The sequence below is a fragment of the Mesorhizobium sp. ISC15 genome, from assembly GCF_037162615.1.
GTDB lineage: Bacteria > Pseudomonadota > Alphaproteobacteria > Rhizobiales > Rhizobiaceae > Mesorhizobium > Mesorhizobium mediterraneum.
Map to the genome: position 1 here is coordinate 4,896,051 of NZ_JAVSPX010000001.1, position 113,315 is coordinate 5,009,365.

Annotated in this window: 104 protein-coding genes, 2 tRNA genes and 2 riboswitches (2 of these 108 cut by a window edge); of the genes, 45 read left to right on the forward strand and 61 right to left on the reverse strand. The window is 63.0% G+C overall.

Going from position 1 to position 113,315, the window contains the following annotated elements:
- From RPG13_RS23535 to RPG13_RS23575, 9 genes are all read right to left on the reverse strand, one after another.
- Positions 1–2,284, reverse strand: the 5' portion of a protein-coding gene (locus tag RPG13_RS23535; protein ID WP_337126113.1) for a GcvT family protein. 278 nt of this gene lie to the left of the window's left edge; the window shows 2,284 of its 2,562 coding nt (coding positions 1–2,284); it begins with the start codon at positions 2,282–2,284; its stop codon lies beyond the left edge, outside the window.
- A gap of 277 nt (positions 2,285–2,561) precedes the next feature.
- The gene (locus tag RPG13_RS23540) at positions 2,562–3,791 is read right to left on the reverse strand and encodes a hypothetical protein (protein ID WP_337126114.1); all 1,230 of its coding nucleotides are present in this window, start codon (positions 3,789–3,791) and stop codon (positions 2,562–2,564) included.
- A 16-nt stretch (positions 3,792–3,807) separates the two neighbouring features.
- A complete protein-coding gene (locus RPG13_RS23545) occupies positions 3,808–5,280 on the reverse strand; it encodes an aspartate aminotransferase family protein (protein ID WP_337126115.1) in 1,473 nt (490 codons plus the stop codon).
- Between the two features lie 23 nt (positions 5,281–5,303).
- The gene (locus RPG13_RS23550; RefSeq protein ID WP_337126117.1) at positions 5,304–6,311 is read right to left on the reverse strand and encodes an NAD-dependent epimerase/dehydratase family protein; all 1,008 of its coding nucleotides are present in this window, start codon (positions 6,309–6,311) and stop codon (positions 5,304–5,306) included.
- A complete protein-coding gene (locus RPG13_RS23555; protein ID WP_095486719.1) occupies positions 6,308–6,754 on the reverse strand; it encodes an EamA family transporter in 447 nt (148 codons plus the stop codon). Before RPG13_RS23555 ends, RPG13_RS23550 begins: the two co-directional genes overlap by 4 nt.
- A 106-nt stretch (positions 6,755–6,860) precedes the next feature.
- Positions 6,861–8,228: an FAD-binding oxidoreductase gene (locus tag RPG13_RS23560; RefSeq protein ID WP_337126118.1), complete on the reverse strand. Its 1,368-nt coding sequence runs from the start codon at positions 8,226–8,228 to the stop codon at positions 6,861–6,863.
- 2 nt (positions 8,229–8,230) lie between these two features.
- Complete coding sequence (locus RPG13_RS23565; protein ID WP_095486760.1) at positions 8,231–9,664, reverse strand: UbiA family prenyltransferase; 1,434 nt, start codon at positions 9,662–9,664, stop codon at positions 8,231–8,233.
- A gap of 268 nt (positions 9,665–9,932) precedes the next feature.
- Positions 9,933–10,196, reverse strand: coding sequence for a hypothetical protein (locus RPG13_RS23570; RefSeq protein WP_095486721.1), 264 nt, complete (start codon positions 10,194–10,196; stop codon positions 9,933–9,935).
- 168 nt (positions 10,197–10,364) lie between these two features.
- Entirely contained in the window at positions 10,365–12,854 is a 2,490-nt protein-coding gene (locus tag RPG13_RS23575; RefSeq protein ID WP_095486722.1) for a mechanosensitive ion channel family protein, read from the reverse strand.
- 220 nt (positions 12,855–13,074) lie between these two features.
- Between RPG13_RS23575 and RPG13_RS23580 the strand changes: the two genes are divergently transcribed.
- From RPG13_RS23580 to RPG13_RS23595, 4 genes are read left to right on the forward strand one after another with little or no spacing between them, the layout of a single operon-like run.
- Positions 13,075–14,334 carry a sarcosine oxidase subunit beta gene (locus RPG13_RS23580; protein WP_095486723.1) on the forward strand — a complete coding sequence of 420 codons (1,260 nt, stop codon included), beginning with the start codon at positions 13,075–13,077 and terminating at the stop codon, positions 14,332–14,334.
- A gap of 11 nt (positions 14,335–14,345) precedes the next feature.
- Positions 14,346–14,642 (forward strand): sarcosine oxidase subunit delta, encoded by a 297-nt coding sequence (locus RPG13_RS23585; RefSeq protein WP_095486724.1) that lies wholly within the window; start codon positions 14,346–14,348, stop codon positions 14,640–14,642.
- Entirely contained in the window at positions 14,639–17,632 is a 2,994-nt protein-coding gene (locus RPG13_RS23590; protein ID WP_337126119.1) for a sarcosine oxidase subunit alpha, read from the forward strand. The genes RPG13_RS23585 and RPG13_RS23590 overlap by 4 nt, the downstream gene beginning before the upstream one ends.
- Positions 17,625–18,227: a sarcosine oxidase subunit gamma gene (locus tag RPG13_RS23595; RefSeq protein WP_126106093.1), complete on the forward strand. Its 603-nt coding sequence runs from the start codon at positions 17,625–17,627 to the stop codon at positions 18,225–18,227. Before RPG13_RS23590 ends, RPG13_RS23595 begins: the two co-directional genes overlap by 8 nt.
- Before the next feature lie 52 nt (positions 18,228–18,279).
- Here RPG13_RS23595 and RPG13_RS23600 read toward each other — a convergent pair whose 3' ends face one another.
- Positions 18,280–18,984, reverse strand: a complete 705-nt coding sequence (locus tag RPG13_RS23600; protein WP_095486727.1) for a nitroreductase — start codon at positions 18,982–18,984, stop codon at positions 18,280–18,282.
- Between the two features lie 297 nt (positions 18,985–19,281).
- Here RPG13_RS23600 and RPG13_RS23605 point away from each other — a divergent pair, with 297 nt between their 5' ends.
- From RPG13_RS23605 to RPG13_RS23620, 4 genes are read left to right on the forward strand one after another with little or no spacing between them, the layout of a single operon-like run.
- Complete coding sequence (locus RPG13_RS23605; protein WP_337126121.1) at positions 19,282–19,869, forward strand: helix-turn-helix domain-containing protein; 588 nt, start codon at positions 19,282–19,284, stop codon at positions 19,867–19,869.
- A 20-nt stretch (positions 19,870–19,889) separates the two neighbouring features.
- A complete protein-coding gene (locus RPG13_RS23610) occupies positions 19,890–22,343 on the forward strand; it encodes a GcvT family protein (RefSeq protein ID WP_095486729.1) in 2,454 nt (817 codons plus the stop codon).
- Positions 22,343–23,524: a pyridoxal phosphate-dependent aminotransferase gene (locus RPG13_RS23615; protein ID WP_095486730.1), complete on the forward strand. Its 1,182-nt coding sequence runs from the start codon at positions 22,343–22,345 to the stop codon at positions 23,522–23,524. Before RPG13_RS23610 ends, RPG13_RS23615 begins: the two co-directional genes overlap by 1 nt.
- On the forward strand, positions 23,521–25,980 hold the full coding sequence (locus RPG13_RS23620; protein WP_337126124.1) for a GcvT family protein: 2,460 nt from the start codon (positions 23,521–23,523) through the stop codon (positions 25,978–25,980). Before RPG13_RS23615 ends, RPG13_RS23620 begins: the two co-directional genes overlap by 4 nt.
- 1 nt (position 25,981) lies before the next feature.
- Here RPG13_RS23620 and RPG13_RS23625 read toward each other — a convergent pair whose 3' ends face one another.
- The 7 genes from RPG13_RS23625 to RPG13_RS23655 all read right to left on the reverse strand — a co-directional run bounded on the left by RPG13_RS23625 (position 25,982) and on the right by RPG13_RS23655 (position 32,913).
- The gene (locus RPG13_RS23625; RefSeq protein ID WP_337126125.1) at positions 25,982–26,569 is read right to left on the reverse strand and encodes an NAD(P)H-dependent oxidoreductase; all 588 of its coding nucleotides are present in this window, start codon (positions 26,567–26,569) and stop codon (positions 25,982–25,984) included.
- Positions 26,569–27,150: an NAD(P)H-dependent oxidoreductase gene (locus tag RPG13_RS23630; protein WP_095486732.1), complete on the reverse strand. Its 582-nt coding sequence runs from the start codon at positions 27,148–27,150 to the stop codon at positions 26,569–26,571. Before RPG13_RS23630 ends, RPG13_RS23625 begins: the two co-directional genes overlap by 1 nt.
- Positions 27,151–27,356: 206 nt before the next feature.
- The gene (locus tag RPG13_RS23635) at positions 27,357–28,757 is read right to left on the reverse strand and encodes an FAD-binding oxidoreductase (protein ID WP_442921351.1); all 1,401 of its coding nucleotides are present in this window, start codon (positions 28,755–28,757) and stop codon (positions 27,357–27,359) included.
- On the reverse strand, positions 28,754–30,055 hold the full coding sequence (locus tag RPG13_RS23640; RefSeq protein WP_127294348.1) for a cytosine deaminase: 1,302 nt from the start codon (positions 30,053–30,055) through the stop codon (positions 28,754–28,756). Before RPG13_RS23640 ends, RPG13_RS23635 begins: the two co-directional genes overlap by 4 nt.
- A 175-nt stretch (positions 30,056–30,230) precedes the next feature.
- Positions 30,231–31,082: an ABC transporter permease gene (locus RPG13_RS23645; RefSeq protein WP_095486735.1), complete on the reverse strand. Its 852-nt coding sequence runs from the start codon at positions 31,080–31,082 to the stop codon at positions 30,231–30,233.
- On the reverse strand, positions 31,069–31,899 hold the full coding sequence (locus RPG13_RS23650; protein ID WP_127294344.1) for an ABC transporter ATP-binding protein: 831 nt from the start codon (positions 31,897–31,899) through the stop codon (positions 31,069–31,071). Before RPG13_RS23650 ends, RPG13_RS23645 begins: the two co-directional genes overlap by 14 nt.
- 9 nt (positions 31,900–31,908) lie before the next feature.
- Positions 31,909–32,913 carry an ABC transporter substrate-binding protein gene (locus RPG13_RS23655; RefSeq protein ID WP_127294342.1) on the reverse strand — a complete coding sequence of 335 codons (1,005 nt, stop codon included), beginning with the start codon at positions 32,911–32,913 and terminating at the stop codon, positions 31,909–31,911.
- Between the two features lie 255 nt (positions 32,914–33,168).
- Here RPG13_RS23655 and RPG13_RS23660 point away from each other — a divergent pair, with 255 nt between their 5' ends.
- The 3 genes from RPG13_RS23660 to RPG13_RS23670 all read left to right on the forward strand — a co-directional run bounded on the left by RPG13_RS23660 (position 33,169) and on the right by RPG13_RS23670 (position 35,101).
- Positions 33,169–33,552 (forward strand): RidA family protein, encoded by a 384-nt coding sequence (locus RPG13_RS23660; RefSeq protein ID WP_127294340.1) that lies wholly within the window; start codon positions 33,169–33,171, stop codon positions 33,550–33,552.
- Positions 33,553–33,635: 83 nt separating this feature from the next.
- Positions 33,636–34,439: a creatininase family protein gene (locus RPG13_RS23665; protein WP_337126127.1), complete on the forward strand. Its 804-nt coding sequence runs from the start codon at positions 33,636–33,638 to the stop codon at positions 34,437–34,439.
- 158 nt (positions 34,440–34,597) lie between these two features.
- Positions 34,598–35,101: a GNAT family N-acetyltransferase gene (locus RPG13_RS23670; protein ID WP_292714660.1), complete on the forward strand. Its 504-nt coding sequence runs from the start codon at positions 34,598–34,600 to the stop codon at positions 35,099–35,101.
- A 58-nt stretch (positions 35,102–35,159) separates the two neighbouring features.
- Here RPG13_RS23670 and RPG13_RS23675 read toward each other — a convergent pair whose 3' ends face one another.
- Together RPG13_RS23675 and cobD are read right to left on the reverse strand one after the other, a co-directional pair.
- Complete coding sequence (locus RPG13_RS23675) at positions 35,160–35,669, reverse strand: tyrosine phosphatase family protein (RefSeq protein WP_128242681.1); 510 nt, start codon at positions 35,667–35,669, stop codon at positions 35,160–35,162.
- Positions 35,670–35,785: 116 nt separating this feature from the next.
- Positions 35,786–36,826 (reverse strand): threonine-phosphate decarboxylase CobD, encoded by a 1,041-nt coding sequence (gene cobD, locus RPG13_RS23680; protein ID WP_337126130.1) that lies wholly within the window; start codon positions 36,824–36,826, stop codon positions 35,786–35,788.
- On the opposite strand from cobD, the gene cbiB reads away from it, so the two are divergent.
- Positions 36,825–37,793 (forward strand): adenosylcobinamide-phosphate synthase CbiB, encoded by a 969-nt coding sequence (cbiB, locus tag RPG13_RS23685; protein ID WP_337126132.1) that lies wholly within the window; start codon positions 36,825–36,827, stop codon positions 37,791–37,793. The genes cobD and cbiB overlap by 2 nt on opposite strands.
- Positions 37,794–38,174: 381 nt before the next feature.
- Here cbiB and cobO read toward each other — a convergent pair whose 3' ends face one another.
- From cobO to RPG13_RS23705, 4 genes are read right to left on the reverse strand one after another with little or no spacing between them, the layout of a single operon-like run.
- Complete coding sequence (gene cobO, locus RPG13_RS23690) at positions 38,175–38,792, reverse strand: cob(I)yrinic acid a,c-diamide adenosyltransferase (RefSeq protein ID WP_095483472.1); 618 nt, start codon at positions 38,790–38,792, stop codon at positions 38,175–38,177.
- Between the two features lies 1 nt (position 38,793).
- On the reverse strand, positions 38,794–39,291 hold the full coding sequence (gene cobU, locus RPG13_RS23695; protein ID WP_425351732.1) for a bifunctional adenosylcobinamide kinase/adenosylcobinamide-phosphate guanylyltransferase: 498 nt from the start codon (positions 39,289–39,291) through the stop codon (positions 38,794–38,796).
- 22 nt (positions 39,292–39,313) lie between these two features.
- Positions 39,314–40,093 (reverse strand): CbtA family protein, encoded by a 780-nt coding sequence (locus RPG13_RS23700; RefSeq protein ID WP_095483470.1) that lies wholly within the window; start codon positions 40,091–40,093, stop codon positions 39,314–39,316.
- A gap of 15 nt (positions 40,094–40,108) precedes the next feature.
- Positions 40,109–40,288, reverse strand: a complete 180-nt coding sequence (locus tag RPG13_RS23705; protein WP_095483469.1) for a CbtB domain-containing protein — start codon at positions 40,286–40,288, stop codon at positions 40,109–40,111.
- 37 nt (positions 40,289–40,325) lie between these two features.
- Positions 40,326–40,518: riboswitch (cobalamin riboswitch) on the reverse strand.
- A gap of 140 nt (positions 40,519–40,658) precedes the next feature.
- Between RPG13_RS23705 and RPG13_RS23710 the strand changes: the two genes are divergently transcribed.
- The 3 genes from RPG13_RS23710 to RPG13_RS23720 all read left to right on the forward strand — a co-directional run bounded on the left by RPG13_RS23710 (position 40,659) and on the right by RPG13_RS23720 (position 43,414).
- Positions 40,659–41,846: an aromatic ring-hydroxylating oxygenase subunit alpha gene (locus RPG13_RS23710; RefSeq protein ID WP_127204838.1), complete on the forward strand. Its 1,188-nt coding sequence runs from the start codon at positions 40,659–40,661 to the stop codon at positions 41,844–41,846.
- Positions 41,847–41,921: 75 nt separating this feature from the next.
- Positions 41,922–42,926, forward strand: a complete 1,005-nt coding sequence (locus RPG13_RS23715; RefSeq protein ID WP_127204837.1) for a DUF1624 domain-containing protein — start codon at positions 41,922–41,924, stop codon at positions 42,924–42,926.
- Positions 42,923–43,414 carry a methyltransferase family protein gene (locus tag RPG13_RS23720; protein WP_095483466.1) on the forward strand — a complete coding sequence of 164 codons (492 nt, stop codon included), beginning with the start codon at positions 42,923–42,925 and terminating at the stop codon, positions 43,412–43,414. The genes RPG13_RS23715 and RPG13_RS23720 overlap by 4 nt, the downstream gene beginning before the upstream one ends.
- A gap of 19 nt (positions 43,415–43,433) precedes the next feature.
- On the opposite strand, the gene RPG13_RS23725 is transcribed toward RPG13_RS23720, so the two are convergent.
- The gene (locus RPG13_RS23725) at positions 43,434–43,820 is read right to left on the reverse strand and encodes a MerR family transcriptional regulator (protein WP_023685221.1); all 387 of its coding nucleotides are present in this window, start codon (positions 43,818–43,820) and stop codon (positions 43,434–43,436) included.
- 151 nt (positions 43,821–43,971) lie between these two features.
- Positions 43,972–45,402, reverse strand: coding sequence for a magnesium transporter (mgtE, locus tag RPG13_RS23730; RefSeq protein WP_095483465.1), 1,431 nt, complete (start codon positions 45,400–45,402; stop codon positions 43,972–43,974).
- 424 nt (positions 45,403–45,826) lie between these two features.
- Between mgtE and RPG13_RS23735 the strand changes: the two genes are divergently transcribed.
- The 5 genes from RPG13_RS23735 to RPG13_RS23755 all read left to right on the forward strand — a co-directional run bounded on the left by RPG13_RS23735 (position 45,827) and on the right by RPG13_RS23755 (position 51,063).
- Positions 45,827–46,687: a MipA/OmpV family protein gene (locus tag RPG13_RS23735; RefSeq protein ID WP_095483464.1), complete on the forward strand. Its 861-nt coding sequence runs from the start codon at positions 45,827–45,829 to the stop codon at positions 46,685–46,687.
- A 28-nt stretch (positions 46,688–46,715) separates the two neighbouring features.
- A complete protein-coding gene (locus tag RPG13_RS23740) occupies positions 46,716–47,480 on the forward strand; it encodes a response regulator transcription factor (protein ID WP_167391033.1) in 765 nt (254 codons plus the stop codon).
- Positions 47,477–48,793 carry a HAMP domain-containing sensor histidine kinase gene (locus tag RPG13_RS23745; RefSeq protein ID WP_095483463.1) on the forward strand — a complete coding sequence of 439 codons (1,317 nt, stop codon included), beginning with the start codon at positions 47,477–47,479 and terminating at the stop codon, positions 48,791–48,793. The genes RPG13_RS23740 and RPG13_RS23745 overlap by 4 nt, the downstream gene beginning before the upstream one ends.
- A gap of 162 nt (positions 48,794–48,955) precedes the next feature.
- Positions 48,956–50,293 carry a glycosyltransferase family 4 protein gene (locus RPG13_RS23750; RefSeq protein ID WP_095483462.1) on the forward strand — a complete coding sequence of 446 codons (1,338 nt, stop codon included), beginning with the start codon at positions 48,956–48,958 and terminating at the stop codon, positions 50,291–50,293.
- Positions 50,290–51,063 carry an HAD-IIB family hydrolase gene (locus RPG13_RS23755; RefSeq protein WP_095483461.1) on the forward strand — a complete coding sequence of 258 codons (774 nt, stop codon included), beginning with the start codon at positions 50,290–50,292 and terminating at the stop codon, positions 51,061–51,063. The genes RPG13_RS23750 and RPG13_RS23755 overlap by 4 nt, the downstream gene beginning before the upstream one ends.
- A gap of 21 nt (positions 51,064–51,084) precedes the next feature.
- Here RPG13_RS23755 and RPG13_RS23760 read toward each other — a convergent pair whose 3' ends face one another.
- Positions 51,085–52,803, reverse strand: coding sequence for a GH32 C-terminal domain-containing protein (locus RPG13_RS23760; protein ID WP_095483492.1), 1,719 nt, complete (start codon positions 52,801–52,803; stop codon positions 51,085–51,087).
- A gap of 323 nt (positions 52,804–53,126) precedes the next feature.
- Here RPG13_RS23760 and RPG13_RS23765 point away from each other — a divergent pair, with 323 nt between their 5' ends.
- Positions 53,127–54,038 (forward strand): dihydrodipicolinate synthase family protein, encoded by a 912-nt coding sequence (locus RPG13_RS23765; protein WP_095483460.1) that lies wholly within the window; start codon positions 53,127–53,129, stop codon positions 54,036–54,038.
- Between the two features lie 448 nt (positions 54,039–54,486).
- Here RPG13_RS23765 and RPG13_RS23770 read toward each other — a convergent pair whose 3' ends face one another.
- Genes RPG13_RS23770 through RPG13_RS23780 form a run of 3 tightly spaced genes read right to left on the reverse strand, consistent with a single transcriptional unit; the run spans position 54,487 to position 57,415 of the window.
- Positions 54,487–55,776: a TRAP transporter large permease gene (locus RPG13_RS23770; protein ID WP_095483458.1), complete on the reverse strand. Its 1,290-nt coding sequence runs from the start codon at positions 55,774–55,776 to the stop codon at positions 54,487–54,489.
- 10 nt (positions 55,777–55,786) lie between these two features.
- Positions 55,787–56,314, reverse strand: a complete 528-nt coding sequence (locus tag RPG13_RS23775; RefSeq protein ID WP_095483457.1) for a TRAP transporter small permease — start codon at positions 56,312–56,314, stop codon at positions 55,787–55,789.
- A 45-nt stretch (positions 56,315–56,359) separates the two neighbouring features.
- A complete protein-coding gene (locus RPG13_RS23780) occupies positions 56,360–57,415 on the reverse strand; it encodes a TRAP transporter substrate-binding protein (RefSeq protein WP_095483456.1) in 1,056 nt (351 codons plus the stop codon).
- Positions 57,416–57,634: 219 nt separating this feature from the next.
- Between RPG13_RS23780 and RPG13_RS23785 the strand changes: the two genes are divergently transcribed.
- A complete protein-coding gene (locus RPG13_RS23785) occupies positions 57,635–58,453 on the forward strand; it encodes a methyltransferase domain-containing protein (RefSeq protein ID WP_158302514.1) in 819 nt (272 codons plus the stop codon).
- Between the two features lie 193 nt (positions 58,454–58,646).
- Here RPG13_RS23785 and RPG13_RS23790 read toward each other — a convergent pair.
- Positions 58,647–58,731, reverse strand: a tRNA-Leu gene (locus tag RPG13_RS23790).
- A 282-nt stretch (positions 58,732–59,013) separates the two neighbouring features.
- Between RPG13_RS23790 and lipB the strand changes: the two genes are divergently transcribed.
- A complete protein-coding gene (gene lipB / locus RPG13_RS23795; protein WP_337126137.1) occupies positions 59,014–59,757 on the forward strand; it encodes a lipoyl(octanoyl) transferase LipB in 744 nt (247 codons plus the stop codon).
- Between the two features lie 399 nt (positions 59,758–60,156).
- Here the strand turns inward: lipB and RPG13_RS23800 are convergent, their stop codons facing one another.
- The 23 genes from RPG13_RS23800 to RPG13_RS23910 form a co-directional block, all read right to left on the reverse strand.
- Positions 60,157–60,840 carry an ABC transporter ATP-binding protein gene (locus tag RPG13_RS23800; protein WP_185928275.1) on the reverse strand — a complete coding sequence of 228 codons (684 nt, stop codon included), beginning with the start codon at positions 60,838–60,840 and terminating at the stop codon, positions 60,157–60,159.
- On the reverse strand, positions 60,837–62,123 hold the full coding sequence (locus RPG13_RS23805) for a lipoprotein-releasing ABC transporter permease subunit (protein ID WP_337126139.1): 1,287 nt from the start codon (positions 62,121–62,123) through the stop codon (positions 60,837–60,839). Before RPG13_RS23805 ends, RPG13_RS23800 begins: the two co-directional genes overlap by 4 nt.
- On the reverse strand, positions 62,120–63,448 hold the full coding sequence (proS, locus tag RPG13_RS23810; RefSeq protein WP_337126141.1) for a proline--tRNA ligase: 1,329 nt from the start codon (positions 63,446–63,448) through the stop codon (positions 62,120–62,122). Before proS ends, RPG13_RS23805 begins: the two co-directional genes overlap by 4 nt.
- 628 nt (positions 63,449–64,076) lie before the next feature.
- Positions 64,077–64,361: a DUF1467 family protein gene (locus tag RPG13_RS23815; protein ID WP_095483450.1), complete on the reverse strand. Its 285-nt coding sequence runs from the start codon at positions 64,359–64,361 to the stop codon at positions 64,077–64,079.
- Positions 64,358–64,762, reverse strand: a complete 405-nt coding sequence (mce, locus tag RPG13_RS23820) for a methylmalonyl-CoA epimerase (RefSeq protein ID WP_095483449.1) — start codon at positions 64,760–64,762, stop codon at positions 64,358–64,360. The genes RPG13_RS23815 and mce overlap by 4 nt, the downstream gene beginning before the upstream one ends.
- Before the next feature lie 154 nt (positions 64,763–64,916).
- Positions 64,917–66,587 carry a ribonuclease J gene (locus RPG13_RS23825; protein ID WP_127204826.1) on the reverse strand — a complete coding sequence of 557 codons (1,671 nt, stop codon included), beginning with the start codon at positions 66,585–66,587 and terminating at the stop codon, positions 64,917–64,919.
- A 50-nt stretch (positions 66,588–66,637) separates the two neighbouring features.
- Positions 66,638–67,459: a biotin--[acetyl-CoA-carboxylase] ligase gene (locus tag RPG13_RS23830; protein ID WP_128285459.1), complete on the reverse strand. Its 822-nt coding sequence runs from the start codon at positions 67,457–67,459 to the stop codon at positions 66,638–66,640.
- A gap of 4 nt (positions 67,460–67,463) precedes the next feature.
- Positions 67,464–68,900, reverse strand: a complete 1,437-nt coding sequence (gene nuoN, locus RPG13_RS23835; protein ID WP_095483446.1) for an NADH-quinone oxidoreductase subunit NuoN — start codon at positions 68,898–68,900, stop codon at positions 67,464–67,466.
- Between the two features lie 18 nt (positions 68,901–68,918).
- Entirely contained in the window at positions 68,919–70,424 is a 1,506-nt protein-coding gene (locus tag RPG13_RS23840) for an NADH-quinone oxidoreductase subunit M (protein ID WP_127204824.1), read from the reverse strand.
- A complete protein-coding gene (gene nuoL / locus RPG13_RS23845) occupies positions 70,424–72,397 on the reverse strand; it encodes an NADH-quinone oxidoreductase subunit L (protein ID WP_337126146.1) in 1,974 nt (657 codons plus the stop codon). The genes RPG13_RS23840 and nuoL overlap by 1 nt, the downstream gene beginning before the upstream one ends.
- Positions 72,398–72,408: 11 nt before the next feature.
- Positions 72,409–72,717 (reverse strand): NADH-quinone oxidoreductase subunit NuoK, encoded by a 309-nt coding sequence (gene nuoK / locus RPG13_RS23850; RefSeq protein WP_095483443.1) that lies wholly within the window; start codon positions 72,715–72,717, stop codon positions 72,409–72,411.
- Between the two features lies 1 nt (position 72,718).
- The gene (locus RPG13_RS23855; RefSeq protein ID WP_292623910.1) at positions 72,719–73,339 is read right to left on the reverse strand and encodes an NADH-quinone oxidoreductase subunit J; all 621 of its coding nucleotides are present in this window, start codon (positions 73,337–73,339) and stop codon (positions 72,719–72,721) included.
- A 232-nt stretch (positions 73,340–73,571) separates the two neighbouring features.
- The gene (gene nuoI, locus RPG13_RS23860; RefSeq protein WP_095483441.1) at positions 73,572–74,063 is read right to left on the reverse strand and encodes an NADH-quinone oxidoreductase subunit NuoI; all 492 of its coding nucleotides are present in this window, start codon (positions 74,061–74,063) and stop codon (positions 73,572–73,574) included.
- Positions 74,063–75,106: an NADH-quinone oxidoreductase subunit NuoH gene (gene nuoH, locus RPG13_RS23865; RefSeq protein WP_095483491.1), complete on the reverse strand. Its 1,044-nt coding sequence runs from the start codon at positions 75,104–75,106 to the stop codon at positions 74,063–74,065. Before nuoH ends, nuoI begins: the two co-directional genes overlap by 1 nt.
- A 2-nt stretch (positions 75,107–75,108) precedes the next feature.
- Positions 75,109–77,190 (reverse strand): NADH-quinone oxidoreductase subunit NuoG, encoded by a 2,082-nt coding sequence (nuoG, locus tag RPG13_RS23870; RefSeq protein WP_292623913.1) that lies wholly within the window; start codon positions 77,188–77,190, stop codon positions 75,109–75,111.
- A gap of 72 nt (positions 77,191–77,262) precedes the next feature.
- On the reverse strand, positions 77,263–77,964 hold the full coding sequence (locus RPG13_RS23875; protein WP_095483439.1) for an NADH-ubiquinone dehydrogenase: 702 nt from the start codon (positions 77,962–77,964) through the stop codon (positions 77,263–77,265).
- A gap of 104 nt (positions 77,965–78,068) precedes the next feature.
- A complete protein-coding gene (gene nuoF / locus RPG13_RS23880) occupies positions 78,069–79,373 on the reverse strand; it encodes an NADH-quinone oxidoreductase subunit NuoF (protein WP_127204822.1) in 1,305 nt (434 codons plus the stop codon).
- A 10-nt stretch (positions 79,374–79,383) separates the two neighbouring features.
- Positions 79,384–80,682 carry an NADH-quinone oxidoreductase subunit E gene (locus RPG13_RS23885; protein WP_337126147.1) on the reverse strand — a complete coding sequence of 433 codons (1,299 nt, stop codon included), beginning with the start codon at positions 80,680–80,682 and terminating at the stop codon, positions 79,384–79,386.
- Complete coding sequence (locus tag RPG13_RS23890; protein ID WP_337126148.1) at positions 80,683–81,873, reverse strand: NADH-quinone oxidoreductase subunit D; 1,191 nt, start codon at positions 81,871–81,873, stop codon at positions 80,683–80,685.
- A gap of 110 nt (positions 81,874–81,983) precedes the next feature.
- Positions 81,984–82,316, reverse strand: coding sequence for a four helix bundle protein (locus RPG13_RS23895; RefSeq protein ID WP_337126149.1), 333 nt, complete (start codon positions 82,314–82,316; stop codon positions 81,984–81,986).
- Between the two features lie 34 nt (positions 82,317–82,350).
- On the reverse strand, positions 82,351–82,953 hold the full coding sequence (locus tag RPG13_RS23900; protein WP_337126150.1) for an NADH-quinone oxidoreductase subunit C: 603 nt from the start codon (positions 82,951–82,953) through the stop codon (positions 82,351–82,353).
- 8 nt (positions 82,954–82,961) lie between these two features.
- A complete protein-coding gene (locus tag RPG13_RS23905; protein WP_027156092.1) occupies positions 82,962–83,543 on the reverse strand; it encodes a NuoB/complex I 20 kDa subunit family protein in 582 nt (193 codons plus the stop codon).
- On the reverse strand, positions 83,534–83,899 hold the full coding sequence (locus tag RPG13_RS23910) for an NADH-quinone oxidoreductase subunit A (protein ID WP_023798850.1): 366 nt from the start codon (positions 83,897–83,899) through the stop codon (positions 83,534–83,536). The genes RPG13_RS23905 and RPG13_RS23910 overlap by 10 nt, the downstream gene beginning before the upstream one ends.
- A 335-nt stretch (positions 83,900–84,234) precedes the next feature.
- Here RPG13_RS23910 and RPG13_RS23915 point away from each other — a divergent pair, with 335 nt between their 5' ends.
- From RPG13_RS23915 to RPG13_RS23950, 8 genes are all read left to right on the forward strand, one after another.
- Positions 84,235–85,434, forward strand: a complete 1,200-nt coding sequence (locus RPG13_RS23915) for a winged helix-turn-helix domain-containing protein (protein ID WP_337126154.1) — start codon at positions 84,235–84,237, stop codon at positions 85,432–85,434.
- Between the two features lie 29 nt (positions 85,435–85,463).
- A riboswitch (cobalamin riboswitch) is annotated at positions 85,464–85,667 on the forward strand.
- 38 nt (positions 85,668–85,705) lie between these two features.
- Positions 85,706–86,140: a DUF1636 family protein gene (locus tag RPG13_RS23920; protein WP_127292282.1), complete on the forward strand. Its 435-nt coding sequence runs from the start codon at positions 85,706–85,708 to the stop codon at positions 86,138–86,140.
- Positions 86,137–87,174 carry a cobalamin biosynthesis protein CobW gene (gene cobW, locus RPG13_RS23925; protein ID WP_127292285.1) on the forward strand — a complete coding sequence of 346 codons (1,038 nt, stop codon included), beginning with the start codon at positions 86,137–86,139 and terminating at the stop codon, positions 87,172–87,174. The genes RPG13_RS23920 and cobW overlap by 4 nt, the downstream gene beginning before the upstream one ends.
- An 18-nt stretch (positions 87,175–87,192) precedes the next feature.
- Complete coding sequence (cobN, locus tag RPG13_RS23930) at positions 87,193–90,852, forward strand: cobaltochelatase subunit CobN (RefSeq protein ID WP_337126156.1); 3,660 nt, start codon at positions 87,193–87,195, stop codon at positions 90,850–90,852.
- The gene (gene cobG / locus RPG13_RS23935) at positions 90,849–92,318 is read left to right on the forward strand and encodes a precorrin-3B synthase (RefSeq protein WP_337126158.1); all 1,470 of its coding nucleotides are present in this window, start codon (positions 90,849–90,851) and stop codon (positions 92,316–92,318) included. The genes cobN and cobG overlap by 4 nt, the downstream gene beginning before the upstream one ends.
- 2 nt (positions 92,319–92,320) lie before the next feature.
- Complete coding sequence (locus tag RPG13_RS23940; protein ID WP_337126159.1) at positions 92,321–92,962, forward strand: precorrin-8X methylmutase; 642 nt, start codon at positions 92,321–92,323, stop codon at positions 92,960–92,962.
- On the forward strand, positions 92,959–93,720 hold the full coding sequence (locus tag RPG13_RS23945) for a precorrin-2 C(20)-methyltransferase (RefSeq protein WP_292647670.1): 762 nt from the start codon (positions 92,959–92,961) through the stop codon (positions 93,718–93,720). Before RPG13_RS23940 ends, RPG13_RS23945 begins: the two co-directional genes overlap by 4 nt.
- Positions 93,717–94,481, forward strand: coding sequence for a precorrin-3B C(17)-methyltransferase (locus tag RPG13_RS23950; RefSeq protein ID WP_292647667.1), 765 nt, complete (start codon positions 93,717–93,719; stop codon positions 94,479–94,481). Before RPG13_RS23945 ends, RPG13_RS23950 begins: the two co-directional genes overlap by 4 nt.
- On the opposite strand, the gene RPG13_RS23955 is transcribed toward RPG13_RS23950, so the two are convergent.
- Entirely contained in the window at positions 94,445–95,209 is a 765-nt protein-coding gene (locus tag RPG13_RS23955) for a cobalt-precorrin-6A reductase (protein WP_292647664.1), read from the reverse strand. The genes RPG13_RS23950 and RPG13_RS23955 overlap by 37 nt on opposite strands.
- A gap of 154 nt (positions 95,210–95,363) precedes the next feature.
- Between RPG13_RS23955 and cbiE the strand changes: the two genes are divergently transcribed.
- Genes cbiE through cobT form a run of 7 tightly spaced genes read left to right on the forward strand, consistent with a single transcriptional unit; the run spans position 95,364 to position 101,661 of the window.
- Entirely contained in the window at positions 95,364–96,593 is a 1,230-nt protein-coding gene (gene cbiE, locus RPG13_RS23960; RefSeq protein ID WP_337126163.1) for a precorrin-6y C5,15-methyltransferase (decarboxylating) subunit CbiE, read from the forward strand.
- Complete coding sequence (locus RPG13_RS23965) at positions 96,590–96,976, forward strand: cobalamin biosynthesis protein (protein WP_337126164.1); 387 nt, start codon at positions 96,590–96,592, stop codon at positions 96,974–96,976. Before cbiE ends, RPG13_RS23965 begins: the two co-directional genes overlap by 4 nt.
- Entirely contained in the window at positions 96,973–97,737 is a 765-nt protein-coding gene (gene cobM / locus RPG13_RS23970; protein ID WP_127292306.1) for a precorrin-4 C(11)-methyltransferase, read from the forward strand. The genes RPG13_RS23965 and cobM overlap by 4 nt, the downstream gene beginning before the upstream one ends.
- Positions 97,738–97,784: 47 nt before the next feature.
- A complete protein-coding gene (cobA, locus tag RPG13_RS23975) occupies positions 97,785–98,552 on the forward strand; it encodes a uroporphyrinogen-III C-methyltransferase (protein ID WP_442921352.1) in 768 nt (255 codons plus the stop codon).
- Positions 98,549–99,862: a cobyrinate a,c-diamide synthase gene (locus RPG13_RS23980; protein ID WP_337126167.1), complete on the forward strand. Its 1,314-nt coding sequence runs from the start codon at positions 98,549–98,551 to the stop codon at positions 99,860–99,862. Before cobA ends, RPG13_RS23980 begins: the two co-directional genes overlap by 4 nt.
- Complete coding sequence (locus RPG13_RS23985; protein ID WP_337126168.1) at positions 99,859–100,626, forward strand: adenosylcobinamide-GDP ribazoletransferase; 768 nt, start codon at positions 99,859–99,861, stop codon at positions 100,624–100,626. Before RPG13_RS23980 ends, RPG13_RS23985 begins: the two co-directional genes overlap by 4 nt.
- A 24-nt stretch (positions 100,627–100,650) precedes the next feature.
- Positions 100,651–101,661 (forward strand): nicotinate-nucleotide--dimethylbenzimidazole phosphoribosyltransferase, encoded by a 1,011-nt coding sequence (gene cobT, locus RPG13_RS23990; RefSeq protein ID WP_337126169.1) that lies wholly within the window; start codon positions 100,651–100,653, stop codon positions 101,659–101,661.
- Between the two features lie 122 nt (positions 101,662–101,783).
- On the opposite strand, the gene RPG13_RS23995 is transcribed toward cobT, so the two are convergent.
- Positions 101,784–101,859, reverse strand: a tRNA-Lys gene (locus RPG13_RS23995).
- Positions 101,860–101,963: 104 nt separating this feature from the next.
- Positions 101,964–102,875, reverse strand: coding sequence for a PhzF family phenazine biosynthesis protein (locus RPG13_RS24000; RefSeq protein WP_337126171.1), 912 nt, complete (start codon positions 102,873–102,875; stop codon positions 101,964–101,966).
- Between the two features lie 114 nt (positions 102,876–102,989).
- On the opposite strand from RPG13_RS24000, the gene RPG13_RS24005 reads away from it, so the two are divergent.
- The 4 genes from RPG13_RS24005 to RPG13_RS24020 all read left to right on the forward strand — a co-directional run bounded on the left by RPG13_RS24005 (position 102,990) and on the right by RPG13_RS24020 (position 106,677).
- Positions 102,990–104,282, forward strand: coding sequence for an efflux RND transporter periplasmic adaptor subunit (locus RPG13_RS24005; RefSeq protein WP_337126172.1), 1,293 nt, complete (start codon positions 102,990–102,992; stop codon positions 104,280–104,282).
- A 4-nt stretch (positions 104,283–104,286) separates the two neighbouring features.
- Complete coding sequence (locus RPG13_RS24010) at positions 104,287–104,994, forward strand: ABC transporter ATP-binding protein (protein WP_337126174.1); 708 nt, start codon at positions 104,287–104,289, stop codon at positions 104,992–104,994.
- A 97-nt stretch (positions 104,995–105,091) separates the two neighbouring features.
- Positions 105,092–106,309: an ABC transporter permease gene (locus RPG13_RS24015; RefSeq protein ID WP_337126176.1), complete on the forward strand. Its 1,218-nt coding sequence runs from the start codon at positions 105,092–105,094 to the stop codon at positions 106,307–106,309.
- Positions 106,310–106,434: 125 nt separating this feature from the next.
- Entirely contained in the window at positions 106,435–106,677 is a 243-nt protein-coding gene (locus tag RPG13_RS24020) for a hypothetical protein (protein WP_337126178.1), read from the forward strand.
- Positions 106,678–106,776: 99 nt separating this feature from the next.
- On the opposite strand, the gene RPG13_RS24025 is transcribed toward RPG13_RS24020, so the two are convergent.
- Together RPG13_RS24025 and RPG13_RS24030 are read right to left on the reverse strand one after the other, a co-directional pair.
- Entirely contained in the window at positions 106,777–107,511 is a 735-nt protein-coding gene (locus RPG13_RS24025; RefSeq protein ID WP_337126180.1) for a hypothetical protein, read from the reverse strand.
- 151 nt (positions 107,512–107,662) lie between these two features.
- Entirely contained in the window at positions 107,663–108,775 is a 1,113-nt protein-coding gene (locus tag RPG13_RS24030) for an endonuclease/exonuclease/phosphatase family protein (RefSeq protein WP_337126182.1), read from the reverse strand.
- Positions 108,776–108,940: 165 nt separating this feature from the next.
- Here RPG13_RS24030 and RPG13_RS24035 point away from each other — a divergent pair, with 165 nt between their 5' ends.
- The gene (locus RPG13_RS24035; RefSeq protein WP_337126184.1) at positions 108,941–109,504 is read left to right on the forward strand and encodes a BA14K family protein; all 564 of its coding nucleotides are present in this window, start codon (positions 108,941–108,943) and stop codon (positions 109,502–109,504) included.
- Positions 109,505–109,703: 199 nt separating this feature from the next.
- Positions 109,704–109,988, forward strand: a complete 285-nt coding sequence (locus tag RPG13_RS24040; RefSeq protein ID WP_337126186.1) for a PilZ domain-containing protein — start codon at positions 109,704–109,706, stop codon at positions 109,986–109,988.
- 44 nt (positions 109,989–110,032) lie between these two features.
- Here RPG13_RS24040 and RPG13_RS24045 read toward each other — a convergent pair whose 3' ends face one another.
- From RPG13_RS24045 to RPG13_RS24055, 3 genes are all read right to left on the reverse strand, one after another.
- Positions 110,033–111,013, reverse strand: coding sequence for a DUF3592 domain-containing protein (locus RPG13_RS24045; RefSeq protein WP_337126188.1), 981 nt, complete (start codon positions 111,011–111,013; stop codon positions 110,033–110,035).
- 131 nt (positions 111,014–111,144) lie between these two features.
- The gene (gene ilvC, locus RPG13_RS24050) at positions 111,145–112,164 is read right to left on the reverse strand and encodes a ketol-acid reductoisomerase (protein ID WP_008876557.1); all 1,020 of its coding nucleotides are present in this window, start codon (positions 112,162–112,164) and stop codon (positions 111,145–111,147) included.
- A gap of 138 nt (positions 112,165–112,302) precedes the next feature.
- Positions 112,303–112,953: a TetR/AcrR family transcriptional regulator gene (locus tag RPG13_RS24055; protein ID WP_442921393.1), complete on the reverse strand. Its 651-nt coding sequence runs from the start codon at positions 112,951–112,953 to the stop codon at positions 112,303–112,305.
- A gap of 171 nt (positions 112,954–113,124) precedes the next feature.
- Between RPG13_RS24055 and RPG13_RS24060 the strand changes: the two genes are divergently transcribed.
- Positions 113,125–113,315: the start of a DUF1772 domain-containing protein gene (locus RPG13_RS24060; protein ID WP_127292338.1), read on the forward strand. Its footprint extends 238 nt past the window's final position; 191 of the gene's 429 nt are visible here — the first part of the coding sequence; its start codon is at positions 113,125–113,127; the stop codon falls past the right edge of the window.

Genomic DNA, 113,315 nt, shown 5'->3' on the forward strand with positions numbered 1-113,315 from the left:
TGGGATCGACATTGTCCGTCATGACGAGCGTGCAAAGCATGGCCGGCTGATGCGCTCGGGCGCGATATTCCAGATGCTTTGCCTTGCCGCTGAAATCGGCCTCCTTGACCTTCGGGCGGGCAAGATCGGCCTCCAGCAGATTGTACTCCGTCAGAAGATCCGCGTTCTGCAGGCGCAGGCTCTTCTCCATGCGGCGGCTGTTGGCATAGGTCTCGACACCAAAAGCCATCACGCCGGTCGAACGCAACGCGTCCCAGACGGCCAGGCCGTCTTCGTATCGCATATGCAGTTCCCAGCCCTGCTCGCCGACATAGGAGATGCGGAAAGCGGTCACGTCCTTTCCGGCAATCCTGACAGGCTTGATCGCTGCGAAGGCAAAATTCTCCGGCGTCAGCCCGTCCGGGTTCTCAACGACCTTCTGCAATGTCGACCGCGCGTTCGGACCCCAGATGCCGATGGTCACGTATTTTTCAGTCACGTCCGTGATGGTGACATCGAAGCCTTTGTCTTTTGCCGTCCGCCGCATGTACTGGAAGTCGCGCGGGCCGGCATCGGCGCCGTCGATGACGCGGCAGCGGTCGGCCATGCGGATGACGGTCAGGTCGGCGCGCACCATGCCCTCGTCGTCGAGGAAGTGGGTATAAATGCCCTTGCCGATGTTGGTATCGCCGCCGATCTTGGCCGCGCACAGCCACTCCATCAGCGCAACATGATCCGGGCCTTCCACGTCGTACATCGCGAAATGCGATAGGTTGACGATGCCGCAATCCTCGCTCATGGCGAGATGCTCGGCATTTGAGACGCGCCAGAAATGGCGGTTGTCCCACTCGTTTTCACGGACCGGCACCCGGTTGCCGTATTTATCGAGCAGGTGCTCGTTGGCGGCATAGCCATGCGCGCGCTCCCAGCCGCCCAGTTCCATGAAATAGCCGCCGAGCTCCTTCTCGCGCTCCCAGAAGGGCGAGCGGCGCACGTCGCGAGCCTTAGAGAAGGGCTCACGCGGATGGACCGCCGGATTGTAGACCTTCATCGCCGTTTCGGTGCAGCGGTCCCAGATGAACTGCTCTTGCGTCTGGTGTGGATAGAAGCGCGAGTAGTCGATGGCGTGGTGGTCGATCGACGTCCGGCCGTCGGTCATCCAGTCGGCGATGAGCTTGCCCATGCCGGGGCCGTCCTTGACCCAGATCGCGACGGCATACCAGAGGCCGCGCACCTTCTGGCTCTCGCCCATAGAGGGGCCGCCGTCTGCCGTCACCTGCAGAAGCCCGTTGAAGGAATGGCTCTCATTGTAGCCCAGTTCGCCCAGGATCGGCGTCAGTTCCATGGCGCGCTCGAGCGGCGCCAGGATCTGTTCCATGTCGAGGTCGCGCTGCGAGGGCGAAAGACGGGCCTGGTTCTTCTCCAGAAGGTCGCGCGGATGGCAAAGGCGCGGATTGGTCTCTTCGTAATAGCCCCACTCGATCTGCCCACCTTCGGCGGTCTTGGGATCGCCGGTGTCTCGCATGTAAGCCGAATTGCCCTGGTCGCGCAGCAGCGGCCAGCCGATCTCCTTGCCGGTGCCGGCGAACTCGGTATACGGCCCGAAGAAGGTGAGCGGATGATCGATCGGCATCACCGGCAGGTCCTCGCCCACCATTTCCGCGATCAACCGGCCCCAGATACCCGCGCAAACAATCACGTAGTCGGCTTCGATTGTGCCGCGATCGGTCACCACGCCTTTGATGCGCCCCTTCTCGACGATAAGCGACTTGGCCGGTGTGTTCGCGAAGGATCTGAGCTTGCCGGAGGCTTCCGCCTGGTCGACCAGCTTGCCGGCGACTGTTTGCGAGCGCGGGATGACGAGACCGGCATCGGGATCCCACAGGCCGCCCTGCACCATCTCTTCTTCGATCAGCGGGAATTTCTGCTTGATCTCGGCCGGCTCGATCAGGCGGGCGCGCGTGCCGAACGCCTTTGCCGAGGCGATTTTGCGCTTGATCTCCGCCATGCGATCGTCGTCGCCGACGCGGGCGACCTCGAGGCCGCCGATGCGGGCGTAATGGCCCATCTTCTCGTAGAAATCGATGGAGTAGAGCGTCGTCCAGCAGGACAGGAAATCATGGCTGGTCGTGTAGCAGAAGTCGGAGGCGTGCGCTGTCGAGCCGATGTCAGTCGGGATGCCTGATTTGTCGATGCCGACGATATCGTCCCATCCGCGCTCGATCAGGTGATGGGCGACCGATGCGCCGACAATGCCGCCCAGCCCGACGATGACGACCTTCGCCTTTTCCGGAAATCCTGCCATTGCCCGCGACTCCAAAGTGCTGTTGCAGGCGCCGGCGCCCGCTTGACCGGCGCACAATATGCAGGCGACGGCCATCGTGCTACCGCCTGTTTGCGACACGCCGCAGGTGCGGCGCGACCCGGACGCATAACGCCGAAAAATCGGAATCGATTTTCGCTGGGATCATGCGCAGAAAGAAGTTCTACGGCGTCCTTTGCGCGTCCAAAGGACGCGTGGCACTGCAGTTGAGATCAGCGGCTTCAAGCGACAATGATGCGCGCCGGGCTGGAGACGGAACTCATGGTTTATCGCCCGGAATGACGTGCAACACTGCGGCTCGTCGCCCTTTGATGCTCGTCCACAGCGCCATGAATGGACCAGCGAGCAGCAGAAACGGCGGAATCAGGTTGGGAAAGTAGATGCGGGTGTCGTGGATCGGGAAGACGGTGAACTTGGCCAGCACGCCGAGCACCAATGCCGCGAACAGGATTCCGGCGCGGCGGTCGAGCTTGAAGCCGGCGCGGCTTGAGGCATACCACCCCGCCAGCGCCAGCACCGAGACGCCGATCCAGCTGTTGAGGCTGACGGCGCGGACCAGGGAGGCGGCAAAGGCCCGGAGATAGGCGACAACCGAGAACGGTGGATCGAAGCCGTCCATATTGTAGTGCTGCTCGATGCTGGAGAACCACAGATGCGGCCACCAGCCGGGATGCTGCGCCCAATGCGAGATGGCGAAATAGGCGACCAAGCAGGCGGCAAAGCCGGCCAGCGCGCCCCACGCCTTCTGCCGGAAGGCGACCAGTAACATGGCGAAGATGGCAAGAAAGACGACGTTGTCGGGCCGCGCCATGAAGGCGAGAAAGAGCAAGATTGCGGTGGCCACCTCGCGGCCGCGCACATACGCAAAAAGCCCGCCGAGGAACAGGGCCGAGCACAGCAGATCCGGCGTAGCGGCCCGCGCTACGTCGCCGAATTCGGCCGTGATCAGCACCGCGCCGGCGACCGGCGCCAGAGCCAGCGCGCCTTCCGCACGCAGCCAGAACAGCGTGATCGCGCCGAACAGCAGCACCGACAATACCTGTAACAGCCGCATCGCATCGATCGGCGACATCACCGAACTGGTTATCGAAAGGATCTCGGCGTAGAGGAACTTGACCCGGTACATGCCGAGCAGAGAATGGAAGTCGGCGGCGTTGCCGGCCATATGGCTGCGGAAGCCGCCGCTGTCGTCCGTCAGTGTCTTGTATTCGCCAGCCGACACACCGTCCTTGACCGTGCCATAGGCATAGTCGTGCAGCGCCTGCACATCGGGGTAGGTGCCTTCCTCGGCGATCGCCAGATAGGGCAGCATGTCCCAATTGGCGTCGGGCATGAACCATGCCGTCACGGCCGTCAGAAGGATGTAGAGCGCAAAGGCCGCCGCCCCGATCGGTGCGGCAAGACGCGCATAGGTGCCCTCGCCCCACGCCAGACCGGCCTCGGTGAGCCGGTCGAGCAGGTTTGGCGGAACGGGGGATTTGGTCAGCATGGTTTCGCTCAGCAGCCTAGCGGACCTGGCTTTTGACGAAATCCTTCACGATCGACACGATGCCGCGCGACAGCAGGCTGTCGAGCGCCTCGACGAAGCGGTCGACATGTTCGCGCTGGCAGATCAGCGGTGGTTCGAGGCGGATGACGTTGCGGTTGTATTCGGTGAAGGCGACGAGCACGTCGTAGTCGCGCAGCAGCAGCGCTCCGACGAAACCGGACAAAGATCCCTTCAGCTTGTCGTCAAGCACGCTGACCACAGGCCGCAGCACCATCGGCAAGGTCTGCGAAAAGTCGTGGAATTCCAGCCCGACCATAAGCCCCTTGCCCCGCACGTCCTTGATGATCTTGGGATATTTCTCCTTGAGCGCTTGCAGCCGTTGCAGGAGGTAGTCGCCGGTCATCGCGGCGTTGTCGATCAGTCCCTCGTCGTAAAGCACGTTGAGCGCCTCGATCGAGGTGACACAGGCCTCGCCCATGCCGCCGAAGGTCGCCATGGCGTGGATCATCGCCGTCTTCGGCGTGCCATAGGCCTTCATGTAGACCTCGCGCCTGGCGATCATCGCGCCGACTGCGGCCTTGCCGCCGCCGAGCGACTTCGCCAGCGCCGTCACATCAGGAACGACGCCGTAATGCTCGAAGGCATAGAAACGGCCGGAGCGTCCATAGCCGCACTGCACCTCGTCGGCGACCCACAGCACGCCATACTGATCGCAGAGCGCGCGCAACTTCTGCCAGTATTCGGCAGGCGCCTGGATGATCCCGCCGCCGCCCTGGATGGTTTCCAGCACGATGACGCCGACCTCGGGATCGGAGCGGAAGGTGCGCTCGACCGCCTCGATGTCGGCGAACGGGATACGCACGACATTGTCGGCGACCTTGAAGTCGGCGCGGTAGAGCGAGCCGTCGGTAATCGCCAGCACACCCTTGGTCTTGCCGTGGAAGGAATTCTCGGCATAGACGACCTTCGGCCGCTTCGGGCCGGCGGCTCGCTCGGCGAGCTTCACGGCCGCTTCCATGGCTTCTGAGCCGGACGAGCCCAGAAACACCATGTCGAGATCGCCGGGCGAGCATTTGGCGAGATTGTGCGCCAGGGCCGCCGCATATTGCGACATGAACGCGATGGCGATTTCCTGCCGCTTCTCATCCTGGAATTTCTTGCGCGCTTCGAGAAGGCGCGGATGATTGTGGCCGAAGGCCAGCGAGCCGAAACCACCGAAGAAATCCAGGATTCTGCGGCCGTTCTGATCGATGTAGAACATGCCTTCGGCACGCTCGATCTTGATCTTGTGGAAGCCGAGCAGCTTCATGAAATGCAGCTGGCCGGGGTTGAGGTGCGCCTTGAACAGGTCGGTCATGCGCGCGACGTCCATCGTCTTGGCCTGCTCGACGCTGATCAGATCGGGCTTGACGGTGGTGGCGGGCGAAAGCGCCGGCGCGCTGACCGTGGCGCGCGCAGTCGTGTGGTCTGGCTTGGTCATGACGGTCATCTCAAGAGTCTCCTGCTGGCCCTTCACTCGGCGGGCACATGTTTGGCGGCGACGGCATGGCCGTCTTTCTTGGCGCGATATTCGCTGTAGGCGGCGATCAGCATGTCCTCGTCGCGATATTGCGGCACCCAGCCGAGTTGGCGCTCGGCCCTGGACACGTCGAGCACGCAGTCCTCGTCGGCGATCAGATACTGCTCCGGATCCATGATCGGCATGTTCAAGAGGTCGAGCAGGTCGAGCGTGCGCTTGACCGCCCAGCCCGGTGTCGGAATCAGGATCGACTTCGAACCGGCATGCCTGATCAGATCGCCGAGCAGTTTCCTGACCGGCGGCGGATTGAGCGAGCCGAGATTATAGGCCTCATCAGGCACGCCCGCCTTCCAGGCGGCGCGCGCGGCCTCGGCGCAGTCGAACACCGAGATGAACTGATAGGGGTTCTTGCCCGAGCCGATCATCGGCACCGGAAAGTTCCAGTCGATCAGCTTGAACAGTTTCTCGAGGATGCCGAGGCGGCCGGGGCCGATGATGAGGCGCGGCCGAAACAGCGAGATCGACATGCCGCGCTTGCGCCATTCGGCGGCCAGTTCCTCGGTCTTCTGCTTCGACCAGCCATATTCGCCGAGCGGCGCGACCGGATGGTCCTCCGTCATCGGTTGTGTGACCGTGTGGCCGTAGATCATGTCGGTCGTGTAGTGGACGAGCCTCGGAGCACCGGCCTTGTCCATCGCCTGCAGGATGTGCTCGGTGCCGTGGAAATTCACCGGGAAGAAGAACTCGTGGCGTTTGGCGCGGACCTGGATCGGCGACAGCATTTTCGCCGACAGATTGTAGACCATGTCGTCGGCCTTCAGCCCGACCGAAGCGACCGAGGCCGGATCGGTGACGTCGCAGCTGATAGTGCGGACCGAGCGGTAATGCGGCAGATCGCTTTTAGCGATATCGGCGACAACCACCTCCTCGCCGTCGGCCAGAAGTTTCGGGGCAAGGTGGCGGCCGACGAAACCGTCACCGCCGAAGATCACATGTCTCATCGAACGATCCCACTGTGAATCTTGTCGGACGAAAGGGAGGCCGTTTCCTCGTCATGCCCGCGCCCACCCAGATCCCGGCCACTTTGCGCGATCAGCACCGTGCCGACGCAGATGAAAGCGATGCCGGCGATACGCCAGCCATTGAGGTCCTCGCGGAAGACGAAATAGGCGAAGATCGCAACGGCGACATAGGCGAGGCTGAGGAATGGGTATGCGAAACTGAGCTCGACCTTGGACAGCACATAGAGGTGCGACGCCATCGAGATGACGAAGGTGCACAGGCCGAGGAAAACCCACGGGCTGAAGACGATCTGCAACAGCTTCAGCAATGGATTGGTGCCCTCGAAGGAAATCTGGCCGAGCGACATCATGCCCTGCTTCAGCATGAGCTGCGCAGCGGCGTTGGTCATGACCGTGAATAGAATGAAGACGATGTATTTCATGTCTTTTCCAGCAACCCTTCCTCGTTCTATTAAAAACCTGCAAACATTTCGTGAAGCACAGGAAAACTCGAAGAAAGCTTTACCTTATCGTTCCATTAACCATGAACTATTCGAATCTTATCGAATCCTCGGCTTCGGCGGGGTCGCGTCGAGCGTCGAGCCTTTTCGCCGTTCGCGCCCAGAAGCTCGACATGAAGGCGGGGTCGCGGATGGCTTCGAGGCGCTGCCATTCCGGAAAGGACGCGGCGAAAACGTCAACGCCCATTCGGGCGTCCTTGTAAGGATTGACCGCGCCACCGGCGTCGACTGTGATTTGGTCGAGCTCCTTCAGCAGCGCCAGTGTCGCCCGGCCACGGTTGGGAAAATCCAGCGTCAGCGTGAAACCCGGCCGCGGGAACGACAGCAGTGCCGGCGAGCGGATCGGGCCGAAGCGCTTCAGGACCGTGAGGAACGAGCCCTGCCTGGCCCGTTTTGCCGCCGCGAGCAGCGCCGGCACCGCCCGGCGCGCGACGTCTTCCGGCACCACGCTCTGGTGCTGGAAAAGACCGTTCGGTCCGTAGAGCCGGTTCCAGTTGCCGACGCCGTCGAGCGGAAAGAAAAAACCCTGATAGCCGACGCGGCGCGGCGCCGTAGACCGGCCTTTCTTCCACCGGTAAGCGGCGTTGAAGGCAGTCAGGAACGGCCGGTTGAGCACGTTGAATGGCGGCTGGAACGGCACCGAAAGATTCCCGCCTGCACGCAAGGCCACATGGGAGCCATGCTCGGCGTGATTGCCGGTGAACAGCAGCCCGCGCCCACGGCCGTGGCCGCCGGCAAGCTGGTCAATCCAGGCCACGACGTATTCGTTGGCCTGGTCGGCCGCTTCGGCAAGCTCGAAGAATTCGCCGAGGTCGCGGAACGGCGTCGTCGTCTCGACGATGTCGAGCGATGGCACCCGCATCAGCCGGATCGATGCCGACAGGATCAGTCCGGTCAGCCCCATGCCGCCGATCGTTGCGGCAAACAGGCGTGCGTTGTCGGTGGCCGAGCAGTAGTAGGTCCGTCCATCCGATCTGAGCAGCGTGAAGGATTCGACATGGCAGCCGAAGGTGCCGCGCCGGTGATGGTTCTTGCCGTGAACATCATTGGCGATGGCGCCGCCGAGCGTGACGAACTGCGTGCCAGGAACGACGGCCGGAAAGAATCCGTAGGGCGCCGCATGGGCGATGATGTCGGGCAGAAGCACGCCGGCCTCGGCCTCCATCACGCCGGTCTCGGCATTAAAGGCGCGGATGCGATTCAGCGGCCGCATGTCGACGACCTTGCCAGCCTCGTTCTGGCAGGAATCGCCATAGGAGCGGCCGTTGCCATAGGCGAGCAAGGCGTTTCTTGTCGCCTTGCCGCTCTTCAGCAACGCAACAGCGTCGTCCGCCGGGATCACATCGAGTGCCGGCGGCGTGGCAAGGCCGAAGCTCTGAAAACGCTGCTTCGCCACGCCTACCAGCCTCCGGCGACCAGAAACACGGCGCCGATGAGCACGACGATCTGGCTGCGCCAGTCGCGAATGATGAAGACGACCGGATCGTCGTGCATCTCGTCGCGGCGGGCGAGTATCCAGACGCGCATGGTCAGATAGAGCACGATCGGGGCCAGCGGCCAGACCAGCCAGGGGTGCGGATAGAGTTCGCGCACCGCAACGCTGTCCATATAGAGGGCCAGCACCAGTGCCGAGGAAAAGGCCGAGGCCATGCCCGCCTGGGCGACGATCTCCTGGTCTTCGGTGCGGTAGCCGCGGCCGGCAATGCGCTCGCCGGCTGGAATGGCGGTCGTGCGCAGCTCAACGAAACGCTTCACCAGCGCCAGCGACAGAAAAAAGAAGATCGAGAAGGCCAGCAGCCAGAACGAGACGTCGACGCCGGTCGCCGCGGCGCCCGCCAGAACGCGGATCGTGTAGAGACCGGCCAACGTCAGCACGTCGATCAGGAGCATGCGCTTGAACGACAGCGAATAGGCGGTGGTGACAATGATGTAGCCGCCGAGAACGCCGAGGAATCCGATCGGCAGCAGAAGCCCTGCTCCAACACCTATTGCAAGCAGCACCGCCATCGAACCGAGGCCGAACGGGATCGACAGCGCGCCGCTGGCGAATGGCCGGCTGCGCTTGGTCAGATGTTTGCGGTCGAGCGCGAGATCGAAGAAATCGTTGAGGATGTAGATGGCGGAAGCGACCGCGCTGAACGAGACGAATGCCAGCAAGCATTCCCAGATCATGTCGGCGTTGAAGTATTCGTGCGACAGCACCATCGGCACCGCGATCAGCGAGTTCTTCAGCCACTGATGAACACGCAGCATCTTGACGATGGTCCTGAATGTCGGCTTCGGCGCCGGCATCATTTCGGCACTGTGCGCGGCCTGCCAGCGCGCAGCATGGCGGTCGGGCGCGACGACGATTGCCGTGCGCGCGGCGTCGAATACGCTAAGGTCGTGCCGGCTGTTTCCGGCATAGTCGAAGCCGCCATCGCCATAGGCGGCGACAAGCGAAGCGCGCTTTCTGCCTGCAGTCATGTTGTAGGGGCCATCGGTCGCCAGGACGCGATCGAATATCCCGAGATGCGCGGCGATCGCCTCGGCGAATTTGCGTGGCGTGCCGGTCGCCAGCACGATCTGGCGGCCCTCGCCATGTTCAATGCGAAGGCGCTGAAGCAGCGTCTCGCGATAAGGCAGCGATGCAGGGTCGATCTCGACGCGTTGAGCGATGGCCTGCTTCAACTGCGCCGGCCCGCCGGCAAGCCAAAACGGCACGAGGAAGATATAGAGCGGATTCTTCTTGAGAAGGATGAACAGCCCTTCCCACAACAGGTCCGTCGCGATCAGCGTGCCGTCGAGATCGACCGCAAGCGGAATTGCGTTCCTGTCCGACCGCGCATCCATTTTCGTTGCCCTGCCTGAAAGCGCATGACCCCGAAAACCGATTTTTTCGGAAAGGATCATGCGCCGATCCAAAACCAGCGCCGTGCTTCGGCGTCTTCGGCTCGATATAGCGGGGAACAGCGCAGCGAACGTTAAAACGCCCAGCCTGGCTTGGCTTGCATGACGGAATTTCGCTCTTCATCGTTAAGCATCGATGACCCGAAACGATAAAAAGGCCGGGCATTTTCCCGGCCTTCGAAAGCAAGCAGTCAACGTTACTTCATGCGGGTTACTTGATACGGGCGACCCCGCCTGAGATTTCGATCGTTTCCGAGCCGGTCAGCGCCTCGAGGTCGCCATTCGGCATGGTAACGAAACACCCGCTCGGGCAGAATTCCGCGGTTTCGCCGGCGGCCAGCGCCAGCTCCGTTTTGCCACCGCCTTCGGTCACGACCAGCGTGCGGGTCTCGGCGTCCTTGTTGGTCGCGCTGGCGGCGAAGGCTGAACCGCCCACGGCAAGAAAAGCGATGGCGGCGACGAGAGACTTCCACATTTGCAATATCGGTGTTTCCACCGCCTCTGTTGCATTTCGCAAGGCATTCTCGCCCTTTGCATGTGAGCTTATATGAGATGCAAGCTGAACGGCAACTGAATGCCGCATTCATGCCGCATTTGGTTCTCGCTGCGCCGAGAGCTGGCATCAGCTGAATCTTGATAGATCCTAATCGGGATCCGGCTTGCGGATCTTGCGCCCGGATTTGGCCAGGCGTTTCGCCTCGGCCACGGCTTCCGCCTTCGCTTGCTCCTGTTCGGCAAAATCGACTTCGATCTTGTCGTCGTCGATCGGCCACGCCTCATGCTTCTTGGTCTCTACGACGGCGCGCGGCGCCGATGGAATTTCGATATGTTGGTCGGCGAACACATCGAGGACGGCAAACCGGATGTCGTTCTGCACGACGTTGCCGTTCATCACGTCCGCCAGGAACACGCGGATTTCGAATTCGAGAGCGGCCGGCCCGAAATTGGTGAACAGCACGAAGGGTTCGGGATTCTTCAGCACCAGCGGATGGCCACGCGCGATCTCCAAAAGCGCAGCATGGGCCTGTTTTACGTCGCTGCCGTAGGCGACGCCGACCTTGATGTCGATGCGACCGAGCTTGTTCCGGTGCGTCCAGTTGCCGACGGCATTGTTGATCAGGTTTGAATTGGGCAGGATCACCGACTGCCGCTGGAACGTCTCGATCTCGGTAGCGCGCACGCTGATCTTCTTGACCGTGCCGCTGATGTCACCGGCGACGATCCAGTCACCGACCTTGAATGGCCGCTCCGCCAAAAGGATCAGGCCGGAGACGAAGTTGGAGACGACGTTCTGCAGGCCAAAGCCGATACCGAGGGACAGGGCGCCGGCGACAAGCGCCAGGTTGGAGAGATCGATGCCAGCCGCCGAGACGCCGACGAGCGCTGCGAGCGCGACGCCGGCATAGCCGACCGCCAACCGGATCGAGTTGCGCACGCCGGTATCGACCTTGCCGCGCGCCATCACCGAGCCGTCGAGCCAGCCCTGGAACCAGCGCGTCAGGAAATAGCCGATGATGAAGACAACGATGCCGCTCAGGATGCCGGTCAACGAGATCGTCACCGAGCCGATGGTCAGGCCCGTCGCCAGCTTGTAGCCCCAGGCCTGGATGTCGCCGGGCTGGAAGCCCCACATCAGCAGGATCAGCGGCAGGAATACCAGCACGATCATGACATTGATGGCGACGCTGACGACCAGGCCGAGCTGGTCGAGCGCGGACTCCTCATAGCTGGAATTGACCGACAGCCAGCGCCCGATCGACGTGTTGGCAAAGCCGCCTTCCTCGCTGATCGCCCGCGCCGACAGGAAGCCGATATAGGCGGTGACCAGTATGGTGCCGGTGACCACGACCTGCAGCGAGACGAAGATGGCAAGGCCGATATAGCCGAGCAGCGCCGCGGCGACGGTGAAAAGGCCTAGCGCGAAGGCGGTGTACCGCAGCCACGCCGGCCAGGGCCGCCAGCGTCCGTCGGTGGCCTTGAACGGTTTCAGCAGCCCCATCAGGATCAGGATGACGCCAACGATGATGGTGGCGACAAAACTTCTGGCGATGGTCAGCGACAGCGGCGAGCCCATCTTGTCATTGACGACCGACAGGAAATTATTGATGCCGATAACCACCGCCATGGCCGTCGTCAGCCGCACCAGCCAGCGTGCCGGGCCGGTTTCAACGGGTATGAGCCGCCAGTTCGGCAGCCGCGGCTCCAGCGCCGCATTGGTCAGCCGGTTGACGCAGAACACCACCGCTATGACGGCGACCAGCGCATTCAGGAATACACCGATATCGCCGCGCAACACGTTGTAGTAGTTGAAAAAGAACACGGTCGAGACCAGGAAGACGCCGACCGCCAGCGTCGGCAGCAATGTCGACCAGAACGCCACCGACAGCCGGCTGAGATAGGAGGGGTCCTCAACGGAAGGGTCCGCTTCGAAGACACGCCCGAACAGACGCCGCCCACCGACAAAAAGCACTGCAGCCAGCGAAAGCGCCATCAAGGTCGCAGCCAGCACGGCCTGGAATTTGAACTTGAAGGCGAAGGTCAGCCAGGACGATACCGCCTTGTAAAAATTGGCGTATTCGTCCTGCGCATCGGAGAAGACCTCCGGGCTCAGTGCATCGGACAGCACATAACGTTTGGTGAGCACATTCCGAAACAGCTCGCTGCGCATGGTGCTAATCTTGTCGATCAGTCCGCTGATGCGGATCGACAGGTTCTGCGCGCTGGCGATGACGGCATTGATCTCCGCCTTTTCGGCGGCCAGTGCCCCGCGCTCGCTGGTGACGATCTCGGGTTCCTGTGGCTGACCCTCGGCCGGCGGCGCGCCCAGCACCTCGATACGGTTGTTGATGTCGGCAAGACGCGAACGAAATGCCAGCGCACTGGTCAACGCTGCCCGCGAAATATCCTCCAGTTGCAGCCGGATATCGACGAGGCCCGCGTCCTCCTCGGCCTCCTGCGGTATCTTTTTCTCGAGATCGTCGGTTTTGGCGGTCAGGTCCTGGATCGCCTTCATCTGCTCTGCGATCAGCGCGGCGGCGCCTTGGCCGATGGCCTGCGCCATCGCGTCGGAAGACGGCGGCGCCAAGACGAAAAGCGCAAGGATCAGAACCAGGCGGAGCAAACGAAAGAACATGATGTTTCCGGCGACTCGCGGACGGCAAAAGGCGGTTTCAAAAGCCCGTCCTTGATAAAGACGCTCATATCAAGGAGCAAGCCGTCGCGGGCGGCTCGTTTTCGGAGTCGGCCAGTCGAAAAGCGATGGCGCAATATTGGCTTTGCGGCAGCGGCCTGCTCTATAGTGTGCCGCATCGCCCAAAACGGATGACAAAAAGCCAGAACGGATAACAATAAGAATGGCGGAATATTCGGCCTTCTCGCTTCTCAAAAACGCGCTGACCGGCAACAAGGACTGGAAGCCGGCCTGGCGCAAGCCGGATCCGAAGGCATCCTACGACGTGATTGTCATCGGCGGCGGCGGCCACGGCCTGTCGACCGCCTATTATCTCGCCAAGGAGCACGGCATCACCAATGTCGCGGTGCTGGAGAAGGGCTGGCTCGGCTCCGGCAATGTCGGCCGCAACACGACGGCCGTTCGCTCCAACTACCTGCTGCCTGCCAACACCCGCTTCTACGAACATTCGATGAAGCTGTGGGAGAACCTGTCGCACGACCTCAACTACAACGTCATGTTCTCGCAGCGCGGCTGCCTGAACCTGGCGCACACGCCTGCCCAGCTTGACGATCTTGCGCGACGCGGCAACGCCATGCGCCATCTCGGCGTCGACGCCGAACTGATGACCACGGCGGAGATCGCACGCCTGATACCGGCGCTGGACGTCTCGGGCGCGGCTCGCTTCCCGGTCGTCGGCGGGCTGATGCAACCGCGCGCCGGCACCGCCCGCCACGATGCCGTCGCCTGGGGCTATGCGCGCGGCGCCGACCGTCGCGGCGTCGACATCATCGAAAATTGCGAGGTCACCGGTTTCCTGCGTGATGGCGACCGCGTCACCGGCGTCTCGACCTCGCGTGGTGAGATCCGCGCCAAGAAGGTGGCGGTCGCGGTGGCCGGCAGCACCGGACGGGTCATGCAGCTTGCCGGCATCGAGACGATGCCGATCGAGAGCCATGTGCTGCAGGCCTTCGTGACGGAATCGCTGAAGCCATTCGTCAATACCGTCCTCACCTTCGGCATGGGCCATTTCTACATGTCCCAATCGGACAAGGGCGGCCTTGTCTATGGCGGCGATCTCGACGGCTACAACAGCTACGCCCAGCGCGGCAGTTTGCCTATTGTCGACGAGGTGATGAGCGAGATGCTGGCGCTGTTTCCGGGGCTTGCGCGCGTGCGCATGCTGCGCTCCTGGGGCGGCGTCTGCGACATGTCGATGGACGGCTCGCCGATCATCACCACCGGCCCGCTGCCGGGCATGTATCTCAACTGCGGCTGGTGCTACGGCGGCTTCAAGGCGACGCCGGCGTCTGGCTGGTGCTTTGCCTGGACCATCGCCAAGGACGAGCCGCACGACTTCAACGCGCCCTTCACGCTCGACCGCTTCCATCGCGGCATGGTGATCGACGACAAGGGCCAGGGCGCGACGCCGCGGCTGCATTAGGTAAGACGAAAATGCTGATCACTTGCCCCTATTGCGGCCCGCGCGATGTCATCGAGTTCACCTACCAGGGCGACGGCAACCGCGAGCGCCCTCAGCCCGCGTCGCAGAATCTCGACGCCTGGAACGCCTATGTTTACGATCGGTTGAATCCGGCGGGTGACCACAACGAGATCTGGCAGCATTCCGGCGGCTGCCGCGCCCATCTCAAGGTCGTGCGCAACACGCTGACACACGATATCTCCAGCGTCGCCTTCGCGCGCGGCGACCACAAAGCCGCTGCGCGCCACAAGGCGGAGGGCAAGGCATGAGCCCACGCCGCACGGATGCCGGTGGTCGGATCGACCGGCTGCGAACCATCCGGTTCACCTTCGATGGCGCGCCTTACACCGGCCATGCCGGCGACACGCTTGCCTCGGCGCTGCTGGCCAATGGCGTCACCTTGTTCGGGCGCTCGTTCAAATATCACCGCCCGCGCGGCGTGCTGACATCAGGCGTCGAGGAGCCGAACGCCCTGGTGACGGTGCTGCGGGGCGAGGTTCGCGAGCCCAATATTGCCGCGACCATGGTCGAGATCTATGACGGGCTGACCGTTGTCAGCCAGAACCGCTTTCCATCGCTGTCCTGGGATGTCAGCGCCGTCAATCAGCTCGGCGGCAAGCTTCTGTCCGCCGGCTTCTATTACAAGACCTTCATGGGACCCGCGATCGGCCCGCTGAAGAGCACGCGTTTCTGGATGTTCTGCGAGCATTTCATCCGCCGGGCCGCCGGTCTCGGCCGCGCCGGGACTGCTCCCGACACGGCGCGTTATGAGCGCATGAACGCTTTCTGCGATGTGCTGGTGGTCGGCTCAGGTCCGGCCGGGCTGATGGCCGCCAGGGCAGCCGCCGATCAGGGCGCGCGTGTCATCCTCAGCGAGCTCGAACCGCATTTCGGCGGCTCGGCCAACTGGTCAGGCGAGACGATCGACGGCATGCCCGGGGCGGACTGGGCAGCGCGAGCCGCCGGCCAGCTCGAAGGCTATGACAATGTCCGCCTGCTGCCGCGCACCACGGTCTGGGGCTATTACGACGGCAACACGCTCGCTGCGCTTGAACGGGTCACCGACCATAAGGAGAGACCAGGCAAGGGCGAACCGCGCCATCGCTACTGGACCATTCGCGCCAAATCGGTGGTGCTGGCCACCGGCTCCTTCGAGCGGCCGCTGGTGTTTCCGGGCAACGACCGGCCGGGTGTGATGCTGGCGCATGCCGCCGAGCGCTACGCCAACGAGTACGGCGTGCTGCCGGGCAACAGGATCGCAATCTTCACCAACAATGACAGCGCCTATCGCTCCGCTCTTGCGCTGAAGAATGCCGGCGCGGCCATCGTCGCCATCGTCGACGTGCGGCCGGAGCTTTCGAGCGAGATGCGCGAGCTCGCCGATGAAGCGGAAGCCAAGATTCTTGCCGGTCACGCCGTGGTCGCCACCGAAGGCGGCAAGGCGCTGTCCGGCATCAAGGTGCAGCGCTTCGACATGGTCAACGGCGCGCTTGCCGGCGATCCGCGCAGCATTCAAGCCGACTGCCTGCTGATGTCGGGAGGCTGGTCGCCGACCATCCATCTGGCCAGTCAGGCCGGCGCTAAGGCGGAATGGAATGCCGCCAGGCAAGCCTTCCTGCCACCGAAGCCAACCCAGCAATGGATTGGCGCCGGCGCTTTCACCGGCAGCTTCTCCACCGCCGAGGCCATCGCCGAAGGTCGCGCGGCCGGGCTTTCGGCGGCCGGCGGGACCGGCGCACCAACGGCCTTGCCGGTCGTCGAAGCAGCACCCGGCGATCCCGACCCGGCGCCTGTGTTCGAGATCAAGGCCGATGGAAAAAGCTTCGTCGATTTCCAGCACGACGTGACCGCGGAGGATGTGCGGCTGGCGCATCGCGAAGGCTTTGTCTCGGTCGAGCACCTGAAACGCTACACCACGCTCGGCATGGCGACCGACCAGGGCAAGAACTCCAACATACCCGGCCTCGCCATCATGGCCGAAGCGCTGGGCAAGCCGATCCCGGAAGTCGGCACGACACGCTTCCGCCCGCCCTTTTCCGCGGTGTCTATCGGCTCGCTCGCCGCAGAACGCTTCGGCGACCTGAGGCCAGAGCGGCTGACGCCGATGCATGACTGGCACGTCGCCAATGGCGCAACCATGTATTCGGCCGGCCTCTGGTATCGCCCGATGATTTATGGCCATCCCGGCGAGACGATCGAGCAGGCCTATGTGCGCGAAGCCAGGGCGACGCGCGAGAGCGCCGGCATCGTCGATGTCTCGACACTGGGCAAGATCGCCGTGCAGGGTCCGGACGCAGCGGAATTCCTCGATCGGGTCTACACCAACATGTTCTCGACGCTGGCCGTCGGCAAGGCCCGCTACGGGCTGATGCTGCGCGAGGACGGCCTCGCTTTCGACGACGGCACGACGTGGCGGCTCGGGGATCAGGACTTCCTGATGACCACCACCACGGCCAATGCCGGCAAGGTGATGCAGCATCTGGAGTATTTCCTTGACGTTATCTGGCCGGAGCTGAAGGTCCACGTCACCTCGGTGACCGACGAATGGGCGGGTGCCGCCATCGGCGGACCAAAGGCGCGAGCCATTCTTGCCGCTTGCATCACTGGCACCGCCGTCGACAACGCCACGCTGCCTTTCATGGGCATCGTGCACGGCAAGATATCAGGCGTGCCGGTGATGATCTGCCGGCTGTCTTTCTCCGGCGAAATGGCCTTCGAAGTTTACTCCGGCGCCGGGTACGGCACCCATGTCTGGGAAGCGTTGATCGAAGCCGGCAAGCCGTTCGGACTGGTGACTTACGGGCTCGAGGCGCTGGGCACGATGCGCATCGAGAAAGGCCACGTCACCGGCGCCGAGATCGACGGCCGAACCACGGCGCGCGACCTGCATCTCGACTGGATGCTGTCCAAGAAAAAGCCCTTCATCGGCTCGGCGATGATGGATCGCGAGGGGCTGATCGCTCCCGGCCGGCTGGAACTCGTCGGTCTGATTTCGCTGGACAACCAACCGCTCAACGGCGGCGCGCACATCGTCGAGGCGCTTGACGAAGCCAATCCGCACGATTCCATCGGCCACATCACCGCTTGCTGTTATTCGCCGGCGTTCGGCAAATACATCGCGCTCGCTATGGTCAAGGACGGCAAGGCACGGCGCGGCACGCGCGCCCATATCTCCGATCCCCTGCGCAACCGGTTCGGCCCGGTCGAGATCGTCTCCAACCACTTCTTTGATCCGGACGGGAGCCGCATGCATGGTTGAGCGCCAATCACCGCTTGAGCTGGCACCGCTTGAGCCGGAACTGCGCACCGGCTCGCACGGCGATTTCGAACACGGCATCGATGTCATCCTCTCCGAAACCAGGCCGGGATCGATCCTGCAGCTCGCTGCCTGGCCGGGCCAGGAGAAGAAGTTGATATCAGGCATCCGCACCGTTACCGGCCTTGCTCTGCCCGATGGCGCCGGCGCCGGCAGCACCGACGGCGTGAGGTCGGTGTTCGGCTTCGCGCCGGGAAAATTCACAGTGGTCGACGAGGCCGAAGGCCTGGCATCAGCCTTTGCCAATGTCGTCACCCCGGCGATCGGCACGGTGACCGACCTGTCGCACGGCCGCACCGCGATCCGCATCGCCGGACCAAAGGCCGAATGGGTGCTGGCAAAACTCTTCGCCATCGACTTCGCGCTGCCGGCCTTCCCGGTCGGCGCCGGCCGCTCGACCATGCATCATGACGTCTTCGCGCAGATCCAGCGCACCGGCGCCGACCAGTTCGACATCTATGTGTTCCGCTCGTTTGCGCGCTCGTTCTGGAAGGCGCTCTGCCATGCCAGCGAGGAAGTCGGCTACGAGGTGCAGTAGACCGAGGCGGCGCGTCGTCACCTCACTTGGCGCCACCTCATTTGGCGCCACCTCATTTGGCGAATGTCACCCACTCTTCCAGCGGCGCGCGGTCGGTGCGGAACTCGTTTTCGGGCTTGGATCTGTCCTCATGGCCGAGCGCCATGCCGCAGACGACGATCTCCTCGTCGGGGATATTAAGCACCGGCCTGATCTGCTTGTGATACGGTGCAAAGGCCGCCTGCGGACAGGTGTGCAGGCCCCTGCCCCGCGCCGCCACCATGATGTTCTGCAGGAACATGCCGTAATCGATCCACGAGCCCTTGTTCAGCCGCCGGTCGACCGTGAAAATCATGCCGACCGGTGCGTCGAAGAAGACGAAGTTGCGGTCGTGCTGCGCACGCATCCTGTCCACCTCGCGCCGGCCGATGCCGAGCGCGCCGTAGAGGCCGAAGCCATTCGCGCGCCGCCGGGTGAGATACGGTTCGAAGAACTGGTCGGGGTAATAGCGATATTCGTCCCAGTCGGCCTTTTCGGCGCGGATGCCGGAATTGAGGATGGCGTCGGTGATCCGCTGCTTGACCTCGCCCTTGGTGACGTAGACCCGCCAGGGCTGCATGTTGGTGCCCGAAGGTGCACGCGCGGCGACAGAGAGAATGGCGCGGATCGTCTCGTCATCGACCATCTCGGGCAGGAAGGCCCGCACAGAACGGCGTGACGTGATCGCCTCGTCGACGATCGCCGCATCCTTGGCAATCCGGGTGTTGTTTTCCAGCATGGGCCGTCCCTTTACGCGTAATCCCTAAACCGGAATCGATTCCGGAAAGATCATGCGCCGTCCAGAAAATGGGAGAGCACCATTGCGGGTCCAATTGACGCGTGGCGCTCTATCGTAAGCGTCGACCGGGCGCCCTCAATCGCCGTTCGTGGCCGAGCCTTTGCCTGAACCGCCAAAATGGCGCAAGCAAATCTTGTGGCCTCATGAAAATCGTCTTGATTTTTTCACGAACTTGACCTCTCATGAAATTTCCCCCAAATTTTTCACCAAGGGGAATTTTTCAGTAAGAGAAATGGCTTGACCTCAACCGCCGTCAGATCGGAGCAGGAAAACCGCGAACGGCTGCTGGCCGGCGATATCAGGGCGCTGCGCAGGGCGCGCGGGCTGACGCTTGCCGAGATCGGCCTGAAGCTCGGCCGCTCCGTCGGCTGGGTCAGTCAGGTCGAGCGCGGCCTGTCGATACCCTTGCTCAGCGATCTCAGGGCCTTCGCGGAATTGTTCGGCGTGCCGGTCAGCCTGTTCTTCAGTCACGACGTGCCCGTCGAGAACGAGCGCGGCGTGGTCGTGCGCGCCGGCAGCCGCCGCACGCTTGGCACAAGCGATTCCGGCCTGGTGGAGGAGCTTCTTTCGCCTGATCTCGGCGGTAGCTTCGAGATGCTGCGTTCGGTCTTCGCGCCGGGTGCGGAGCTGAAGACCGAGGCGCGCCGGCCGACGGAGGAAGCCGGATATGTCGCTTCCGGCAGCTTCGACATCGAGATATCAGGCGTCTGGCACCGGCTTGGTGAGGGCGACTCCTTTCGCTTCGACGGCAAGCCGTTCCGCTGGCGCAATCCTGGAGCGGAGCCGGCTGTCGTCATCTGGGTGGTTTCGCCACCTGTCTACTGAATATAGGTCTGGAGAAAAACATGGCGGGTTTGCCGACCACGGCACGTGTGGTGATCATCGGAGGCGGTGTCGTCGGCGCCTCCTCGCTCTACCATCTCGCCAAGGCGGGCTGGACCGACTGCGTGCTCCTGGAGAAGAACGAGCTCACCTCCGGCTCGACCTGGCATGCGGCCGGCAATGTGCCGACCTTCTCCTCGTCGTGGTCGCTGATGAACATGCAGCGCTATTCGACGGAGCTTTATCGCGGGCTGGCCGATGCGGTCGGCTATCCCATGAACTACCACGTCACCGGCTCGCTCAGGCTGGCTCATACGGTCGAACGCATGCAGGAGTTCCAGCGCGCCAAGGGCATGGGCCGCTATCAGGGCATGGACATCGACGTGGTCGGGCTCGACGAAATCAAGCGCCGCTATCCATTCATCGAAACGCATGAGCTGAAGGGCGCGCTCTACGATCCGAGCGACGGCGACATCGATCCGGCGCAGCTGACCCAGGCGCTGGCCAAGGGCGCCCGCGACATGGGAGCGAAGATCATCCGCTTCTGTCCGGTCACCGGCGTGCGCCGCGAGAAGGACGAGTGGGTGGTTGTAACAGCGCAGGGCGAGATCCGCTGCGAGATCGTCGTCAACGCCGCCGGCTACCGCGCGGCCGAAGTCGGCAAGATGTTCGGCCGCGACGTGCCGATGATGGTGATGAGCCATCAATATATCCTGTTCGAGGAAATCCCCGAACTGGCCGCATGGTCGAAGGAGCAAGGCAAGAAACTGCCGCTGCTGCGCGATGTCGACACCTCCTATTATCTGCGCCAGGAAAAGAACGGCATGAATCTCGGCCCCTATGAGCGCAATTGCCGTGCGCATTGGGTCGGCCACAACGACCCCATGCCCGATGATTTTTCGTTCCAGCTGTTCCCCGACGATCTCGACCGGCTGGAGGACTATCTGGCCGATGCCGTCGCCCGCGTGCCTATCCTCGGCACCGCCGGCCTGTCAAAAGTCATCAACGGCCCGATCCCCTACGCGCCGGACGGCAACCCGCTGATCGGCCCGATGCCCGGCGTGCCCAACGCCTTCGAGGCCTGCGTCTTCACTTTCGGCATCGCCCAGGGCGGCGGCGCCGGCAAGGTGCTGGCCGAATGGGTGACTGAGGGCCAGACCGAGTGGGACATGTGGTCCTGCGATCCGCGTCGCTTCACCAGCTTTGCCTCGGCCCCGGATTACTGCATCGCCAAGGGCATGGAGATCTACGGCAACGAATACGCCATCCAATTCCCGCGCCATGCCTGGCCGGCTGGACGCGACCGTAAACTGTCGCCGATCCACGATCGCATCAAGGCGCTCGGCGCCTGCTTCGACGCCTATAATGGCTGGGAGCGCGCCACCTGGTACGCGCAAGCCGGCGACGACGTCTCGGAAGCCGCGACGCTGACCTTCCGCCGCTACGGGCCCTGGCAGCATCGCGTCCGCGAAGAGTGCCTCGCCGTGCGCGACGCCGCCGGCATTTTGGACCTGCCTGGTTTCTCCCGCTTCAACCTCGACGGCCTTGGCGCTGCCGAATGGCTGAGCCAGCAAGTCACCGGGCTGGTGCCGAAACCCGGCCGCATCGGCCTCGTCTATTTTGCCGACGACAAGGGCCGCATCGTCACCGAAATGTCTGTGGTGCGTCACGATGAGAACCTGATGACGCTGATCACCGCCGCGGTGGCGCAGTGGCACGATTTCGAGTGGCTGAAATCACGCATGCCGAAGCATGCGACATTCAAGCTGATCGATCGCACAGAGGAATATTTCACGCAGATCCTCGCCGGACCCAACTCGCGAAAAATCCTCGCCGATATCTGCGCCGCCGACCTTGCTCTGCCCTGGCTGACGCATCAGGAAACGACAATCGCAGGCCGCTGGGCGAGGCTACTGCGTGTGTCCTTCGCCGGCGAACTCGGCTGGGAAATCCACACCAAGATCGACGACACCGCCGCGATCTTCGATGCCGTCTGGGCGGCCGGGCAGAAGCATGGCCTGAAGCCGTTCGGCATGTACGCGCTGGATTCGCTTCGGCTCGAAAAAGGCTACCGCGCCTGGAAGGGCGATCTGTCGACCGACTATTCGATCCTGCAGGGCGGGCTGGAGCGCTTCGTCAAATGGGACAAGCCGGATTTCCGCGGCAAGGCAGCGTTGCAAAATGAGAAGCAGCAGGGTGTCAAGAAACGCTTCGTCACGCTGACCGTCGAAAATCCCGGCGACTGCGATGCGCCCACCATGTCGACGCTGTGGCATGACGGCGAGATCGTTGGCGAGACAACATCCGGCGGCTGGGGTCATCGCATCGACAAATCGATCGCGCTCGGCATGCTGCGCGCCGACCTCACCGAGCCGGGAACCACGGTCGAGGTTGAAATCTTTGGCGAGCGCTTCACGGCGGTCGTACAGAACGACAAGCCGCTGTGGGATCCGAAGAACGAGAGGCTAAGAGCATAATGCCCAGACCATCATCGCGTATTTCCGGCATCGTGCCTTCCGGCAAGGATGGCTGGGAGGTTCATTCCGCTGCCTGGGCACGCAAGGAGGCCGGCGAGGACATCATCATGCTGTCGGTCGGCGACCATGATTTCGATGCGCCGGGCCAAACCATCGAAGCCTGCGTGACAGCGGTTCGCGCCAGCAACCACCACTACACCCCGCTTCCCGGCATTCCGCGCCTGCGCAAGGCGATGGCGGCAGCCTCGACCGCCTGCACCGGCGTCCCAACCAGCCCCGACCAGGTCATCGCCACGCAGGGTGGACAGGCTGCACTCTACGCTGCCGTGCAGGCCGTGCTCGACCAGGGCGACCACGCCATCGTGGTCGCGCCCTATTACGCCACCTATCCAAACACCTTCAGTGCGGCGGGCGCGGAATTCACTGTCGTCGAGACGCCGGCCGAGGATGGTTTCCAACCCCGCGCGGACATGATCCGCGCCGCCCTTCGCCCGAACACGCGGGCCATCCTCATCAACACACCGAACAATCCGACCGGCGCCGTCTATTCGCGGCAGCATCTTGAAGAGCTGGCGCAGATCTGCCGCGAGCATGACCTCTGGCTGCTGTCGGACGAGGTCTACTGGACGCTGGGTGGTGGCGAGCATATCTCGCCCCGCGCCCTGCCCGGCATGGCCGAGCGCACGCTCGTCATCAACTCGATGTCCAAGAGCCATGGCATGACCGGCTGGCGCATGGGCTGGCTGACCGGCCCCGAAACGATGATCTCGCTGCTGATCAACCTCAATCTGGTGACGACCTATGGTTTGCCGGCCTTCATCAGCCTCGCTTGCGCCGAGGCGCTGGAAAACGGCTACGGCGTCACGGAGATTGCCGAACGCTATGCTGCAAGGCGCAGCGTCGTCCTCGATGCCATGCGCGGCATGAACAACGTCACCGTGCGCGGTTCCGAAGGCGGCATGTATGTCATGCTCGACATATCGGCTCTCGAGCCCGACGACGAGAAGTTCGCCTGGGCTCTCCTCGACAAGGAAAAGGTCGGCGTGATGCCCGGCTCAAGCTTCGGCGAGGCGGCCGCCGGCCATATTCGCGTCAGCCTCTGCCAGCCCGAGGCGGTGCTTTTGGAAGCAGCCCTTCGCTTGCGCCGTTTTGCTTCCAGCTATCGCCGTGAGGCTGCATGAGCGCCCTGCCCGCCAAAACCATTCCTCCCAAAGCAAGGGCTGTCATTATCGGCGGCGGTGTCTCCGGCTGCTCGGTCGCCTACCATCTGGCCAAGCTCGGCTGGACCGATATCGTGCTGCTCGAACGAAAGCAGCTGACATCGGGCACGACATGGCACGCCGCCGGCCTGATCGGCCAGTTGCGCGGCTCGCAGAACATGACGCGGCTGGCGAAATATTCGGCCGACCTCTACGTCAAGCTGGAAGCCGAGACCGATGTCGGCACCGGCATGCGCCAGGTCGGCTCGATCACCGTGGCGCTGACCGAGGAGCGCAAGCACGAGATCTATAGGCAGGCGTCTCTCGCCCGCGCCTTCGACGTCGACGTGCGCGAGATTTCGCCTGGTGAAGTCAAGGAGATGTATCCGCATCTCAACATTTCCGACGTGGTCGGCGCCGTGCATCTGCCGCTCGACGGCCAGTGCGATCCCGCCAACATCGCCATGGCGCTGGCCAAGGGCGCGCGCCAGCGCGGTGCGACCATCGTCGAGAACGTGAAGGTCACCAAGGTCCACACTAGGGCCGGCCGCGTCACCGGCGTTTCCTGGGCGCAAGGCGACGAGCAAGGCATGATCGAGGCCGATGTCGTCGTCAACTGCGCCGGCATGTGGGCGCGCGAGCTCGGGCGCCAGAACGGCGTCACCATCCCGCTGCATGCCTGCGAGCATTTTTATCTCGTCACCGAGCCGATCCCCGGCCTCACCCGGCTGCCGGTGCTGCGCGTGCCGGACGAATGCGCCTACTACAAGGAAGATGCCGGCAAGATGATGCTCGGTGCCTTCGAGCCGGTAGCCAAGCCTTGGGGCATGGATGGCATCCGTGAGGATTTCTGCTTCGACCAGTTGCCCGAGGATTTCGAGCATTTCGAGCCGATCCTCGAAATGGGCGTCAACCGCATGCCGATGCTGGCCAGCGCCGGCATCCACACCTTCTTCAACGGTCCCGAGAGTTTTACGCCCGACGATCGCTACTATCTCGGCGAGGCGCCGGAGCTTTCCGGCTATTGGATGGCGACCGGCTATAATTCCATCGGCATCGTCTCCTCCGGCGGCGCCGGCATGGCCCTGGCGCAATGGATCAACGATGGCGAGGCACCCTTCGATCTGTGGGAGGTCGATATCCGCCGCGCCCAGCCGTTCCAGAAGAACCGCCGTTACCTCAGAGAGCGCGTCTGCGAGACGCTCGGCCTGCTCTACGCCGACCATTTCCCGTACCGCCAGATGGCGACTTCACGGAACGTGAGACGCTCTCCCCTACACGAACATCTGAAGGCGCGCGGCGCGGTGTTCGGCGAAGTCGCCGGCTGGGAACGCGCCAACTGGTTCGCCCGCGAAGGCCAGGAGCACGAATACCGCTATTCCTGGAAGCGGCAGAACTGGTTCGACAACCAGCGCGAGGAACATCTGGCGGTCCGAAACGGCGTCGGCCTGTTCGACATGACCTCGTTCGGCAAGATCCGTGTCGAGGGCCGCGACGCCTGTGCATTGCTGCAGAAGCTTTGCGCCAACGACATGGACGTGGCGCCGGGCAAGATCATCTACACCCAGATGCTCAACCAGCGCGGCGGCATCGAGAGCGACCTCACCGTCTCGCGGCTGTCGGAAACGGCGTACTTCCTCGTCGTGCCCGGCGCGACGCTGCAGCGCGACCTGGCCTGGCTGCGCAAGCACCTCACCGATGAATTCGTCGTCATCACCGATGTGACCGCTGCAGAAGCCGTTCTCTGCCTGATGGGGCCGGACTCGCGAAAATTGATTCAAAAGCTGAGCCCGAACGATTTCTCCAACGAAACCAATCCATTCGGCACGTTTCAGGAGATTGAAATCGGCATGGGACTGGCCCGTGCTCACCGCGTCACCTATGTCGGCGAGCTCGGCTGGGAGCTTTATGTCTCGACCGACCAGGCCGCCCATGTCTTCGAGGCAATAGCTGAGGCTGGCGCCGACGTCGGCCTAAAACTCTGCGGTCTGCACACCCTGGATTCCTGCCGCATCGAAAAGGCCTTCCGGCATTTCGGCCACGACATCACCGACGAAGACAATGTGCTGGAGGCGGGCCTCGGCTTCGCGGTGAAGGCCGGCAAAGGAGATTTTCTCGGCCGCGATGCCGTGCTGAGGAAGAAAGAGACCGGATTGAACCGGCGCCTGGTGCAGTTCCGCCTGAGAGACCCTGAGCCGCTGCTCTTCCACAATGAGGCGATCCTGCGCGACGGCAAGATTGTCGGCCCGGTCACCTCGGGAAATTACGGCCACCATCTCGGCGGCGCCGTTGGGCTCGGCTACGTGCCTTGCCAGGGCGAGAGCGAGGCGGATGTGCTGTCGTCGTCCTACGAGATCGAGATCGCCGGCGAGCGCTTCGCCGCCGAAGTGTCGCTGAAGCCGATGTACGATCCGAAAGCGGAACGAGTGCGGATGTAGCTCAGAAGCGCTCCAGCTTCTTTCTTCCTTTCTCCAGAAATGCCGCCCTCGTCTTTGGCGTCGACGCGTCCATCAGGTAGTGGGCCAGAAAGAACGTCTTGCAGCGGGTGGCGCAGAGCGCCCGCATGCCGCGCAGGATTGTCTTGCGTCCCGGCTGTCCGACGACGACGCTCCACCAGGTCGGCGCGCCGCAGGTCGTGATCACCCCGATCTTCGTCACATGCCTCATCAGCGACTGAATCCGTCCTTTGCCCGCTGGTAGCTTAAAGGCGACGTCGGTCGCCCAGACCCGGTCTAGCCACCCCTTCAGCATTGCCGGCAGCCCGTACCACCATGTCGGATAGATGAAGAGGATTCCCTGGGCCCAGTTTAGGTGGTCGATGTGCGGCTTGAGCGCCGGGTCCTGCGGGGCATGCTCATTGTAGGAGCGTCGCTCGCCGCAGCCCATGACCGGATTGAAATTCTCCGCATAGAGGTCGAGCAGCCGCGCCTCCCAGCCCCTCGCCTTCAGCACCTCGATGGCACTATCCCGGATCGCGGCGCAAAAGCTTTCGGGCACAGGATGGCAGTAAACCACCAGGACCCGCATCAGAAGGCATCCATGCTGGCGGCGACCTTCGCCATGAATCTTTTCCGCGTTTCATCGGTCGACAGGTTCATCGAGTAATGCGCGAGATAGGAAACGGAGGCGCCTGGCTTGACCGTGGCGCGCAACACACGCTTGACCAGCTTTCGCGGCGGGTCGCTCATCAGCATTGCATGGAGCCGGCTGCCGCCATAGGTGGTGACCGCCGCCAGCTTGCGGATGTTGTGCAGCGACGGCTTCACCTTGCCGTCGACCAGCTTGAACGACACGCCAGGCAGGAAAACGCGGTCGAAGAACCCCTTCAGGATCGCCGGATAGCCGTAGTTCCACACCGGGAATGACAGCACCAGCGCCTCGGCCTTTTGCAGCCTCTCGATATAAGCGGCCGCCGGATCAGCGGCGCCGCGCTCGTCGTGATAGCTGACCCGTTCGGCGCGCGTCAGCCTGGGATCGAAATTCTCGGCATAGAGGTCGCAATCGTCGACGGCATGGCCAGCGGCCGTCAGCCGCTCGACGATCACCTTGTGCAAACCGGCATTGAAGCTGGCCTCGACCGGATGGGCGTAGAGCACGAGGATTTTCATTGAAGTGCTCGCAGGTTGGCGCGAGGCACCCCCCTCTGCCCTGCCGGGCATCTCCCCCTCAAGGGGGGAGATTGGCCGTCACCATCGGTTTTGCCAAACACCAACGCGGCAAGGGGATCGAGGCGTAGAAACTGCCAATCTCCCCCCTTGAGGGGGAGATGGCCGGCAGGCCAGAGGGGGGTACAGCGCCACACGCTCGTCATCGTTCAACCCGCCTTCTCCAACCCCTTGAACAGGAACGACTTGCCCGAGCGATAGTCGTAGTCCGGGTTTTCCCAGGCGATCATCTTGCCGGGATTGAGCAGCCCTTGCGGATCGGTCTCGCGCTTGAAGGCGAGCTGCACCTCGTCCGTCTGCTTCATGCCGCCCTCTTCCAGCGTGTAGCGGTGCGGATTGAAGACCCAGCAGCCATTGTCTTCATGGATGCGGATGATCTCGTCGAGCCGCTCCGCTGTCGTGAAGCGGACCAGCGGCAGTCCGGCCACGCCGATCGCGCCATCGAAGCGGATGAATTCGAGATGCGTCGGCACCTCGTCGCCGAAGCGATCGATCATCGCCTTGACGTAAGCGAGGTGATCCGGCGAGGGATAGCGGGTCTGCAGATAAGTAATCGTCGAGTCGACCCTGATGGCACGCAGCGTCGTGTGGTTCCAGGTCAGCTCATAGGCCGGCGGCAGGCCTTTGAGATCGGCCTCCTTGTCGGCGCGGAAGACGATCTCGCCCTTGCTGCGTGCGGTGAGGGCGACAAAGGCATCCATCGCATGCGACGCGATCATGCAGACGACGATGCTTTGCTCGCGCCGGAAGAATTTCTGGTGCCGCTTGAAATAGTCATAGGGGATCGGAGCGGCGATCGGCGTGATCAGTTTCGCCAGAATGCCATCCTGGATGGCAAGACCATTGCCGAAACCGGCTGCATCCATGAAATCGTCGAAGCCGACTATGACATCGATCCAGTCGTAGCTTGCGGTCAGCGGCATCTCGACCTCGGTGATGATGCCGTTGGTGCCGTAGGCATGCATGACCTTCAGCACCTCCTCGCCGGTAAGATCCATGATGCGAGGCTCCGCCTCCATCGTCACGGTCCTGAGCCTGATGACATTGCCGAGGTCGCGCAGCCCGCCCCAGCGGATCGAGCCAATGCCGCCTGAACCGCCGGCGACAAAGCCGCCTATACTCGCCGTGTTGTAGGTTGACGGCGACATCCGAAGCTCCTGTCCGGAATGCGCCCGCGTCGCTCTGTCGATGTCGGCAAGCACGGCACCCGGCCCGGTCACGACGCGGCCCGGCGCAATCGTCTTGATCGTATTCATCTCGGCAAGGTTGAGCACGACGCCGCCGGACAGCGGCATAGCCTGCCCATAATTGCCGGTGCCGCTGCCGCGCGGCGTCGCCGGAATGCCATGCCGGTGACAGGCGGCGAGCACGCGGATCACCTCGTCTTCCGTCTTCGGCGTCACGATCAGGTCGCCGGTCACATGGTCGAGCTGCTGCTTCAGCACCGGGCTGTACCAGTAGAAATCGCGGCTCTTCTGCTGGACGATCGCCGGATGGTCGTCGATCTTCAGACCGTCGAGGTCGCGCTTCAGTGCCGAAATGTCCATCATTTCACCATCAGCTCGTCGAGTTCGGCATAGTCGGGCAAGTGGCGCTCGATGGCGCGGCCATCGCGCACCACGATGCGATCCGATTCGGGCCGCGACAGCAATTCCGTCCAGCTCCGCCCCCTAAAGACGACGAAGTCGGCCGCGCTGCCTGCGGCAAGCATGCCGAAACCATCGAGCCGCATCACCTTGGCCGGCGTCGAAGTCACCGCTTGCGGCCAATCGCCGACCGGGTGATCGAAATGCAGGATACGCGTCGCCATGCGGTAGACCTCCAGCATGTCGAGATCGCCATAGGCGTAGAACGGGTCCCGGGTGTTGTCGGAGGCGACGGCCACTGGAATGCCGCGCGCCTTCATCTCGTGCAGCAGCGTCACGCCGCGCCAGCGCGGCGTGGTGTTATCAGCCCGCCGGTCCTGCAGATAGAGATTGCACATCGGCAGCGACACCACGGCGAGCCGCGCCTTCGCCACCTTGTCCAGCGTGTCCAGCACATCGAGATCGGGCTGGCGTGCCAGCGAGCAGCAATGGCCGACAAGGATGTTTCCCTCAAAACCGTTCCATAGTGCCGCCTCGGCGATCTTCTTCAGCGAGATCGCCGAGGCGGCGTCGGTCTCGTCGGCATGGAAATCGAGGTCGAGGCCATGCTTGATCGCCTGCGCAAACACCTGGTCGAGAAGCTCTTCCAGGTCCGGCAGCATGTAGGTGACGACGCCGAGCACGCCCTTGGCCGCGGCGACGCGTTTGGCCAATCCTTCGAACCATTTCCCGTCGCGCACGCCTTCGATGCCGAGCAGACAGGCCGCCTGCAGCTCGATGCGGCCGCGCCATTGCTCCCGCATCGTCTCGAACACCGGCCAGGAGATCTCCTCCTGCGGCGCGACGCTGTCGAGATGGGTGCGCAGGCCTTTGGTGCCGTGCGCGTACGCTGAGCGCAGCGAAAAATCCATGCGGCGGGCAACATCGTCCGCGCTCCAACGGGCAGCGCGGTCAGCGCCGGTGGCATTCAGCGCGCCCATGAACGTGCCGTCGGGATTGGGTTTTCGAGGCCAGATATGGCCCTTGTCGATATGGGTGTGGCAGTCGACAAAGCACGGCATGACGATGCGGCCGCCGAGGTCGATCGTGCCTGCCGGTGTATTGGACTGGCGATGCGCGACGACGCTGGAAATCCTGCCGTCGGCGACGGCGATATTGGCGAGCGCAAACCCGTCGGCGTCGAAGGCTGCGGCAAGGCCCGGGGTTAGGGATGAATGAAGCCGGACGTTCGCAAGATGGTAAGAACCAGAAGCTGGTATCAAGCCTTACCCCCCTCTGTCCTGCCGGACATCTCCCCCTCAAGGGGGGAGATTAGCAGCTTCGGCCATGGCGTTCGTCTTGCAACGTTGGTGATTGGCGAAATCCTAGATGGCATCCAATCTCCCCCCTTGAGGGGGAGATGTCCGGCAGGACAGAGGGGGGTAACGGCGCCAACCATCATCGCTCCTGCCTCAGCGCGCTTTCATGCCAGCGCCGCAGGATCAGATGCGAGATCAGCGACAGCACCAGGAAGATCAGAATGCCGGTGAACGAGATCAGGATCAGCGCCGCGAACAGCCGCGGTGCGTTGAGCCGGTAGCCGGCCTCGATGATGCGCGAGGCAAGCCCCGACGACTGGCCGGTGGCTCCGGCGACGAACTCCGCCACCACCGCGCCGATCAGCGACAGGCCACCGGCGATCTTCAGCCCACCGAGAAAATAGGGCATCGCCGCCGGCAGCCTGAGATAACGCAATTGCTGCCAGCGGGTCGCGCCGTTGAGCTTGAACATGTCGCGCAGATTGCGGTCGACGGAATTGAGGCCGAGTGTGGTGTTGGACAGGATCGGGAAGAAGGCGACGATCCAGGCACACAGCAGAAGCTTCGTCGTCTGGTTGTCGACATAGATGTTGATCAGCGGGAAGATCGCGACGATCGGCGTCACCTGCAGGACGATGGCGAACGGGAAGAACGACATCTCCACCCATTTCGATTGCGCGAACAGCACCGCCAACCCGACACCGCCGATGACGGCCAGAAGCAGGCTGAGGAAGGTGATCTTGAGCGTCACCAGCAGCGAGGAGAACAGCAGCCCGGCATCGTCGAACAGCGTTTGCAGCACCACACCGGGGCGCGGCAGGATATATTTCGGAATGTCGTTCCAGACGCAGATTCGATCCCACAGCCAGATCGCCAGGATCATGATCGCCAGCGGCAGCACCCATCGGCCGATCTGCTCGAGCCGCTCCTGGCGTACGCGACGCGCCTCCTCTGGATCGAGCGTCAGCGCGTGTTCTTCAATGGCCGTCATGATGCGGTCCGGCAGTTGAGTTGATGGCGCCGATCAGCACGTCGGATGCCTGGCGGCAGAGCGCGGCATAGTCGGGCGAGGTACGGAAAGCTTCGTTGCGCGGATAGGGCGCATCGATGGCGAGTTCTTTGAACACCCGGCCCGGTCGCGCCGCCATGACGACGACGCGGTTGGAGAGGAAAACGCTTTCGAAGACGCTGTGGGTAACGAAGACGACGGTGAAACGCTCGTCCTGCCATAGTTCCAGAAGATCGTTGTTGAGCTTGAAGCGGGTGATCTCGTCCAGTGCCGCGAACGGCTCGTCCATCAGCAGAACGCGCGGCTTGGTCACCATGGCGCGGGCGATCGAGACGCGCATCTTCATGCCGCCGGACAGCTCGCGCGGCACGGCATTCTCGAAGCCGGTCAGGTGAACTCGCGCCAGCATCTCCATCACGACAGGCGCAGCCTTGGCCCGCGACACGCCCTTCAGCCGCAGCGGCAGCCAGACATTGTCAAAGACATCGGCCCAGGGCAGCAGCGTCGGCTCCTGGAAGACGAAGCCGATATTCGAACGGTCGACAGAGCTGCTGCCGCGCCAGTCGAGCACGCCGGAGGTCGGCGTCGACAGGCCAGCAATCAGCCGCAACGCCGTCGACTTGCCGCAGCCGGATGGGCCGAGAAGGCTGAGGAAATCGCCTTCCCGGATCGTCAGGTCGACATCGCTGAGCGCTGTCACGCCATTGGAAAATACCTTGTCGACGCCGCGCAGCGCCAGCAGCATCGGACCCTTGCCCGATGCGCTCGCCGGCGCTTCCGCCACTTTTTCCTGCATCATGCCTGGGCGCTATTTCTTCAGCTCGATCCCGACGCCCTTGTTGACGAAGGCCAGCGTGTAGGACTTCTTGATGTCGACACCGGCCGGCACGACCTTGGCCTTGACCATCTTGTCGTAGAAGCTCTGGATGCGCGCGTCGGTCATCGCGCCGATACCGAGTTTTTCCGTGTCGCCGGAATCGACGATGCCGAATTTCTTCATCTGCTCGATCGAAAACGCGATCTGTTCGTCACTGATGTCGGGATTGTCCTTCTTGATCGCCGCATTGGCGGCAGCGTTGTCGCCGTAGAGATAGTTGTACCAGCCCTTGGCCGAGCCATCGACGAAGCACTGAACAACCTCCGGCCGCTTGTCGATCGTGGCCTGCATGGTCTCGATCGTCGTCGCATAGGTGTCGAAACCGTAGTCTGCGAGCAGGAACAAATTGGGCTGGAAGCCGCCTTCCTTGGCGACCGCATGGGGTTCCGAGGTCACGTAGCCTTGCTGGATCGATTTTGGATTGGCGATGAAAGGTGCGGGGTTGAAGGTGTAGGGCACGCGCTTGGCCGGATCGAAGCCGAATTCCGTTACCATCCATTGGAAGAAGCTCTGTGCACCTTCGTCAGCGATGATGTACTGATCCGCGTTTTTCAGATCCTCCCATTTATCGAGCCCTTGACCTGGATGGGCCATGATCACCTGCGGCTCTTTCTGGAAGGAGGCAGCGACCACGCGCAGCGGAATCTCCTGCTGGACGGCGTCGAAGGCCTGTAGCATGTTGCCGCCCATATAGAAGTCGATCTTGCCGGCGAGCAACAGCGGCCGCCCGCTGACCTGCGGGCCACCTTGCATGATCGTTACGTCGAGCCCGCAAGCGGCATAGGTGCCATCCACCGCGGCCTGATAGTAGCCGCCGTGCTCGGCCTGGGCGAGCCAGTTGGTGCCGAAGGTGACCTTCTCATTTGCTGCCGCGCTCAGCGTGCTCGCGGCAAGCAGCACGATCGCGCCAACCGAGATCTTAAGTTTTCCGTCCATCCACACCACCCTTTGTTGGCTCGGGCGCGTCACGCGCCGGGCTCGACACCATCGATTCAAGAAGCAAGACACATGCCATCGCCGGGACCGCCCGCTTGCGCAACAGTCGTGCGCGAAGGCCGGACTGGTCATGCTGTACCGAAGGCATGGTGCCTATTTTTTGAACGCCTGTCCACAATCGCCCTGATAACATGCACCACCAACTTGAAGACACGGCTAATCCGGCCTTAGGCTGGTTGCGAAACGGAGATTGCCATGTTCAAATTCCTCACGCCGAAGTCGATCAAGCCGCCTTTCGCCCGCTACAGCCATGGCGTCGAGGTGCCGCCCGGCAAGAGGCTGGTGCTGTGTTCTGGCCAGGTTGCCATCACTGCGGACGATCAGATCCCGGAGGATGCCGGCGCACAGGCGGAACTCTGTTTCGGGAATATCGCCGCGATTCTCGGCGAGGCCGGGCTTGGACTCTCCGACATCGTTCGCATCAATGCCTATGTCACCGACCGCGCTTTCCTCAGGCCCTATATGGACGTCCGCGACCGCCTGTTCGCCAGCCCGGCACCCGCCTCGACGCTGATGATCGTGTCCGGTTTCGCGCGGCCGGAATTCAAGGTCGAGATCGAGGTCATCGCGGCAGGGTGATCGACAGGCGATCCTTCCCGCGCTAGGTCTGCACCGAAGAGGCCAGCCTATCGAAAAGGCCAGTCTATCGAAAAAGGCATGACATGACCGTTCCAAATAAACGCGTGTGGTGGGGCGATTACCGGACCACCGAATACGCCACCATCGACCCGGAGGCGACGATCGCCGTTCTGCCGGTGGCAGCGATCGAACAGCACGGGCCGCATCTGCCGGTTTCGACCGACACTTCGATCATGACCGGCATGCTCGACACGATGATCGCCCGCCTGCCGGGTGATCTCGACATCCGCATCCTGCCCGTCCAGGCAGTGGGCAAGTCGAACGAGCACCTGCATGCGCCGGGGACCCTCACTCTGCCGGCGGCGACCTTGATCGAGACGTGGACCGAGCTTGGCCTGTCGATAGCGCGCGCCGGCATCAGGAAACTGATCGTCGTGAACTCGCATGGCGGCAACGAGGAGATCATGGGCATCATCACGCGCGAATTGCGCGTGCGTGCAAAGATGCTGGCGGTGAAGACGAGCTGGCAGCGCTTTGGCCGGCCGGCCGGCATGTATACCGCGCTTGAGGACCGCCACGGCATCCATGGCGGCGACGTCGAAACCTCGCTGATGCTGCATTTCCGGCCGGATCTGGTCGACATGGCAAAGGCCGACAATTTCGTGTCCAATGTCGCTCGCGCCGAAAAGGAATTTTCGCTGCTGCGCCACACCGGAACGCACGCCTTCGCCTGGATCGCTACCGATCTCAACCCGAACGGCGTGGTCGGCGATGCCAGCATTGCAACGGCCGAAAAGGGCAGGCTGACCGCCATCCATCAGGCCGACGGATTCATCAGCCTGCTGAAGGATTTGCGCAAGGCCAAGCTGGTCGATTGGCTGGCCTAGGGGTCTGTTTCAGGTCAAGGTGAGCCAAAATGCGGATTTCTGCACACGCCGCGCTTGAGGTTCAAGGCAGACAGCCACTTTTGATGGCGCTAGTTTCCAGACCGTGCGTAAAGCAAAGTATCGCCGGTTGCTTCCAGTCTCACATCCATGGGTGCGCGATGGTTGTCGTCACAAAGGCACTGACCCTTGCTAACTTCCATGAAGCCGGCGCACTCATCGCGGAGATGGGCCAATGGGACGTTGCACAATGCGGCGTGCACGGACTTCCGTCCGAAGATGTGATTTCCGCCTACTATTCTGACGATGCCGCGAGCTTGTTGGAGAAATGCACCTCGCCCAGCACAGGCATGTACCTCGCTCGGGCTGGCTCTGTCGCCTTAGGTTGCGTCGGCTACGTCAGTCATGGAGATGTTGCCGAGATCATTAAGCTCTTCGTGCGTCCGGAAGAACGAGGAAAAGGCGTAGGCGCCCGCCTACTTGCGACGGCGCTCGATGCTATCGAGCAGTCCAGGTGCCAAAAGGTGAACCTAGTGACAGTTTCATTCATGACGAATGCAATCACCCTTTACCGCCAGTTCGGCTTTCAAGAGTGCGAACCGTTCGAACCGGCACCGAAGGGCTTGGAGGAAGCTACGCGGTACATGGAAAGGGTGATCAAATAGCTTCGATGAAAACAGGCGCAGCCCATCCAGATCGGGATGGATCAGGTTCTGACCAGAATCAGCCGTCGATCTTCAGCGCGAACGGCGTGCCTTCGAAGGCGTCCGCGCCGCGCCCAATCGCCTCGATGGCGCGGCTCATGCGGCCGTTGCGATCAAGCAGCGCGTCGGCAACTGCGATCAGTCGCGGATTGGGCGTCGCCGTCGGCGATAGCGCCCGCAGCGTCTCAGCCAACTCGACCTCGTCGCGCTTCGGCGCCAATGCGGCCGCGATGATGTAGGCCGAGGCCGTCGAACGGCTGATGCCGGCATAGCAATGCACGACCAGCGGCCTCGCACGATCCCATCGGCGCGCAAAATCGAGCAAGTCACGGACATGGATTTCGCCCGGCATGGTCATGCCGTCCTGCGCCACCGCAATGTCGTGCATGACCAGATGCAGATGGTTTTCCCTGATGATCGAGGCCGGGCGCGTCACCTCGGTACCGGCAGCCAGCAGGGAAAGCAGCCGCTCGGCGCCGGTTTTCGCGACCGTTTCCTCGACCTTCGACAGCGAACAGACATGGATCATTGCTTGGATCTCCTAATGCATGTCGCGCAAAAGTGCGCAGCGGTTTTGCGACAACGACATGCATAAAAACAAGAACTTAAAGCGCGTCGCATGAATCCGTTCAAATGCGACGCGCTTTAGGCGTCATCGTCGCGCTGTTGCGCCCAGTCGGCAAGAGCCGATTCGAGCCGCTGCCATTCTTCCTCCGGACCCGGCAGCCCGGCGCGCAGCACATGCGGCCGGCCGGAGAAATGACGAAGCAGGATGCCACGCTCGCCAAGTGCCGAAAACAGGCCGGCGGCGTCCGTCAGCCTGACATAGCGGAACAGCGTGGTGCCGCCGGCGACAGGCACGCCGAAGCGGCCGAACAGCGCATCGAGCCGCGCCGCATCCTCGGCCAAACGGCGTCGCATCTCGGCCTGCCAACCGGTGTCGGCAAGTGCGCGGATCCCATATTCGAGCGCCGGTCCGGCGACCGCCCATGGCCCGAACTGCGCCTCCAGCCGCTCGACCGTCAGCGTATCGGCCAGTGCAAAGCCAAGCCGCAGCCCGGCGAGGCCAAAGAACTTGCCGAAGGATCGCAATACGACGATGCCGCCTTGCTCGACATCGCCGGCCAGGCTTTCCGCGCGTGGGCCGACATCCATGAACGCCTCGTCGACGACCAGCAACCCGCCTCTGGCGCGCAATTTTCCCGCAAGCGCAAGCAGCTTCTTGCGTTCGATGATGCGCCCGTCTGGATTGTTGGGGTTAACGACGATGGCAAGGTTGGCTCCTGCCAGGGCTTCGAAATCATCGACCTCCATCACAGCATGGCCGGCGATCGCCGCCGCCCGCTGATGTTCGGCGTAGGTCGGCCCGAGCACCAGCGCCTTGCCGGGGCGCACCAGCGAGGCGACGCGCGGCAACAGGATCTGGGTGCCAGGCGCCGACATCACATGCGCTGCCGATGGCGAGCGATAGGCGCTTGCCGCGACGTCGGCCAACTCGCGGGCGCGCGCGGCTTCCGGCAATCTCGACAGGGCGGTGGCGGGCAACTCGAAAAACGGATAGGAGTGCGGATTGATACCGGTCGAGAGGTCGACGAAGGGTTGTGGCGCGTGCGGGAAAAGCGCCCTCGCCCGGCCAAGGCTTCCGCCGTGATCCACCACTGTCGCCGCTCCATCAAGAGACTTCATGTCGATCCTGATCGCTTTCCTGTCACTGGTTGTTGAATTCGCTGTCGGCTACCCGGCCTGGCTGTTCGGCGCCATCGGCCATCCCGTCACCTGGTTCGGCAGGCTGATATCCTTTCTCGACCGCAGGCTCAACCGCGATACTGATTCCGACGCCCTGCGTCGCCGGCGCGGTGTTCATGCGCTGCTGATCATCGTGCTGGTGCCGGCCGCCATCGCTTTCGCAGTTGAAACCATGCTTTCGGGCATTCCAGCCGGATTGATCCTCACGGCGATTCTGGCGACGTCGCTGCTGTCGCAGAAGAGCCTGGCCGAGCATGTCGAGGCGGTGGCCGACGGGTTGGACAATGGCGGACTCGATATCGGCCGTGTTGCCGTCTCGCGGATCGTCGGCCGCGATCCGGAAAAGCTCGACAGATCAGGTGTCTGCCGCGCGGCGATCGAAAGCCTGGCCGAGAATTTTTCCGACGGCGTCGTCGCGCCCGTCTTCTGGGTCGGCGTCGGCGGCTTGGCCGGCGGCGTCGCCTACAAGGCCGCCAACACCGCCGATTCGATGATCGGCCACCGCACGCCGCGCCATGAGGCCTTCGGCCGGGCGGCGGCGCGCTTCGACGATCTGATCAACCTGCCGGCGTCACGGCTGACCGCGCTGCTCATCGTGGCTGCCTCTTTCTTCGTCAAAGGCGCCGATGCCGGCAACGCCTGGCGCACCGTGCAGCGCGACGCGAAAAAGCACCGCTCGCCCAATGCCGGCTGGCCTGAGGCGGCGATGGCCGGCGCGCTTGGCCTGGCGCTCGCCGGCCCACGCTCCTACGACGGCGTCATGGTCGACGATGCGTTCATGGGCGAAGGCGGCCGCCGCGACGTGGAAAGCGCCGACATCAGGCGGGCGCTGAAACTCTACCGGGTCGCCGACTTTCTGCTGATCGCGCTGTTCGGCTTGCTGTCGGTGATCGTCATCGCTGCGTGACGGCGTCTCATCTTGAGGACGGCCGGTCGAGATCGGCTGAAATAAAAAACCGCCTCGGGGGCGGGTCGCTGGCGCAAATCAGCACCATGAATAAATTCCTAGCATAACTGCCGTCACAAAGCAATCGATTTCGGGCCACGAAGTGGCCAATCGCTTCAGGTTTGCGCTGCCCCTCACTCTTACCATTCCGGGGCGAGCCGCTTCGTGCGGCTTTCCCTTCTCCGCTTGTGGGAGAAGGTGGCCGCGAAGCGGCCGGATGAGGGGTGTTCCAGCTTGGCACCAACAGCGCTCCGGCCAGCACCCCTCAACCGTCTTGGCGCTGCGCGCCAATCCACCTTCTCCCACAAGGGGAGAAGGAAGAAGAGGCGCGGGCAAAACCCCTCAGAACTCTATGCCTTGCTGCGCCTTCACGCCGGCGGAAAAGTGATGCTTGGTCACGCCCATCTCGGTGACCAGATCGGCCGCCTCGACCAGCGCCGGCTTGGCGTTGCGGCCGGTGACGACGACGTGCAGACCCTCGCGGCGCCCTTTCAGCGCCGCCACCACCTTGTCCAGATCGAGATAGTCGTAGCGCAGCGCGATGTTCAGCTCGTCGAGCACCAGAAGGCTGATCGACGGATCGGCCATCAGCTCGAGCACCTTGGCCCAGGCAGCTTCGGCGGCAGCGATGTCGCGCTTCAGATCCTGAGTCTCCCAGGTAAAACCCTCGCCCATCGTGTGCCAAACGACCCGATCGCCGAAAACGGCAAAGGCGTCCTTCTCGCCGGTGTGCCATTTGCCCTTGATGAACTGGACGACGCCGACGCGCTTGCCGTAGCCGAGCATCCTCAGCGCCAGCCCGAAGGCAGCGGTGGTCTTGCCCTTGCCGGGGCCGGTGTTGACGATCAGCAGCCCCTTCTCGACGGTCTTTGCCGCGACCTCGGCGTCCTGCACCGCCTTGCGCTTGGCCATCTTGGCGCGGTGGCGTTCTTCGTCCTTGGGTTCGATAGTATCAGCCATGTCATTTCACCTTCAGCGGCAGTCCCGCCACCATCATCAGCACCGTATCGGCTATCGTCGCGACCTGCTGGTTGAGCCGGCCGGCGGCATCGCGAAACCGACGGGCGAGCGCATTGTCCGGCACGATGCCCTGGCCGACCTCGTTGGAGACCACGAGCCATGGCCCGCGCGGTCGCGACAACACATCGGCCAGCCCCCGGCATTCAGCCTCAATGTCATGTTCGGCCAGCATATGGTTGGTCAGCCACAGCGTCAGGCAGTCGATCAGGACAGGCCGGCCGTCAGGCAGGGCCTCGATCGCGCCGACGAGATCGAGCGGCGCATCGATGGTCGTCCAGCCCTCGCCGCGCCGCGATCGGTGCAGCGCGATGCGCTCGCGCATCTCGTCGTCATAGGCTTGCGCCGTGGCGATGTATGTCCACGGCGCCGGACAGGCCGTCACCAATCTTTCGGCATGCGCGCTCTTGCCGGAGCGCGCACCGCCGATGACCAGCGTCAGCGTCCCGCCGGAAGCAACGCGATCAGGCAAAGCTGTCGCGCAGGCTCGTCGCCGTGCCGGTCAAGCGGCCACGCACCACGCCGACGACGGCGCCGAGCACCAGCCAGAACACCAGATTGGTCAGCGTCACCGCCACCACGAACTGGTGATGCAGACCTTCCGGGATCGGCGACTCGAAATTGTCGGGCTGCGGCGCGCCGACGATATGCGGCGCCACGATCAATGCCACGGCAAGCAGCGCCAGCGGCAGCGACTTGCGGAAGGCAAGCAGGCCGAGACCGGCCGCTGTCGCCACCACTGTCGCCATCCACCAGATCTGGCGCTGGGCGAGATCGGCGGCCGGCATCGCCGGCAGTTCGGGCGGCAGGCCAAGGTTCGGAGCCAGCGTGAACACGGCAAAGCCAGCGAGCCCCCAGAACAGGCCCTGACGCCAATTGCCGATGCCGCCGGCAAACTCCGAAGCGGCGACCAGGATCAGAGCAAAGCCGATGCCGGTAACGACATTGGCAGCGATATTGAAGACGAAACGCTCGAAGCCATCGGCCGGCGCCCAGCCTTCGTCTTCCGGAGCGGCAGCTTCAGCCGGTGCGGCGCTGCTCATAGCAGTCGTGCTCATTGCGTTTTCGGCAGGTGCTATCGGCGCCGCGGCATGGTCATGCGCGTGGCCGCCGCCGGCCTGCTCGTAGACTTCCGCCTTCAGGATGAGCGGCACGGTGGCATAGGCCTGCATGCAGGCGAGGACGACGCCGGCCACAAGCCCTGCGATCGCCGCGATGAACACGACGTTGCGAAACAATGTCATGATGTCAGCCCCTCGTCAGTGGCAGGGAAACGCCATCGAATGGCGATAGTCGTGAGCGGCATTGTGGACCGCATCGATATGCGAGAAGCCGACAAAGCCCATGACGAAAATGCCGAGAAATGCAGCAAGCGCCAGCTGCAAGAAGCGCGACTGCGAGGAGACGGAAGCGCCGAGCGAGACGGAAGCGGTATTCATGTCTTGTCCTTTCGCCCTCCACCCGAGGGCATAGAAGTCAGTTCTCCTGTCGCCGGCAGGTCTCCTGGCTCGCGGATCAGCGCCCTTCCCCACCTTCCCGAAGAAACTCTTCAGTGGCATATGGAGAGGACTACCGCACACAGTTGCGGGGGCAGCCACGGCATTGGGCAAATTTTGCCCTCACCGCATTCCCTCTTGGTTCCAAAGGAACCGACGACGGCTGCGACTATAGGCAGAATCGTAACGCCCGGCAAACCAAATTCCGCCAGCTACCAGCGCGAATGCGCCGTCTTGGCAGGCCAGCCAGCCGGCGCCGTGATTGACAATTTTCGCGGCCGGGTGTCGGCTGGAGCATCACAGGAAGCCGGTCATGCAACCCAGCCCGAGCGAGCACGATCCCTATAACGGTTTGACGCGACTTGAACCGACGCTGCCGTCGTCGGCGTACTGGGACATCGACGCCCATCAGCGCGATCTCGACGCCATCTGGTATCGAAGCTGGCTGCTCGTCTGCCGCGAGGCCGACCTTGCCCAGCCGCTGGCGTTCAGGACATTCCGTGTCGGCACGCAGGAGATCGTCGTGCTGCGCGACGAGACCGGCGAGCTGCGCGCCTTCCATAACACCTGCCGGCATCGCGGCTCGCAGCTCTGCCAGGCGAGCGAAGGACGGCTGAAGGCGCGGCTCATCACCTGTCCCTATCACGCCTGGTCCTATTCGCTGCGTGGCGATCTCGTGCGCGTGCCGTCGAAATCGCTACCTGAAGGCTTCGACAAGGCCGATCATCCGCTCTATCGGGTCGCACTGTCGGTGTGGCGCGGTTTCGTCTTCGTCAATCTCAGGGAAGACGCCGCCGGTTCGGCCGAAACATCCTTCGATCCCGCATCCGGCAATCTCGCCAACTGGCCGCTGGAGACGCTGGTGTCGGGCCATGTGCTGCGCAAGGTGATGGACTGCAACTGGAAGATTTTCTGGGAGAACTTCAACGAGTGCCTGCATTGCCCGGGCGTTCACAAGGACCTGTCTCGGCTGGTGCCGATCTATGGCCGCGGCCTGATGGGGCGGCACGACGACCCGGAATGGGCCCGTTACGCCGACAATGACGCGCCGGAGTTTTCCGGTGGCCTGCGGGCCGGAGCCGAGACCTGGTCGCGCGACGGGCGCGTCCACGGCCCGGCCTTTCCCGAGCTGACGTCCGCCGAGCGTACCGCCGGGCAGACCTATGCCACCAATTTGCCGTCGATGTTCATCGTCGGCCATGTCGATTATGTCCGCACCGTGCGGCTGGTGCCGCTCGGCCCGGAGCAGACCGAACTGACCGCCGAATGGCTTTTTTCGCCCGAAGCGCTCGCCGATCCAACGGCTGATATCGACAACATCGTCGCCTTCGGCAGGCAGGTGCTGGAGGAAGACGCGGATATCTGCGAGGTCAACCAGAAGGGCCTGCGCTCGATGCGCCACGAGGCCGGCGTGCTGATGCCCGAGGAATATGAATTGCATCGCTTCCACAACTGGGTGCGCGAACGCCACAGCGCTTTCACCGACGCCCTGAACATCTGAGAGGTTTGGCCCGCCTTCTTTTGTCCGGGGCAACCGTGATAGTCGTCTTGCAGTGCTGAATCAGATTGCGAGACCATGAGCATCCTTACGCCAGTCGCCCCCGTTCAGGATCAATCGAAGACGAAGCGCATTATCGCCATCGACGTCGCACGCGGCATCGCCTTGCTTGCCATGGCGAGCTACCATTTCACCTGGGATCTCGAATTCTTCGGCTACACCGATCCCGGCCTGACCGCCTTCGGCTGGTGGAAGTTCTACGCGCGCTGCATCGCTTCGACCTTCCTGTTTCTGGTTGGCGTCAGCCTGTTCCTCGCCCATGGCAAACAGATCCGCTGGAACGGCTTCTGGAAACGCTTCGCCATGGTCGCCGGGGCGGCGCTCGCCATATCGGCCGCCACAAGGTTTGCCACGCCCGACAGCTTCATCTTCTTCGGCATCCTGCACGAGATCGCGCTGGCCAGCCTGCTCGGCCTGGCGTTTCTGCGGCTGCCGGCGCTGCTGACGCTTGTCGTCGCGGCTTTCGTCATCACCGCTCCGCTCTATCTCAGGTCCGGGATCTTCGACCATCCGGCCCTGTGGTGGGTCGGCCTGTCGGCAACCAATCCACGCTCCAACGATTATGTCCCGCTGTTGCCGTGGTTCGGCGCCGTGCTTGCGGGCATCGCGGCGGCAAAGCTCAGCTCCGCCTCCGGCATGCTGACGCGGCTGGCGAGCGTCACGCCTGCCCGCTGGACAAATCCGCTGGTCTTTATCGGCCGGCACAGCCTCGCCTTCTATCTGATCCACCAGCCGGTGCTGATCGGCTCGGTCTGGCTGTTTTCGCAGATCATGCCGGCACCGGTCGAAACCAGGCAGGTGACCTTCCTGAAAGAATGCCAGATGTCGTGCGAGCAATCGCGCGACACGGAGTTCTGCTCCAGCTATTGTGTGTGCATGCTCGATACGCTCGAGGGCGAGGCGACGCTTGATCGGCTCTACAGCAACGACCAGGCTGCAGACTGGAAGGCACATCTCGACGAGCTCGCCGGCGCCTGCACAGCCAAAGCCGACAGCACTTTGATGGAGGGAGGAGCACAATGACCGACCATCAGCCTAAACCGGGGCAGCCTAAACCGGGGTTTATACCGTGGCCGCCACTGATCTATCTCGCAGCCATCGCCGTCAGCATCGCGCTTGGCTTGCTCTATCCGCTTCCATGGATCGGCGGCCTTCTAGGCGACATCCTGTTCGCGGCCGGCTGGGTGGCATTGTTCGGCGTCGTCGCACTCTGGTTCACGGCGATCCGCACCATGATCCGGGCAAAGACGACGCTCCACCCAAACGCCGTGCCGGACCACCTGGTCACATCAGGCCCTTTCGCCGTCAGCCGCAACCCGATTTATCTGGCCAACACGCTGCTGCTGATCGGCGTGGCCCTTGTCTCGGGGATTGTATGGTTCCTGCCGCTGGCGATCATCGCGGCCTTCGCAACGCAGAAGATGGCGATCGAAGGCGAGGAGAAAGTCCTGGCGACGAAATTCGGCAAGAAATACCGGGATTACGCGAAAAAGGTGCGGCGCTGGATTTGAGGCGTGCGGCAAAGGCCACTCAAGTGTTGACGCCGAGCTCCACCAGTCGCTCGACGCAGGATTCCTCAGCCTGGTCGAGCTCGGCCAGGGTCTCTTCGAGGTCCCGGCGCTTCTGGCGCAGATCCTCTCGCTTTTCCTCGATGCGCTTGATCATCAGATTGAGTTGACCGACCTCCCCGGGCGGCTCCTTGTACATCTGGATGATTTCGCGGATTTCGTTGATCGAAAAGCCGAGCCTCTTGCCGCGCATGATCTGGCGGATGAGATGCCGGTCCGACGGGCGAAACAGCCGCGTGCGGCCGCGCCGTACCGGCTGCACCAGCCCCTCGTCCTCATAGAAGCGCAGCGTCCGCGTCGAAACATCGAATTCGCGGGTCAGTTCTGTGATCGAATAATATTCCCGCATCATCACTCCAAATGCCCGGAAAGCGGCGCGATCACCCATCATGCGGCGATGCCCTTCATTCACAAAAGCGGCTCGTCCCGTACCGGAATCGATCGGTTGGCTCTCCGTCAAAACTTCGCACGCAACTTACGTAAAAGTCAATTGAAGTGCCTTATCCGGCTCCGGCGCCCAGATGCAGCCACCAGGTTGCAAGGCTAAGGAAGGCGAGGAAACCGATAACGTCGGTAATCATCGTCGTGAAGATTGATGACGAAATCGCCGGATCGGCGCCGAGCCTGTCGAGGAACAGCGGAATCAGAATGCCGCCGAGTGCCGCGGCCAGCATGTTCACGATCATCGCCACGGCAATGACGAAACCGAGGTCGGGATTGTGAAACCAGAGGCCGGCGACCAGCCCGAGGATCGCCGCAATGACCATGCCATTCAGCAAGCCGACCACAACCTCGCGGCGAATGACGCGACCGGCATTGTAGATATCGAGGTCACGTGTGGCGAGCGCGCGCACGGTCACTGTCATCGTCTGCGTGCCGGCATTGCCGCCCAGCGAGGCGACAATCGGCATCAGTGCGGCAAGTGCGACCATTTCCTCGATCGTCGCGCCGAACATACTGATCACCGAGGCCGAGATGAAGGCCGTCCCGAGGTTGACCAGCAGCCACGGAACGCGCGAGCGCGAGGTCGAGAAAATGCTGTCCGAGAGTTCTTCGTCGCCGACACCACCCATGCGCAGCAGATCCTCCTCTGCTTCCTGCTGAATGACGTCGACCACGTCGTCGATCGTCAGCACGCCGACCAGCCGGTCATTCTCGTCGACGACGGCGGCGGAGAGAAGGTCGTATTGCTCGAATTCGCGCGCCGCCTCTTCCTGGTCCATCTTGGCCGGAATGGCGTGCCTGGTCTCATGCATGACCTCTTCGACCTTGACCGAACGCTTGGTGCGCAGGATCTGGTCGAGGTCGATGGCGCCGAGCAGCTTGAAGCTCGGATCGATGACGAATATCTGGCTGAAGCGGTCGGGAAGGTTCTGGTCCTCGCGCATGTAGTCGATGGTCTGGCCGATCGTCCAGAACGGCGGCACCGCGACGAACTCCGTCTGCATGCGGCGGCCGGCGGTTTCTTCGGGATAGGCGAGCGAGCGGCGCAGCCTGATCCGCTCGGTGAACGGCAACTGCGACAGGATCTCGTCCTGGTCTTCCTTTTCGAGATCCTCGAGGATGTAGACCGCGTCGTCGGAATCGAGGTCCTGCACCCCCTGCGCGATCTGCGCGTTGGGCAGATTGTCGACGATGTCGCGGCGTATCGCCTCGTCGACCTCGGTCAGCGCGGAAAAGTCGAAGTCGGCGCCCAACAATTCGACCAGTGCGCGGCGCTGTTCGGGATGAAGCGCCTCGAGCAGATCGCCGAGTTCCGACTGGTGCAGGTCGTCGACTTCACGCTTCAGCGTCAGCGTGTCGCGATCAGCGATCGCTGCGCCGATCTGGGCAAGGAACGACGACAGAATGGCGCCGTCCTCGCCATAAATGTCGGCGTGGCTATCCTCAGCGGCCCTGGCGCCGGTCGTCTGTTCGTCCTGGCCTTCCATCAGCGCCTCCCGCCATCAGAATTCCGGAAAAGGTGCCCGTCAGGTCTAGAGCATCGAGCCCAAAAGTGGAAACCGGTTTTGGCAAAATCCGATGCCCAAACACAAAGATAGAGCGGCGGCACGTCTAGACTTGAGAGTCCGCCGCTCTATGACGCAACGCGCGGGAATATCAAACGAAAATGCGCCCTGTCCTGCAGGGAGGCGAAGGCTGATGCGACTTGGATTAGCGGACGGGCGATCGTTTACTCCTGATCGTCCGAAGCGAGAACGGATCGATCATCTGGCATCATCGTTCTCTCGTAGAGGCGCCAAGATGAAACCACGATTGCGCAACAAAACTTAACATCACTTCACGCATGCGGCCACTTTCATCTGAAATGGTGAGAGCATCAGAGGCTTATCGCCTCGCTATACTGGAGCACGCATGTTCGCCAAAATGGATTCTGGAATATTTGCCGGCCGGGCATCTCTTGCCGCAATGGCCATCCTGTTTTCAACGCATCCGGGAATAGCACTTGCCGCTGATGCCATTGCGGTGAATTCGGACGATCTCTCCCTTCCACCGCCCGAACCTTCCCGTTTCGCCCGTTTCGAGCAAAAACTGTCCGACTGGCATGTCGTCCTGGGCGGCGGCGCGATCATCGTTCCAAAGTACGAGGGCAGCGACGAGTTCAAGATCATGCCGGTACCCTTTGTCACGGCGACATTCCGCGACGTGATGACGATCAATCCGACAGGCGCCGACATCGCTATCTATGAACAAGACCGGTTCGAGTTCAGTGCGCGGCTTGGTTATGAAATGGGCCGCGATGAAGACGATGCCGATCGTCTGCGCGGGCTGGGAGACATCGGCATGGGTGGAACCGTGGGCGCGAAGGCCACGGTGAATTTCGGCCCGGCTGAAATCTTCGCGCAAGTGGACAAGACCATCGGCGGCAGCGATGGCCTGGTGGGCGAGGTCGGGATCGAGGTCAACCAGCCGCTGTCCCAATCATTGATGGTCGGCGCCCGCGCTTCCGCCGTCTTCGCCGACGAAAATCATATGCAGGCCTATTTCGGCGTCACGCCGGAACAATCGGCTCGCTCCGGGCTGGCACGCTACGATGCCGGCGCCGGATTGAAGCGCGCCGATTTTTCAGTGTCCGCCACATATCTGCTCAACCAGAACTGGATGGTGCGCGGCGAAGCGGGAGTCGGCGTTCTCGTCGGTGACGCCGCCGACAGTCCGATCGTCGCCGAAAAGATCCAGCCTTCAGGCATGCTTCTCGTCGGATATCGTTTCTGACCGCCCACACAGGTACCAGTCCAGGCAAATGGCAAACGTCGCACGACACCAAGGCGATTTGAACGCCGAGTCCAAATCGACAAGACAAGTTTGGCGTGTCCTCATTGTCGAAGACGATGTCGAAATCGCGCGCATGCTGGGCGAGACGCTCACTGAAAACAGCATGATCGTGGAAGTAGCCGAGAGTGGCATCCGGATGGACGCCGCGCTTCGCAACCAGAAATTCGATCTCATCGTGCTCGATGTCATGCTCCCCGGCGAAAACGGCCTCAGCATCTGCCGCCGTCTTCGCGCCCACACGAACGTTCCGATCCTGATGCTGACCGCGCTTGGCGAAGAAATCGACCGTATCTTCGGACTGGAGATCGGCGCTGACGACTACATGACGAAACCTTTCAGCGCGCGCGAACTGACGGCCAGGATACGAGCGTTGCTGCGCCGAACCGCCAGCGCTCCCGAAGAGCGGGATCGCTCGAAGGTGCTTCGCTTCAACGGCTGGCGGCTCGATCCGATACGCCGGCAATTGCATGATCCAAGCAATGCGCGGGTTTCGACCACGATGCATGAATTCGACCTGTTGCTTGCGTTCTGCCGCAATGCCGGCCGGGTTCTCTCACGCGAGGAACTACTCGGCGTGACCCATGCAGGGCTTGCCGGCCCGATCGAGCGAAGCGTCGATGTCCATATCAGCCGGATCCGCCAGAAGATCGAAAAGGATGCGCGCGATCCGGTGCTTCTCAAGACTGTTCGGCTGGGCGGCTACATCTTCACCGCGACGGTGGAGGAAGCATGAGGAATTTCATCCGCCGCAGCCTGCCGCAGTCAGTGCGTGGGCAACTCGCGGCAATCATTTTCGTCGCGGTGATCGTGATCATGTCTACCGGATCGGTCGTCGAAAGCTTTACCAGGAATATCGACCTGCCCGTCATTGACGACAGTCTCCTGCGAGCCACCGTGATTGCAGGCCTGTTGCGCGAAGCACCAGCGGAGGCTCGTGACGAGATTCTGGCAGCGACGGCTCGTGCGGGCCTGGATTTCAAGATACTTTCGAAGGAGCAGATCGACGGTATTCCATATTCTTATACGCAATGGCGAAACATCGAACGGTTTCTCGGGTTCGGGAGGAGGCCGATTGAGGGACGATGGGTGACCGTCGATGGTCGATCCGCGTTTGTCATTGGCCTGGATCAGCAGACCATCCTGGCTCACCTCGGAGTACCCGATGCCTTACTGACATCAGACCTCATCCGTTCCTTGTTCTACAAGTTTATGGCTTTCATCGCCTTGCCCACCTTGATCTGGTTCTTTGCTGTATGGGCCGTGACGGAGCCATTGAAACGCATCTCGGCGGCCGTCGGTTCGGCCGAGATCGAGAATGGCGACGAGCTTTTCGTCGAACGCGGCTCTATCGAGATGGCCGGCCTGGCGCGCGCTCTGAACAGGATGCGAACACGCATCCGGACGATGATCGAAAACCGCACGCGCATGTTGCGCAGCGTCAGCCACGATCTGCGCACGCCTTTGACGCGGCTGCGGCTTCGCGCCGAGCGCATGGATGATGGGCTCATCCGAACCGCGATGCTGTCCGATATCCAGCATATTGAAGATCTGATCGACGAGACTTTGACGTATCTGCGCAACGATGTCTCGACAGAGAAGCTGCAGCGTGTCGACATTGCCAGCGTGTTGCAAACCGTCTGCGCCGAATTTTCGGATGTCGGGTTTCCGGTCTCGTATTCCGGGCCGGATCGGCTTCTGGGCTGGTGCAAACCCAATGCGTTGGCGCGGGCGATCACCAATCTGTGCGACAACGGGGTTAGGTTCGCCGGCAACGTCACCGTCGCATTGACGCAGACCGATACAGCGGCGCGCATCGAGGTCGTTGACGATGGGCCGGGCATTCCGACACCCGCGCGCGCCCGTGTTTTCGAACCGTTCTTCAAGGAGGACACGTCGCGCGGCGGTACGTCGAAGCACGGCTTCGGTCTGGGCCTCTCGATCGTTGCGGACATCATCCAGGGCCACGGCGGCAAGATCGAATTGCAGGACAACCAGCCAACCGGGCTCGTCGTTACCGTCGATCTGCCGAATGGACCAAATGTCTAGCAGTCATAGACGGCCCGCACCGAGAGGGCACGGTGCGTTGGACCAGGGCGGCAAAATCGGGTCTCTCAATATTTGCCGATGAAGGCTGGGTTCCCTATATAGTTGGACCTGCGCTTGCTTCGACCGCGGGCGCGCGGAGATCAATCGTAGAGAAGGATAGAGATGCCGAACGACAACTCGGACGCGGCGATACCTAGAATTGCACTCATTTCAACCCACGGCTACGTTGCAGCCAACCCGCCACTTGGTGCGGCCGATACCGGCGGACAGGTGGTCTATGTCCTGGAACTGGCCAAAAAACTGGCCCAATTGGGGTATGCCGTCGATATCTGGACACGACGATTTGAAGACCAACCGCCTGTCGATGAAGTGGCCGACGGGGTTCGTGTCCTGCGTGTCGCCTGTGGCGGACCCGATTTCATTCCGAAGGAATATCTCCATCGCCACCTGCTCGAGTGGTGTGAAAACGCGCTGCGCCTAATTCGCAGGGAAAACCTCTCCTACGACTTCATCAACAGTCACTACTGGGATGCGGGTGTGGCGGGGCAACGACTGTCGGAGGCGCTCACTATCCCGCACATCCATACGCCGCACTCTCTCGGCATATGGAAGCAGCGCCAGATGAAGACGGACTACCCTGATAAGGCCGATACATTCGAAGCCGAATTCAATTTCACCGAGCGCATAAAGCACGAGACGATCATCTATCGAAGCTGCGCCATGGTGATTGCAACAACGCCGCCGCAGGTGGACATGCTGGTCGAGGACTACAGCCTCGAGCGCGACCGCGTGCACATGATCCCACCCGGTTACGACGACAACCGGTTCTTCCCCGTCAGCGAGGCGTCTCGCCGGCTGATCCGCCACCGGCTCGGTTTCGAGGGACGAACGATCCTGGCGCTCGGCCGGCTCGCCACCAATAAGGGCTATGACCTGCTGATCGATGCGTTTTCCGTGGTGGCGCCGCGTGTGCCAGATGCGGTCCTGAGGCTCGCCGTCGGCGGCGAGAACATGGACGAGCAGGAACAGAAGATCCTGAACCAGCTCAAGGAACAGGTTGAACAGCTAGGCTTGCAGGATCGTGTCGTCTTCTCCGGCTATGTTGCCGACGAGGATCTGGCCGACACCTATCGGGCGGCGGACATGTTCGTGCTGTCGAGCCGCTACGAGCCGTTCGGCATGACCGCGATCGAGGCAATGGCCTGCGGAACGCCCACCGTGGTTACGATCCATGGCGGCCTCTATCGCGGGATCAGCTATGGCCGGCACGCCCTCTTCGGTGATCCGTTCGACAAGGAAGATCTGGGCATCACGATCGTCAAGCCTATGAAGCACCCCCGCCTCTACGGCCGACTGGGCCGCATGGGTGCGCACAAGGCGCGCAGCCTGTTCACCTGGACAGGTATCGCACAGCAGCTTGTCAGCCTTGTCGAAGGACGTCCGGTGTTGAAAGCGGTCGACGACCATGATTGGGACGAGCCGTGGAACGACGGCGATTGAGACCGATCGCGCTTCTATCGAGTGATCTCGACGGGACCCTGGCAGGCCATGCGCCGGCGACGTCACGCTTTCGTTCCAAATGGGAAGCGCTCGACCCCGAGCGCCGACCGGTTCTCGTCTACAATAGCGGTCGTCTGGCCGACGACATTTTGAATTTCGTCGACGAAGTCGGCCTGCCAGCCCCGGACTACGTGATCGGGGGTGTCGGCACGATGCTCGCCGGTCCGCGGCACAGCTCGCGCCCCGCACACTTTACTGATTTGGAGCACTTTACCCAGAGGCTTTCGGAAGGCTGGTCTCTTGAAAAGGTCGATGCGGTGCTCGGATCGCTCAAAGACACCGTCCGGCAGCCCGACGGTTATCAACACGCCTTCAAATCGAGTTGGTACCTGCACGACGCAAGCCCGGACGCCCTTGCCGATATCGAGCGTGCGCTGGTTGAAGCCGGCCTGTCGGTGACGATGGTCTATTCGAGCGGACGGGATCTCGACGTCCTGCCGCGTTCGGCAGACAAGGGGCAGGCGCTGGCCTGGCTCTGCAATGAACTCGGCATCGGCCTTGATGAGGTGGTCGTCGCCGGCGACACCAACAACGATCGCAGTATGTTCGACCTGCCGGGTGCGCGCGGGATTGTCGTCGCCAATGCCTTACCCGAACTGCTTGACATGGCCCGGAACAACCCGCTGATTTACAGCGCGAAGGAACAGTTTGCCTTTGGTGTCGTCGAAGGTCTCGTTCATTGGTCGGTGTTTGAGGACGCCCAATCCTGAACTGGAAATAGGATCTCCTTGTCAGGGTTTGAGCGCCCATACCGTCGCGTGCAGAACGGCACCCGCTTCGGCGATGAGACGTGCGGATTGTATCGGCTCAAAACCACTGATCCGTTTCGTGCCAGCCCAACGACCGCGATCGGCGAACACCTCGATCGATCCGTAGTCGAGGAATATCCGCAGCCGTTTTGGACGGGCTCCCTTGGCGATATAGTGAGGAGATTCCGCCGCGTCGTCTCCATGACAGATGGCAAGCCCGTCGTCGTCGACGACAACGTCGAGGCGGACAGTTGGATGCTCGAGCTTCAGGTGGAAATGGACACCCGGTTTTTCCAACTCGAACAGGATTTCGACGGCGCCATTGATAAAGCTTACCTGCTCTCCGGCTGCAAGGCGTGTTCGGTCCAGAATATGGCTCCGCAGGCTCTCGGCAGCTCCGATGGGCGGGGTATGCAACTCGCCTGCAGACAGGTGGATATTGCGAGGCAGCGTCATGGCGGTGGGGAAATCGATCGCCGGTCCGGTGTCGGCCCAGTTGGCAAGCCAGCCTATACCGACAATGGCATCACCGTCGACGAAGGCCTGGAAGGCGTAATTATCCGCCCCGAAGTCCAGTTCCTGTTCGAATTCCTTGGCAAAAGTCTGTCCATCGAACCAGCCTACAATGGCCATTGTCAGGTTCTTGCGCCGGGTGGACTGGTCCTCACTGTTCATCAACCCGAGAATTAGAACCCAGCGCGTCGCGGGATCGGTCGCAGGCCCGTCGAGCGGCAGCAGACAGGGACATTCGATCGCCGTCGTCCGATAGTGTTTCTCGACCAGAAGCTTGCCGATATACGTCCAGCCGCTGGCCGCCGTATGGTCATGGGTTTCGTAGAGCAGGACAACGCCGCCTTCGCTGCTCTGGCTGCCCAGCAGCATTTTCCAAAGGCCATCCGGCCCCCTGAACACGTATGGGTCGCGAAAATCCGCTGTCAGTCCCTCGTCAAGCGGGCGGTATGGCAGGATGACGTCCGCATTTCCCGCCATGATGAGGTCGCTGGAAGTGGCAGTGAGTTGGATTTGCTGTTCTGGGATGCGGTCCTGTACCTGCTCGGTAAAAAAGACGCGAATGCCCGGGCCATCGGCAAGCGGGACTGCCGAGCCGGAATACGCACCGCCCCGTCTGTCGGGCCGTGCGGTAAGATCTTCCGATGGGAACAGGAAGATAGGCATGTGGCGCCACCGCAAATAATCCGAAGATACGGCGTGTCCCCAATGCATCGTGTTCCACCGAAGACCATGGGAATAATGCTGATAAAAGAGATGTGGGCGACCTCCAAACCGGCCAAAGCCGTTGGGATCGTTCATCCAGCCGAACGGCGGACGAAAATGATAGCTGTCAGGGATGTTCGGCGGCGCATTTCCCGGATTGGTGTGGATAACTGTAATACCTGTCTCCAGCACGTCGGCCAACGCGAACCAGTAGGCAACCGACACCGAGGTTTGATCCGTGTCGTAATCCAGTTCGACGCTGCCACCGCCGAAGACGTGAAAAATCCTGAATTCATACTCTTCGGCGTTCGTAACGCTTACCTCGCCGAATTTGCCACGGACATTGGAAAAAGACAGCGAGCCCGGAACGTCCGGCTTGGTCGCCTTGAGCCAGATATGGAACGTGGCGTTGACTGGCAGGTCGGCATGCAGGCTTCGAATGGTGTCCCTTCCCGCAATCCTTACCTGGACCTGGCTGTCACTCATGAAGATGGCTCCGTTCCGTGCGGCGTTCCCGGACAGATAGAGTATCAAACCCGGTTTTCGACCTGGAAATGCGTTGCAGAAGGTTAAAGCTGTATCTTCACTTTGGCAAAGCCGTCCGGATCGATGGTCTTCGACGTCCATCCGCCGCACGGATCGGCGCCAGCATCGGTCTCAGCCTCCTTTGGCGAGGCACGGGAATATCAAAAAAATGCGTGCTAAAAACCACGTTCTACGAAATCTTCGCGCCCGCCCGTCCGGACCAGCTGCCGGGTTGGGTCGGACGTCGGCCCGCTACGCTGAAAGCTGAATTTTAGGAGAATCTCATGGCCATCGGTCCTGACACCAAAAGTGTCTACACCATTGCCCCGACGCCGTTCGAGGCGGATGGCAAGATCGACTGGGAATCACTCGATTCGATGGTCGATTTTTACGAGCGCTGCGGCGTCGATGGGATGACCATCCTCGGCATCATGGGCGAGGCCCCGAAGCTCGACGCCGGCGAATCGCTCGAGATCGTCAAACGCATCGTGGCGCGCACCAAGCTGCCGGTCATCGTCGGCGTCTCCGCACCCGGCTTCGCCGCAATGCGCAGCCTTGCGCGTGCCTCGATGGAGGTCGGCGCCCAGGGCGTGATGATTGCGCCGCAGCCATCGCTGCGCACCGACGACCAGATCGTCACCTATTTCCGCAACGCATCCGAAGCGGTCGGCGAGGATGTTCCTTTCGTCCTGCAGGACTATCCGCTGACCCTCTCGGTCGTCATGACGCCGGCTGTCATCCGCCGCATTGTCACCGACAACCCGGCCTGCTTCATGCTCAAGCACGAGGACTGGCCGGGCCTGGAGAAGATCAGCGCGCTGCGCGGCTTCCAGAAGGACGGCTCGCTGCGCCCGCTGTCCATCCTCACCGGTAATGGCGGCCTCTTCCTCGACTTCGAGATGGAGCGCGGCGCCGACGGTGCGATGACTGGCTATGCTTTCCCCGATATGCTGGTCGACGTGGTGAAACTGTCTGCCGCCGGCGAGCGCGACAAGGCGCACGATCTTTTCGACGCCCACCTGCCCTATCTGCGCTATGAGCAGCAACCCGGTGTGGGCCTTGCGGTGCGCAAATATGTGATGATGAAGCGCGGTGCCATCGCGTCCGACGCCCAGCGCAAGCCGGGCAGCGCGTTGTCGGCGGCGGCCAGACAAGAGGTAGACTACCTGCTTTCGCGGCTGGAAAGCCGCGTCTAGCTTTCGTCTTCGGCTTTGCCGATCTTCTTTGGACACATCGATGTTGTCCCTCCCGGCTGGTTGGGAAAAACGGATGTCGAACTGGGTCAGCGGCCGGACCGCTGATAGCCGGCGTGTTTTCTGCGCGAGCCGTAGCGCTTCTCGTAAAGCGGTCGCAGCAGCGACTGAATGTCAGGATCGGACACGCGCCTGCCTGTGGTTCTTGCCGAGTTCTTGATTCGCCTCATCCGTCCATCGAGGGCTCGGCGCACTTCGTGCGGAAAGATGCCGTTTCGATACATCGCGCTCTCCTGATTGACGAAAATGTTGGGCCTGATTGACGAAAATGTTGGGCGCGATAGTCGAAGAGCCGCACTACGGAATGATTTCAAGGAGGAGGAATTTGATTACAGTTGTAGCAACGGAGGAAGAGTGGCGATCCGCCGTTCCGGAACGGCTCAGCCTATGATCAGCGCATTGTCGCCGGCAACCACAGGGCAATCTGCGGGAAGATGATCAGCAGCACTGTCGTCACGACGAGCGCAATCGTCAGGATGCTGGTGCCCTTGTATACCCTCGTCAGGTCGGCTCCCGCGGTCGTCCCAACGACGAACGCGACGAGGCCGACCGGCGGGAAGACAAGCCCCATGGCGACCATCATCATGGAAACGACGCCGAACCAGATCGGATCGAAGCCGAGCGAAGTGATGAGCGGGAACGTCAGTTGCAATGTCAGAAGCAGCAGCGGGATCTCGTCCATGAACATGCTGATGACGAAGTAGACCGCCAAAATGCCGATGATCACCATCCAGCGATTGAGATCCATCGCGGTCACCAACGCGACGATCTCCTGCGGAATGCGGCTGAGCGTCATGTAGTGGCCGAATAAGGTCGCGCCGATCAGGATCAGGAAAATCATGGCGGAGGTGCGAATCGTCGATTTCAGCGCCTCCAGCACGCCATGCGCCGACAGCCCGCCAAGTGCGACGCCGATCACGCCCGCCACCAACGCGCCGACCACGCCCACCTCGGTCGGAGTAGCGATCCCGAGGTAGAGCAGCGCGATCACGATGACGATGAGCAACAGGCTCGGCCACACGCGCGCGAGGCTTGCCCAGCGCTCCCTGGCGGGAACGCGATAGGTCTGAGGCGCATGCGACGGGCTGATCGTGACCCAGAGATAGATCGTCAATGCCAGCAGGATGCCGATCAGAATGCCAGGCATGATGCCGGCGATCAGCAGCTTGCCGACGGAAGTCTGTGTGGCAAACCCGTAGATCACCATGGCGACGCTTGGCGGGATCAGGATGTCGAGCGTAGCACCGACGCCGATCGCGCCGGCGGCAAGTTCTTCGGAATAGCCGTGCCGGCGCATCTCCGGCATGGCGATGTTCGACATTACCGAGGCCGCGGCGACGCTTGCACCTGACATCGCGCCGAACACCCCGCAGGAGAACACGGTGGCGATAGCGAGCCCACCTGGGATGAGCGACAACCAATTGCTCGCCGCGGAGTAAAGGTCGCGCGCGAGCCCGCTCGAAGCCGAGAAATAGGCCATCAGGATGAACATCGGGATCGTCGTGAGGCCATAGTCCGCCACCGTATCGAACGGCGTCAGGGCGACGATGCCCAGCATCTTGGCGAGATCGCCGGTCACCACATAAATGCCCAGCATGCCCGACGCGGCAAGCGCGACCGCGATCGGCACGCCGAGCAGCAGAAGCGCGACCAGTGCGACTAAGGGAAGCGCGGTGACCATCGGCTAGCGTTCACGACGCGGCGGGCCGGTCACGACGCGGCGAGCCGGTCAGGATTGCCAGCGCAAGAATGAGGAAGCCGAGCGGGGGCAGCAAATACGCCGGGCCGACCGGAATCGGCAGCGCGCTCAGCTTCGTGGGCTCGAAGAGCGAGCGGTATGCCTGCTGCACGGTCGCCGCCGCGAATACGAGGCAGCACAATATGGCGACGATGTATGCGAGGTGATCAGCAATCGATCGCGGCAACGGCGAAAGCCGATCCACCAGAAAGGTCACCCGGATGAAGGCTCCGCCTCGAAATGCGGAAGGCAGGCCGAGAAAGATTGCCGCGGTCATCAAGTATTTCTCGGTGAGCTCGTAGGCGATCAGGATCGGGCTGTTCAAAAAATAACGACAGACGGCATCGGCGCTGGTCAGCAGCATCATGATGGCGGTCGCAGTGACGGCGGCGTAAACGAGCATGAACTCGCAACGCCGCTGCCATTTCTCGATTCGTCCAAGAACGGTCATGTCTTGGGATGGTGGCATCGTGTCGGACATCGGCTTTTCGTTGAGGCGTCATCTCGCTCTGAGAACCGCCGAACATCAGTCGTTCAACATCTCGATGGTGGCTTCAAGAATCTGTCGGGCCTCCTTGTGGCCTTTGGCTTCCATTTTTTTGACCCAAGCGTCCCACAGCGGCTGAGCGGCGACCTTGTTCCAGCGCACCACCTCCTCCGTCGGCATCGCGTAGCGGATCATCTCGCGGTTTTCCGCCTCGGCCCCGTCGAGGGCTGCCTGCTCGGCTGCGTCGAAGAAGTTCCTGCCCCATAATTTCGAACCTTCGAGGCCGCTGACGCTCATGATGGCGTTGCGGATATCCATGGGCAGGCTGTCCCATTTCTGTTTGTTGGCGCACAGCGAGCCGTACACGGCAGAGAGCGGCGCGATCGTGTAGTATTTCGCGACCTCGTAGAGCCGGAAGGCATTCACCGCCTCCCAAGGCGCTCCCATGCCGTCGACCACGCCCTTGTCGAGGGCCTGGTAGACATCCGGCATCGGGACCAGTGTCGGCACGGCGCCCAGCGCCTTCATCTGCTCGGTCGGCGGTCCGCCGGTCACGCGTATCTTGAGGCCCTTCAAATCCTCCAGCGTCTTCACCTGTTTGCTGGTGGTGAGGATGAAGTACGGATGGCTCATCCACAGCGCCAGCGGCTGGGTCTCAGCGTATTCCTCCCGTATGGCGGGGAACCTTTCGTAGAGTTTCCACAACACTTCGCTGCCTTTCTCGGCGGACGTGATCGGCAGGCCAGGCAGGGTGATCACATCCGACAGCGGGGTGACGTCCGGCCAGTAGCCGTGGAAGCACCAGCCAATGTCGACGACGCCGGCGCGCACCGCGTTCCACGTCTCCGTCCCTTTCACCATGGTCTGCCCCGGATAGTGCTCGATCTTCACGCGGCCTTTGGTTGCTTCCTCGATCTTCTTGATCCAGGGCTGCATCGCGTGGACGGAGCCCCAGGCGGTCGGCGGATTCTGATCGGCCACTGTCAGTGTCACTTCCTGCGCGGGTGCCGCTGCGGTCAGGGCAAGCACAGTGCCCACGATCCCGATCGCCGAGAGAAGGTTTCTGACGACATCCCATGACTGCTGATAGATCATCCCTCGCGCTCCGCTACTCTCATGTCATGAATGGCGCTGTCTCGTAGAATTGCGCTACAGAATGATTTCAGCGAAACGGAATTTGGTTACGTCTGTAACAGCGGGGACCGTCGTTGTTGATCGGCGGCGCCGCCATATGGCAATTTGCTGTGGAAGGAGGCGGGCGGCTTGGCACCGATGCTGGCCAAACGGCAGCGTCAACAGCAATTGGGGAGACCCATGGCCAACGCTGAGGAACTCCGGAGCTACATCATCAAGGGTGGCGAGGAAGGGCGGTCGCGGCTCGCCCTCATCTCGCGCGTGCTGGCGCCGGCAACCCGAGCGCTTCTCGATCGCTTCGAACCGCTGAACGGAATGTTGGCGCTGGACGCCGGTTGCGGCGGCGGTGACGTCAGCTTCGAGTTGGCGGCTCGGGTCGGTTCAAACGGCCGCGTCGTCGGATTCGATCTCGACGAAGAGAAGCTGGCGGCGGCCCGCGAAGAGGCAGCCAACCGCAGCCTCGCCAATGTCGCGTTTCACAAGGCCAGCGTGCTCGATCCATGGCCAATCTCGGGCGCCGCGTTGGTCTATATCCGGTTCGTTCTCACGCATCTCGCGAGCCCGGAGGAAGTGCTGGCGAGAGCAAGGGCGGCGCTGGCGCCGGGCGGCGTCTTGATCGTCGAGGATATCGACTATGCCGGCCAGTTCTGCGATCCGCCTTGTCCAGCCGTCGATCGCTATAGCGAGCTCTTTGTCGCGACGCTCAAGGCGCGTGGCGGCGACCCGTTCATCGGGCGCAGGCTGGTCCGCCTTCTGGAAAGCGCGGGCTTTGCTAGTGTCGACTCCGGCCTCGTCCAACCCTTCGGGCGAAGCCGCGACATCAAACAGACCACATCGCTCACCATGGCGGCGATCGCCGGAGCCGTCGCAGCATCGGGCATCGCCACCGCCGAAGAGGTCGACCACGTGACGCGCGAGATCAAATCCTTTGCCGACCGGTCGGACACGACCATATCCCTCCCACGCATCTTTCAGGCGTGGGGGCGAATGACGTACTGACAGATACATTGCCTTCCGGCAACGGCCTTGCCGTATGACGGCTTTGGGTCAAACCACGCGGTTAGTGCGCGGCTTACCGCGCGCCCAAACCGCCCGCAGTTTCGCGCAGTGTTTCAGTTTGCATGAACAGTCTTGGGAAGAACTGCAAGGAAACAGAAATTGCGAGGTAGAATAATAGCTTATTGGATAAAGCTGGTGCGGTCGAGAAGACTCGAACTTCCACGGGTTGCCCCACAGCGACCTCAACGCTGCGCGTCTACCAATTCCGCCACGACCGCACGTGGTAGGAGCCGAAACGAACCGGCTCGCGGCGTGTAGCAAATCGTTTCCGGCGAAACAAGGGCGCGTCGCGCAATAATTGCCCGGGCTTCGGCATAACCCTTCAAAGAGCTGGAACGCGCCCGGAACTGGACGTTTCGCCCGATTGCCGCCATATGTGAGGCTAATGCATGTCGCCCAAAAGTGCGCAGCGGTTTTGGGACAACGATATGCATAAAACAAAAATCTAAAGCGTGCCCACGGTTCCCTTCAAACGCGACGCGCTTTAGACGAGACACGCCATGACAGAACGCAGCAAGATCGCCACGTCGTTCCTGCCCCTGCCCGGTTCGGCGCCGGTCGAATGGCGGATCGAACCCGGCCTCACCGCCTATCCGGATGCGCTTGCCGTGATGGAGGCGCGTGCCGAAGCGATCCGAAGCGGCGCCGCCGGCGAGATGGTCTGGCTGGTCGAGCATCCGCCGCTCTACACCGCCGGCACCAGCGCCCGCATCGAGGACCTGATCGAGCCGAACCGTTTCCCGGTGTTCGCGGCCGGGCGCGGCGGCGAGTACACCTATCATGGGCCGGGCCAGCGGGTCGCTTATGTGATGCTCGACTTGAAGCGGCGACGCGAGGATGTCCGCGCCTTCGTTGCCGCGCTTGAACAATGGATCATCGGCACGCTCGCCGCCTTCAACGTGCGCGGCGAACGACGCGAGGACCGCGTCGGCGTCTGGGTGGTGCGACCGGATCGCCCCACCCTGGCAGACGGATCGCCGGCCGAGGACAAGATCGCTGCCATCGGCATCAGGCTGAGGCGCTGGGTGAGCTTTCACGGCATCGCCATCAATGTCGAGCCCGATCTCAGCCACTTCAGCGGCATCGTGCCGTGCGGCGTGCAGGATCACGGCGTGACCAGCCTCGTCGACCTCGGCCTTCCCCTAGGGATGGCCGACCTCGATCTCGCGCTGAAATCCGCATTCGAGGATGTCTTCGGACCGGCGGCGCCTTTGATTGTCGAAACCGCCCGCAAGGCTGGCTGACAGCGCTGAACCACCGAACTCCGACGCTGCCCCTCCCCCCGTGAAGAACGGGGCACGCTGCCTCACATCGCTCCGATCCAGATTGCCATGGAAACGAGAAACGTGCTCATGCACACCAGCGACACGACATCCTGAACAAGACCGGTCATAACGCTCTCCTGTTTTCAGTATGTTCGTATTTTGTTCTAATTTTGTTCGAATGTCAACGACCGCAATCCGAGCGTGTCGCGAAATTCCGGGCGCTCAGTTCGGCAGGGTTAAGAAAAGGTTGCGAGCCGGATTTCCGCCGTTTTCGGCGCTGGTTGCGTGTGGCGAAAATGCAGCCGGACAGCATGCTGATAGTCAGTCGCCAAGTGTGGAGATTCAGGTCAGGCCGGCATCACCTGAATATCGATACACCTAAAGCGGAACAACCTTGCCGTCGGCCAGCGTGACACGACGGTCCATGCGCGAGGCAAGCTCGTGATTGTGGGTGGCGATCAGCGCCGCCAGGCCCGATTGCCGGACCAGCGCGCTCAGCGCCTCGAACACATAAGAGGCGGTGACCGGGTCTAGGTTGCCGGTCGGCTCGTCTGCCAGCAGCACCAGCGGCGCATTGGCGACGGCGCGCGCGATGGCGACGCGCTGCTGCTCGCCGCCGGACAATTCCGAGGGGCGATGCTGCGCGCGCTTGCCGATCTGCATGTAGTCGAGCAGTTGCGCCGAACGCTCGGCAGCCTCCTTGCGCGTCAGCCCTTTTATCAGCTGCGGCATCATGATGTTTTCCAGCGCCGTGAACTCCGGCAGCAGGTGATGGAACTGATAGACGAAGCCGACATCGTTGCGGCGGATCGCCGTGCGCTCGTCGTCGGAAAGCCGCCCGCAGGCGCGGCCGGCCAGAATGACATCGCCGGCGTCTGGCCGCTCCAGCAGTCCGGCGGTGTGCAGCAGCGTCGATTTGCCGGTGCCCGAAGGCGCCACCAGCGCCACGATCTCGCCGCGCTTCAGCGAAAAATCGGCGCCATTGAGGATCGTCAGCTTGCGCGGGCCCTGGACATAGTGCCGCTCGACGCTCTTCAGCTCGATAATGGCCTCGGCCATCATTCGTACCTCAGCGCTTCGACGGGATCGAGCCTGGCCGCGCGCCATGCCGGAAACAGCGTCGCCAGGAACGACAGCACCAGCGCCATGAGCACCACCGAGATCGTCTCGCTGGCGTCCATGCGGGCAGGCAGTTGGCTGAGGAAATAGAGCTCGGGATTGAACAGTCTCTCGCCGGCCAGCCAGGAGAAGAACTGGCGGATTCGCTCGACGTTCAGGCAGATGACGACGCCGAGCAGCACGCCGGCGATGGTGCCCACCACGCCGATCGCCGCGCCCGTCATCAGGAAGATGCGCAGGATCGCTCCGCGCGTGGCACCCATGGTGCGCAGGATCGCGATGTCGTGGCCCTTGTCCTTCACCAGCATGATCAGGCCCGAAATGATGTTGAGCGCCGCCACCAGCACAATCAGCGTCAGGATCATGAACATGACGTTGCGCTCCACTTGCAGCGCATCGAAGAATGTCCTGTTGCGTTCTCGCCAGTCGACCATGGTGATCGGCCGCTGCGACGCCTCCTCGATCTTCGGCTTCAGCGAGTCGACATTGTCGGGATTGTCGACATAGAGCTCGATCGTCTGGGCCCGGCCATCCATGTTGAAATAGAGCTGCGCTTCCGAAAACGGCATGTAGACGATGGAACTATCATATTCCGACATGCCGACCTCGAAGATCGCCGTGACCGGATAGCCCTTCATGCGCGGCGTCGTGCCGAGCGGCGTCACATCGCCGTCGGGCGCGATCAGCGTGATGGTGTCGCCGAGCACAAGACCGAGATTCTCGGCCATGCGGCTGCCGATGGCGACGCCCTCGCTTGTGTCGAAGCCGGCGATCGAACCCTGCTTGATATTGTCGGCGACGATCGAAATCTTGCCCAGATCCTCGCCGCGTATGCCGCGAACCAGCGCCCCTGACCCGCCGCCGACATTGCCTTGCGCCAGCACTTGCCCGTCGATCAGCGGAATGGCGTATTTGACGCCGGGCACGCCGTTGATGCGGTCGGCAACCTGCGCATAGTCCTCCAGCGGCATGTCGAGCGGCTGCACGATCAGATGGCCGTTGACGCCGAGAATGCGCGTCAGGAGCTCGGCGCGAAACCCGTTCATGACGGCCATCACGACGATCAACGTGGCAACGCCCAGCATGATGCCGAGGAAAGAGATCGAGGCGATGACGGAGATCACCGTCTCCTTGCGGCGCGAACGCAGATAGCGCCACGCGACCATGCGTTCGAAAACGGAAAAAGCTCCGGCGGCCGGGGGTTTCGCTACTGCCGCTTCGCTCATGCTGCAGAACCGAAGCGTTTCTTTACCTCGGCGATCGGCAGCGTCTCACGCTCGCCGGTCTTGCGGTTCTTGATCTCGATCTCGCCGGCGGCCACGCCGCGCGGCCCGACGATCACCTGCCACGGCAGGCCGATCAGGTCGGCGGTGGCGAATTTGCCGCCCGGCCGCTGGTCGGTGTCGTCGTAGAGCACATCCTTGCCGACAGCGACAAACGCTGCATGGAGTTCATCGCAGACGCGGTCGCACTCGGCGTCACCGGCCTTCATGTTGATCAGGCCGATGTCGAAAGGCGCCACCGCCTCCGGCCAGATGATGCCGTTGTCGTCATGGCTGGCCTCAATGATCGCCGCAACCAGCCGCGTCGGGCCGATGCCGTAGGAACCCCCGGAGGCAAAATGATCCTTGCCGTCGGGCCCGGTCACCTTGGCGCCCATCGGCTTCGAATATTTGTCGCCGAAATGGAAGATGTGGCCGACCTCGATGCCGCGCGCCGAGACCCTGTCGCTTGTCGCAACCTTCTCCCACGCCGCCTCGTCGTGCATCTCGTCGGTCGCGGCATAGGGCGTCGTCCATGTCTTGACGATGTCGCCGATCGCGGCATCGTTAGAGAAGTCCGTGTCCGCGCCCGGCACATCAAGCGCGAGATAATCGCGATGGCAATAGACCTGGCTCTCGCCGGTGTCGGCCAGGATGATGAATTCGTGGCTGAGGTCGCCGCCGATCGGCCCGGTGTCGGCACGCATCGGGATCGCCTGCAGCCCCATGCGCGTGAACGTCCTGAGGTAGGACACGAACATCCTGTTATAGGCCGCCTTGGCGCTTTCGAAGTCGAGATCGAAGGAATAGGCGTCCTTCATCAGGAACTCTCTGCTGCGCATGACGCCGAAGCGCGGCCGCACCTCGTCGCGGAACTTCCACTGGATGTGATAGAGATTGAGCGGCAGATCCTTGTACGACTTCACATAGGCGCGGAAAATCTCGGTGACCATCTCCTCGTTGGTCGGCCCATAGAGCATGTCCCGATCTTGCCGGTCCTTGATGCGCAGCATCTCCTTGCCATAATCGTCATAGCGGCCGCTTTCGCGCCACAGCTCGGCGGACTGGATGGTCGGCATCAGGATCTCGAGCGCGCCGGCGCGGTTCTGCTCCTCGCGAATGATCCGGCAGACCTTGTCCAGCACCCTTTTGCCGAGCGGCAGCCAGGAAAAACTGCCTTGCCCCTGCTGGCGGATCATGCCGGCGCGTAGCATCAGCCGGTGCGAGACGATTTCGGCCTCGCGCGGGTTTTCTTTGAGGATAGGCAGGAAATAGCGCGACAAACGCATGGACTGGTCCGTGAGAGAGAGTTACCGCACCGGAATCGGCGCAGCGCTGGGCTTGCTTGCCCCGGCTTCATAGCCATTTCATGACGGAATGGAAACCCGCCCCCCAAGCGCCGCAAAGGGTGCCGCAGTGCCGCATCCGCCTTGCTGGTCGTTTCGCAAGCAACGCTTGCCACACTATTGTGCAGTGCAGCACGAGATTGCCTATTTCCAGGCAAAATTCTGCGTGACATTTTCACCCGCCTTGGTCTAATGTGCCCCGATAACCGAGAGGGCGGAAAGAAATCTGCCCTCCTACGCGGTCAAAGTCTTGGGAGGATGCGATCTAGGCGCGGTTACTCGCTGCCGCCGGACACCGGAAACAGATCGGACGCGTTTAAATTGCAAGGCCTTGTGCCTTGCATTTTTTTTGTGCAATCATTTGGTTAGCACGACGTACTGCCAAATCGCTTTATCCAGACGTGTCGCCCGAAGGTGCGCGGCCGCTAAAGCAAGAAATTGACGCGCGTAAATATTAATCCCTTGGAGCGCGTGGCGCCCTCGCGGCAGCAAAACAAATCCGGAAGCCGGCTTTGTTTTGCCCCCATCGGCGCTCGCGTTCAGGGCGACGAATAGTGCGTCGCCGGTTATGCTAACTCTTGGGGCTCTGGCTAAAATCCGGCACGATGTGCGGGATATCGTCGATGCCGAGGCCGAGCCCCCTCGTGATGCCATAGAAGATGCCAAGAAGAACCATCGTGACGATCGTCGTCCGCAGCACGGCGCGCAGCATATGCGGTCCGCGAGGCGCGCTATGTACAGTGCCCAGCGTCACGTCCTGATCCTCGTCCTGCGTCCTCATGCTGAACGGCAGGACGGCGAACAGCACCACCCACCATGTGATGAAGAACAGGGCGATAAACGAAACCCAGCTCATGCTTGCTCCAGTTCGACCAGCGTGCCGAAGAAATCCTTGGGATGCAGGAACAGCACCGGCTTGCCATGCGCGCCGGTCTTCGGGTTGCCGTCGCCCAGGACGCGGGCGCCGCTGGCCTTGAGGTGATCACGCGCGGCAAGAATGTCGTCAACCTCATAACAGACATGATGCATGCCGCCCGAGGGGTTCTTCTCGAGGAATGCCGCGATCGGCGAACCCTCGCCGAGCGGCTCCAGCAATTCGATCTTGGTGTTGCCGACATCGACGAACACCACCGTCACGCCATGTTCCGGCAGCGCCTGCGGTGCGGTCACCCGAGCGCCGAGCGTGTCGCGATAGGCCGCTGTCGCCGCGGCAAGATCCGGCACGGCAAGCGCGACATGGTTCAGGCGTCCGAGCATAGGGTGCTCCGAAAGTTAGGGGAGTAGGGGAATAAGGCAGTAGGGGAGTAGGGAAAAAGACATTGAGGCGTGCGAGCTTTTTTGCTCTTCCCTACTCCCATACTGCCCCACTCCCCTACTCCCCTACTCCCCTACTCCCCTACTCCCTTGTTCGTCACCGCGTGACGAACACTGTCACCAGCGGCTTCTTGCCCCAGGCTTCGTTGGCGGCGCCGCGGACGGCGCGGCGCACCGCCTCCTGCACGAGGTCGAGGTCTTTTCGGCGCTGACGGGGGATGGAGTCCACGGCGCCGATTGCCGCATCGATCATCAGGTCTTCCAGGCTCTCGCCGCGCGCATCGGCCTCGGCGACGCCGATGGCGACCAGGTCGGGATCGCCGGCGAGCTCATATTTGTCGTCGAGCACGACATTGACCGCGACATGGCCGGCGAAGGACAGCTTGCGCCGGTCGCGAATGCCCATTGCCTGGTCGGTGCCGATCAGCCTGCCGTCCTTGTAGATGCGGCCGAACGGCACCTGGTCGATGATCGTGGCAGCACCTGGATAGAGCCGCAGCATGTCGCCGTCGCGCACCTGCGCCACCTGGCCGATGCCCGACGTTGACATCAGCGAGCCCTGCGCCACCAGATGCGCCGCCTCGCCATGCACGGGAACGCCGATCTGCGGCCGCACCCATTCATACATCTTGCGCAACTCGCTGCGGCGTGGATGGCCGGAGACATGCACCAGCGCATCGCCGTCCTCGATGATCTTGATGCCGAGATCGATCAGGCGGTTCTTGATCTCGAGTATCCCCTTCTCGTTGCCGGGAATGGTGCGCGAGGAAAACACCACCGTGTCGCCTGCTGTCAGCGACACCGATTTCATCTCGTCGCGCGACAGTTTTGCCAATGCCGCCAGCGGCTCGCCCTGGCTGCCGGTGCAGATGATGACGAGGTTTTCGCGCGGGATGAAGCCAAAATCCTCCTCGGCGATGAATTCGGGCAGCCCGTCCATGTAGCCGAGCTCACCGGCAACATCGATGACGCGCTTCAGCGAGCGGCCAAGCACCAGGCACTGGCGGCCGGCATCCCTAGCCGCCTTGGCAATGGAGACGATGCGCCCGACATTGGAGGAAAAAGTGGTGACCGCGACACGGCCCTTGGCGCTCTGGATGACGCCCTTGAGGCCCTCGCCCACCGCCACTTCGGACGGCGACTCCCCTTCCCGCAGCGCATTGGTGGAATCACAGATCAGCGCCAGCACGCCCTTGTCGCCATAGGCGCGGAAGCGGGCCTCGTCGGTCATCGGTCCGATCGTCGGCGCCGGATCGATCTTCCAGTCGCCGGTGTGGATGACGGTGCCGGCCGGCGAGGTGATCGCCAGCGACATCGGTTCAGGAATAGAATGCGCGACGGGAATCGCCTCGATCTCGAACGGGCCGATGGTGAATTTTTCGCCGGCCCGGTAGATCGTCAACGGGATCTTCGGTGCGCCCTGCTCGCCTTGCCGCTTGGCTTCCAGCAATCCGGCGCCGAAGGGCGTCATCCAGACCGGCGCCTTGAGCTTCGGCCATGTGTCGAGCAGCGCGCCGTAATGGTCCTCATGCGCGTGCGTGATGACGATGCCGCGCAGATTGGCGATGTTCTCCTCGATGAAGCGCGTGTCGGGCAGCACCAGGTCGACGCCAGGCAGGCTGGCATCGGGAAAGGTGACGCCGACATCGACGACAATCCATTCGCGCGCATTGGCCGGGCCGTAGCCATAGAGGGCGAAGTTCATGCCGATCTCGCCGACGCCGCCGAGCGGCACGAAGACGAGTTCGGCGTTTTCAGCTTTCGCCATGATCTTTCCTTTCCTGGCCGGTCAAACCAGGCCCGTCTAATCTAGGCCCGTCAAACCTGAGCCGACGCGACCGCGCCAAAATGCACATCGCCGGCGGCGATCGTCAGAACCGAACCCTCATCGTCGCGGATCACGAAACGGCAGTCCTCGTCAATGGTCTCGAACGTGCCGCGCACCACATTACCGTCAATTCTGACAGCAACCTGCCCGCCAAGCCCTGCCGCGCGCGCCAGCCAGCGCTGCCTGACGGCGGAAAGCCCGCGCCCCTCATTCCACAGCCGCGCATTCTCGCTCCAGGCATCCGACAGCGCCAGAAACAATGTCTCGGCATCGCAAGCAGCACCCAGCGCGCTAAGCGATGTCGCGGGATATGGCAAATCGTTGGGATAAGCCACAACATTGACACCGATGCCCACCGCCACCGCGAAGCGATCGCCTTCGAGTATCGCCGATTCCAGCAGGATGCCGGCAAGCTTGGCGCCGGAGGCGAGCACATCGTTCGGCCATTTGAGCTCGAAACGGTTCTTCCCATCGCTGCCGCCGTCGAGGCCGATTGCGATCCTGCCCTTCGGCACGACGGCGTCGAGCGCATCGGCCAGCGCCAGCCCGGCGACGAAGCCGAGCGTCGCGGCAAGGCGAAGCTCGGCGTTGGTGACGACAAGCAGCGTCGCCGCCAGATTGCCCTCGGGCGTCGCCCAGACCCGGCCGCGCCGGCCACGCCCGCTTTCCTGTTTTTTTGAAACGACCCAGAGCTTTCCCGGGTCCCCGGCCCGCGCATGATCCAGCGCCAGCGCATTGGTGGAACCGACCGTGTCATGTGCCTCGAGCCGGAACCCTTCCGAGGCCGCTGTTGGAGCCAGCCGAAATGCCATCGCGTCAGAAAAATGTCTTGGCGGCGGCTTCGGCATAGGTGCCGATCGGCCCGCCGATCAGCACGTAGAACAGCACGAAGGCGCCGCAGACGCCGAGCACGACGCGAAGCTCGGTCGCCATCGGCACAAAGCCGCCGACCGGTTCGTCGAACCACATGATCTTGATGATGCGCAGATAATAATAGGCGCCCACCACCGAGGCCAGCACGCCGATGATCGCCAGTGCGTAGAGGTTGGCGTTGATGGCGGCGAGGAACACGTACCACTTCCCCCAGAAGCCGGCGAGCGGCGGGATGCCGGCCAGAGAGAACATCAGGATGGTCAGGATCGTCGCCATGATCGGATTGGTCGACGACAGGCCGGCGAGATCGCTGATCTGCTCGACATTGCCTTCCTTGCGCCGCATGGCGAGGATGAAGGCGAAGGTGCCGAGCGTCATCACCAGATAGATCAGCATATAGATGGCGACGCCGCGCACGCCGGCCTGGCTGTTGGCGGCGAGACCGACCAGTGCGTAGCCCATATGGCCGATCGAGGAATAGGCCATCAGGCGCTTGATATTGGTCTGGCCGATGGCCGCGAAGGCGCCCAGCGCCATCGAGGCGATCGAGATGAAGACGATGATCTGCTGCCAGTCGGCGGCGATCGGCTTGAACGCGCCCATGGTGACGCGCACGATCAGCGCCATCGCCGCCATCTTCGGCGCCGCAGCGAGGAAGGCCGTCACCGGCGTCGGCGCGCCTTCATAGACGTCGGGCGTCCACATGTGGAACGGCACCGCCGATATCTTGAAGGCGAGGCCGGCCAGCACGAAGACCAGGCCGAAGACGAGGCCAAGCTGCCGCTCGCCGCCGCCCAACGCCGTGGCGATTTCCTGGAACCCGGTGTTGCCGGTGTAGCCATAGACGAGGCTGATGCCGTAAAGCAGCATGCCCGACGACAGCGCGCCGAGGACGAAATACTTCAACCCCGCCTCGGTCGAGCGCAGATTGTCCCGGTTGATCGCCGCCAGCACGTAGATCGCCAGCGACTGCAATTCGAGGCCGAGATAAAGCCCGATCATGCCGTTGGCCGAGATCATCAGCATCATGCCGAGCGTGCACAGCAGGATCAGCACCGGATATTCGAACTTGTCGAAATGCTCCGCCTTGGCGAAGCGCATCGACATGACCAGTGTCACCGCCGACCCGATCAGCGCCAGCACCTTCATGAAGCGGGCGAAGGGATCCTGGACGAAGGCTTCGCCGTAGGCGTAGCCCTGCCCGGTGGAAAAGATCGTCCAGACGCCGGCAACCACCAGGACGGCGACGGCAAGGCCGCTCACCGTTGTGGTGGTGTTGGCGCGCGAATAGGCGCCGAGCATCAGGAGCGCCAGGGCGCCGATGGCAAGGATCAGCTCTGGTGTCGAGAGCGACAGGCTGGAGAGAAGGTCCGGCGTCATGGTTCGCAAACCTCTCAGTCAGTTCGCCGCCGCGGTCTGCGCGGTGTTGATGGATGCGGTGACATTGGTGACGAGCGCCTTGACCGATTCGGCCGTCGCGTCGAAGACCGGCGCCGGGTAGACGCCGAAGAAGATGACCAGCACGACCAGCGGATAGATGATCACCTTCTCGCGCGCCGACAGGTCAAGCAGGTTTTTCAAGCTGTCCTTGGTCAGCGCGCCGAAGATCACCCGGCGATAGAGCCAGAGCGCATAGGCCGCCGACAGGACGACGCCGGTGGCGGCGAAGAACGCCACCCAGGTGTTGACCCGGAACACGCCGAGCATGGTCAGGAACTCGCCAACGAAGCCGCTGGTGCCGGGCAGGCCGACATTGGCCATAGTGAAGATCATGAACACGGTGGCGTATTTCGGCATGTTGTTGACCAGCCCGCCATAGGCGTCGATGTCGCGCGTGTGCATGCGGTCGTAGATGACGCCGACGCAGAGGAACAGCGCGCCGGAGACCAGGCCGTGCGACAGCATCTGGAAGATCGCCCCCTGGACGCCTTCCTGGTTCATCGCGAAGATGCCCATGGTGACGAAGCCCATATGGGCAACCGACGAATAGGCGATCAGCTTCTTCATGTCCTCCTGCATCAGCGCCACCAGCGAGGTGTAGATGATGGCGACGACGGACAGCGCGAAGACCAACGGCGCGAACATCTCCGAGGCGATCGGAAACATCGGCAGCGAGAAGCGCAGGAAGCCGTATCCGCCCATCTTGAGCAGGATGGCGGCCAGGATCACCGAACCGGCCGTCGGCGCCTCGACATGGGCGTCCGGCAGCCAAGTATGCACCGGCCACATCGGCATCTTCACGGCAAACGACGCGAAGAAGGCAAGCCATAGCCATGTCTGCATGGTCGCCGGGAAGTTGTGCGTCAGCAGCGTCGGGATGTCAGTGGTGCCGGACTGGAAGAACATCGCCATGATGGCGAGCAGCATCAGCACCGAGCCGGCCAGCGTGTAGAGGAAGAACTTGAACGAGGCGTAGACGCGCCGCTTGCCGCCCCACACGCCGATGATGATGAACATCGGGATCAGGCCGGCTTCGAAGAAGACGTAGAACAAAACGATGTCGAGCGCGCAGAACACGCCGATCATCAGCGTCTCCAGCAACAGGAAGGCTATCATGTAGGCCTTGACGCGCTTCTCGATCGATTCCCACGAAGCCAGGATGCAGAGCGGCATCAGGAAGGTGGTCAGGATGACGAACAGCATGGAAATGCCGTCGACGCCCATATGGTACGAGATGCCGGAATCCAGCCAGGCAAACTTCTCGACAAACTGGAAGCCAGGCTCCGAATTGTCGAAGCCGGTCCAGATGAACAGCGAAATCACGAAGGTGAACGTGGTCGTCAACAGCGCGATGGCGCGGATGTTGCGGCGCGCATTCTCGCTGTCGTCGCGGACGAACAGGATGAGCAGCACACCAACCAGCGGCAGGAAGGTGACCAGCGACAGGATCGGCCAGGCGGTCATCAGAGCATCATCCAGGTGACGAGTGCGGCAACGCCGATCAGCATGGCGAAGGCGTAATGATAGAGGTAGCCGGTCTGCAGCTTGACGACCCGGTTGGTGACGTCGACGACGCGCGCCGAAATACCGTCCGGACCCAGCCCGTCGATTACGGTGCCGTCACCGGTCTTCCACAGGAAGTGGCCGAGGCGTTTTGCCGGCCGCACGAACAGGAGATCGAAAAGTTCGTCGAAATACCACTTGTTGAGCAGGAAGGCGTAGAGCCCGCGATGCTGCGCCGCCAAATTCTTCGGCATTTCCGGCGCGCGGATGTAGAATTGCCAGGCAATCACAAAGCCGATCAGCATGGCGATGAACGGCGCCAGCTTCACCCACAACGGCACTTCATGGATGTCGTGCAGGATGTGGTTTTCCGGCAGTGTGAACAGCGACGCCTTCCAGAACTCGGCATAGCCCTCGCCGATGAAGGCGCCATGGAAGATCACGCCGGCGAACAGCGCGCCCGCTGCCAGGATGAACAGCGGCACCAGCATGACCGGCGGCGATTCATGGACATGGTGCATCACCTCATGGCTCGCCCGCGGCTGGCCGTGGAAGGTCATGAAGATCAGCCGCCAGGAGTAGAAGCTGGTGAAGCAGGCGGCGACGACCAGCAGCACGAAGGCAAGGCCGGCGACCGGATTGTGCGCGGCAAAGGCGCTTTCGATGATCGCGTCCTTGGAGAAGAAGCCGGCGGTGCCGATGACCGTCACCGGAATGCCGACGCCGGTCAGCGCCAGCGTACCGATCACCATCATCCAGTAGGTCTTCGGAATGAGCGTCCGCAGGCCGCCCATATTGCGCATGTCCTGTTCGTCGGAGACGGCGTGGATCACCGAGCCGGAGCCGAGGAACAGCAGCGCCTTGAAGAAGGCATGCGTGAACAGATGGAAGATCGCCGCGCCATAGGCGCCGACGCCGAGCGCCACGAACATGTAGCCGAGCTGCGAGCAGGTCGAATAGGCGATGACGCGCTTGATGTCGTTCTGAACGAGGCCGACGGTCGCCGCGAAGAAGGCGGTGAAGGCGCCGATGAAGGTGACCACGATCAGCGCCGAATGCGACAGTTCGAACAGCGGCGACAGCCGCGCCAGCATGAACACGCCGGCCGTCACCATGGTGGCGGCATGGATTAGCGCCGAGACCGGCGTCGGGCCTTCCATGGCGTCCGGCAGCCAAGTGTGCAGCGGCACCTGTGCCGACTTGCCCATGGCGCCCATGAACAAAAGCAGGCAGACGACGGTCATTGCAGCCTGTTTATCGAGCGCATAGCCGAGGAAGGTCAGCACGGCAGCACCTTGCGGTGCGCCTTCGGCCGGAATGAACGTCGCCGCATTGGCGAAGATGGTGCCGAGATTGACCGAGCCGAACAGCACGAACACGCCGAAGATGCCGAGCGCAAAGCCGAAATCGCCGATGCGATTGACGACGAAGGCCTTGATCGCGGCGGCATTGGCCGACGGCTTCTTGTACCAGAAGCCGATCAGCAGGTAGGAGGCCAGGCCGACGCCTTCCCAGCCAAAGAACATCTGCACGAGGTTGTCGGCCGTTACCAGCATCAGCATGGCGAAGGTAAACAGCGACAGATAGGCGAAGAACCGCGGCCGGTTCGGGTCGTGATGCATGTAGCCGATCGAGTAGATGTGGACCAGCGCCGACACCGTGTTGACCACGACCAGCATCACCACCGTCAGCGTGTCGATCCTGAGCGCCCATGCGGCCTCTAACCCGCCCGACTGGATCCAGCGCATCACCGGCACGGTGAATACCTCGCCCTCGCCGAAGCCGACCGAGAAGAAGGCGACCCACGACAGCACGGCTGATATCACCAGGAAGCCGGAGGTGATGTATTCGGACGCCTTGGCGCCGAGCGACGTGCCGAACAGGCCGACGATCAGGAAGCCGAGCAGCGGAAGGAAGACGATGGCCTGATACATGGTGGTTTCCGTCAACCCTTCATCATGTTCACGTCTTCGACCGCGATCGAACCGCGGTTGCGGAAGAAGACGACGAGAATGGCGAGGCCGATCGCGGCTTCAGCCGCTGCGACCGTCAGCACGAACAACGCGAATACCTGTCCGACGAGATCGCCGAGCGCTGCCGAGAAGGCGACGAAATTGATGTTGACCGCGAGCAAGATCAACTCGATCGACATCAGGATGACGATGATGTTCCTGCGGTTGAGGAAAATGCCGAACACGCCGAGCGTGAACAGGATTGCCGATACGGTCAGAAAGTGTGCGATGCCGACGGTCATCTCAGATTCCTTCGCCCGTCTTGACCTTGCGGATTTCCATTCCAGTCGCCGGCGTGCGGCCGACCTGGGCAGCGATCGACTGCCGCTTGACGCCCGGTTTATGGCGCAGCGTCAGCACGATGGCGCCGATCATGGCGACCAGCAGTATGAGGCCCGCAATCTGGAAGTAATAGAGGTAGTCGGTATAGAGGATGTCGCCGAGCGCTGCCGTGTTCGAGCGCACGGCAAGGTCCGGAATGGGCTTTGAGACCGTCGCCGCCAGCTGCGGCGCGAACGTATAGCCGCCGAGCACGACAATCAGCTCCGCCGCCAGGATCAGCCCGACCAGCGCGCCGATCGGCGCGTATTGCAGGGCGCCTTCCTTCATTTCGGCGAAATCGACGTCGAGCATCATGACGACGAACAGGAACAGCACCATGACCGCGCCGACATAGACGACGAGCAGGATCATCGCCAGGAACTCGGCGCCGGTCAGCATGAACAGGCCGGCGGCGTTGAAGAAGGTCAGGATCAGGAACAGCACCGAATGCACGGGATTGCGCGCCGAAATGACCATGAACGCCGACGCCACCGCGACAAAGGCGAAGAGGTAGAAAAAGGCCGCCTCTAGTCCGTTCAGCATGGGTTCCCCCGGGTTTCTGTCCAAACAGGACGTTCGTCCTGTTCGATGTTTGCCACCGCCTCCGGTCGCAAGTTTCGTGTTCCTATCGCATGTTTCGATCGGGTTGAAAGACCCGGATCGAAAGAAAACATGCGACACTTTCAATTCCGGAGGATGATCTTGTCCGAAAAGTCTGCAACTTTTCGGGATCATCCTCTGAACGAGGCCGCTCGCCCCGTCCATGGGTCAAATGTCAGCGGTACGGCGCATCCAGCGAGAGGTTGCGCGCCAGTTCGCGCTCCCAGCGGTCGCCATTGGCCAGCAGCTTGTCCTTGTCGTAATAAAGTTCCTCGCGCGTCTCGGTCGCGAATTCGAAATTCGGCCCTTCGACAATGGCGTCGACCGGGCAGGCCTCCTGGCAGAAGCCGCAATAGATGCACTTCACCATATCGATGTCGTAGCGCACGGTGCGGCGCGTGCCGTCATTGCGGCGCGGGCCGGCCTCGATGGTGATGGCCTGCGCCGGGCAGATCGCCTCGCACAATTTGCAAGCGATGCAGCGTTCCTCGCCGTTCGGATAGCGGCGCAGCGCATGCTCGCCGCGGAAGCGCGGGCTCACCGGCCCCTTCTCGTGCGGATAGTTGATCGTCTCCTTCGGCGCGAAGAACTGGCGCATCGACAGGAAGAAGGCACTGACGAAATCCTGCAGGAGCAGCGACTTTGCGGCTTGGGCTAGAGCGGACATCACGCAAACCCCGTGATCTTGAGGAACGCGGCGACAATCACCACCATCGCCAGCGAGATCGGTAGGAAGACCTTCCAGCCAAGCCGCATCAGCTGGTCGTAGCGGTAGCGCGGCACGAAGGCCTTCACCATCGAGATCATGAAGAACACCAGGCAGACCTTGAGCACGAACCAGATCAGACCCGGCACCCAGGTGAAGGGAGCGAAGTCGAAGGGCGGCAGCCAGCCGCCGAGGAACAGGATGGTGGCCAGCGCGCACATCAGCACGATGGCGACATATTCGCCGAGGAAGAACAGCAGGAACGGCGTCGACGAATATTCGACCATATGGCCGGCGACGAGTTCCGATTCGGCTTCCACAAGGTCGAAGGGCGGACGGTTCGTCTCGGCCAGCGCCGAGATGAAGAAGATGACGAACATCGGGAACAGCGACAGCCAATGCCAGTCAAGGAAGGTGTTGGGCAGGCCAACCCGCGTCCCCAGCCCATCCTGCTGCGACAGCACGATATCGGACAGGTTGAGCGAGCCGACGCAAAGCAGCACGGTGACGATGACAAAGCCGATCGAGACTTCGTAGGACACCATCTGTGCCGCCGAGCGCAGCGCGCCGAGGAACGGATATTTCGAGTTGGACGCCCAGCCGCCCATGATCACGCCATAGACCTCGAGCGAGGAGATGGCGAAGACATAGAGGATGCCGACATTGACGTTGGCGATCGCCCAGCCCTCGTTGACCGGAATGACAGCCCAGGCCGAGATCGCCAGCACGGCCGACACCAGCGGCGCCAGGAGAAAAACGCCCTTGTTGGCGCCGGACGGAATCACCGGCTCCTTGAACACGAACTTCAGCAGGTCGGCGAAAGCCTGCAGCGTGCCCCATGGGCCGACGACGTTCGGGCCGCGGCGCAACTGCACCGCCGCCCAGATCTTGCGGTCCGCGTACAGGATGTAGGCGACGAAGATCAACAGCACGACGATCAGCACGACCGACTTCAACAGGATGATCAGCGCCGGCAGCACGTAGAAGGAGAAGAAGGTGTCCATGCTTATTCCGCCGCCTGCCTGAAGCCGTTTTTCGCCAGCGCCGAGCATTCCGCCATCACGGCGGAAGCCCGCGCGATCGGGTTGGTCAGGTAGAAATCCTTGACCGGCGAGGTGAAGGCGCCCTTATTTAGCCGCCCGCCGAGCTTCGCCACGTTGGCGATATCGTCAGCGTTGCCGGCCGCGACCTGGTCGATGCGGGCCAGATGTGGGTATTCCGAATAGAGTTTTGCGCGAAGCTGCGGCAGCGAATCGAACGGCAGCTTCTTGCCCAGCACATCCGACAGCGCCCGCAGGATCGCCCAGTCCTCGCGCGCATCGCCTGGCGCGAAGCCGGCACGGTTGGTCTGCTGCACGCGGCCCTCGGTGTTGACGTAGGTACCCGACTTTTCGGTATAGGCGGCGCCCGGCAGGATGACGTCGGCGCGGTGCGCGCCCTGGTCACCATGCGTGCCGATATAGACGACGAAGGCGTCGCCGGTCTTGGCCATGTCGATCTCGTCGGCGCCGAGCAGGAACAGCACGTCCGTCTCGCCCAGCATGCCGGCGACGTTCTTGCCTCCCTCGCCCGGCACGAAACCGACATCGAGACCGCCGACCCGGCCCGCCGCAGTGTGCAGCACGGCAAAGCCGTTCCAGTCGGCTCTCGAGGCATTGACGGCGATGGCAAGCTTGGCCGCCTGGCCGAGCACGGCCGCGCCATCCGAGCGCGCCAGCGCGCCTTGGCCGACTATGATCAGCGGGTGCGTCGCTTTCTTCAGCACCTGGAAGAACTTGCCATTGCCGTCGGCCAGTTCCTTCAGCGATTCCGGCCCGGCGCCGAGCTGTTCATAGTCGTAGCGCGTATCACCGACATCGCCGATGACGCCGACCGGCAGGTTGCCGACCCGCCAGCGCTTGCGGATGCGGGCGTTGAGCAAGGACGCCTCGAAGCGCGGATTGGCGCCGATGATCAGCACCGCGTCGGCCTGCTCGATGCCCTCGATGGTCGGGTTGAAGATATAGCTTGCCCGGCCGAGCGACGGATCGAGCGCCGCGCCATCCTGGCGGCAGTCGGTGTTCTTCGAGCCGAGCGAGGCCATCAGCAGCTTCAGCGCATAGATCTCCTCGACGGCGGCGAGATCGCCTGCAATGGCGCCGATCTTGTCGGGTGCGGCGTTCGACACCGCTTCCTTGATCGCGGAGAAAGCCTCGGCCCAGCTTGCCGGGGTCAGCTTGCCGTCCTTGCGTACGTATGGCCGGTCGAGGCGCTGCGTGCGCAAGCCGTCCCAGATGAAACGGGTCTTGTCGGAAATCCACTCCTCGTTCACCGCCTCGTTGGTGCGCGGCAGGATGCGCATCACCTCGCGGCCTCTGGAATCGACGCGGATCGCCGAGCCGACGGCATCCATCACATCGATGGATTCGGTCTTGGTCAGCTCCCATGGCCGCGCCTGGAAGGCGTAGGGTTTGGAGGTCAGCGCACCGACCGGGCAAAGGTCGATGACGTTGCCCTGCAGTTCCGAGGTCATCGCGCTTTCGAGATAGGTGGTGATCTCGGCGTCCTCGCCGCGGCCGATCAGGCCGAGCTCGGAAATGCCGGCTATCTCCGTGGTGAAGCGGACGCAGCGCGTGCAATGGATGCAGCGGTTCATGATAGTCTTGACCAGCGGCCCGATATACTTGTCTTCGACCGCCCGCTTGTTCTCGTGATAGCGCGAGGAATCGACGCCGAACGCCATCGCCTGGTCTTGCAGGTCGCACTCGCCGCCCTGGTCGCAGATCGGGCAATCCAGCGGATGGTTGATCAGCAGGAATTCCATCACGCCTTCCCTGGCCTTCTTGACCATCGGCGTGTTGGTGAAGATTTCCGGCGTTTCGCCATTCGGGCCGGGGCGCAGGTCGCGCACGCCCATGGCACAGGATGCCTGCGGCTTGGGCGGCCCGCCCTTCACCTCGATCAGGCACATGCGGCAATTGCCGGCGATCGACAGCCGCTCATGGAAGCAGAAGCGCGGCACTTCCGCGCCAGCGTCCTCGGCCGCCTGCAGCAGCGTGTAATGGTCGGGTACAGTAATCTCTTTCCCGTCGACCTTGAGCTTTGCCATGTCGTCTCAAACCCCTGCGGACGTTCCGCAATCTTTCTTTCCGGGCGCAGCCGAAACCGCGCGGTATTGAATTCAATGTTTGGCCTCGGCCAGCGCCGCCGCCTGGCCAAGCCAGTCGTCGCGATCGATGCGGCCGTTGAACGACAGATAATCGTCGACCCAGGCGATCTCTTCCGGCGTCCATGCCGCGATCTGGCCATATGTCCAGATGCCCAAGCCGTTCAGCACCTTCTCCAGCTTCGGCCCGATGCCCGATATCGCCTTGAGATCGGCCGGATTTGCCGGACGATCCATGGCCTTGGGCTGCTTGAAATCCTCCGGCATCAACCCGGTTGGCGCGGCACCCGCAACGGTGCTCGCATCCGCCACGTTCGGCGCATCGCCTGTGGCAGTTGCCGCTATATCGGTTACGTCCCTGGCGAAGGACTGCGCCTCGGCGATCAAGGTTTTCGTCGCCGCGCGCGCCTTGGTCGAAGAGTTCGTCCCTGTCTCTGAAAAGCGTTCGACCCTGGCCTCGAAATCGTCGACGATCGGTTGGAAGAGGCGCTGCGAGGCCTCGGCGGCACCCGAGAGCGCGCCCATCCACACCCCAAAGGCATGATTGGCAAGGCCGAAGCCGAGCGCCGACATCGCTGCCGCACCCGCGACAGGGTGCGCCAGGAGATTGACGGCGCTCGCCATCTCCTTCGGCATCATCCTGGTCAGGTCCTGGTTCATCTTCTCGAACGGGTCCAAATCTGGCATCAAATGATCGGGTCTCGAATGCAGCGACATTGGTGATCTCCTAGTCGTTTCTTCCGTTTGCCCCGAGCCTGTTTCCTCAAATCGGGCATTCGCCCGTATTTCAAATCGGGCGCTTGCCCGTATTTCGAACTTCTCTATTCCGCAGCCACCATCACCGGCTCTGCCCGGTGCGCATTGCGCGAAAACTCGTCGATACGCCGCTCCACCTCGCCGCGGAAATGCCGCATCAGGCCCTGAATCGGCCACGCCGCCGCATCGCCCAGCGCGCAGATCGTATGGCCCTCGACCTGCTTGGTCACGTCGAGCAGCATGTCGATCTCACGCTTCTGCGCCTCGCCGCGCACCAGCCGCTCCATCACCCGCCACATCCAGCCGGTGCCTTCGCGGCACGGCGTGCACTGGCCGCAGCTCTCGTGCTTGTAGAAGTAGGAAAGCCGCGCGATCGCCTTCACGATATCGGTCGATTTGTCCATGACGATGACAGCCGCCGTGCCAAGGCCCGATTTCAGGTCGCGCAGCGCATCGAAATCCATCGGCGCGTCGATGATCTGCTCCGCCGGCACCAGCGGCACCGAAGCGCCGCCCGGAATGACCGCCAGCAGATTGTCCCAGCCGCCGCGAATGCCGCCGCAATGCGTCTCGATCAGCTCGCGGAACGGGATCGACATCGCCTCTTCGACGGTGCACGGATTGTTGACGTGGCCGGAGATGCAGAACAGCTTGGTGCCGACATTGTTGGGCCGGCCGAAGGACGAGAACCAGGCGGCGCCGCGGCGCAGGATGGTCGGGGCCACCGCGATGGACTCGACATTGTTGACCGTCGTCGGGCAGCCATAGAGGCCGACATTGGCCGGGAATGGCGGCTTCAGCCGCGGCTGGCCCTTTTTGCCTTCGAGGCTTTCGAGCAGCGCCGTTTCCTCGCCGCAGATATAGGCGCCGGCGCCATGGTGCATGTAGATGTCGAAGTCGTAGCCGGACGTGTTGTTCTTGCCGATCAGCTTGGCCTCATAGGCCTCGTCGATGGCGCGCTGCAGCGCCTCGCGCTCGCGGATGAACTCGCCGCGCACATAGATGTAGGCGGCGATCGCGCCCATGGCGAAGCCGGCAATCAGGCAGCCCTCGACCAGCGTGTGCGGGTCATGGCGCAATATATCGCGATCCTTGCAGGTGCCGGGCTCGGATTCGTCGGCATTGACGACAAGATAGCTCGGCCGGCCGTCGCTCTGCTTGGGCATGAACGACCATTTCAGCCCGGTCGGGAAGCCGGCGCCGCCGCGACCGCGCAAGCCCGATGCCTTCATCTCGTTTACGATCCAGTCGCGCCCCTTGGCGATGATGCCTGGCGTGTTGTCCCAGGCGCCGCGCGCCATTGCGCCGGCCAGCGACTTGTCGAAGCGGCCGTAGATGTTGTTGAAGATGCGGTCTCTGTCCTGAAGCATTGTTCGTTCCTCAGACCGGCTTCTTGCCGAAGACGCGGATATATTCGGCGACCCCGCCCTTGGCGAGCGCCTTGGCCTGCTTGACCCAGTCTTCGCGCTGAATGCGGCCGTGGAAGCTGAGATAGCCGTCGACCCATTCGCGCTCGGCCTTCTTCCAGGATGCGACTTGCGCATAAGTGAAGATGCCAATCGAATGCAGGATGCCTTCGATCTTCGGGCCGACCCCCGAGATCAGCTTGAGATCGTCGACCAGTGCCGGCTTTGCGATGCCGGCCGGACGGTTCTTGTCCTCGAGCGAAGGCTTGGCACGCTTGGCGGCTGCGCCAAGCTGTGCGCCCTTGGCTTCGGGCGCCTTGAAAGCGACCGCTGGCTCAGCCTTGATTATGGGACCGCTACGCTGTTTCGAAACCTTTTCGACCTCCGGCGCGGCCTTGTTGGCGTTGGCCGCCGAATGCCGCGGTGCGGCGACGCTCGCCGCCTTTTCCGTCTCTGGTGCGACCTTTGTCGGCGAAGGCGATCTCAGCGCCGGGCTGGTTTCAGGCGCATCGGTCTTCGGCTTGCTGGCTTTCGATGGCGCAACGGGGGCAGCCAGTGCCTGCGCGACCGGAGCTGGCACCGCGGCGGCAGTCGACGCTGCACCTTGCGCGGCCTTGGCCGCCGCCTTGGCTTCCCTGTCGCGGGTCGTCTTCAGGATTGCCTTTTCGTTCTTCAGCGTCGTCAGACCGCTGATCGGCTCTGAGGTGATGCGGCCGTTCTGCGGCCCCGGCGTCACCGAGGCGCCCTTGCCGGCGTCGTAGAGATCGATGATCTCGGCAAACCGCTCCGGCGTCAGGTCCTCGAACGTGTCCTTGAAAATCATCACCATCGGCGCGTTGACGCAGGCGCCGAGGCATTCGACCTCTTCCCACGACAGCGTGCCCTTGTCGTTGGTGTGAAACTGGTCGTGATGGATTTTCGAGCGGCACACGTCCATCAGCGCTTCCGAGCCGCGCAGCATGCAGGGCGTGGTGCCGCAAACCTGGATATGCGCGCGGGTGCCGACCGGATTGAGCTGGTACTGCGTGTAGAAAGTCGCGACTTCCAGTCCACGGATGTACGGCATGTCGAGCATGTCGGAGATCGTCTCGATCGCCGCCTTGGTCACCCAGCCCTCCTGCTCCTGCGCCAGCATCAGCAAGGGGATGATCGCCGACTGCTCGCGGCCCTTCGGATACTTCTTGATCCATTGCTTCGCCGCTGCCGCATTCGCCCGGTTGAAGGCAAAAGAGGCTGGCTGGAGGCTGGCTTCTGCGAGACGGCGGACTGACATTTATCGATCGACCTCACCAAACACGATGTCGAGGGAGCCGAGGACGGCGGTGACGTCGGCCAGCATGTGGCCGCGGCACAAAAAGTCCATGGCTTGCAGATGCGCGAAGCCGGGCGCGCGCAGCTTGCAGCGATAGGGCTTGTTGGTGCCGTCAGAGACGAGATAGACGCCAAACTCGCCTTTCGGCGCTTCGACCGCCGCATAGACCTCGCCCGCCGGCACGCGGTAGCCTTCGGTGTAGAGCTTGAAATGATGGATCAGCGCTTCCATCGAGCGCTTCATTGCCGCACGTTTAGGCGGCACCACCTTGCCGTCGAGGTTCGACACCGGCCCCGTGCCTTCCTTGCCGAGCAAGAGGTCGACGCACTGGCGCATGATTTTCGCCGACTGGCGCATCTCTTCCATGCGCACGAGGTAACGATCGTAGCAATCGCCGTTCTTGCCGATCGGAATGTCGAAATCCATCTCGGCATAGCATTCATAGGGCTGCGACTTACGCAGATCCCAGGCGACGCCGGATCCGCGCACCATGACGCCGGAAAAGCCCCAGGCCCAAGCATCGGCCAGCGAAACGGTGCCGATGTCGACATTGCGCTGCTTGAAGATGCGGTTGCCGGTCAGCAGTGCGTCGAGATCGTCGAGCGATTTCAGGAACGGGTCGATCCAACTGCCGATATCTTCGACCAGCTTCTGCGGCAGGTCCTGGTGGACGCCGCCGGGCCGGAAATAGGCCGCATGCATGCGCGAGCCGCTGGCCCGCTCATAGAACACCATCAGCTTTTCGCGCTCGACGAAGCCCCACAGGGGCGGCGTCAGCGCACCGACATCCATCGCCTGCGTCGTCACATTGAGAATGTGCGACATGATGCGGCCGATCTCGCAATAGAGCACGCGGATCAGCTGGCCGCGCTTCGGCACCTCGATGCCGAGAAGACGCTCGGCGGCGAGCGCAAAGGCATGCTCCTGGTTCATCGGCGCGCAATAGTCGAGCCGGTCGAGATAGGGCACAGCCTGCAGATAGGTTTTGGCTTCGATCAGCTTTTCAGTGCCGCGATGCAATAGCCCGATATGCGGATCGACGCGATCGACGACTTCGCCATCGAGTTCCAGCACGAGGCGCAAAACGCCATGCGCCGCAGGATGTTGCGGGCCGAAATTGATGTTGAAGTTGCGAACGGAGGTTTCAGCCATTCCGGCGCCCCTGGCGAAGAGTCAGTAGTGAGTAGTGAGTAGTGACCATCAATCTCAACGCCTGCTTCATTCCGCCTGCTTGGCCTGCACCGTTCGGATAAGAGATCTCGTCATTTTCCAATCTCTTCGCATCGCAGTAGCAGTTCAATCTCGTTGTCCCTTTGCAGCAGGCCAACACGGCATGCCAGCAATATGTGGGTTTCCAGTTCCTTCAACGAGCCCTGCGCCATGCGCAGAAATTGAACGAACGAACCCCTGTTTTCTCGGCCGTATCCTTCGGCGATGTTGGCCGCGATCGAAACCGCCGATCGACGCACCTGCGAGGTCATGCCGTAGATCTCCTCTTTCGGAAACCCTTTCGTGAGGCGGTAACAATCTTCGGCGAGCACCATTGCCGACTGCCATACCTTCAGGTCGCGATAAGATTCGATCCTTTTTTCCAATTCGTTCCCTACTGACTACTCACTACTTCCCTACTCACTGTTTCGCCTTCTCATCCCCCGGAAGCACGTAATCCGTACCTTCCCACGGAGACAGAAAATCGAAATTGCGAAATTCCTGCTTCAATTCCACCGGCTCGTAGATGACCCGCTTGGCCTCGTCGTCGTAACGCACCTCGACGAAACCGGTCAGCGGGAAATCCTTGCGCAGCGGATGACCCTCGAAGCCGTAATCGGTCAGAATCCGCCTGAGATCGGGATGGCCCGAGAACAGCACGCCATAGAGATCGTAGGTTTCGCGCTCGAACCAGTCGGCGCCGGGATAAACGCCGGTGATCGACGGCACCACAGTCTCCTCGTCGGCCTGGACCTTGATGCGGATGCGAATATTCTGCTTCGGCGACAGCAGGTGGTAGACGACGTCGAAGCGCTTGGCCCGCGACGGATAATCGGCGCCGCAGACGTCGATGATCGAGATGAACTGGCAGTTTTTATCGTCGCGCAGAAAGGTTACCACCTCGACCAGATCGTGCGGCTCGACAGAGATGGTGAGTTCGCCATAGGCAAACACCGCATTGCCGATCCGGCCGCTCAGCTTCTCGCCGAGATAGGTCGAGAGTTCGTTCAACGACAGGCTCATCATCCCGCTCACCGTTCGATCGTGCCGGTGCGGCGGATCTTCTTTTGCAGCAGAAGGATGCCGTAGAGCAGCGCTTCCGCGCTCGGCGGACAGCCGGGCACGTAGATGTCGACCGGCACGACGCGGTCGCAGCCGCGCACCACCGAGTAGGAATAGTGGTAATAGCCGCCGCCATTGGCGCAGGAGCCCATCGAGATGACGTAGCGCGGCTCCGGCATCTGGTCGTAGACCTTGCGCAGCGCCGGCGCCATCTTGTTGGTCAGCGTGCCGGCGACGATCATGATGTCGGACTGGCGCGGAGACGCGCGAGGAGCAACACCGAACCTCTCCGAGTCATAGCGCGGCATCGAGGTGTGGATCATCTCGACCGCGCAGCAGGCAAGACCGAAGGTCATGAACATCAGCGAGCCGCTGCGCGCCCATGTGATCAGCGCCTCGGTCGAGGTGACGAGAAAACCCTTGTCGGCCAGCTCGTTGTTGATCTCGAGGAAGAAAGGGTCATTCGCCCCCACCGGCTTTCCGGTGCTGGGGTCGAGAATGCCTTTTGGCTTCGGCGCGACGAGCGTGCCGGAATTGTCGCTCAATCCCATTCCAGCGCTCCTTTCTTCCATTCATAGGCAAAGCCGATGGTCAGCACCGCCAAAAACACCATCATCGACCAGAAACCGAGCATGCCGATCTGGCTGAAAGACACGGCCCATGGAAACAGGAAGGCCACTTCCAGATCGAAGATGATGAACAGGATCGACACCAGATAGAAGCGGATGTCGAACTTCATGCGGGCGTCGTCGAACGAGTTGAAACCGCATTCATAGGCGGAAAGCTTTTCCGGATCGGGGTTGCGGTAGGCCACCAGGAAGGGTGCGGCAAGCAGCGCCAGGCCGACGACCAGCGCCACGCCGATGAACAGGACGATGGGCAGGTACGAACTCAACAACGCGTTCATGCTGCGGCTTTCCGTTGGCGGCCAATCCACTCTGATTACAGCACCGGACCCACTTGCGGAAGCGTGACAGTTTAACCACTGAACCGTTTTAGGGGGCTCTATGCTGCAACGCGGCGAGGGTTAGCGCAGGCCTTTCGGCGAAGCAAGTCAAACCTTGTTCAAAACACGGTGCTGGACGGCATATCCGGATAAACTGGTCCGATCTGCTCCTGTTTGATTTCCTTCACTTTTTACTCCACTTTTCTCTCCTGACATAGATGCCGCCAAAACCCTGCTAGCATGGCGCGGAATCATCGCCCCAACCTTTGGTCGAACGCCAACAGAGTGCCGTCTGCATGAAGGAAAAAATCTCGCTCGCCATGGCCCGGCGCATCGCGCTTGCCGCACAGGGGTTTGCCGACCCTCGCCCTAACGGCACGCCCGATCGCCGCCATCTGGCCCGTGTGCTTGGCCGTACCGGCCTGCTGCAGATCGATTCCGTCAGTGCGGTGGTGCGTGCCCACTATATGCCGCTCTATTCGCGGCTTGGCCCCTACCCGCTTGCGCTGCTCGACAACGCCGCCGTGACGCGCAAGCGCACGGTCTTCGAATACTGGGCGCATGAAGCCTCTTTTCTACCGGTCGAAACCTATCCGCTGATGCGCTGGCGCATGGAACGGGCCGAGCGCGGCGAGGAAATGTATAATGGGCTGGCCAAGTGGGGGCGCGAACGCACCACTTACATTGAAGACATTTATCGCGAGGTTGTATCGCGCGGCCCGCTCGCCGCGTCGGCTCTCGAAGGCCAAAAGGGAAACGGCGGTTGGTGGGGCTGGAGCGACGCCAAGCACGCTTTTGAATGGCTGTTCTGGGCCGGCCGCATCACCACGGCATCACGTCGTGGCTTCGAGCGGCTTTATGATCTGCCGGAACGGGTGCTGCCGCCGGCAATACTCAGCTTGCCGGTGCCCTCCCCTGAGGATGCGCATCGCGAATTGCTGCGCATCTCCGCCCGCGCCCACGGCGTCGCGACAGCGGGAGACCTGCGCGACTATTTTCGTCTCTCTCCCGCCGACATCAAGGGCCGCATCGAGGAACTGGTCGAGGCAGGTGATCTTTTGCCGGTTCGCGTCGAAGGTTGGGACAAGCCTGCCTATCTGCACAAGGACGCCCGTTTTCCGCGCCGGATCGAGGCGCGCGCACTGCTCGCGCCGTTCGATCCTGTCGTCTTCGAGCGGTCGCGTACGGAAAGGCTGTTCGACTTCCGCTATCGCATCGAGATCTACACCCCTGCCGAAAAGCGCCAATACGGCTATTATGTGCTGCCGTTCCTGCTCGGCGAAAGGATCGTGGCGCGCCTCGACCTCAAGGCCGACCGCCCCGCCGGCGTGCTGCGCGTCCATGCCGCCTATGCCGAGCCCGGCGCGCCGACGCAAACTGCCGATGAATTGTTCGAGGAGTTGAAGCTGATGCAGGGCTGGCTCGGCCTGGAACGCATCGAGGTGACGCCTGCGGGTGACCTGGGCCAACCCCTTGCCGACATTGCCGCCTCGTAGACGTGCGTTGACACGACTGCCTCCACAAGCCTAAATCCGGTCCAGACGGTCTCCTCTCGGCAAAGGGAGGAGCCAAGAGGGAATGCGGTGCGAAATTCCGATTTCAAATCCGCGGCTGTCCCCGCAACTGTAAGCGACGAGCCAAGGCCGAAAACCACTGGGACGGTCCCGGGAAGGCGGCACCAAGGCGATGACCCGCGAGCCAGGAGACCTGCCGTCTAGGACATAAGAATCCGATCGCCTGGCGGGTTTTCCGGGCAAGGAGCCTGATTTGGAACGCGACAGCAGTTTTTCGGCTGAGACAGCGGGCGTATTGTCCGGCGATTGTGATGCCTTGGCCGGCGTTACCGTGATCATCTGCGCCTCCTGCCGCAATGAGACCGGCTCCGATGGCCATCCCCGCGCCGGCGAACTGCTTGCTGAAGACACGCGCCGCGCCGCTTCAGGCGAAAATATCCGCATCCGCACCGTCGAATGCCTCGGCAACTGCAAGCGCCGGCTGAGCGCCGCGATCCTGCGCGACGGCTGCTGGAGCTATGTCTTCGGCGACCTGACCGCGACAAGCGGCGCCGATCTCGTCGCTGGCGCAAAGCTCTTCGCCACCTCGACCGACGGCCTCATTCCATGGCGCGGCCGCCCCGATTGCCTGAAGCGCGGCCTCGTCGCCCGCATCCCTCCCCTCGACCTTTTGAAGGACCAGATATGAACGCTTCCGTCTCCCGCGTGCCCTGCACCGTCATCACCGGCTTCCTCGGCGCCGGCAAGACGACGCTGATCCGCCATCTGCTCGAAAACGCCGGGGGCAAGCGGCTGGCCATCATAGTCAACGAGTTCGGCGACATCGGCATCGACGGCGAGATCCTGAGAGGCTGCGGCATCGACACCTGCCCGGAGGAGAACATCGTCGAGCTGGCCAATGGCTGCATCTGCTGCACCGTCGCCGATGATTTCGTCCCGGCGCTCGATCAGATCCTGTCGCTGACGCCGAGGGTCGACCATATCCTGATCGAAACCTCCGGCCTCGCTCTGCCCAAGCCGCTGGTCCAGGCCTTCCAGTGGCCGACGGTCAAGAGCCGGGTGACGGTCGACGGCGTCATCGCCGTCGTCGACGGACCGGCGCTGGCTGATGGCCGCGTCGCCAACGACATGGACGCCCTGCAGGCGCAGCGCGCGCAGGACGAGACGCTCGACCACGACGATCCGGTCGAGGAGGTGTTCGAGGACCAACTGGCTTGCGCCGACCTGATCATATTGTCGAAGAGCGACCTGATGGACGCCGCCGGCTCAGCACGCGCCAATGCCATCATCGGCGAGCACACCGCGCGCGCCGTCAAGATCGTGCCGACCTCGCAGGGCAAGGTCGATCCGTCTGTGCTGCTCGGCCTCGGCCTTGCCGTCGAGGACGACATCGAGAACCGCAAGACCCATCACGACGACGAGCTCGACCACGAGCACGACGATTTTGACTCGTTCGTCATCGATATTCCGTCGATCGCCAATCCCGATGAGCTGGCTTTGCGCGTCGCCACCGCGGCGGAGGAAGAAAACGTTTTGCGCGTCAAGGGTTTCGTCGAGGTCGGCGGCAAGCCGATGCGGCTGTTGCTGCAGGCCGTCGGTCCGCGCGTCAATCACTATTACGACCGCGCCTGGACCGCCGACGACGACCGCCGCTCGCGCCTCGTCGTCATTGGCCTGAAAGGGCTGAACCGCCCGGCAATCGAGCGTATCCTCGCCGGCTGACCTCAGGCACGAGCCGCGATGCACATCCTCACCACAACATCCGCCTCGCTCGACGATCTCGCCGAGCCTGTCGATCTCAGGCAGACGCCTGCGGATATCGTGGCGCTGTCCTTCACCGACAGCGATCTGGCCGGCTTGGCGGCGGCGTGGAAGGCGGACGCGGATCGCCTGCCGTCGATGCGGCTGGCGGCTCTACGCGATCTGCGCCATCCGATGTCCGTCGATCTCTGGATCGACAGCGTCGCCCGCCACGCGAAGGTTATTTTGGTTCGTATCCTCGGCGGTTACGACTGGTGGCGCTACGGCTGCGACCAGCTCGCCTCGACCGCCCGCGCGCGTGGCATAAAACTGGCGCTGCTGCCCGGCGAATGCCGCGACGAGGATCTGCGGCTAATCGAATGCTCGACGCTGCCGCGCGACGAATTGGACGGGCTGCTCGGCTATTTCCGCGAAGGCGGGCCGGAGAATATGATGGCGCTGGTGCATCAGCTGGCAAGTCTCGCCGGATCAGGTGTGGCGGTCGCTGAACCTGTCAGCGTGCCAAAGGCGGGCTACTATCAACCGGGACTGGGGGTCGTCGAGCGCGATGTCCCCCTCCCCCTCGAGGGGAGGGTCCGGCCGCAGGCCGGGGGTGGGGTCGCCTCTGACGCGCGCCAACAGAAAAAAACGTCGAGCACTGCCGCAACGACCCCACCCGGCCCGGCGGGTCACCCTCCCCTCGAGGGGGAGGGAGACGACGCGCCAATCATCCCAATTCTCTTCTATCGCTCGATGCTGCTTGCCGCTGATGTCGCGCCAATCGACGCGCTTGTTGAAGCGCTACGGCAGCGCGGCATGATCCCCGTCCCCATCTTCGTTTCCAGTCTTAAGGACCCGGCCTCGCTCGCCTTTGTCGAAACCGCGCTGTCGACGCTTAAGCCCGCTTCCATCATCACCGCCACGGCCTTCGCCTCCGGTGCCGAGCCCGGCATTGAAACCCTGTTCGACCGCGCCGGCGTGCCGGTGTTCCAGGTCATCGTCGCGACGACACGCCGTGACATCTGGCAAAACAACCAGCGCGGCCTCGCCCCCGCCGACCTCGCCATGCATGTCGTGCTGCCCGAGCTCGACGGCCGCATCCTCGCCGGCGCCATTTCCTTCAAAGGCGAGAGCGAAACCGACCCGGCGCTGGCTTTTCGCGCCTTCGCCAACCGGCCGGAGCCAGATAGGGTGGCGCAGGTGGCGAACCGTGTCGAAGCATTCGTGCGCCTGCAGCGCACGCCGCGCGGACAGCGCAAGCTCGCCATCCTGATTCCCGACTATCCGAGCGCCCCCGGCCGCACCGGCTACGCCGTCGGCCTCGACGTGCCGTCGAGCGTGCTGGCCATGCTGCATGACCTGAGGGAACAGGGCTACGCCGTTGAAGGGATTCCGCAAACGCCGCGCGCGTTGCTGGATAGGCTGGAAAAAGGCGGCCAAGGGTTGGCATTGAAGGAGTATCTGACCTTCTCGAATCAAGTGCCGCCCGCGGCTATCGCCGCGTTAGAGGCCGCATGGGGGAAGGCGGAAGATGAGACAGGTTTGCGCGAGGCACCCCCCTCTGTCCTGCCGGACATCTCCCCCGCAAGGGGGGAGATTGAACTCTCTTTGAGGCTTTCGCCAACTACAAGCGTTGCAGAAGGAGCGACGGCATCGGAACTGCCAATCTCCCCCCTTGCGGGGGAGATGTCCGGCAGGACAGAGGGGGGTGTTCAAGCACCTACCGTCGCCAAATTCCCCTTCCGCGCCGCCACCTTCGGCAACATAACCGTGGCGCTCGCCCCCGATCGCGGCCGCTCCACGAACCGCCGCGCCGACTATCACGACCCGACATTGCCACCCCGTCATGCGCTGATCGCCTTCGGTCTTTGGCTGCGCAAGTCGCTCGGTGTCCATGCCCTCATCCACGTAGGCGCCCACGGCACGCTGGAATGGCTGCCCGGCAAGACCGTTGCGCTCAGCGAAACCTGTTTTCCTGAGATCGTCACCGGTCCCCTGCCCGTCATCTATCCCTTCATCGTTTCCAACCCGGGAGAGGCAGCGCAGGCCAAGCGGCGCATTGCCGCCGTCACCCTCGGCCATCTGCCGCCGCCGCTGACCGGCGCCGGGCTCGACGAGAACCAGCACCAGCTTGAACGGCTGGTCGACGAATATGCCCAGGCCGATGGGCTCGACCGCCGCCGCCGCGACCGCCTGGCGAAGTTGATCGTCGAAACGGCGCAGAAGACCGGCTTCGCCTCCGAGGCCGGCGTCGCCGGAACCGACGCGCCCGACGAAGCGCTGCGCCGGATCGACGCCTGGCTTTGCGACCTCAAGGATTTCGCGATCAAGGACGGCCTGCACATCTACGGCCGGTCGCCGGAAGGCGAGGCCGATCCGCTGCGCGAGCAAAGCGCGACAGCCGAAAAAGCAGCACTGCTTGCCGCCCTCGACGGCCGCCATGTCGCTGCCGGACCTGCCGGTGCACCCGCGCGTGGCCGGCGCGATGTGCTGCCGACCGGCCGTAATCTGTTCACCGCCGATCCACGCACCATGCCGACGCCGACATCCTTCGATCTCGGCAGGGCGGCCTCCGACGAGGTCTTGCGCAGCTATATGCAATCGCATGGCGACTGGCCGCGCTCGCTGGTCATCGACCTGTGGGGCTCGGCGTCGCTGCGCACCGGCGGCGAGGAGATCGCGCAAGGCCTGGCGTTGATGGGCTGCCGGCCGCAATGGGATTCCGCCACCGGGCGTGTCACCGGCATCGAGGTGCTGCCGCCGGCCACGCTTGGCCGCCCGCGCGTCGACGTCACCTGGCGCATATCGGGCCTGTTCCGCGACATGTTCCCGACCCAGATCGCCCTGATCGACGCTGCCGCCAATGCCGTCGCCGCCCGCGACGAGGACGCGTCCGAAAACCCGCTCGCCGCAAGGACCCGCGCTGACGGGAAGATCAGCCCGCGCATTTTCGGCACCTCGCCCGGAACCTATGGCGCCGGTGTCGAGGATTTATTGTCGAGCGGCGACTGGGCCGCGCGCGAAGAAATCGGCCGCGCCTACCTCGACGCCACCTCGCATGCCTATGGCGGCGCAGAGGGCGAAGGGATTTCGGCGCCCGGCGCCTTCGAGGATCGTATCGCCGAGGCGGACCTTCTCGTCCATACCGGCGACGATCCCGGCCGCGACATCCTCGAAGGCTCCGCCGACGTCGCCTTCATCGGCGGCTTTTCGGCAGCACTTGCCGCACTCGGCAAGAACGCCGATGTCATCGTGCTCGACACCACCGATCCGCAAAAACCCAAGCCGCGCTCGGTTGGAGAAGCGGTATCTCGGGTAGTTCGCGCCCGCGCGGTCAACCCGCGCTTCATTGCCGGCCAGATGCGGCACGGGCCGCGCGGTGCCTCGGAGTTCGCCGAGACGGTCGACCGTCTCGTCGGCTTTGCCGAGACCACCTATGCCATACCGGGCGCGCTGATCGAGGCCGTGCACGACGCCTATCTCGGCGACCCCATTGTCCGGGCGTTCATCCTGCGCGAGAATCCGGCGGCGGCGAAGGTCATCGCCGAGCGTTTGCTGTCGGCACGGCGGCGCGGTCTCTGGCATCCGCTGCGCAATTCCATCGATGACGCTCTCGCCACACTGATTGCCGAAGTCCAGGCGCTGGAGGTTGCGGCATGAACGCCTTCTCCCGACGCGGCGCCTGCCCCGCTTTGTCGACGCCGATGCAGACCGGCGACGGCCTTCTGGTGCGGCTCAACCCGGTCGCTGGAGGACTCTCGCCGAAATCCTTGATCGGACTCGGTGAATCCGCCTTGCGGCACGGCAACGGCATCATGGAAGTGACCGCACGCGGCAGCCTGCAGATACGCGGCCTGACGCCGGCAAGCGCGCGGCTGCTGGCGGTGGAGGTCGATGCACTTGGCATTGCCGTGCGCACCGGCGTGCCGGTCGAGACCGGTCCACTGGCAGGGCTCGACACCAAGGAGATCGTCGATCCGCGCCCGCTGGCGGAGCGGATTCGGGCGGCAATTGATGAAGCTGGGCTGGCACAGCGCCTTGGCCCGAAGGTCTCGGTGATTGTCGACGGCGGCGGACGGCTGACAATGGATGCGGTTACCGCCGACGTGCGGCTCGTCGCAACGCGCACCAATGCGGGAATCAAGTGGCAGGTGGCTGTCGCGGGTGATGGGCAGAATGCGAAGCCGCTCGTTACGGTGGAAGACGATGCGGCCCGTGATATCGCCGTCGCGATGCTCAGGATGGTCGCCGAAAAAGGCCGCGAAGCCCACGCTAGGGATTTGACGGAGAGGCAATTAAGATCTCTCGCAAGCTGGCGTTCCTTCGCGCCCCCCTCTGTCCTGCCGGACATCTCCCCCACAGGGGGGGAGATTGGCAGCTTCGCCGGCGGCTCTCCCTCAGCACTTTTGGCGATTGGCGAAAGCGGAGACGAGGGCGCAATCTCCCCCCAAGTGGGGGAGATGTCCGGCAGGACAGAGGGGGGCGCGAAGGAACGCCAGCCAATCGGAATTTTCGATCTGGCTGCCACCAGCATCGCCCTCGGCATCGGCCTGCCCTTCGGCAGCATGCCGGCAGAGAAGATCATCGACCTCTCGCAGAGCGCCCTCGCCCTTGGCGCAACCCAAATCCGCCTCGCGCCACAACGCGCGCTGCTTTTCCTCGGCCTCTCCCCGACCGCCTGCCACTCGCTCCAGCACGCCGCCGCCACCCTCGGCTTCGTCACCAACCCCACCGATCCGCGCACCAGGATCGCCGCTTGCCCTGGAGCTCCCGCCTGCGCCTCCGGCCGGATCGCCACCCGCGATATCGCCGAGACCATCGCAGCGGAAGATGGTGACATCCTCGATTCCTCCTTCACGCTGCACATTTCCGGCTGCGCCAAGGGCTGCGCGCATCCCGGCCCGGCGGCGCTGACACTGGTCGGCGGCGAAAACGGGGCCGGACTTGTCGTGGACGGGACGGCGAAGGCCCTTCCCCCCGGATACAGGCCAGGCTATGACGCCGCGCGCGGCGTTGGCCGCATTGCGGCTGCGATCCGCGGCACACGACTTCGAGGTGAAACCGCCGCCATTTGCCTGGCAAGGCTTGGCGCGGCCGAAATCATCGAAACTTACCGACAGGAATGAGCATGCCCGCCCACATCGCCTACGACTACATCCATGACGGCACGGCGATCTATGAGCGCTCCTTCGCCATCATTCGTGCCGAGGCCGACCTGTCGCGGTTTTCCGATGCCGAAGCCGATGTCGCCATTCGCATGATCCATGCCTGCGGACAGGTCGAGGCCAGCAGGCACTTCGTTTTTTCCGAGGATTTTGTAGCCGCCGCGCGCACGGCGCTGGCGGCCGGCGCGCCGATCTTCTGCGATGCGGAAATGGTCTCGCATGGCGTGACGCGCGCCCGGTTGCCGGCCGGTAACGAGGTGATTTGCACGCTGCGCGACCCGCAAACTTCAGACATCGCGAAAAAGATCGGCAACACCCGCTCGGCCGCGGCCATCGACTTGTGGGGCGAACGCATGGCAGGTTCGGTCGTCGCCATCGGCAATGCGCCGACAGCACTTTTCTACCTGCTGGAAAGGCTGCGCGACGGCGCGCCAAAGCCGGCTGTTATCATCGGCATGCCGGTCGGTTTCGTCGGTGCTGCCGAATCGAAGGACGCGCTGGCCGAGAATTCCTATGGCGTTCCCTACGCCACCGTGCGCGGCAGGCTGGGCGGCAGCGCCATAACCGCCGCAGCACTCAACGCACTGGCGAGGCCGGGTCTGTGAACGCGATGGCGAAAGGCAGGCTTGTCGGCGTCGGCACCGGTCCCGGCGACCCCGAACTGTTGACGCTCAAGGCCATGCGCGCGCTGGCCGAGGCCGACGTGGTTGCGCACTTCGCCAAGCGCGGCAACAACAGCAATGCGCGCGCCATCGTCGGCGCATATTTTCGTCCTGATTTGATTGAATTGCCGCTGCTCTATCCCGTGACCACCGAAATCGACAAGGATCATAGCGATTACCGGTCGCAGATAACCGATTTCTACGAGGAGTCGGCCGAAAAGGTCGCCGAGCATCTCAGCGCCGGCAGAATGGTCGCGGTGCTTTCGGAAGGCGACCCGCTTTTCTACGGCTCCTACATGCATCTGCATGTCAGGCTGGCGCACCGCTTCCCGACAGAGGTTATTCCCGGTGTCACCGCGATGTCCGGTTGCTGGTCGGCGACAGGCCTGCCGATCGTCCAAGGCGATGATGTGCTGACAGTGCTGCCGGGCACAATGAGCGAATTCGAGTTGACGCGCCGCCTCGCCGATACCGATGCTGCCGTCATCATGAAAGTTGGCCGCAACCTGCCCAAGATCAGACGCGCGCTTGAGGCGACCGGCAAGCTGGCGCGTGCCGTCTATGTCGAGCGCGGCACCATGCCGGGCGGCACCTCGATGCGGCTGGCCGACAAGCAGGACGACAACGCGCCCTACTTCGCGATCGTGCTGGTGGCCGGCTGGTCCGGCCGCCCCGAAGCATTGGTGGAGGCCGGGGCATGAGCGGCCGCCTGACCGTCATCGGCCTCGGGCCCGGCAATGCCGACCAGGTGACGCCGGAAGCGAGCCGCGCCGTCGCCGAGTCGAAATTCTTCTATGGCTACAAGCCCTATCTCGACCGCCTCGACCTACGCCCCGACCAGACCCGCGTCGCCTCTGATAATCGTGAGGAGCTGTCCCGCGCCAACGACGCGCTGAAAAAGGCTGCGCAAGGCCACGATGTCGCCGTCGTCTCGGGCGGCGACCCTGGCGTCTTTGCGATGGCAGCGGCCGTCTGCGAGGCGATCGAGGCCGGCCCGGCCGAATGGCGCGCCGTCGACGTGGCGATGCTGCCCGGCATCACCGCAATGCTCGCCGTCGCGGCCCGCATCGGCGCGCCGCTCGGCCACGATTTCTGCGCCATCTCACTGTCTGACAATCTGAAGCCATGGGAGCTGATTGAGCTGCGCCTGCTGGCGGCGGCCGGCGCCGGCTTCGTCATCGCGCTCTACAATCCGATCAGCAAGGCGCGTCCCTGGCAGCTTGGCCGCGCCTTCGAATGCCTCACAGCGATTCTGCCCGGCACCACGCCGGTCGTCTTCGGCCGCGCCGCCGGCCGTCCCGACGAGCGCATCGAGGTGTTTTTGCTGGCGGACGCCGACGCGGAAAAGGCCGATATGGCGACCTGCATCATCATCGGCTCGCCGGAAACCAGGATCATCAAACGCGGCGACCGGCCAGCGCTGGTCTACACGCCGCGCTCCGCATCGGGCTCCAGAAAATGATCGACCATCGCTGCAAGCGCTTCGACGGTTTCAGCCGACGTAACATCCGGCAGCGCCGGCCGGCGGATCATGATCACCTCGATGCCGAGCGTCCGCGCCGCCGCGATCTTGCCATAGGTCGCCTCGCCGCCGCTGTTCTTGGACACGACGACGTCGATGCGATGGCTTTCGAGCAGCGCGCGCTCATCCGCCTCGCGAAACGGGCCGCGCGCCAGGAGATAGGTCGCATCGGGTACCGCAAGCCTCGGCTCGACCGGATCGACGCTGCGGATAAGATAGTGATGCTGGGGCGCTGCCTCGAAGGCGGCGACCTCCTGCCGCCCGAGCGCCAGGAAGGCACGGCGCGGTACAGCGCCCAGCACCTTCACCGCGTCGGTTACTCTATCGACCAGCGTCCAGCGGTCGCCTTCGGCTGGCTCCCAGCCTGGGCGCCAGAGCGCAATGATCGGCACACCGGCCTCATGCGCCGCTTCCGCCGCATTGGCGGAGATCTGCGCCGCATAGGGATGCGTGGCGTCGATCAGCAGGCCGACATCGGTCTCGCGGAGATACGCCGCCAGCCCATCGGCGCCGCCGAAACCACCCACCCTCGTCGGAACGCCTTGCGCCACCGGGCTTTCAGTGCGGCCGGCCAGCGACAGCGTGAGCGACACATCCAGGCGCGCGGCCAGCTTTCCCGCCAGTTGCCGGGCTTCGGTGGTTCCGCCGAGGATCAGAATGCGCTTCATTGGCACCACAATCGACCACGCCGAGCAGCCCCTCACCCTTACCCTCTCCCCGTGAAGGACGGGGAGAGGGGGACGCCAGCGTTGCGGCCAGTTCCCTTCTCCCCGTCACTATACGGGGAGAAGGTGCCGGCAGGCGGATGAGGGGCGGCGCGGCATGTCAAATAATAAACAGCCAACACCCAAATGGCTCACAATCGTCGGCATCGGCGAGGACGGTGTAGCGGGTCTCGGCGACGAGGCCAAGCGGTTGATAGCCGAGGCTGAATTCGTGTTCGGCGGCGCGCGTCACCTTGCCCTTGTCGGGTCACTCGCCAAAGGTGAAGCACACGCCTGGTCGACCCCTTTCGATGCCGAGATGCGCGACGTGCTGGCACTTGTGGGCAAAAAGGTCTGCGTATTGGCCTCCGGCGATCCGTTCTTCCATGGTGTCGGCGTCACCCTTGCTCGCAAGGTTCCTCCCGAAGAGACGCGTGTGATCCCTGCGCCTTCGGCCATGTCGCTGGCGGCCGCCCGTCTCGGCTGGGCGCTGCAGGATATCGAGACCATTTCGCTGCATGGCCGCTCGCTCGACCTGGTCCGGCCGCTGCTGCATCCGGGCACCCGCATCCTTGCGCTGACCTCGGACGGCGATGCGCCGGCAGCGATTGCTCGCCTGCTGACCGAACTCGACTTCGGCGCCTCACGGCTGACAATCCTGGAGGCGCTGGGCGGCCCGAACGAAAGGCTGCGCTCGGTTCGAGCCGACGCCTTCGACCTCGAAAAGATCAATCCGCTCAACGTGCTGGCAATCGAAGTTGACTCAACTTTAGAGGCACGCATCCTGCCGCTGGCTTCAGGCCTTGCAGACCATTTATTCGAGCATGACGGCCAGATCACCAAGCGCGAGATCCGCGCCATCACCCTGTCCGCCCTCGCCCCCAGGCGCGGCGAGTTGTTGTGGGACATCGGCGCCGGCTCGGGCTCAATTGGCATCGAATGGATGCTGGCCCATCCCTCGCTGCGCGCCATTGCTATCGAGGCCGATCCGGTCCGCGCCGCCCGCATCGGCCGCAATGCATTACACTGTGGCGTGCCCGACCTTGTCGTGGTCGAAGGCTCGGCACCGAAGGCACTTGCCAAACTAGGCACGCCCGATGCGATCTTCATCGGCGGCGGCGGCAGCGATACCGGCATGCTGGGCGCGGCCATCAAGGCTCTACGCATTGGCGGCCGGCTGGTCGCCAATGCGGTGACGCTGGAGATGGAGGCGCTGCTTCTCGCCCGTCACGCCGCGCTCGGCGGCGATCTCACCCGCATTTCTATATCCCGTGCTTCGCCGGTAGGCTCGATGCAGGCCTGGCGGCCGGCCATGCCGGTCATCCAATGGAGCTGGGTCAAGCCATGATGGTCGCGGGCATCGGCAGCCGCAAGGGCGTCAGCGCAAGGGATGTGCTTGCCGTCATTGAAACCGCGCTGGAAGCGCACGGGCTGGCGATGACGGCGCTTTCGGCGCTCGCAACTGCTTCTCTGAAGCAGAACGAGCGGGCAATCTTCTCTGCCGGGCGCGAGCTCGCCCTGCCCGTGATCATTGTCGAGGACGATGCGCTCAAGGCCGCGTCGTCGCGCGCAATCAGCCGCTCAAGCCTCTCACAGGCGCACGCCGGCACGCCGTCGGTTTCCGAAGCCTCCGCGCTTGCCGCCGCCGGAAAAGACGCGAAACTGCTTGGGCCGCGCATTGTGCTTGGCCCGGTCACCTGCGCCATCGCCATAAGCGGAGATGCGGCATGACCGTCCATTTCATCGGCGCTGGACCGGGTGCCGCCGATCTCATCACTTTGCGCGGCAGCAGGCTGCTGGCAAGCTGCCCGGTCTGCCTCTATGCCGGCTCGATCGTCGCCCCGGAACTGCTGCAGCACTGCGCGCCTGGCACGAAGTTGATAGACACCGCGCCGATGTCGCTCGACGAGATCGAGACCGCATATCTCGATGCCCACGAGGCCGGCCATGATGTCGCCCGCCTGCATTCCGGTGATCTCTCGGTGTGGAGCGCCGTCGCCGAGCAGATCCGCCGGCTGGAGAAGCACGGCATCGCCTACACGCTGACGCCGGGCGTGCCTTCCTTCGCCGCCGCCGCGGCAGCGCTGCGCCGCGAACTGACCATTCCCGAGGTCGCGCAGAGCCTGGTGCTGACCCGTATCTCCGGCCGTGCGTCAAAAATGCCGCCCGGCGAAACCCTGGCCGGTTTCGGCCGCACTGGTGCGACGCTGGCCATTCATCTTGCCATCCACGCCATCGACCGCGTCGTCGCCGAACTGACGCCATTCTATGGCGCCGATTGCCCGGTGGCGGTCGTCTTCCGCGCCTCCTGGCCGGACGAGCGCGTGCTGACCGGCACGCTGGCGACGATCGAGGCGCAGTTGGCCGCCGATCCGATGGAACGCACGGCGATCATCTTCGTCGGCCGCTCGCTGGCAGCCGAAGGCTTTGGCGAGAGTTCACTTTACGACGCCCACTATCAGCGGCGTTTTCGCGGACGGGACGGATTGTGAACGACGGCACCAGAAACAGAAGTGGAAACGCTTCAGTCGAACAGGCTTTGGCCCGGCTGAACTTCAAACCGCGCCAGCTGGAGCCGGGCCATGTCTGGCTCGCCGGCGCCGGCCCCGGCGATCCCGGCTGCCTGACGCTGGAAGTGCTGGCGGCACTTGGGCAGTGCGATGCCCTCGTCTACGACGCGCTAGTCTCGCCCGATGTCGTCGCTGTCGCCGAGGCCGCGGAGCTTTTCTACGCCGGCAAGCGCGGCGGCCAACCGTCGATGAAGCAGGACGACATCACCGCTTTGCTGGTGCGGCTGGCGCGCGAGGGCCGGCGCGTCGTCCGTCTGAAGGGCGGTGATCCCTATATTTTCGGACGTGGCGGCGAAGAGGCGCTGGCGCTTGCCCGCGAAAACATCCCGTTCCGCGTCCTGTCCGGCCTCACCTCGGGCCTCAGCGCGCTTGCCGGTGCCGGCATCCCCGCCACCATGCGCGGCATCAACAAGGCGGTGATCCTGGCGACCGGCCACGCCGCCGGCACCGATGACGACCTCGACTGGGCGGCAATCGCCCGCACCGGCCAGCCGGTCGTCGTCTATATGGGTATGGCCAATCTGCCGCTGATCGCCGGCGCGCTGCTCGAGGGTGGGCTGGCGCCGTCGACGCCGGCGGCGGTGATTGTTGCCGCAACAACGCCGCAGGAGCGCATCGTTGTCGCCACGCTCGCCACCATCGCCGAGGAAGCGGCTGCAGCCGGGTTGACCTCACCGGCGCTGATCGTCGTCGGCGGCATCGTTGCGATGCGCGCGGCATTGGCGGGCGAGCCATGACCCGCGCGATCATCATCGGCGCGCCGCGCTCTGGTTCGGGCAAGACCAGCGTCACCATCGGTATCCTGCGCGCGCTCGCCCGGCGCGGCCTTAAAGTGCGCGGCGCCAAATCCGGGCCGGACTATATCGATCCAGGCTTCCACACCGCCGCGACAGGCCTTTCCGGCGTCAATCTCGACAGCTGGGCGATGCCGCCTGCGTTGCTCAACGCGCTGGCCGGTGACGCGACTAAAGATGCCGATTTCGTCTTCCTGGAAAGCGCGATGGGCCTGTTCGACGGCATTCCCGCTGCTCCGGGCCGCACCGGCTCGGCCGCAGATCTTGCCCGGCTCTATGGCCTGCCAGTGCTGCTGGTGCTCGACGTTTCCGGGCAGTCGACCACGGCGGCGGCCGTTGCCAAGGGTTTTGCTACCTATGACCCCGACGTGCGCATGGCCGGCGTCGTGCTCAACCGGCTGGGCAGTGAGCGTCACCGGCGGCTTTGCAGCGATGCCATCGAGGCGCTCGGCCTGCCAGTCGTCGGCGCCATATTGCGCGACCCGGCGCTAAACCTGCCGGAGCGCCATCTTGGCCTCGTCCAGGCCGGCGAATATGAGAATTTGATGGCGCATCTCGACCGCCTGGCCGACATGGTCGAACGCTCGCTCGACCTCGACGCTATCATGGCGCTGGCGGCGCCATTCGCGCCTGCATCGGGCAGTTTCGGCGATGCGGTGCCGCCGCCCGGCCAGCGCATCGCATTGGCGCAGGACGCCGCCTTCACTTTCCTCTATCCACATGTCGCCACGCATTGGCGCAAGGCCGGGGCGGAAATCATTCCCTTCTCGCCGTTCGCCGACCAAGCGCCCAGCGACAGTTGCGATGTCTGCTGGCTGCCCGGCGGCTATCCCGAGCTGCATGCCGGCCGCCTCGCGGCGGCTGCGAATTTCAGGGCCGGCATGGAAGCGTTTTCCGCAACACGGCCGGTGCACGGCGAGTGCGGCGGCTTCATGGTGCTCGGCGAGGCGCTGGAGGATGCATCGGGCGAGACGCACAGGATGCTCGGCCTGCTCGGTCACTCGACCAGCTTTGCCAAACGGAAGATGAATCTCGGCTACCGCGAGGCGCGGCTGCGGGCCGATTGCCCGCTGGGAGCCCAAGGCACGCTGATCCGCGGCCATGAATTCCACTATGCGCAGATGACCGCGACCGGCAATGACGAACCGCTGGCCGACCTCGCTGATGGCCAGGGCAATCCGCTCGGCGCCTCCGGCTATCGGCGCGGCCATGTCAGCGGCACGTTCTTCCATGCCATTGCGAGAGGCGAATGACGGTCGTCCCCTCACCCCGGCAAGCCCTCGACGACATCGCGCTCTGCCTCGTCTTCTTCACGCGGCTGCCGCTGCCGGTCGTCGATTTTCGGGACCGCAGCCTTGCGGCTGCGATCTGGGCAGCGCCCGTCGCGGGCCTCGCCGTCGCTCTGATTGGCGCGTTGGTCTACGCGGTCGGGACCTGGCTCGGCCTTGCCGCCGGCCCGGCAGCGGCACTTGCCCTTGCCGCAACCTTGCTCGCCACCGGCTGCATACACGAAGACGGGCTTTCGGATGTCGCCGACGGTTTTGGCGGCGGCAAGACGCGCGAGAAAAAACTGGAGATCATGCGCGACAGCCGTATTGGCGCCTATGGCGCCTGCGCGCTCGGCATCTCGCTGCTAATCCGCTGGAGCGTGCTTTCGGGTTTCGCTGGCCCCGTCTACGTGTTCTTGGCCCTCATCGCCGCGCATGCCGCTTCGCGCGGCTTGTTCGGCGCTTTCATGCATCTATTGCCGGCAGCTCGCAGCGACGGGCTCTCGGCCGACGCAGGCATGGTGTCGGCCGAAACCGCCATTGCCGGTGCCGTGCTCGGCGCCGTGGCGCTGCTGGCGCTAGGGTTCGGTGGCGCGGTCGCCGCGCTCATCCTGCTCGGCCTGTTGTTTGCCGCCTTCCGCGAGCTGTGCCGCAACCAGATCGGCGGCCAGACCGGCGATACGGTCGGCGCCCTGCAGCAGTCTGGCGAAATCGCAGTCCTGCTCGTCGCTTCCGTTTGCCTTTCCTGACTCTGTTTCGGAGACTTTGCCCCCATGCCTTTCAAATCGCTCGATGAACTGCGCGCGACCTGCCTCGATCTGCCTGCGGGCAGCGACGCCGCGGCCAGTGCCGTTGCCCGCCGCCAGGACACGCTGACCAAGCCGCAAGGCAGTCTTGGCCGATTGGAGAGCATCGCCGCCTGGCTGGCCCGCTGGCAGGGCCGCGACATGCCGCAGCTCGACCGCGTCAAAGTCTTCGTATTCGCCGGCAACCACGGCGTCACCGCACAGGGCGTGTCGGCCTTCCCGTCGGAGGTCACCGTGCAGATGGTGGCGAATTTCGCCGGCGGCGGTGCCGCCATCAACCAACTCGCCCGCATCGCCGGTGCGGAACTCAATGTCATTCCGCTCGATCTCGATCATCCAACCGGCGATTTCACGCAAGTGCCGGCGATGAACGACGAGGCCTTCCTCGCCGCCGTTGCGGCCGGCTACGGCGCGGTGACGAAAGACCTCGACCTCGTCTGCTTCGGCGAGATGGGCATTGGCAACACCACGCCGGCCGCAGCCATTTCGGCCGGCCTTTTCGGCGGCGGCGCAGAAAAATGGACCGGGCGCGGCACCGGCGTCGACGATGCCGGCCTCGTGCGCAAGATCACCGCCATCGAGGCCGGCCTCAAGCGCCACGTCGAGGCCCTTGCCGACCCCCTGAAGATCGCGGCAGTGCTTGGCGGACGCGAGCTCGCCGCCATTTTCGGCGCCACGCTGGCCGCGCGCCATTTAGGCGTGCCGGTGTTGCTCGACGGCTTCGTCTGCACTGCCGCCGCCGCACCGCTGGCAAAATTGCACCCCGCCGGCCTCGCCCACACGCTCGCCGCGCATGTCTCGGCCGAATCCGGCCATCGCCGCCTGCTCGAAGCGCTCGGCCTGCCGCCGCTGCTCGATCTCGGCATGCGGCTCGGCGAAGGCTCCGGCGCATGTCTCGCCGTCAACATCGTCCGCTCGGCACTCGAATGCCATGCCCGCATGGCAAGTTTTGCCGAGGCTGGTGTTTCGGAGCAGTAAATGTTCGCAAACTCGTGAGAGGCGACACACGCATCGGCTCGACACGGGGCGTGAGACGGCATTTTACCGCCTCACGTTCTCACCCTGCTTCAGGGTCTTGCCACCTAAGTCTTTGAAATCTTTGGTGGGTGCGACAGGGATCGAACCTGTGACCCGCTGATTAAGAGTCAGCTGCTCTACCAACTGAGCTACGCACCCACTCGCCGGTAAAACCAGCGTCGGCGGGCATATAGCCGCCGCCATCCGCCATGTCCAGCCCTGCTGGATTCATTTCCCGACAAATCGCCTCGAGCCGATCGCGATCAGACAAACAACCGGCCTTCCGCCACCTTGACGGCATGGCCGCCGATGCGGGCGGCGGCGAGTTTGTCGCCTTCGACAGTCAGTTCGAGGCGGATGTGCGAAGGCCGGCCCATCTCCAGCCCTTGCTCGATCCATCGCTGGGAAACACCCTCTCTCGGGCCGTCGTAGTGCATGATCGCGCCGGCAAAGGCCGCCGCTGCCGAACCGGTTGCCGGATCTTCATAGGAAGGATTGCCCGGCACGATCATGCGGACATGGAAGGCGCTGTCGTGGTTCACCGTCTCGCGGCAGTAGACATACGGGCTGGCGAAGGCCCATTCGCTCTTGCGGGGTGCCAATTCCGACCACGCCTGGTTGTCCAGCCTTATCCGGGCCGCCGCCTCCAGATCGGCGACCGGAATGGTCACATAGGGCACGCCGGCCGACCAGAACGAGACGCGGTGATTCTCGAAGCCGATTTCGTGCGGCCCCAGGCCAAGTGCCGCCCCGATCGCCTCCGGGTCGGCGGACAATTCCAGCTGCTCCGGCAGTTTGGCCAGGTCGAACTCGGCAAAGATGGCGCCATCATGCTTACTGACGGCGCAGCGCACCGGGCCGATGTTCTCTTCCAGGACAAAGATACCGGCGGTGTCGCCATCGCCAGCCATTTCGGCAAGCGCGATCGCGGAGCCGACGGTCGGATGGCCGGCGAACGGCATTTCGTAATCGGGCGTGAAGATGCGGATGCGGGCGCGGTGCTTGGGATTATCAGGCGGCAGCACGAAGACCGTTTCCGACAGGTTGAACTCGCGTGCGATGGCCTGCATCGCGGTCGTGCCCAGCCCCTTGCTGTCCAGCACGACGGCCAGCGGATTGCCGGCCAGCCGCTCGGTCGTGAACACGTCGTAAAGTAAGTAATTCCGGGTCAGCATTGTAGAAAGCCTTCTGCCTCAATCCCAACATGGGCGAAATTTAATTTGATATTTGAACCATTAGGCCTGATCTGTGCACTGATTGGGACATCACTGATATTATAGGGGTCCGGCGTGGACCAGATTGTCAATCTGCCAAAAGTGGAATCCGCTTCCACCATCGAGACGGCGCTCGGGCTTGACCACCAGGGTCTGAAGAAGAAACGGCGTCGCTTCTGGCTCTATGGCCTGCTTGCGCTATTCGTCGTCGCGGCTGGCATCGCCGGCTCCCAATGGTATGCCGCGTCTCCCGCCAAGATCGACTATACCACGGCGCCGGCCGCTGTCGCCGACCTCACGGTCGAGGTGTCGGCCACCGGCACGCTGCAGCCCCTCACCCAGGTCGACATTTCGAGCGAACTGTCCGGCGTCGTCCGCTCGGTCGCGGTCAACGAGAACCAGCAGGTGAAGAAGGGCGACGTGCTGGCGGCGCTCGACACGGCCAAGCTGGAGGTGCAGATCGAGCGCGCCGAGGCTTCCGCCAAGGCGGCGGCCGCCAATGTCGAGGACGCCACCGTAACCCTCACCGAAAACGAAAGAGCGCTTGTGCGCGCGGCGGCACTGACCAAGCGCGGCATGGCGACGGACCAATCGCTTGAAGCGGCAACCGCCACGCGCGATCGCTCCAGGGCAGCGCTCGACAGCGCCAAAGCCAATCTTGCCATCGCCAATGCCGATCTCAAGGCGCAGCAGACGGACTTCGCCAAAAGCACCATCTATGCGCCCATCGACGGCATCGTTCTGACGCGCTCGGTCGATCCCGGCCAGACGGTTGCCTCCTCGCTGCAGGCGCCGGTGCTGTTCGTCATCGCCGCCGATCTCAGGAACATGGAACTGAAGGCAGCGGTCGATGAGGCCGACATCGGCGCGGTCAAGCCCGGCCAGCATGCCCGCTTCACCGTCGACGCCTTTCCGGAACGGCCGTTCGATGCCGAGATCCGCGACATATCCTATGCTTCGGTCACCACCGACGGCGTCGTCACCTACGACGCGCGGTTCGAGGTCGACAACAACGAGCTTCTGTTGCGGCCCGGCATGACTGCCACCGTTTCGGTCGTCACCAAGCAGGCAAAAGGCGTGCTCACCGTACCGTCGACGGCTTTCCGTTACCGGCCGGCGCAAACAGCCGCCCGCGCGTGGAGCCTGAGCGACCTGTTCACGGGCCGTATGGGCCGTCCGGGCGGCAACCGCCAGCGCCAGGCGACAGCGCAGCCTACCGATGGCTCGCGCACGCTCTACGTGCTCGAGAATGGCCGGCCTCGGCCCGTCAACGTCAAGATCGGCTCCACCGATGGCGAATTGACCGAGATCACCTCCGGCCTCGAAGAAGGTGCGCAAGTCATCACCGCCGCTCAGCAGCGGAGCTGAGACCATGGCGGCGGGCGCGACCCTCATCACCTTCGACAAGGTCTGGAAAAGCTATGGCCAGGGTGAGGCCACGGTCCATGCGCTGGCTGGCGTCGATCTTGCCATCCGCAGCAGCGAATTCGTCGCCATCATGGGTCCGTCCGGCTCGGGCAAGTCGACGGCGATGAACATCATCGGCTGCCTCGACACGCCGACCGCCGGAACCTACAGCTTCATGGGCATCGACGCTGGCCGTCTCGACCGCAACCGCCGCGCCATGCTGCGCAATCTCTATGTCGGCTTCGTCTTCCAGGGCTACAATCTCCTGCCGCGCACTACGGCGGTGGAGAATGTCGAGCTGCCGCTGATCTATCGCGGCGTCGCCGCCCGCGAGCGTCACGACCTCGCCATGAAAGCGCTGACCGAGGTCGGCCTTGTCGGCCGCGAGCATCATACGCCGGCCGAACTCTCCGGTGGCCAGCAGCAGCGCGTGGCGATCGCACGCGCCATCGTCACCAGGCCGACCCTGCTTGTCGCCGACGAGCCGACCGGCAATCTCGATACCGCCCGCACCCACGAGATCATGGAACTCTTGACCAGGCTGAACACTGAGCTTGGCCTCACCATCGCCTTGGTCACGCATGAGGCCGATGTCGCCGGTTATGCCGAGCGCACGATTCGCTTCCTCGACGGCCACGTCGCCTCCGACACGATCAATCTCGAGGTAGCGTAGCCATGATCCTGAAAAGTGGAATCCGGTTTTCGGAAGAGATCATGGCTAAACAAAAAGATAGAGCCCCATCCCGGTTCTATCGGGATGGATCAGGCTCATGATCTGGGAAACCGTCCGCCTCTCGCTGCTGTCCGTGCGCCGCAACGTGCTGCGCTCGTTCCTGACGCTGCTCGGCATCGTCATCGGCGTCGCCGCCGTCATCGCCATGCTCACTATCGGCTCGGGCACCACCGAGAAGGTAAAAGCCGATATCTCCAAGCTCGGCAGCAATCTGCTCGTCGTCCGTTCCGGCCGCCCGGCCGGGCCCGGCGGGCCGGGAGGGCTCGATCAGGTGGTCCGTCCGCTTGCCGAAAAGGATCTTGCAGCGCTCGTCACCCATCTGAGCGGCGCCCGCGCCATTTCGCCGGCCTCGCAAAAGCAGGTCCGCGTCATCTTCGGCACCGAAAGCCTGACATCGGGTGTCACCGGCACCGATAGCGCCTATCTCGATGCGCGCGACTGGAAGCTGGTTTCGGGCCGCCCGTTCAGCGATTCGGAGACCCGCTCGGGCACCGGCGTCTGCCTGATCGGCGAAACGGTGCGCCAGCAGTTCTTTGGCGCCGGCGACCCCGAAGGCGAGATCATTCGCGTCAATCGCACATCCTGCAAGATCATCGGCCTGCTCGAGCCGAAGGGCTATACCGGCTTCGGCCAGGACCAGGACAACGTCGTGCTGATGCCGCTCGCCGCCTATCAGCGACGCATCGCCGGCAACCGCGACATCGAGTCGATCTACGTCGCCGCCGACGACAGGACGCCGACCACCGATCTGCTGCCGCGCGTCGAGGACATCTTGCGCGACACACGCCGCATCACGCCCGACCGTGAGGACGATTTCTCCATCCGCGACATGACCCAGATCGCCGATGCCATGGCGAGCGCCACCACGACGATGACCGGCATGCTGGGCGCGGTCGCCGGCGTCAGCCTGCTCGTCGGCGGCATCGGCATCATGAACATCATGCTGGTGTCGGTCACCGAACGCACCCGCGAGATCGGCATAAGGCTGGCCATCGGTGCGCATGAAAAGCACATCCTCATCCAGTTCTTGGTCGAGGCGACCGTGCTGTCGCTGCTCGGCGGCATTATCGGCATCCTGATCGGCTTGGCGCTGGCCGGCCTCGCCTCGCTGACGCTGGCCATCCCGTTTGCGCCAAGCCCGGCGGTCATCCTGCTCGCTGTCGGATTCTCGGCGCTGATCGGCATGGTGTTCGGTTTCTTCCCAGCGCTGCGCGGCGCACGGCTCGATCCGATCGACGCGCTGAGGCATGAATAGCGCCGCGCAGCGTGCGCCGCCTTCAGACGTCCCCCGAAATTTTTGCGCTGCCCTAGCCCTACCCTCTGTCGCCATACAGTCCGCGATGATAGCAATCGCCTTGGGGACGTGGGGGGAATAATAGGATGAGCAAGAAAGAGCGGGTGATTTTGGTGACGGTGATCGTCGAGGCCGCATTGGCGGGGCTCTGGTGGTACTTGGCCAGCTATGGCATGGCCAACCCCGATCATGTCACCGCCGATTTCCAGCAGGTTGTCGGTCAGACGATGGGAACGGCGATGGGTGCGCTGCTCGGTGTCGGCTTCATGCTGTTTTTCGTCGCCGCCCGCAACGACCGCAAAACCATCGAAAACAAAATGCGTCGTTAGAGCGACGTGCGTCCACTTGGACGCACAAAGTACGCTCTAACACTTTGAACCTGCGCATCGTGCTTTCCGAAAATCGATTCCGATTTTCGGGCCGATGCGTTAGCCCCTGTCGGCAAAATATCCCTTGTCGGCAAAATGCCACTCGATCAGTGGCTTCATGTGCGGCATCAGCCCGTCCGGCAGGTCATCGGCATTGCGGATGATGACAGGCGCTTCGATTTCCGGTTCGGCCTCGGCCGCGACAAAGGCGCTGATGCGCCGCGCGATCTCGTCAGCGGATGCCGTCTCGCGATAGCGGCGAAAGATCACCGTGCCGCTTGCCGTCGATAGGGCGTAATAACGCTTGCCGCGTGTTACGCCGGCAAGATCGAGGCCGGTTTCTTCCCGAACCTCGCGGATCATGTTGAAGTCGACATCGACAAGGCCGTCGCGGAAATCGGTTGGTTCGAATGAGCCGGCGGCGAAGTAGACGCGGCCGGCATTGACCGTGTGCGACGCCATGCGGATCGCCACCAGCGCATTGTCGCCGGCGACCAGCATTGCATGGGCATAGGCGTGCTCGGCCCCAGCCACCTGCCGATTGCCGCGCCAAAGCATGAAGGTCGAGTAGCGCACCGCATGGCAGCGGCCGACAAGGCTGTTGTCGCGATAGCTGAGCGCCGAAAGCAGCACCACGGTGCCGTCGAACAACGCCGGATTGGCCGCGATCTCACGGCCCCAGTTCTCGGCGATCGCTTGCGCATTGTCGCGTTCGAACGGATGCGGGCCGGGGTCGAGCCTGACATCGACGGCGTCGACCGGCAGGATGACGTTGCGCGGCAGGTCGAAGGTCATCTTACTCTGAGGTGTGTTGAGATTCAGGTCAGGCCGAGCCGAAAATGGTGGTTTCCGAGAACCGGAGCGGAGCGTACTTTTGGGTACGTGAGCACCGGAAGCGCAGGAAGCCGCCGTTTGCAGGCCGGCATCACCTGAATATCAACACACCTCAGGCCATGTCCAGGGTGATCGCCACCGGGCAATGGTCGGACGCCTTCGGTCGGTCCCAGCCGGCACGCGGAAAGCGGTCCACCTCCTGGCCCGCCGGAAAAATCGTGCGCCAGGGCTGGCCGTTGCGGATGATGTCGGGAACGGCCGTCGCATTCTTGCCGGCCAGGGCCTTCGACAACAGGATGTAGTCGAGCTGGCACAGATGCCGCTCTTCCGGCCCGCGCGTGTGATAGAAGGTCCAGCGATCCATCTCCGGCCGCCGCTCGACCGCATTCTCGCAAAAGCCGCCGGCGGTGAGCACGTTGAGGCAGGACTGGCTCTCGTTGACCACCTCGAAGCGGTAGCCGTCAAAGGCGTCGCCGGAGACCTTCACGCGCTGCCGATAATCGTTCATGTCGCCGCAGATCGCCCAATGCTTGTCGGCAGCGTGATCCCCACCGAAACGCTCCTCGATGATCCGGCGCACGGCTTGCGCCTCGGCGATGCGCAGCGGCATCGTCGCCTCGCGCCCGTCGAGACCGTTGCGGGGCGAGCCCATAGACTTGAAATGCACCAGATAGAGCGTCAGCGGCACGCCACCGATAGTCAGGTCGATTTCCAGGCAGTCGCGCCGGAAGATGCGCTGGTTGGCCTGGTGCCCAAGTGTCGCCAGTTCCGGCGTGTGCAGGCCGAACTGCTCGAACGTGACATAGGCGTGGCTTGTCATGCGCACGAATTCTATCGGCTGGCCTTGCGCCGTCTCGTTGCGCATCATCACGGCGACGTCGATGCCGCGCGAATCGTTGCCGGCGGTGGTGTATTTCTGCCGGTAGCCATGCCCGACCATCTTGAACAGATAGCCGTATTCGAAAGCCTTCAGCGCCTCGATATTGTCGACCTCCTGCATGCAGATGATGTCGGCGCGAGTGGCCGCAATAGCCAGCGCCGTCAATTGCCGCGTATCGTCGGATTGCGCGATCGCCCGCGCCTGCTCCAGCATCTTGTATTCTGCCTCGCTCTGGATGTCGAAGAGCGCCAGCGTGCGATCTTCGTTGAGCTGGTTGCGGTATCCGGAAAAATCGAACCTGTTCATCAGGTTTTCGACATTGAAGGTGGCGAGGCGCAGCGACATGGCGGTGACCTTTGCCCGCAAGCGCGCCCGAAAACAAGAGCCTGACCTGCCCGCTATGGTTGACGGAACCTTTCCGTTCATCCTCCGTTCAGGCGAGAGGTTGCATGAATGATGTTCTTCCCTGGGTATTCTGGGCGTGGGGCCTGAAATCTCTTGGAGAGTGCAATGAACTCGCTCTTTTCTTCCACGGTCAAATCCGGGCTGATAGCCTTGGGTCTCATCTCCGGCATCACCGTGCCGTCCGCCGCCGGCCCGATCATGCAGCCGGATATTTCGGTGCCCGCCAGCACCGTTGCACCGACAATCACGCCTGTCCGCGACAGCTGGGCGGGCGGCAATGACCGGCGCCTCAACAACTGGCAATGGCGTCGCCATGACGGCCGCCGTTTCTCAAGGTCGGGCAATTGGGACCGCGGTAACTGGCACCGTAGACACTGGAATGGCGGGGATGACTGGCGTTGGCGTCATCATCGCCGCCATTACCGCGGCCGCTACTACGATGATGGCGCGGGCGCCGCGATTCTTGGCTTGGGCCTGGGGCTCGGCCTTGGCAGCATGTACAACAACTACAACTACTACGATGCGCCGCCACCGCGCCGCTATTATCGTGCAGGGTCGAGCGCTCACGTCCGGTGGTGCTATAATCGTTACCGCTCGTATCGCGCCTGGGACAACACATTCCAGCCCTATGGCGGTCCCCGTCGGCAGTGCTGGTCGCCTTACAGCTGATCGACTGAAGCATTCCAGACGGCGCCGCGCCCCGTTCGCGGCGCCGTTTTTCATCTGCCACGTCTTCTCCTGTTGTCCGGCCGGGACACCGCGACATCGTTTTCGCCGCCGATGATAACGCTATGTTTATCAGGCAGGCCTAATTATCTTGCCGATCGCACCAGATGAAATGCGACGATCGTCGGGGATTGGGCGCGCGATGGCTGAAGACGAACACAGGGACCAACGTAGGCAGCGCGTCTTCAAGGGCGCGACAATCCTGACCGGCATGACCAATTCCGAGGTCACATGCACGGTGCGCAACATGCATGAAGGCGGCGCCGAACTGAAGGTCTCGATCGACGCTCGCGTGCCCGACGAGTTCCTGCTTTATGTACCGACCGACGGCATCGCCTACAAGGCAGCGGTCCGCTGGCGCCGCGAGGACCGCATCGGCGTCATGTTCACCGGCACTGCGCCAAAGCCTCACTGGCACTACGGCTAATCCCTGCCCTCTAAGCAACCGACGAATTTAGAGGAGAGAACCTCCTAGACTACCCCGACGAGCAGTGCGGCCCCGGCAAGGAAGGCAGAGGCGGAGATCCACAGGACCCAAAGCCCTCGCACCCTGCATTCGAGAACGGCCGCAGCGGGATTGGCGGGATCGTAGTGGACCTCGACCTTGTCACCCTGGAGGTAGCGCTCAGATTGACCGCTGACGAGGCTTGGCAGCGAGGCCGTCACGTTCGAGCCGAAAGCGACGCGATCGGCGGCATAGCGCTGGCCGACGACGCTATAGCTGTAGACGACGCGGGATTTGAAGACCGTTCGCCAAGGCCGATACCCACCGCCCTCGAACCTGTCGCGGATCTGGAAATTCTGCAGGCCCGAAGCGTCGATGCGTCCGGTGGTGACAGGCCATCTGGCCGCCCGTTCCGCGAGCGACTTCTGGGCAAAGCCCATGCGCAGGATAAACAACCCCATGACAAGCAGCAGGACCCCCGCGCCAAGATTCTGCGGCCTGGGCAAATGCGGCCCGATTGCCTCAAGAAGGCCGCCGACGGAGAAGACCAATACAAGGGCGCCAATCACCAGCCCCGCCGAAAGTTGGACCATGAACTTGAGGGCGCCGTCGGGCATGGTGCGCTCGATCACGGCCTTGGCCGGATCGAACGGGTTATAGAAAACGGTTACGTCAGCTCCTTTGGGAAACCGCACAAGGGTTTCGGCAACGGCAAAATTTCCGAGATTCTCCTGCACGCTGTAGCGCGAACTGCGGAATGTTTTCCCGCCGACCTTGTACTCGAAGGTGATCGCCGGAAAGTTTCGAGTCTCGGTTGAACCTCTGCGTTCCGAGCCGGATCCCGAACTGGTCACCTCGCGAGCCTCCACTCGTGACGAGACGATCTTTCCAGCTGCCGGAAGCCAGCGGCGGACCGCTCGCACCTCTTTCCACTTCAACAACGTGACAAGGGCGAACATGCCGGCGACCGCGCAGGCAGACCCGATCAACAAAAATTTGAGTTCCAAAATTGCCCCCTCGGCAAGGCGTGCCGTGCCAGCACACGCATACCACGGTGAGAACAACGCGCCTGTCATATTCGTGGAAGAGCCGGCGGATCGCTCCGCCGGCTCTTCCTACGCAAAGATGAAATTGCGAATTAATTCTTGGCCTTGTCGACCAGCTTGTTCTTCGAAATCCACGGCATCATCGCACGCAGCTTGGCGCCGACTTCCTCGATCTGGTGGCTGTCATTGTTGCGGCGGATGCCCTTGAAGCGCGACATGCCGGCGCGGTATTCCTGCATCCATTCCGAGGTGAACTTGCCGGTCTGGATATCCTTCAGCACGCGCTTCATCTCGGCCTTGGTGTCGGCGGTGATGATGCGCGGACCCGAAACATATTCGCCCCATTCGGCGGTGTTCGAGATCGAGTAGTTCATGTTGGCGATGCCGCCTTCATAGATCAGGTCGACGATCAGCTTGACCTCGTGCAGACATTCGAAATAGGCCATCTCAGGCGCGTAGCCGGCTTCCACCAGCGTCTCGAAACCGGCACGGATCAGTTCGACCAGACCGCCGCACAGCACAACCTGCTCGCCGAACAGGTCGGTCTCGCATTCCTCGCGGAAATTGGTCTCGATGATGCCCGAACGGCCGCCACCGACGCCGCAGGCATAGGACAAAGCCAAATCGAGCGCGTTGCCCGAAGCGTCCTGGTTGACGGCGACCAGGCACGGCACGCCGCCGCCCTTCTGGTATTCGCCGCGCACGGTGTGGCCGGGTCCCTTAGGCGCGATCATGACGACGTCGACCGAGGCCTTCGGCTCGATCAGGCCGAAGTGCACGTTGAGGCCGTGGGCGAAAGCGATCGCCGCGCCGTCGCGGATGTTCGGCGCGATCTCGTTTTTGTAGATGTCGGCCTGCAATTCGTCCGGCGTCGCCATCATCATCAGGTCGGCCCACTTGGCGGCGTCCGCCACGCTCATCACCTTGAGCCCGTCGGCCTCGACCTTCTTGGCGGTCGCCGAGCCGGCCTTGAGGCCGATGGCGATGTCCTTGGCGCCGGAATCCTTGAGATTGAGCGCATGCGCCCTGCCCTGGCTGCCATACCCGATGATGGCGACCTTTTTGCCCTTGATCAGGTTGAGATCGGCGTCGCGATCGTAATAGACACGCATTTTTCTTCCTTCCCGTTTTTGAATTCAGAGCATGATGCCGAAAAGTGTGAAGCGGTTTTCGGACGACATCATGCTCTATCTCTTTGATTTAGAGCCAGATTCCGATTTCAGGTCGACTTGACCTGAAATCATCCGGCTCTAGAGGCCTTGCGGCCCGGTTTTTGCTCCGTAGAGAGCGAGAAACTGCTGCGTCGCCCGGACGGCATCGCCGCCGATCGCCGCATCAGTCATTTCCAGCCGGTCGCCGAGCAGAAGGCGAATCTGCACGTCACGGGCGACCAGCCCGAAAAAGGTGCGGAATGCCGCTTCGGCATCCGAGAACTCGAGAAGCCCGGCCTGCTGGCCTGCTTCCAGCACCGGCTTCAGGCGCCTGGCCAGCGCGAAGCGGCCGTTCTCCAGCACGATGGCGCCGAGATCGTCCTTGCCGGATCCGGCGTGACTGACCGCGACGCGGTTGAGCGCGATCGAGGTGTCGCTCGAAATCACCTTGAGCCAGTCCGAAGCGAAGCGTTCGAGGCTCGCCGTCAGCGAGGCAAGGTCAAGCCCCTTGCGGTCGACCAGCACCACACGCACCTTGGACGCCTGCCATTGCACCGTTGCCGTCAAAAGCCCGTCGCGATCGCCGAACCATTTGTAGAGCGTTTCCTTGGAACAGCTCGCCCGCCGCGCCACGGCGGTCATGGTCAACTGATCGCCCTCCTCGACCAGCAGGCGAAGGGCAGCGTCGAGCACAGCTTTCTGCCGCTCCGTCAGCGCTTCGCTGGTGTCGATGTCGGCGCTTGCCTGCAACAAACTCTTTTCCTGCTCGAAGACGGCGGCATTCACTCAGAGGCTAGTACCGTACGTTACGGTTCGGCACTTCTATGGCGTATTGTCCGAGCCGGTGCAAGCCCCTATCTCCATTTTGACGCCTTCCAAAAAGGACAGCCCTTACGGAGAACGGCGTATCACGGAGGGAAGATGCTCATCGGCCTGCTCGCCTTGACCGTTACCGCCGCTTTCGCCGGCGCCGCCATCTATGTCAGCGTCGCCGAGCAGCCGGCGCGGCTTCGCCTCGATGACCGGGCGTTGCTGCAGGAATGGCAGCCTTCCTACAAGCGCGGCGCCGCAATGCAGGCGTCGATCGCCGTGGTCGCCTGTGTTCTTGGTGT

Bases quoted from the DNA above. Each gene is read 5' to 3' on its own strand.
- RPG13_RS23875 (WP_095483439.1), bottom strand. From the start codon at position 77,964: ATGTCGCTGCATTCGAGACCCGATCATTTGATGCCAGATTTGGACCCG.
- lipB (WP_337126137.1), top strand. From the start codon at position 59,014: ATGACAGAACGCAGCAAGATCGCCACGTCGTTCCTGCCCCTGCCCGGT.
- RPG13_RS23665 (WP_337126127.1), top strand. From the start codon at position 33,636: ATGACCGTTCCAAATAAACGCGTGTGGTGGGGCGATTACCGGACCACC.
- RPG13_RS23645 (WP_095486735.1), bottom strand. From the start codon at position 31,082: ATGACGGCCATTGAAGAACACGCGCTGACGCTCGATCCAGAGGAGGCG.
- cobD (WP_337126130.1), bottom strand. From the start codon at position 36,826: ATGAAGTCTCTTGATGGAGCGGCGACAGTGGTGGATCACGGCGGAAGC.
- RPG13_RS24020 (WP_337126178.1), top strand. From the start codon at position 106,435: ATGAGCAAGAAAGAGCGGGTGATTTTGGTGACGGTGATCGTCGAGGCC.
- ilvC (WP_008876557.1), bottom strand. From the start codon at position 112,164: ATGCGTGTCTATTACGATCGCGACGCCGATCTCAACCTGATCAAGGGC.
- RPG13_RS24040 (WP_337126186.1), top strand. From the start codon at position 109,704: ATGGCTGAAGACGAACACAGGGACCAACGTAGGCAGCGCGTCTTCAAG.
- RPG13_RS23980 (WP_337126167.1), top strand. From the start codon at position 98,549: ATGACCCGCGCGATCATCATCGGCGCGCCGCGCTCTGGTTCGGGCAAG.
- cobT (WP_337126169.1), top strand. From the start codon at position 100,651: ATGCCTTTCAAATCGCTCGATGAACTGCGCGCGACCTGCCTCGATCTG.
- RPG13_RS23735 (WP_095483464.1), top strand. From the start codon at position 45,827: ATGTTCGCCAAAATGGATTCTGGAATATTTGCCGGCCGGGCATCTCTT.
- RPG13_RS23720 (WP_095483466.1), top strand. From the start codon at position 42,923: ATGACCGACCATCAGCCTAAACCGGGGCAGCCTAAACCGGGGTTTATA.
- RPG13_RS23655 (WP_127294342.1), bottom strand. From the start codon at position 32,913: ATGGACGGAAAACTTAAGATCTCGGTTGGCGCGATCGTGCTGCTTGCC.
- RPG13_RS23890 (WP_337126148.1), bottom strand. From the start codon at position 81,873: ATGGCTGAAACCTCCGTTCGCAACTTCAACATCAATTTCGGCCCGCAA.
- RPG13_RS23905 (WP_027156092.1), bottom strand. From the start codon at position 83,543: ATGGGATTGAGCGACAATTCCGGCACGCTCGTCGCGCCGAAGCCAAAA.
- RPG13_RS23765 (WP_095483460.1), top strand. From the start codon at position 53,127: ATGGCCATCGGTCCTGACACCAAAAGTGTCTACACCATTGCCCCGACG.
- RPG13_RS23915 (WP_337126154.1), top strand. From the start codon at position 84,235: ATGAAGGAAAAAATCTCGCTCGCCATGGCCCGGCGCATCGCGCTTGCC.
- RPG13_RS23555 (WP_095486719.1), bottom strand. From the start codon at position 6,754: ATGAAATACATCGTCTTCATTCTATTCACGGTCATGACCAACGCCGCT.
- cobO (WP_095483472.1), bottom strand. From the start codon at position 38,792: ATGGCTGATACTATCGAACCCAAGGACGAAGAACGCCACCGCGCCAAG.
- RPG13_RS23545 (WP_337126115.1), bottom strand. From the start codon at position 5,280: ATGACCGTCATGACCAAGCCAGACCACACGACTGCGCGCGCCACGGTC.
- proS (WP_337126141.1), bottom strand. From the start codon at position 63,448: ATGCGTTTGTCGCGCTATTTCCTGCCTATCCTCAAAGAAAACCCGCGC.
- RPG13_RS24010 (WP_337126174.1), top strand. From the start codon at position 104,287: ATGGCGGCGGGCGCGACCCTCATCACCTTCGACAAGGTCTGGAAAAGC.
- nuoG (WP_292623913.1), bottom strand. From the start codon at position 77,190: ATGGCAAAGCTCAAGGTCGACGGGAAAGAGATTACTGTACCCGACCAT.
- RPG13_RS24035 (WP_337126184.1), top strand. From the start codon at position 108,941: ATGAACTCGCTCTTTTCTTCCACGGTCAAATCCGGGCTGATAGCCTTG.
- RPG13_RS23580 (WP_095486723.1), top strand. From the start codon at position 13,075: ATGGCGGAATATTCGGCCTTCTCGCTTCTCAAAAACGCGCTGACCGGC.
- RPG13_RS23650 (WP_127294344.1), bottom strand. From the start codon at position 31,899: ATGATGCAGGAAAAAGTGGCGGAAGCGCCGGCGAGCGCATCGGGCAAG.
- cbiB (WP_337126132.1), top strand. From the start codon at position 36,825: ATGTCGATCCTGATCGCTTTCCTGTCACTGGTTGTTGAATTCGCTGTC.
- nuoN (WP_095483446.1), bottom strand. From the start codon at position 68,900: ATGACGCCGGACCTTCTCTCCAGCCTGTCGCTCTCGACACCAGAGCTG.
- nuoH (WP_095483491.1), bottom strand. From the start codon at position 75,106: ATGGACACCTTCTTCTCCTTCTACGTGCTGCCGGCGCTGATCATCCTG.
- RPG13_RS23830 (WP_128285459.1), bottom strand. From the start codon at position 67,459: ATGGCATTTCGGCTGGCTCCAACAGCGGCCTCGGAAGGGTTCCGGCTC.
- RPG13_RS23620 (WP_337126124.1), top strand. From the start codon at position 23,521: ATGAGCGCCCTGCCCGCCAAAACCATTCCTCCCAAAGCAAGGGCTGTC.
- RPG13_RS23670 (WP_292714660.1), top strand. From the start codon at position 34,598: ATGGTTGTCGTCACAAAGGCACTGACCCTTGCTAACTTCCATGAAGCC.
- RPG13_RS23940 (WP_337126159.1), top strand. From the start codon at position 92,321: ATGCCCGCCCACATCGCCTACGACTACATCCATGACGGCACGGCGATC.
- RPG13_RS23585 (WP_095486724.1), top strand. From the start codon at position 14,346: ATGCTGATCACTTGCCCCTATTGCGGCCCGCGCGATGTCATCGAGTTC.
- RPG13_RS23715 (WP_127204837.1), top strand. From the start codon at position 41,922: ATGAGCATCCTTACGCCAGTCGCCCCCGTTCAGGATCAATCGAAGACG.
- nuoF (WP_127204822.1), bottom strand. From the start codon at position 79,373: ATGCTTCAGGACAGAGACCGCATCTTCAACAACATCTACGGCCGCTTC.
- RPG13_RS23615 (WP_095486730.1), top strand. From the start codon at position 22,343: ATGCCCAGACCATCATCGCGTATTTCCGGCATCGTGCCTTCCGGCAAG.
- RPG13_RS23760 (WP_095483492.1), bottom strand. From the start codon at position 52,803: ATGAGTGACAGCCAGGTCCAGGTAAGGATTGCGGGAAGGGACACCATT.
- nuoI (WP_095483441.1), bottom strand. From the start codon at position 74,063: ATGTCCGCTCTAGCCCAAGCCGCAAAGTCGCTGCTCCTGCAGGATTTC.
- RPG13_RS24030 (WP_337126182.1), bottom strand. From the start codon at position 108,775: ATGTCGCTGCGCCTCGCCACCTTCAATGTCGAAAACCTGATGAACAGG.
- RPG13_RS23780 (WP_095483456.1), bottom strand. From the start codon at position 57,415: ATGATCTATCAGCAGTCATGGGATGTCGTCAGAAACCTTCTCTCGGCG.
- RPG13_RS23635 (WP_442921351.1), bottom strand. From the start codon at position 28,757: ATGATGGACATTTCGGCACTGAAGCGCGACCTCGACGGTCTGAAGATC.
- RPG13_RS23950 (WP_292647667.1), top strand. From the start codon at position 93,717: ATGAGCGGCCGCCTGACCGTCATCGGCCTCGGGCCCGGCAATGCCGAC.
- RPG13_RS23570 (WP_095486721.1), bottom strand. From the start codon at position 10,196: ATGTGGAAGTCTCTCGTCGCCGCCATCGCTTTTCTTGCCGTGGGCGGT.
- RPG13_RS23660 (WP_127294340.1), top strand. From the start codon at position 33,169: ATGTTCAAATTCCTCACGCCGAAGTCGATCAAGCCGCCTTTCGCCCGC.
- RPG13_RS23955 (WP_292647664.1), bottom strand. From the start codon at position 95,209: ATGAAGCGCATTCTGATCCTCGGCGGAACCACCGAAGCCCGGCAACTG.
- RPG13_RS23745 (WP_095483463.1), top strand. From the start codon at position 47,477: ATGAGGAATTTCATCCGCCGCAGCCTGCCGCAGTCAGTGCGTGGGCAA.
- RPG13_RS23675 (WP_128242681.1), bottom strand. From the start codon at position 35,669: ATGATCCATGTCTGTTCGCTGTCGAAGGTCGAGGAAACGGTCGCGAAA.
- RPG13_RS23565 (WP_095486760.1), bottom strand. From the start codon at position 9,664: ATGGATGCGCGGTCGGACAGGAACGCAATTCCGCTTGCGGTCGATCTC.
- cobN (WP_337126156.1), top strand. From the start codon at position 87,193: ATGCACATCCTCACCACAACATCCGCCTCGCTCGACGATCTCGCCGAG.
- RPG13_RS24015 (WP_337126176.1), top strand. From the start codon at position 105,092: ATGATCTGGGAAACCGTCCGCCTCTCGCTGCTGTCCGTGCGCCGCAAC.
- RPG13_RS23590 (WP_337126119.1), top strand. From the start codon at position 14,639: ATGAGCCCACGCCGCACGGATGCCGGTGGTCGGATCGACCGGCTGCGA.
- RPG13_RS23595 (WP_126106093.1), top strand. From the start codon at position 17,625: ATGGTTGAGCGCCAATCACCGCTTGAGCTGGCACCGCTTGAGCCGGAA.
- RPG13_RS23700 (WP_095483470.1), bottom strand. From the start codon at position 40,093: ATGACATTGTTTCGCAACGTCGTGTTCATCGCGGCGATCGCAGGGCTT.
- RPG13_RS23625 (WP_337126125.1), bottom strand. From the start codon at position 26,569: ATGCGGGTCCTGGTGGTTTACTGCCATCCTGTGCCCGAAAGCTTTTGC.
- RPG13_RS23775 (WP_095483457.1), bottom strand. From the start codon at position 56,314: ATGTCCGACACGATGCCACCATCCCAAGACATGACCGTTCTTGGACGA.
- RPG13_RS23550 (WP_337126117.1), bottom strand. From the start codon at position 6,311: ATGAGACATGTGATCTTCGGCGGTGACGGTTTCGTCGGCCGCCACCTT.
- RPG13_RS23965 (WP_337126164.1), top strand. From the start codon at position 96,590: ATGATGGTCGCGGGCATCGGCAGCCGCAAGGGCGTCAGCGCAAGGGAT.
- RPG13_RS23540 (WP_337126114.1), bottom strand. From the start codon at position 3,791: ATGCTGACCAAATCCCCCGTTCCGCCAAACCTGCTCGACCGGCTCACC.
- RPG13_RS23885 (WP_337126147.1), bottom strand. From the start codon at position 80,682: ATGTCAGTCCGCCGTCTCGCAGAAGCCAGCCTCCAGCCAGCCTCTTTT.
- RPG13_RS23855 (WP_292623910.1), bottom strand. From the start codon at position 73,339: ATGCTGAACGGACTAGAGGCGGCCTTTTTCTACCTCTTCGCCTTTGTC.
- RPG13_RS23600 (WP_095486727.1), bottom strand. From the start codon at position 18,984: ATGCTGGAAAACAACACCCGGATTGCCAAGGATGCGGCGATCGTCGAC.
- RPG13_RS23900 (WP_337126150.1), bottom strand. From the start codon at position 82,953: ATGAGCCTGTCGTTGAACGAACTCTCGACCTATCTCGGCGAGAAGCTG.
- cobG (WP_337126158.1), top strand. From the start codon at position 90,849: ATGAACGCCTTCTCCCGACGCGGCGCCTGCCCCGCTTTGTCGACGCCG.
- RPG13_RS23610 (WP_095486729.1), top strand. From the start codon at position 19,890: ATGGCGGGTTTGCCGACCACGGCACGTGTGGTGATCATCGGAGGCGGT.
- RPG13_RS23725 (WP_023685221.1), bottom strand. From the start codon at position 43,820: ATGCGGGAATATTATTCGATCACAGAACTGACCCGCGAATTCGATGTT.
- RPG13_RS23630 (WP_095486732.1), bottom strand. From the start codon at position 27,150: ATGAAAATCCTCGTGCTCTACGCCCATCCGGTCGAGGCCAGCTTCAAT.
- cobM (WP_127292306.1), top strand. From the start codon at position 96,973: ATGACCGTCCATTTCATCGGCGCTGGACCGGGTGCCGCCGATCTCATC.
- RPG13_RS23770 (WP_095483458.1), bottom strand. From the start codon at position 55,776: ATGGTCACCGCGCTTCCCTTAGTCGCACTGGTCGCGCTTCTGCTGCTC.
- RPG13_RS23750 (WP_095483462.1), top strand. From the start codon at position 48,956: ATGCCGAACGACAACTCGGACGCGGCGATACCTAGAATTGCACTCATT.
- cobW (WP_127292285.1), top strand. From the start codon at position 86,137: ATGAACGCTTCCGTCTCCCGCGTGCCCTGCACCGTCATCACCGGCTTC.
- RPG13_RS23710 (WP_127204838.1), top strand. From the start codon at position 40,659: ATGCAACCCAGCCCGAGCGAGCACGATCCCTATAACGGTTTGACGCGA.
- nuoL (WP_337126146.1), bottom strand. From the start codon at position 72,397: ATGTATCAGGCCATCGTCTTCCTTCCGCTGCTCGGCTTCCTGATCGTC.
- RPG13_RS23575 (WP_095486722.1), bottom strand. From the start codon at position 12,854: ATGTTCTTTCGTTTGCTCCGCCTGGTTCTGATCCTTGCGCTTTTCGTC.
- RPG13_RS23985 (WP_337126168.1), top strand. From the start codon at position 99,859: ATGACGGTCGTCCCCTCACCCCGGCAAGCCCTCGACGACATCGCGCTC.
- RPG13_RS23910 (WP_023798850.1), bottom strand. From the start codon at position 83,899: ATGAACGCGTTGTTGAGTTCGTACCTGCCCATCGTCCTGTTCATCGGC.
- nuoK (WP_095483443.1), bottom strand. From the start codon at position 72,717: ATGACCGTCGGCATCGCACACTTTCTGACCGTATCGGCAATCCTGTTC.
- RPG13_RS23825 (WP_127204826.1), bottom strand. From the start codon at position 66,587: ATGGCGAAAGCTGAAAACGCCGAACTCGTCTTCGTGCCGCTCGGCGGC.
- RPG13_RS23705 (WP_095483469.1), bottom strand. From the start codon at position 40,288: ATGAATACCGCTTCCGTCTCGCTCGGCGCTTCCGTCTCCTCGCAGTCG.
- RPG13_RS24000 (WP_337126171.1), bottom strand. From the start codon at position 102,875: ATGCTGACCCGGAATTACTTACTTTACGACGTGTTCACGACCGAGCGG.
- cbiE (WP_337126163.1), top strand. From the start codon at position 95,364: ATGTCAAATAATAAACAGCCAACACCCAAATGGCTCACAATCGTCGGC.
- RPG13_RS23805 (WP_337126139.1), bottom strand. From the start codon at position 62,123: ATGAGCGAAGCGGCAGTAGCGAAACCCCCGGCCGCCGGAGCTTTTTCC.
- RPG13_RS23840 (WP_127204824.1), bottom strand. From the start codon at position 70,424: ATGACCGCCTGGCCGATCCTGTCGCTGGTCACCTTCCTGCCGCTGGTT.
- mce (WP_095483449.1), bottom strand. From the start codon at position 64,762: ATGCTCGGACGCCTGAACCATGTCGCGCTTGCCGTGCCGGATCTTGCC.
- RPG13_RS23785 (WP_158302514.1), top strand. From the start codon at position 57,635: ATGGCCAACGCTGAGGAACTCCGGAGCTACATCATCAAGGGTGGCGAG.
- RPG13_RS24025 (WP_337126180.1), bottom strand. From the start codon at position 107,511: ATGACCTTCGACCTGCCGCGCAACGTCATCCTGCCGGTCGACGCCGTC.
- RPG13_RS23800 (WP_185928275.1), bottom strand. From the start codon at position 60,840: ATGATGGCCGAGGCCATTATCGAGCTGAAGAGCGTCGAGCGGCACTAT.
- RPG13_RS23740 (WP_167391033.1), top strand. From the start codon at position 46,716: ATGGCAAACGTCGCACGACACCAAGGCGATTTGAACGCCGAGTCCAAA.
- mgtE (WP_095483465.1), bottom strand. From the start codon at position 45,402: ATGGAAGGCCAGGACGAACAGACGACCGGCGCCAGGGCCGCTGAGGAT.
- RPG13_RS23815 (WP_095483450.1), bottom strand. From the start codon at position 64,361: ATGAGCTGGGTTTCGTTTATCGCCCTGTTCTTCATCACATGGTGGGTG.